General features: G+C 70.1%; 99 protein-coding genes and 4 pseudogenes (1 of these 103 running past the window's edge). 37 read left to right on the top strand and 66 right to left on the bottom strand.

What is annotated here, in order from left to right; all coding sequences use genetic code 11:
* The 4 genes from AB0M79_RS27355 to fxsT form a co-directional block, all read left to right on the top strand.
* Positions 1-266 (top strand): hypothetical protein (locus AB0M79_RS27355; RefSeq protein WP_364218734.1); only part of this gene is annotated, 266 nt, incomplete at its 5' end.
* A gap of 226 nt (positions 267-492) precedes the next feature.
* Positions 493-927 carry a hypothetical protein gene (locus AB0M79_RS27360; protein ID WP_364218736.1) on the top strand — a complete coding sequence of 145 codons (435 nt, stop codon included), beginning with the start codon at positions 493-495 and terminating at the stop codon, positions 925-927.
* Positions 928-964: 37 nt separating this feature from the next.
* The gene (locus AB0M79_RS27365) at positions 965-2,473 is read left to right on the top strand and encodes a hypothetical protein (RefSeq protein ID WP_364218738.1); all 1,509 of its coding nucleotides are present in this window, start codon (positions 965-967) and stop codon (positions 2,471-2,473) included.
* A gap of 184 nt (positions 2,474-2,657) precedes the next feature.
* Entirely contained in the window at positions 2,658-6,479 is a 3,822-nt protein-coding gene (gene fxsT / locus AB0M79_RS27370; protein ID WP_364218740.1) for an FxSxx-COOH system tetratricopeptide repeat protein, read from the top strand.
* Between the two features lie 24 nt (positions 6,480-6,503).
* Here the strand turns inward: fxsT and AB0M79_RS27375 are convergent, their stop codons facing one another.
* From AB0M79_RS27375 to AB0M79_RS27385, 3 genes are all read right to left on the bottom strand, one after another.
* On the bottom strand, positions 6,504-8,378 hold the full coding sequence (locus AB0M79_RS27375) for an HEXXH motif domain-containing protein (RefSeq protein WP_364218742.1): 1,875 nt from the start codon (positions 8,376-8,378) through the stop codon (positions 6,504-6,506).
* Positions 8,368-8,586 carry a hypothetical protein gene (locus tag AB0M79_RS27380; protein ID WP_364218744.1) on the bottom strand — a complete coding sequence of 73 codons (219 nt, stop codon included), beginning with the start codon at positions 8,584-8,586 and terminating at the stop codon, positions 8,368-8,370. Before AB0M79_RS27380 ends, AB0M79_RS27375 begins: the two co-directional genes overlap by 11 nt.
* Before the next feature lie 139 nt (positions 8,587-8,725).
* Positions 8,726-9,847 carry a hypothetical protein gene (locus AB0M79_RS27385; protein ID WP_364218746.1) on the bottom strand — a complete coding sequence of 374 codons (1,122 nt, stop codon included), beginning with the start codon at positions 9,845-9,847 and terminating at the stop codon, positions 8,726-8,728.
* A gap of 244 nt (positions 9,848-10,091) precedes the next feature.
* Between AB0M79_RS27385 and AB0M79_RS27390 the strand changes: the two genes are divergently transcribed.
* Together AB0M79_RS27390 and AB0M79_RS27395 are read left to right on the top strand one after the other, a co-directional pair.
* The gene (locus tag AB0M79_RS27390; RefSeq protein ID WP_364218748.1) at positions 10,092-10,253 is read left to right on the top strand and encodes a hypothetical protein; all 162 of its coding nucleotides are present in this window, start codon (positions 10,092-10,094) and stop codon (positions 10,251-10,253) included.
* 168 nt (positions 10,254-10,421) lie between these two features.
* Positions 10,422-10,796 (top strand): annotated as a pseudogene (locus AB0M79_RS27395) (IS110 family transposase); the annotation flags it as partial.
* A gap of 40 nt (positions 10,797-10,836) precedes the next feature.
* Here AB0M79_RS27395 and AB0M79_RS27400 read toward each other — a convergent pair.
* From AB0M79_RS27400 to AB0M79_RS27445, 10 genes and pseudogenes are all read right to left on the bottom strand, one after another.
* Positions 10,837-11,265, bottom strand: a complete 429-nt coding sequence (locus AB0M79_RS27400) for a hypothetical protein (RefSeq protein ID WP_364218750.1) — start codon at positions 11,263-11,265, stop codon at positions 10,837-10,839.
* A gap of 399 nt (positions 11,266-11,664) precedes the next feature.
* Entirely contained in the window at positions 11,665-13,320 is a 1,656-nt protein-coding gene (locus AB0M79_RS27405; RefSeq protein WP_364218752.1) for a cellulose-binding protein, read from the bottom strand.
* 151 nt (positions 13,321-13,471) lie between these two features.
* Positions 13,472-13,843: pseudogene (locus tag AB0M79_RS27410) on the bottom strand (hypothetical protein); the annotation flags it as partial.
* Between the two features lie 88 nt (positions 13,844-13,931).
* Entirely contained in the window at positions 13,932-14,492 is a 561-nt protein-coding gene (locus tag AB0M79_RS27415) for a TetR/AcrR family transcriptional regulator (RefSeq protein ID WP_364218754.1), read from the bottom strand.
* A complete protein-coding gene (locus AB0M79_RS27420) occupies positions 14,489-15,286 on the bottom strand; it encodes an ABC transporter permease (protein ID WP_364218756.1) in 798 nt (265 codons plus the stop codon). Before AB0M79_RS27420 ends, AB0M79_RS27415 begins: the two co-directional genes overlap by 4 nt.
* Positions 15,287-15,321: 35 nt before the next feature.
* Positions 15,322-16,251, bottom strand: coding sequence for an ABC transporter ATP-binding protein (locus tag AB0M79_RS27425; protein ID WP_364218758.1), 930 nt, complete (start codon positions 16,249-16,251; stop codon positions 15,322-15,324).
* A 207-nt stretch (positions 16,252-16,458) separates the two neighbouring features.
* Positions 16,459-17,340 (bottom strand): CoA ester lyase, encoded by an 882-nt coding sequence (locus AB0M79_RS27430; RefSeq protein ID WP_364218760.1) that lies wholly within the window; start codon positions 17,338-17,340, stop codon positions 16,459-16,461.
* Positions 17,327-18,559 (bottom strand): reductive dehalogenase domain-containing protein, encoded by a 1,233-nt coding sequence (locus AB0M79_RS27435; RefSeq protein WP_364218762.1) that lies wholly within the window; start codon positions 18,557-18,559, stop codon positions 17,327-17,329. The genes AB0M79_RS27430 and AB0M79_RS27435 overlap by 14 nt, the downstream gene beginning before the upstream one ends.
* Before the next feature lie 13 nt (positions 18,560-18,572).
* Positions 18,573-20,072, bottom strand: coding sequence for an aldehyde dehydrogenase family protein (locus tag AB0M79_RS27440; protein WP_364218764.1), 1,500 nt, complete (start codon positions 20,070-20,072; stop codon positions 18,573-18,575).
* Positions 20,073-20,124: 52 nt separating this feature from the next.
* Entirely contained in the window at positions 20,125-21,744 is a 1,620-nt protein-coding gene (locus AB0M79_RS27445; protein WP_364218766.1) for an AMP-binding protein, read from the bottom strand.
* A gap of 118 nt (positions 21,745-21,862) precedes the next feature.
* Between AB0M79_RS27445 and AB0M79_RS27450 the strand changes: the two genes are divergently transcribed.
* Positions 21,863-22,594, top strand: a complete 732-nt coding sequence (locus AB0M79_RS27450; RefSeq protein WP_364218768.1) for an FCD domain-containing protein — start codon at positions 21,863-21,865, stop codon at positions 22,592-22,594.
* 29 nt (positions 22,595-22,623) lie between these two features.
* On the opposite strand, the gene AB0M79_RS27455 is transcribed toward AB0M79_RS27450, so the two are convergent.
* From AB0M79_RS27455 to AB0M79_RS27555, 21 genes are all read right to left on the bottom strand, one after another.
* Positions 22,624-23,655 (bottom strand): cyclase family protein, encoded by a 1,032-nt coding sequence (locus AB0M79_RS27455; RefSeq protein ID WP_364218770.1) that lies wholly within the window; start codon positions 23,653-23,655, stop codon positions 22,624-22,626.
* A complete protein-coding gene (locus tag AB0M79_RS27460; RefSeq protein ID WP_364218772.1) occupies positions 23,655-24,422 on the bottom strand; it encodes an SDR family NAD(P)-dependent oxidoreductase in 768 nt (255 codons plus the stop codon). Before AB0M79_RS27460 ends, AB0M79_RS27455 begins: the two co-directional genes overlap by 1 nt.
* Positions 24,423-24,444: 22 nt before the next feature.
* Positions 24,445-24,744 (bottom strand): hypothetical protein, encoded by a 300-nt coding sequence (locus AB0M79_RS27465; RefSeq protein ID WP_364218774.1) that lies wholly within the window; start codon positions 24,742-24,744, stop codon positions 24,445-24,447.
* Positions 24,741-26,111 carry an acyclic terpene utilization AtuA family protein gene (locus tag AB0M79_RS27470; RefSeq protein WP_364218776.1) on the bottom strand — a complete coding sequence of 457 codons (1,371 nt, stop codon included), beginning with the start codon at positions 26,109-26,111 and terminating at the stop codon, positions 24,741-24,743. Before AB0M79_RS27470 ends, AB0M79_RS27465 begins: the two co-directional genes overlap by 4 nt.
* Before the next feature lie 24 nt (positions 26,112-26,135).
* Positions 26,136-27,332, bottom strand: a complete 1,197-nt coding sequence (locus AB0M79_RS27475; protein ID WP_364218778.1) for a thiolase family protein — start codon at positions 27,330-27,332, stop codon at positions 26,136-26,138.
* Positions 27,329-28,345: an LLM class flavin-dependent oxidoreductase gene (locus AB0M79_RS27480; protein ID WP_364218780.1), complete on the bottom strand. Its 1,017-nt coding sequence runs from the start codon at positions 28,343-28,345 to the stop codon at positions 27,329-27,331. Before AB0M79_RS27480 ends, AB0M79_RS27475 begins: the two co-directional genes overlap by 4 nt.
* The gene (locus tag AB0M79_RS27485; protein WP_364219004.1) at positions 28,342-28,830 is read right to left on the bottom strand and encodes a nuclear transport factor 2 family protein; all 489 of its coding nucleotides are present in this window, start codon (positions 28,828-28,830) and stop codon (positions 28,342-28,344) included. The genes AB0M79_RS27480 and AB0M79_RS27485 overlap by 4 nt, the downstream gene beginning before the upstream one ends.
* A gap of 96 nt (positions 28,831-28,926) precedes the next feature.
* Positions 28,927-30,066, bottom strand: a complete 1,140-nt coding sequence (locus tag AB0M79_RS27490) for an enolase C-terminal domain-like protein (protein ID WP_364218782.1) — start codon at positions 30,064-30,066, stop codon at positions 28,927-28,929.
* Positions 30,063-30,968 carry an ABC transporter permease gene (locus AB0M79_RS27495; protein ID WP_364218784.1) on the bottom strand — a complete coding sequence of 302 codons (906 nt, stop codon included), beginning with the start codon at positions 30,966-30,968 and terminating at the stop codon, positions 30,063-30,065. Before AB0M79_RS27495 ends, AB0M79_RS27490 begins: the two co-directional genes overlap by 4 nt.
* A 2-nt stretch (positions 30,969-30,970) precedes the next feature.
* Positions 30,971-31,912 (bottom strand): ABC transporter permease, encoded by a 942-nt coding sequence (locus AB0M79_RS27500; protein ID WP_364218786.1) that lies wholly within the window; start codon positions 31,910-31,912, stop codon positions 30,971-30,973.
* On the bottom strand, positions 31,906-32,985 hold the full coding sequence (locus AB0M79_RS27505; protein ID WP_364218788.1) for an oligopeptide/dipeptide ABC transporter ATP-binding protein: 1,080 nt from the start codon (positions 32,983-32,985) through the stop codon (positions 31,906-31,908). Before AB0M79_RS27505 ends, AB0M79_RS27500 begins: the two co-directional genes overlap by 7 nt.
* Positions 32,972-33,991, bottom strand: a complete 1,020-nt coding sequence (locus AB0M79_RS27510; RefSeq protein WP_364218790.1) for an ABC transporter ATP-binding protein — start codon at positions 33,989-33,991, stop codon at positions 32,972-32,974. Before AB0M79_RS27510 ends, AB0M79_RS27505 begins: the two co-directional genes overlap by 14 nt.
* Positions 33,992-34,068: 77 nt before the next feature.
* Complete coding sequence (locus AB0M79_RS27515) at positions 34,069-35,622, bottom strand: ABC transporter substrate-binding protein (protein WP_364218792.1); 1,554 nt, start codon at positions 35,620-35,622, stop codon at positions 34,069-34,071.
* Positions 35,623-35,650: 28 nt separating this feature from the next.
* Complete coding sequence (locus AB0M79_RS27520; RefSeq protein WP_364218794.1) at positions 35,651-35,854, bottom strand: hypothetical protein; 204 nt, start codon at positions 35,852-35,854, stop codon at positions 35,651-35,653.
* Positions 35,855-35,947: 93 nt separating this feature from the next.
* Entirely contained in the window at positions 35,948-36,742 is a 795-nt protein-coding gene (locus AB0M79_RS27525; RefSeq protein WP_364218796.1) for a CoA-transferase, read from the bottom strand.
* A gap of 1 nt (position 36,743) precedes the next feature.
* On the bottom strand, positions 36,744-37,658 hold the full coding sequence (locus tag AB0M79_RS27530) for a CoA-transferase (RefSeq protein ID WP_364218798.1): 915 nt from the start codon (positions 37,656-37,658) through the stop codon (positions 36,744-36,746).
* A gap of 97 nt (positions 37,659-37,755) precedes the next feature.
* A complete protein-coding gene (locus tag AB0M79_RS27535) occupies positions 37,756-38,952 on the bottom strand; it encodes an acetyl-CoA C-acetyltransferase (protein ID WP_364218800.1) in 1,197 nt (398 codons plus the stop codon).
* Positions 38,952-40,247 (bottom strand): acetyl-CoA hydrolase/transferase C-terminal domain-containing protein, encoded by a 1,296-nt coding sequence (locus AB0M79_RS27540; RefSeq protein ID WP_364218802.1) that lies wholly within the window; start codon positions 40,245-40,247, stop codon positions 38,952-38,954. The genes AB0M79_RS27535 and AB0M79_RS27540 overlap by 1 nt, the downstream gene beginning before the upstream one ends.
* Before the next feature lie 2 nt (positions 40,248-40,249).
* Positions 40,250-41,146, bottom strand: coding sequence for a MaoC family dehydratase N-terminal domain-containing protein (locus AB0M79_RS27545; protein WP_364218804.1), 897 nt, complete (start codon positions 41,144-41,146; stop codon positions 40,250-40,252).
* The gene (locus tag AB0M79_RS27550) at positions 41,143-42,285 is read right to left on the bottom strand and encodes an acyl-CoA dehydrogenase family protein (protein WP_364218806.1); all 1,143 of its coding nucleotides are present in this window, start codon (positions 42,283-42,285) and stop codon (positions 41,143-41,145) included. The genes AB0M79_RS27545 and AB0M79_RS27550 overlap by 4 nt, the downstream gene beginning before the upstream one ends.
* Before the next feature lie 388 nt (positions 42,286-42,673).
* Entirely contained in the window at positions 42,674-44,827 is a 2,154-nt protein-coding gene (locus AB0M79_RS27555) for a fibronectin type III domain-containing protein (RefSeq protein ID WP_364218808.1), read from the bottom strand.
* 963 nt (positions 44,828-45,790) lie between these two features.
* On the opposite strand from AB0M79_RS27555, the gene AB0M79_RS27560 reads away from it, so the two are divergent.
* Positions 45,791-46,957 (top strand): M14 family zinc carboxypeptidase, encoded by a 1,167-nt coding sequence (locus AB0M79_RS27560; RefSeq protein WP_364218810.1) that lies wholly within the window; start codon positions 45,791-45,793, stop codon positions 46,955-46,957.
* Positions 46,958-47,317: 360 nt separating this feature from the next.
* Here AB0M79_RS27560 and AB0M79_RS27565 read toward each other — a convergent pair whose 3' ends face one another.
* The 4 genes and pseudogenes from AB0M79_RS27565 to AB0M79_RS27580 form a co-directional block, all read right to left on the bottom strand.
* Positions 47,318-47,536, bottom strand: coding sequence for a hypothetical protein (locus AB0M79_RS27565; protein WP_364218812.1), 219 nt, complete (start codon positions 47,534-47,536; stop codon positions 47,318-47,320).
* On the bottom strand, positions 47,523-47,846 hold the full coding sequence (locus AB0M79_RS27570; RefSeq protein WP_364219007.1) for a DddA-like double-stranded DNA deaminase toxin: 324 nt from the start codon (positions 47,844-47,846) through the stop codon (positions 47,523-47,525). The genes AB0M79_RS27565 and AB0M79_RS27570 overlap by 14 nt, the downstream gene beginning before the upstream one ends.
* A gap of 131 nt (positions 47,847-47,977) precedes the next feature.
* Positions 47,978-48,286: a DUF6244 family protein gene (locus tag AB0M79_RS27575; RefSeq protein WP_364218814.1), complete on the bottom strand. Its 309-nt coding sequence runs from the start codon at positions 48,284-48,286 to the stop codon at positions 47,978-47,980.
* 244 nt (positions 48,287-48,530) lie between these two features.
* Positions 48,531-48,734 (bottom strand): annotated as a pseudogene (locus AB0M79_RS27580) (helix-turn-helix transcriptional regulator); the annotation flags it as partial.
* 206 nt (positions 48,735-48,940) lie between these two features.
* On the opposite strand from AB0M79_RS27580, the gene AB0M79_RS27585 reads away from it, so the two are divergent.
* On the top strand, positions 48,941-49,138 hold the full coding sequence (locus AB0M79_RS27585; protein WP_364218816.1) for a hypothetical protein: 198 nt from the start codon (positions 48,941-48,943) through the stop codon (positions 49,136-49,138).
* Positions 49,139-49,420: 282 nt separating this feature from the next.
* Here the strand turns inward: AB0M79_RS27585 and AB0M79_RS27590 are convergent, their stop codons facing one another.
* Entirely contained in the window at positions 49,421-49,822 is a 402-nt protein-coding gene (locus AB0M79_RS27590; RefSeq protein WP_364218818.1) for a hypothetical protein, read from the bottom strand.
* Between the two features lie 137 nt (positions 49,823-49,959).
* Here AB0M79_RS27590 and AB0M79_RS27595 point away from each other — a divergent pair, with 137 nt between their 5' ends.
* A complete protein-coding gene (locus AB0M79_RS27595) occupies positions 49,960-50,394 on the top strand; it encodes a hypothetical protein (RefSeq protein WP_364218820.1) in 435 nt (144 codons plus the stop codon).
* 110 nt (positions 50,395-50,504) lie between these two features.
* Here the strand turns inward: AB0M79_RS27595 and AB0M79_RS27600 are convergent, their stop codons facing one another.
* Positions 50,505-51,926 carry a WGR domain-containing protein gene (locus tag AB0M79_RS27600; RefSeq protein WP_364218822.1) on the bottom strand — a complete coding sequence of 474 codons (1,422 nt, stop codon included), beginning with the start codon at positions 51,924-51,926 and terminating at the stop codon, positions 50,505-50,507.
* Between the two features lie 913 nt (positions 51,927-52,839).
* Between AB0M79_RS27600 and AB0M79_RS27605 the strand changes: the two genes are divergently transcribed.
* Positions 52,840-53,253, top strand: a complete 414-nt coding sequence (locus tag AB0M79_RS27605; RefSeq protein ID WP_364218824.1) for a hypothetical protein — start codon at positions 52,840-52,842, stop codon at positions 53,251-53,253.
* Positions 53,254-53,530: 277 nt separating this feature from the next.
* Here AB0M79_RS27605 and AB0M79_RS27610 read toward each other — a convergent pair whose 3' ends face one another.
* Positions 53,531-53,998: a cellulose binding domain-containing protein gene (locus AB0M79_RS27610; RefSeq protein WP_364218826.1), complete on the bottom strand. Its 468-nt coding sequence runs from the start codon at positions 53,996-53,998 to the stop codon at positions 53,531-53,533.
* 970 nt (positions 53,999-54,968) lie between these two features.
* Here AB0M79_RS27610 and AB0M79_RS27615 point away from each other — a divergent pair.
* The 4 genes and pseudogenes from AB0M79_RS27615 (at position 54,969) to AB0M79_RS27630 (ending at position 60,398) form a co-directional block, all read left to right on the top strand.
* On the top strand, positions 54,969-55,520 hold the full coding sequence (locus AB0M79_RS27615) for a hypothetical protein (RefSeq protein ID WP_364218828.1): 552 nt from the start codon (positions 54,969-54,971) through the stop codon (positions 55,518-55,520).
* 61 nt (positions 55,521-55,581) lie between these two features.
* Positions 55,582-56,184 (top strand): annotated as a pseudogene (locus tag AB0M79_RS27620) (IS5 family transposase); the annotation flags it as partial.
* A gap of 83 nt (positions 56,185-56,267) precedes the next feature.
* A complete protein-coding gene (locus tag AB0M79_RS27625) occupies positions 56,268-57,242 on the top strand; it encodes an RNA ligase family protein (RefSeq protein WP_364218830.1) in 975 nt (324 codons plus the stop codon).
* 414 nt (positions 57,243-57,656) lie between these two features.
* On the top strand, positions 57,657-60,398 hold the full coding sequence (locus tag AB0M79_RS27630) for a BTAD domain-containing putative transcriptional regulator (protein WP_364218832.1): 2,742 nt from the start codon (positions 57,657-57,659) through the stop codon (positions 60,396-60,398).
* 301 nt (positions 60,399-60,699) lie between these two features.
* Here the strand turns inward: AB0M79_RS27630 and AB0M79_RS27635 are convergent, their stop codons facing one another.
* Positions 60,700-61,068 carry an SAM-dependent methyltransferase gene (locus AB0M79_RS27635; protein ID WP_364218834.1) on the bottom strand — a complete coding sequence of 123 codons (369 nt, stop codon included), beginning with the start codon at positions 61,066-61,068 and terminating at the stop codon, positions 60,700-60,702.
* Between the two features lie 510 nt (positions 61,069-61,578).
* Between AB0M79_RS27635 and AB0M79_RS27640 the strand changes: the two genes are divergently transcribed.
* Entirely contained in the window at positions 61,579-63,720 is a 2,142-nt protein-coding gene (locus AB0M79_RS27640; RefSeq protein WP_364218836.1) for a BTAD domain-containing putative transcriptional regulator, read from the top strand.
* Here AB0M79_RS27640 and AB0M79_RS27645 read toward each other — a convergent pair.
* The 8 genes from AB0M79_RS27645 to AB0M79_RS27680 all read right to left on the bottom strand — a co-directional run bounded on the left by AB0M79_RS27645 (position 63,633) and on the right by AB0M79_RS27680 (position 73,833).
* Positions 63,633-64,670 (bottom strand): glycosyltransferase, encoded by a 1,038-nt coding sequence (locus AB0M79_RS27645; protein ID WP_364218838.1) that lies wholly within the window; start codon positions 64,668-64,670, stop codon positions 63,633-63,635. The two genes, AB0M79_RS27640 and AB0M79_RS27645, sit on opposite strands and share 88 nt — an antisense overlap.
* Positions 64,667-65,929 carry an FAD-binding protein gene (locus AB0M79_RS27650; RefSeq protein WP_364218840.1) on the bottom strand — a complete coding sequence of 421 codons (1,263 nt, stop codon included), beginning with the start codon at positions 65,927-65,929 and terminating at the stop codon, positions 64,667-64,669. The genes AB0M79_RS27645 and AB0M79_RS27650 overlap by 4 nt, the downstream gene beginning before the upstream one ends.
* Positions 65,926-66,765, bottom strand: coding sequence for a hypothetical protein (locus AB0M79_RS27655; protein WP_364218842.1), 840 nt, complete (start codon positions 66,763-66,765; stop codon positions 65,926-65,928). The genes AB0M79_RS27650 and AB0M79_RS27655 overlap by 4 nt, the downstream gene beginning before the upstream one ends.
* Positions 66,758-68,845: an ATP-binding cassette domain-containing protein gene (locus tag AB0M79_RS27660; protein ID WP_364218844.1), complete on the bottom strand. Its 2,088-nt coding sequence runs from the start codon at positions 68,843-68,845 to the stop codon at positions 66,758-66,760. Before AB0M79_RS27660 ends, AB0M79_RS27655 begins: the two co-directional genes overlap by 8 nt.
* Positions 68,823-69,764 (bottom strand): hypothetical protein, encoded by a 942-nt coding sequence (locus AB0M79_RS27665; RefSeq protein ID WP_364218846.1) that lies wholly within the window; start codon positions 69,762-69,764, stop codon positions 68,823-68,825. Before AB0M79_RS27665 ends, AB0M79_RS27660 begins: the two co-directional genes overlap by 23 nt.
* 148 nt (positions 69,765-69,912) lie before the next feature.
* Positions 69,913-72,642, bottom strand: a complete 2,730-nt coding sequence (locus AB0M79_RS27670) for a thiopeptide-type bacteriocin biosynthesis protein (RefSeq protein WP_364219010.1) — start codon at positions 72,640-72,642, stop codon at positions 69,913-69,915.
* Positions 72,639-73,601: a hypothetical protein gene (locus tag AB0M79_RS27675; RefSeq protein WP_364218848.1), complete on the bottom strand. Its 963-nt coding sequence runs from the start codon at positions 73,599-73,601 to the stop codon at positions 72,639-72,641. The genes AB0M79_RS27670 and AB0M79_RS27675 overlap by 4 nt, the downstream gene beginning before the upstream one ends.
* 25 nt (positions 73,602-73,626) lie before the next feature.
* The gene (locus AB0M79_RS27680) at positions 73,627-73,833 is read right to left on the bottom strand and encodes a hypothetical protein (RefSeq protein WP_212818945.1); all 207 of its coding nucleotides are present in this window, start codon (positions 73,831-73,833) and stop codon (positions 73,627-73,629) included.
* Between the two features lie 741 nt (positions 73,834-74,574).
* Here AB0M79_RS27680 and AB0M79_RS27685 point away from each other — a divergent pair.
* The 9 genes from AB0M79_RS27685 (at position 74,575) to AB0M79_RS27725 (ending at position 79,423) form a co-directional block, all read left to right on the top strand.
* Positions 74,575-75,438, top strand: a complete 864-nt coding sequence (locus AB0M79_RS27685; RefSeq protein ID WP_364218850.1) for a hypothetical protein — start codon at positions 74,575-74,577, stop codon at positions 75,436-75,438.
* Positions 75,438-75,638, top strand: coding sequence for a hypothetical protein (locus tag AB0M79_RS27690; protein ID WP_364218852.1), 201 nt, complete (start codon positions 75,438-75,440; stop codon positions 75,636-75,638). The genes AB0M79_RS27685 and AB0M79_RS27690 overlap by 1 nt, the downstream gene beginning before the upstream one ends.
* A gap of 66 nt (positions 75,639-75,704) precedes the next feature.
* Positions 75,705-75,998: a hypothetical protein gene (locus AB0M79_RS27695; protein ID WP_364218854.1), complete on the top strand. Its 294-nt coding sequence runs from the start codon at positions 75,705-75,707 to the stop codon at positions 75,996-75,998.
* Positions 75,995-76,219 carry a hypothetical protein gene (locus AB0M79_RS27700; RefSeq protein WP_364218856.1) on the top strand — a complete coding sequence of 75 codons (225 nt, stop codon included), beginning with the start codon at positions 75,995-75,997 and terminating at the stop codon, positions 76,217-76,219. Before AB0M79_RS27695 ends, AB0M79_RS27700 begins: the two co-directional genes overlap by 4 nt.
* Positions 76,220-76,238: 19 nt before the next feature.
* A complete protein-coding gene (locus AB0M79_RS27705) occupies positions 76,239-76,799 on the top strand; it encodes a hypothetical protein (RefSeq protein WP_364218858.1) in 561 nt (186 codons plus the stop codon).
* Complete coding sequence (locus AB0M79_RS27710) at positions 76,796-77,065, top strand: hypothetical protein (protein WP_364218860.1); 270 nt, start codon at positions 76,796-76,798, stop codon at positions 77,063-77,065. Before AB0M79_RS27705 ends, AB0M79_RS27710 begins: the two co-directional genes overlap by 4 nt.
* 62 nt (positions 77,066-77,127) lie before the next feature.
* Positions 77,128-77,274, top strand: a complete 147-nt coding sequence (locus AB0M79_RS27715) for a hypothetical protein (RefSeq protein WP_364218862.1) — start codon at positions 77,128-77,130, stop codon at positions 77,272-77,274.
* 224 nt (positions 77,275-77,498) lie between these two features.
* Positions 77,499-78,557, top strand: a complete 1,059-nt coding sequence (locus tag AB0M79_RS27720) for a helix-turn-helix domain-containing protein (RefSeq protein ID WP_364218864.1) — start codon at positions 77,499-77,501, stop codon at positions 78,555-78,557.
* A gap of 299 nt (positions 78,558-78,856) precedes the next feature.
* A complete protein-coding gene (locus AB0M79_RS27725) occupies positions 78,857-79,423 on the top strand; it encodes a helix-turn-helix domain-containing protein (protein WP_364218866.1) in 567 nt (188 codons plus the stop codon).
* A 164-nt stretch (positions 79,424-79,587) separates the two neighbouring features.
* On the opposite strand, the gene AB0M79_RS27730 is transcribed toward AB0M79_RS27725, so the two are convergent.
* The 3 genes from AB0M79_RS27730 to AB0M79_RS27740 form a co-directional block, all read right to left on the bottom strand.
* Positions 79,588-81,384, bottom strand: a complete 1,797-nt coding sequence (locus AB0M79_RS27730; RefSeq protein ID WP_364218868.1) for a carbohydrate binding domain-containing protein — start codon at positions 81,382-81,384, stop codon at positions 79,588-79,590.
* Positions 81,385-81,490: 106 nt separating this feature from the next.
* Positions 81,491-81,715 carry a hypothetical protein gene (locus tag AB0M79_RS27735; RefSeq protein ID WP_364218870.1) on the bottom strand — a complete coding sequence of 75 codons (225 nt, stop codon included), beginning with the start codon at positions 81,713-81,715 and terminating at the stop codon, positions 81,491-81,493.
* 1,109 nt (positions 81,716-82,824) lie between these two features.
* Entirely contained in the window at positions 82,825-83,022 is a 198-nt protein-coding gene (locus tag AB0M79_RS27740) for a hypothetical protein (RefSeq protein ID WP_364218872.1), read from the bottom strand.
* Between the two features lie 136 nt (positions 83,023-83,158).
* Between AB0M79_RS27740 and AB0M79_RS27745 the strand changes: the two genes are divergently transcribed.
* The 5 genes from AB0M79_RS27745 to AB0M79_RS27765 are packed head-to-tail and all read left to right on the top strand — an operon-like array spanning position 83,159 to position 88,052.
* Positions 83,159-84,778: an NB-ARC domain-containing protein gene (locus AB0M79_RS27745; protein WP_364218874.1), complete on the top strand. Its 1,620-nt coding sequence runs from the start codon at positions 83,159-83,161 to the stop codon at positions 84,776-84,778.
* Positions 84,779-84,836: 58 nt separating this feature from the next.
* Positions 84,837-85,343, top strand: a complete 507-nt coding sequence (locus AB0M79_RS27750; protein ID WP_364218876.1) for a hypothetical protein — start codon at positions 84,837-84,839, stop codon at positions 85,341-85,343.
* Positions 85,340-87,142 carry an ABC transporter ATP-binding protein gene (locus tag AB0M79_RS27755; protein WP_364218878.1) on the top strand — a complete coding sequence of 601 codons (1,803 nt, stop codon included), beginning with the start codon at positions 85,340-85,342 and terminating at the stop codon, positions 87,140-87,142. The genes AB0M79_RS27750 and AB0M79_RS27755 overlap by 4 nt, the downstream gene beginning before the upstream one ends.
* Entirely contained in the window at positions 87,139-87,540 is a 402-nt protein-coding gene (lepB, locus tag AB0M79_RS27760) for a signal peptidase I (protein ID WP_364218880.1), read from the top strand. Before AB0M79_RS27755 ends, lepB begins: the two co-directional genes overlap by 4 nt.
* The gene (locus tag AB0M79_RS27765; RefSeq protein WP_364218882.1) at positions 87,537-88,052 is read left to right on the top strand and encodes a MauE/DoxX family redox-associated membrane protein; all 516 of its coding nucleotides are present in this window, start codon (positions 87,537-87,539) and stop codon (positions 88,050-88,052) included. The genes lepB and AB0M79_RS27765 overlap by 4 nt, the downstream gene beginning before the upstream one ends.
* A gap of 484 nt (positions 88,053-88,536) precedes the next feature.
* On the opposite strand, the gene AB0M79_RS27770 is transcribed toward AB0M79_RS27765, so the two are convergent.
* On the bottom strand, positions 88,537-89,481 hold the full coding sequence (locus tag AB0M79_RS27770; RefSeq protein WP_364218884.1) for a replication-relaxation family protein: 945 nt from the start codon (positions 89,479-89,481) through the stop codon (positions 88,537-88,539).
* Positions 89,482-90,158: 677 nt separating this feature from the next.
* Between AB0M79_RS27770 and AB0M79_RS27775 the strand changes: the two genes are divergently transcribed.
* From AB0M79_RS27775 to AB0M79_RS27785, 3 genes are all read left to right on the top strand, one after another.
* On the top strand, positions 90,159-90,968 hold the full coding sequence (locus AB0M79_RS27775; protein ID WP_364219013.1) for an SDR family oxidoreductase: 810 nt from the start codon (positions 90,159-90,161) through the stop codon (positions 90,966-90,968).
* Positions 90,969-91,223: 255 nt separating this feature from the next.
* The gene (locus tag AB0M79_RS27780; protein WP_364218886.1) at positions 91,224-91,442 is read left to right on the top strand and encodes a transposase; all 219 of its coding nucleotides are present in this window, start codon (positions 91,224-91,226) and stop codon (positions 91,440-91,442) included.
* An 827-nt stretch (positions 91,443-92,269) separates the two neighbouring features.
* Entirely contained in the window at positions 92,270-93,631 is a 1,362-nt protein-coding gene (locus AB0M79_RS27785; protein ID WP_364218888.1) for a M20/M25/M40 family metallo-hydrolase, read from the top strand.
* 399 nt (positions 93,632-94,030) lie between these two features.
* On the opposite strand, the gene AB0M79_RS27790 is transcribed toward AB0M79_RS27785, so the two are convergent.
* The 4 genes from AB0M79_RS27790 to AB0M79_RS27805 all read right to left on the bottom strand — a co-directional run bounded on the left by AB0M79_RS27790 (position 94,031) and on the right by AB0M79_RS27805 (position 99,321).
* Entirely contained in the window at positions 94,031-97,315 is a 3,285-nt protein-coding gene (locus AB0M79_RS27790) for a DUF4132 domain-containing protein (protein ID WP_364218890.1), read from the bottom strand.
* Positions 97,316-97,495: 180 nt separating this feature from the next.
* Complete coding sequence (locus AB0M79_RS27795; protein ID WP_364218892.1) at positions 97,496-97,759, bottom strand: hypothetical protein; 264 nt, start codon at positions 97,757-97,759, stop codon at positions 97,496-97,498.
* 63 nt (positions 97,760-97,822) lie between these two features.
* The gene (locus AB0M79_RS27800; protein ID WP_364218894.1) at positions 97,823-98,314 is read right to left on the bottom strand and encodes a UPF0158 family protein; all 492 of its coding nucleotides are present in this window, start codon (positions 98,312-98,314) and stop codon (positions 97,823-97,825) included.
* Positions 98,315-98,328: 14 nt separating this feature from the next.
* The gene (locus tag AB0M79_RS27805) at positions 98,329-99,321 is read right to left on the bottom strand and encodes a histone-like nucleoid-structuring protein Lsr2 (protein WP_364218896.1); all 993 of its coding nucleotides are present in this window, start codon (positions 99,319-99,321) and stop codon (positions 98,329-98,331) included.
* 155 nt (positions 99,322-99,476) lie between these two features.
* Here AB0M79_RS27805 and AB0M79_RS27810 point away from each other — a divergent pair, with 155 nt between their 5' ends.
* Positions 99,477-100,598, top strand: coding sequence for a hypothetical protein (locus AB0M79_RS27810; protein WP_364218898.1), 1,122 nt, complete (start codon positions 99,477-99,479; stop codon positions 100,596-100,598).
* 89 nt (positions 100,599-100,687) lie between these two features.
* Here AB0M79_RS27810 and AB0M79_RS27815 read toward each other — a convergent pair whose 3' ends face one another.
* The 3 genes from AB0M79_RS27815 to AB0M79_RS27825 all read right to left on the bottom strand — a co-directional run bounded on the left by AB0M79_RS27815 (position 100,688) and on the right by AB0M79_RS27825 (position 104,318).
* A complete protein-coding gene (locus AB0M79_RS27815; protein WP_364218900.1) occupies positions 100,688-101,347 on the bottom strand; it encodes a hypothetical protein in 660 nt (219 codons plus the stop codon).
* A gap of 11 nt (positions 101,348-101,358) precedes the next feature.
* Positions 101,359-103,524 carry a glycoside hydrolase domain-containing protein gene (locus tag AB0M79_RS27820; protein WP_364218902.1) on the bottom strand — a complete coding sequence of 722 codons (2,166 nt, stop codon included), beginning with the start codon at positions 103,522-103,524 and terminating at the stop codon, positions 101,359-101,361.
* 218 nt (positions 103,525-103,742) lie between these two features.
* Positions 103,743-104,318 carry a DUF2690 domain-containing protein gene (locus tag AB0M79_RS27825; protein WP_364218904.1) on the bottom strand — a complete coding sequence of 192 codons (576 nt, stop codon included), beginning with the start codon at positions 104,316-104,318 and terminating at the stop codon, positions 103,743-103,745.
* A 261-nt stretch (positions 104,319-104,579) separates the two neighbouring features.
* On the opposite strand from AB0M79_RS27825, the gene AB0M79_RS27830 reads away from it, so the two are divergent.
* The 3 genes from AB0M79_RS27830 to AB0M79_RS27840 are packed head-to-tail and all read left to right on the top strand — an operon-like array spanning position 104,580 to position 108,825.
* On the top strand, positions 104,580-105,620 hold the full coding sequence (locus tag AB0M79_RS27830) for a LacI family DNA-binding transcriptional regulator (protein ID WP_364218906.1): 1,041 nt from the start codon (positions 104,580-104,582) through the stop codon (positions 105,618-105,620).
* 23 nt (positions 105,621-105,643) lie between these two features.
* Positions 105,644-107,857 (top strand): glycosyl hydrolase family 28-related protein, encoded by a 2,214-nt coding sequence (locus tag AB0M79_RS27835; protein ID WP_364218908.1) that lies wholly within the window; start codon positions 105,644-105,646, stop codon positions 107,855-107,857.
* Between the two features lie 5 nt (positions 107,858-107,862).
* A complete protein-coding gene (locus AB0M79_RS27840) occupies positions 107,863-108,825 on the top strand; it encodes a hypothetical protein (protein ID WP_364218910.1) in 963 nt (320 codons plus the stop codon).
* 197 nt (positions 108,826-109,022) lie between these two features.
* On the opposite strand, the gene AB0M79_RS27845 is transcribed toward AB0M79_RS27840, so the two are convergent.
* From AB0M79_RS27845 to AB0M79_RS27865, 5 genes are all read right to left on the bottom strand, one after another.
* Positions 109,023-109,595 carry a TIGR03086 family metal-binding protein gene (locus AB0M79_RS27845; RefSeq protein WP_364218912.1) on the bottom strand — a complete coding sequence of 191 codons (573 nt, stop codon included), beginning with the start codon at positions 109,593-109,595 and terminating at the stop codon, positions 109,023-109,025.
* Entirely contained in the window at positions 109,582-110,064 is a 483-nt protein-coding gene (locus tag AB0M79_RS27850) for an SRPBCC family protein (RefSeq protein WP_357539154.1), read from the bottom strand. Before AB0M79_RS27850 ends, AB0M79_RS27845 begins: the two co-directional genes overlap by 14 nt.
* Positions 110,061-110,417, bottom strand: coding sequence for a metalloregulator ArsR/SmtB family transcription factor (locus AB0M79_RS27855; protein ID WP_357539153.1), 357 nt, complete (start codon positions 110,415-110,417; stop codon positions 110,061-110,063). Before AB0M79_RS27855 ends, AB0M79_RS27850 begins: the two co-directional genes overlap by 4 nt.
* Before the next feature lie 178 nt (positions 110,418-110,595).
* Positions 110,596-112,470 (bottom strand): ABC transporter ATP-binding protein, encoded by a 1,875-nt coding sequence (locus tag AB0M79_RS27860; protein ID WP_364218915.1) that lies wholly within the window; start codon positions 112,468-112,470, stop codon positions 110,596-110,598.
* Positions 112,463-115,343, bottom strand: the 3' portion of a protein-coding gene (locus AB0M79_RS27865; RefSeq protein WP_364218917.1) for a type 2 lanthipeptide synthetase LanM family protein. The gene runs 5 nt beyond the window's last position; 2,881 of the gene's 2,886 nt are visible here — the last part of the coding sequence; the start codon falls outside the window, past its right edge; its stop codon occupies positions 112,463-112,465. The genes AB0M79_RS27860 and AB0M79_RS27865 overlap by 8 nt, the downstream gene beginning before the upstream one ends.

Below are 115,343 nucleotides of genomic sequence, written 5' to 3' on the forward strand. Positions count from 1 at the left end.
GACTGCCGGATCCGATCGCACTACTCGTCCTGCACACCGAACTCGCGGTCTGCCACGGCGAACTCGGCGACAAGGAGGCCGCCGCGAGCGCCGCCACCACCCTGCTTCTAGCCAACCTGCTCGAGAAACAGGGCCGGGCAGACGAGGCCATCGACCTACTTCGCACCGCGCTGGCCAGGGTGGAGCAACTCGCCGCAGAGACCGGCACAGGCAGCACCACCCGGTGCGGCAACGGACCGCGCGGCTACGACACCGGCAAAGAGTGAACGACCGCAGGCGCCACATCGTCGTGGGCACCACCGGTCTGCTGCTGATCATCCGAACGGACGGGGCATTCCGGACACGACCGCTTGCCGACCCACTCTGATCAGCATTTACATGCAGACGAGGGAGTCGGGCATACGCAAGACGGGATTGTGTCAGGTTAGCGACAGTCCAGGGATGTCGTCGCCGGTAATTCCGTCGCCGCCGCATCGGTAATACGATGGTCGCATGTCATCAAAGGTCTCGATTGTCGCCATGGACCACAACCCCGGTCCCGGCCCGAGAGCCGGCGTCGACGTGACCTTTCTGCCGCTCGCCGAGGACGACGGCGTGCCGGTCTATCCTGAATCGACTCCGGTACTGATGCAGGAACTAGTGGCCACGGGACTGGTGGTGGATACCTGGCATCCCGCCTCGGAATGCGATTTCGCCTCGTCGCGCGGTCTGGTGACCGACACGCTGCTCCAGATCGGTATCGGAATCGGCTCGTCCGCCGGATGGTACGCCTTGCAGTCGATGCTGCGCCGGCACACCGGGCAGGTCAGCGTACGCGCGATTTACGATGACGGTGTCCAGCGACGAGGCGTGGAGGTGACCGGAGAGGCGGCCGACGTCGTCGAGGTGCTGGACAGGCTTGACCCGTTCAGGTCGGAGCCTTCCTGATGGCGCCCTGCCGCAGCGTCCCGCCGAGGTCTCGCCCGTGAGCGATCTGGCGAGGAGCGTACGTGAGCCGTCGCGGCAGTATTCGACGGCGGTGGCGGAGGAACGCCTCAGACTCGTCAAACAGGTCGCGGCCGCGATGGAGGCGTCGTCGGTCATCCGCGACCCGAACAGCCGACAGTTGCTGCTTCAAGAGTTGAGCCATGCGTTGGGCGGCGCCGTGGGCTACCGGGAACTGGGTCTGCTACGGCCCCAGATCGTCGAGCTGGTGACGGTGTGCGTGGACCGCCCGGGCGGGCTGCGCTGCCTCGTGGAATGTCTGGAGTTGCTCGAGCCGGGCAGCGAGCACACGACCGAACTGCTGCGACTGGCGGACGAGTGGCAGGTGGTCGAGTTGTTCGCCGATTACGACATCTCCTGGCTGCGGGGCCTGCTGTCCACGGTCGAGGTGACCCGTGATCTGCGGCGGTTCGTCACCGAGACCCGCGCGGTCCCCGCCCCGCTGCGGTGCAAGAGCGCCTGGGATCTCTTCACCCACCTGGCGTCGACCAACTCACAAGGTGAGACGCCAGCGTGGCTGGGGCTGCTCGCAAAGTTGGTGCCGGCGGTGCCGGAGGCGTCGCTGGACCGGATGCGGGAGTTCGTCGCGCAGCTGGCCAAGGACTGGGGGTTCACGGAGCAGTTGGAGGTGGCCCCGACGAATCCTCTCGCGGCCGTCGGCACCGGATACCTCGTGATCCAGTTCGAGAAGTACGGTGGTGACGACGACACCTACATCATGTCGCACTGGTACCAGTGGGCGTCTGCGGTCTGGCAGCCCCTCCGCGGTGAGGACCGGCACGTGCCGTACGGAGAACTCGAGGCGGCCGTCGACCGGGTCATAAACGAGATCGAGCGCCGTTGGGCGGATCAGGCCGGTGCCGTGACCATCGAATTCGTCCTGCCCTGGCAGCTGATCAACGAACCGGTCGACACCTGGCGCAAGGAACTCCACTCACTGATGCCAAGTCCCCTGACCACGGAGTATCCCCTGGTGATCAGGAGCCTGGAACGCATCCGCGCCAGCCAGTGGCACCGTGTGTGGCGCAGTCGATGGCAGGGCCTCGCCAGTCGCGGCAGCGAGCGGAAGCTGATTCACTGCGCCTCGGGGCACCATGTCGACGTCCAGCTCGAGGCGACCCTCAGACGCGAGAGCGGCGTCGTGGTGCTGGTGCTCAGCGAGTCACCGGCTGTGGATAGCGTCGGAGAGCGGCAGTTGCTTGTCGGGCTACGGTCCGGGGTACCGGCCATCGTCTGGCATCGCAACCGGTCGTCCACAAGGGATGTGTGCGACACTGTCGCGTCGATGGTCGGTGATCGCGCGACAGGCGCTGGAGTGATCGAGCTTCCGTGGCGTTTCGCGGAAGTGCGGCAGTTGGCGTGGAGCGAGGACCCCAAAGGGCTCGACCAGCACATCGGACACGGATTTGTGATCTTGTTTGATGATCCGGATCGGCAGCCAGGAGGAGCGGTCTTCGCCGACGGCGACAGGCGAAGGGTCCTTGCATGAGCGGCAACGGCCACGGGATGTGGGCCGCCGATGACCGGTATCCACGCCGGACGGGCGGCAGCGTCACCGGCCGGCACCGTGGCGCCCGATCGTCGGGGCCCGCGTCGGCGACGGCGGATCCGCGATGAGCCGAGCAGTGCCTGCGATCTCCGCACCCGCCGGCCGACGGGCAAACGACTCACCGGTGGAGCCGGCGGAGCAAGGCCGGGATCTCGTCGTGGTCGTCGATGACGATCCGGTGATGGAGTTCTGGGCCGATGAGATCTCGACCTTCATCGCGGTACTACGAGCCCAGCGCGTTTTCACCTCCGTCGAGGTCAGACGTACCAGTGTCGAGGGCGGTGTCTTGCGGGTGACCGGTGACCGCGAGGCTGCCGACGTTCCGCCCGAGAGTCTGGTTGATCCCACAGGGCGGCGGGTCGTCTTCCTGCTGACCCACGGCGGGTCCGATGCCTGGCGGGGCGGACTCATCCGCCCCGTGCTCGTCTCGTGGGCAGCCGGTATGACCGTTGCCGTGGTCCATCTGCTACCCCAACAGCGGTGGCGCGATCGGGGCATGGAGACCACCGAGGTGGCATGGAGCCTGGAAGGTCCGGGTCCGGCGACCTCTCGGTCGTGGCGGGTGAGCGGTCTTGATCTCCGTCCCTCCGACGAGCGGGACGAGGCCCGGCTGACGGCGGTGCCGGTCATCGAGCGCGGCACGGACTGGTTGCGACGGTGGAGCCGGCTGCTGGCCGGGCCGGCAACGGGCGAACTGCGAATGCCGGCACTCTTGCTGCCGCCCGGCGGGTTGGCGGGCAGCCGCCCCGGCCGAGCGGTTTCGGTTCAGGATCTCGTCGCCCGGTTCCGGGCCAGCGTGTCACCGGCGGCGTTCACGCTGGCGACACGGCTGGCCGCCGCTCCGCTCAACGTCGCCGTCGTGCGCGCCGTGGCGAGGACGGTGATCCGATCGGGGCCGGATCAGCTGACCGAGGTGCTGACGAGCGATCTGGTGCAGCCGGTTCGGCACGCGGCGGCGACAGGCGGCGCCCGCATCGGCTACGAATTCGTGCACGGTGTCCGCGAGCGACTCCTCGCGCTCGGGTACCGCGACCGCACGGTCGAGGTCCAGCACATCGTGGAGTACGAGCTCGCGCACGACGTGCAGGCGGTACGCAATCTGACCCTTCGCGTCAAGGATCCGCAGAACGCCTCGTACGAGCGGGTCACTCCGGCCGCCGAACCGTACCTACGGGTCGAGTTGGCTGTTCACCTCTCGCTGGGCGGGCCGAACCTCGTCGCGGCCGCACGGCTGGGCCAGGCGCTCGGCTCTCCTATCCCACGGCAGGTACGTCGAGTACTGCAGCCACCATCCGTTACCGCTCACAGGACCATGGAGTCCGGAATGTCTGACAGAGTGAACCCGCCGGCCCCGGGGGTCTCGTTCGGTTCCGCAGCACACGTCATGCTGGATGCCGAGCCGGGCATCTCGGGCAGGGCTCCGATCGACGATCTGCGGACCGTACCGCGGCTCGACGGGCCTTCGCCGGCTGTCGTCGGCAACCTGCCGCTCCGGAACGCGAACTTCACCGGCCGGCGTGAACTGCTCGACTCCTTGCACCAGCGCCTGCGTGCCGGCACCACCGCAGTGCTGCCGGAGGCGTTGCACGGCTCCGGCGGAGTGGGCAAGTCGCAACTCGTCATCGAGTACGTCTACCTTCATCAGCAGGATTTCGACCTCATCTGGTGGATCCCGGCCGAGCGGCCGGCGCAGATCCAGTCCGCGCTGGTGGAGTTGGCGGCGCGCCTGGCCCTGCCGGTCCCGTCGACCGCCAACACGGCGGTGCCGGCGGTGCTTGAGGCGTTGCGGGTCGGACGCCCGTACTCCAACTGGCTACTGATCTTCGACAACGCCGAGGATCCGCACGACGTCGAGCAGTTCTTCCCCAAGGGCGGCCCCGGAAGCATCGTCGTCACCTCCCGCAACGGCGCGTGGCGGGGCATCGCGAACAGTCTTCCGGTCGACGTGTTCGAGCGGCGGGAGAGCATCGATCTGCTTCGCCGTCGGGGGCCGGACCTGGCCGTCGACGACGCTGACCGGCTCGCCGCGGCCCTGGGTGACCTTCCCCTGGCCATCGAGCAGGCGGCGGCCTGGCGTGCCGAGACGAGGATGCCAACCGACGAGTACCTGGAACTCCTCGACGCCAGCCGTCCGATCCTCGATGACGAGACCGCGCAGCAGGACTACCCGGAACTTGTCGCCGCGGCATGGAACGTGTCCCTCAACTGGCTGCGCGACCAGGACCTGTCGGCCCTCCGGTTGTTGCAGGTGTGCTCATTCTTCGCGCCCGAGCCGATCGGCAAGGTGCTCCTGTCGAAGCCACGCGCGCTGCACATCCATCCCGACCTCGATCCCCTGGTCCGCAACCCGATCCGCCTCAACCGGGCGATTCGTACGGTCGGCCGCCTCTCGCTGGCGAGAATCGACCACCGGACGAATTCCTTCCAGATGCACCGCCTCGTCCAACGCGTACTGATCAACCAGATGGATCCGGAAGACCGCGAAGCCCTCCGGCACGGCGCCCACATGTTGCTGGCCGGCAACGACCCCGACCAGCCTGACGACGCTGACCACTGGCCGCGGTACGCCGAGTTGTACCCGCACATCGTCGCCTCCGGTGCGGAGCAGTGCGCGAACGAACTGGTGCGCGACATGGTGCTGAACGAGGCGAAGTACCTGTGGCGGTGGGGGGACCACCTGGGTGCACGTGATCTTTCGCAGCGGGCATGGACGGCCTGGACCGCAGACGGCGGGGGTGCCGACCCGGACAGTCTCCGGATGGCGAGCTGGCTCGGTTTCATGCATTTCGTCGTCGGTGACTACGCCGCCGCGGCCGCACTGAACGCCCAGACGCTCGAACTCTACCGACAGACCCTCGGCGACGAGCGGGAGGAGACCCTGGACGCCATCGGTGCCGTGGCCGCCGACCACCGGGTCGCAGGTGACTTCGCCGGTGCGCTGGACCGCTCGCTCGTCGTCTACGAACAGGCGAAGCAGAACTTTGGTGAGGAGGAGCCGTTCACGCTGCGCGCCGCCCACAATCTCGCGGTGAGCATGCGGCTGTCCGGCCTGTTCGGACGGGCTCTCCAACTCGACGAGCAGACCTACCAGCGTCTCGTGCAGATCTACGGCACCGACCACCCGGACAGCCTCAGCACCTTCGGCGGCATCAACCTGGACCGACGGGAACTCGGCGACTACATCGCGGCGCACGCGAACCAGGAGAACGTCGTCGCCATGGCCCGCCGGATGCTGAAGTACGACGACCACCCGGATCTGCTGCGGCAGAGCCACATGCTGGCGAGTTTCCGGCGCAAGGCCGGTCACCACCACGACGCGCTCGACCTGTCCAGCAACGTGCTGCGCCGCTTCCGTACGCGCTACGGCGACAACCATCCCGACACCGTGCTCGCCACGCTGACCTTCTCCATCGACCAGCGGATGACCGGCGATCTGCGCGCAGCCAGGGAGGCGGCGGAGGTGGCGGTGGAGGGCCTGCGCCGGCTGTACGGCGAGGACCATCCGCATACGGCCGGTGCGCAGGTAGACCTGGCGGTGACGCTTCGTCTGCTCGGAGAGTGCGAACAGGCCCGGGAGCTCGACCAGGTGGCATTGGAGCGGCTGACCAGCCGGCTTGGTCCGTCGCATGCCCTGGTGCTGGCCGCCCGGATCGACCTCGCGAGCGACCACTACGAACTCGGCGCCTACGAGGATGCCCACGCCCTTGACGCGGATACCCTCACGCAGTGTCGTCAGGTCCTCGGCAATACCCACCCGACCACGCTCGTGTGCGCTCTGAACCTCGCCATGGATCTGCGGGAACTCGGGCGCGATTCTGAGGCGGGCAGGTTGTTCGACTCGAACCTCGAGCAGTTGCGGCAGGCCCTCGGCTTCCGGCACCCGGCGGTCGCGGCGGCCGGTGCCGGCGTACGGGCCAACTGCGACATCGACCCGCTCCCCCTGTAGCGACACAACGTCCGATCCGGCGGGTCAGACGGCCTGCCAGCCCGCCGGGTCGACGGTGTCGAACCGCAGGTCGGGGAGCCCGTCACCGAGCCAGCCAGCCATCTCCAGCGGATCCAGGGTCACCGTCGCGGCCCCGCGCGCCCGTAGCCCTCGGACGACGGCCACGATGAGTTCCGGGCGGCCGAGCAGAGCCCGCGTCGCCGGATCGGCGGGGCGGTCGAGCCGGGTGAGACCGAGGCCGACCCAGGCGTGTACGTGCGACGGGTTCTGCCTCAGCTCGCCAAGGTAGCCGGCGTGTGCCTGCTCGATGTCCCCCGCGACGAGGGCGAGGTCGGCCGGGGTGGCACCCGCGACCCTGTCCCCTACCTCGTCGGGGGCGGCGCGTAGCCGCCTGAAGGCGTCCGGATCGAACAGCAGGTATCTGCGTAGGACGGCCCGGGCGTCGAGCAGGCCGGGCGGTGGTTCCGCCAGCACCTTTTCGGCACCGACGGCGAGGACGGCGTCCGCCGCCGGGACACGGTGCCGCCAGCCGGTGACGAGTGCGTCAAGCTCGGCGGGGTCCAGGCGGATGTTGTGGCCTCGCCACAGTGCATAGTGATCGAGGGCGACGGCGTGGGCTGCGTCGAGCGCGGCGGGGGGCAACGGATCGTCCTGGCCTGCCTTCAGCTCTGTGTGCAGGGTGTCTACGAACTGTTGGCCATGCCCGGTCAGCCGGCCCGACGTCGTGATCATCCGCAGGACGCCGAGGGTCTGCCGGCGCCACAGCGCAAACTCGAAGTCCGCCGCTGCCCGCTCCTGCGGTGGCGCGTGGTGCCGGTGAACCTGCCAGAACTGGGTGATGCCAACGAACGCGTACGCACCCTGGAGGACACCGGCGAGGGGTCTTGGGTCGTCTCGCCAGGGGACGTAGTAGCGCAGGCCGTCGTCGGGGTCGCAGAGGGTGAGCAGGTGGGACAAGGCACCGAGCTTGTGGTGCTGCGACTCGTGTACCAGGGTGACTGCCAGTTGCACCGCGTCGTCCGGTTCGGAGAGCAGGATGCCCCCGAACGCCTCGGCGCCCGACGCGGACAGCGGACGGAAGCGTTCGCGGCGTGGCACCGGTGCCAGGGTCCGTACGATTCCGGCGATCGCCAGGGCGCATGCGCGCTGCTCGCGGACCAGCAGTTCCCAGGCACGCGCGAGATGCACGCGCCAGCGGGTGATCTCGGTCGCCGACAGCGGCTGCGGCGATGTGGGGCCTCGCAGGTCGCGGTACACGTCGCGGTCGAGCAGTTCGACCCGGAGGTCGACGCCGTCCTCACCGACCTCGACGACGACGGGTACGTGCCAGTCCGGATCGCCGGACAGGCATCGTACGGTGCGGGCGCCGGTGTCTATATCGACCTGCCCGTCGCGGGCCCGCACGCGGACGACCGCGCGGTCCGTGGGGACCGACGCGGAGCCCACCGTAGGCAGCATCGCGGAACCCTGGCGCACAGGTATGTCGAGTTCGAAGGAGAGATCGGCCCGAACAGCACACGCGGCCGCGAGGGCGTGTAGGTATCCCACGTCCAGCCACATCGGCACCAGGGGGTCGGCGTCGTCGCCCAGCCGACGCAGGGTGTGCGCGGCCCAGATGCCGACCTGTGGCTGGGCCAGGACGTCCTCGGTGCTGTCCGGAGCGGCTCCGTAGGCCCGGACCAGCAACTGCCAGGCGTCGCTGGCAGGCGCGAGCGGACCGCAGGCCTCGGGCCGGATGACGCACGTGTCCAGCACTGCGCGCAGCACTAGCAGCCGCCAGCTGCGCTCGGACCGCCAGAGCGCCGCGACGCTCGATTCGTCTCCGGCACCAGTGGCCAGGGTTTCGAAGTGTGCCTGTTCGAGGTAGGTCGGACCTAACGAGAAGGAATCAGACGACATGTTCCTCCGAATCCGGCCCGGCGGGTCGCATCCGGCTCGGGAAGGAGCCGTTGTAGCCGCTGATACTGCCCCCCGAATCGGCAACTCGTTCTCGTACCCGCGAAATCGCCGCAGTCATGCCGGTAGGATCAGCCGACCGTAGGGTCGCCACGGTCACCGCTGACAGGTCGAGCAGCTCAGACTCGATACCGGCGAGGCGTTTCTTCATGTACGGCAACCCTCCCGATGATGACGGTCGATAGCTCCATATTACTTATGCCTGCATGCAGCGAAAGCGTCGAGCGGTCGACACCACAAACCGGTTCAGGCCGCGGGCCGTCCGTTTTGGATTCCCAGGTGTGTTCGGGTCAGGTGTGCGCCGCCAGCCGGGCGGCACCGTCCTCGACCCGGGCCATCGTGGCGTCGTCGGCGGCGAAGAAACGGACCGCCTCGACGAGTTCCGACAGGGCACCCGGATAGCGCAGGCAGGTCCGCACGACACTGATGGCATCGAGCCGCGCCGCGGTGCTACGCCGGATGGCCGCGTACACCTGGCCGCGCAGCAGCGACAGGATCTCCTCACGGTCGTTCGGTCGCAGGAACTCCGGGACCTCCAGAAGCGCGTCCACGAGGGGGGCCATAGCGGCCGGGGGTGGGGGCGCGGGCGCCGCAGGAGCCGGACGCCCGGCCCCGGATCCGCTGAGCAGGAACCCCTCGTCGCCGAGCGCGTTGCGGTACCAGAGGTACGTGGGGGTCTGGGCGGTGAGGCCGCTCGACCGCAGCTTGTCGAACCGCTCTCGCAGGGTGGCCACGAGCCGCTCCGGATCGGCGAGCCGATCCCCGTCGCCATCGTCGAGCAGACGCAGCACCTCCCGGCTGAACAGCCCGGTACGTCGCACACGGAGGTTGGTGGCGGCCTGACCGACGCCGGCGGCAAACAGGACATCCTGTCGCCGTCCGGCGACGGTTCCCCCGACCGGGAAGGTCTCGTTGCCGGCCAGGCGCAGGCCCTGGGGGCGATCGTGCAGCTGGCACGCGTCCACGATCCACACCTGCCGCCCGAACGCGGGGACAAGATCGGAGGCGAAGGTGGCGAGCATCGAATCTAGGTCGAGAGAGCCCGCATCGGTGGCGGTGGCGTCGGCGTAGTAGAGCCTCCGGTGGCGACCGGTGTCGACATAGCCGTGGCCACCCCAAATTACGTAGAGGGTCGACGCCTGCCGTGTGGGCAGCTCCCGCAGCAGCACCTCGCGTACGGTCGCACGGTCAGCGGACCGCAGCACGACTCCGGGCGGGACGGCGTCCGGCCCGGGATCGGGCGACAGCAGCACGGTCACCTGCCCAGGCGGGACCCCTCGGGTCACGAACCAGCGGGCGAACCGGATGGCGTCGTCGACCGGCCCGACCAGGCTCCACTCGCCGCCCGCCGCGTACTGGTCGATGCCGACAGCGACCACGTGGACGTCGAACGGATCGTGGTCCGGGCCCATATCACACTCCTCATCCATTACGGGACAGCCATATCCGGCGCAACGACGGTCGTCGGACCGCCGGTGGTCCAAGGATGGTCGATCGCACACCGCGTCCTTGAGATTCCCAGACGGCATGGAGGGCCGCGCAGGGTGCCGCCTTGCCGCAACGGCCGGTCACACGGTCCGCCGGGTCTCACGCCGGTCCCGCCGAGCTTGATTCCGATAGTTCGCGTTGTCCCGCAGCGGGCTGGGCTCGGTTGTCATGGTGCGCTCCAGTTGGGTGGCGTGGTGCGTCGGTGGCCTGCGCGGCGGTGATGCCGCCGGCATCGCCGGGTTCGGGCTGACGGGGTCAGCTCGCCGGCTCGGCAACCACGGTCAGGGCGCGGTGGTCAACCACGGTGGCGGTGACCTCGCCGGGCAGTAACGGACCGATCGAGGGCGTCAATACCGAGGGCAAGTTCCTGAAACAACAGATGTACGGCCGGGCAGGCTTCGCCCTACTCCGGCAGCGCATCCTGCTCTCGTAGATCACCCATGGTGACCACCGTTTCTGCGCCAGAGCCGTTCGTTCCAGTGTCACGCTTGCTCGGTCCGGCACGGAGTCGGTCCCGACACCGCCTCGGCCCTGCTGGTCACCGCCGGCGACAACCCAGACCGGATGCACAGCGAGGCGTCCTTCGCCGCACTATGCGGCGTCAACCCCATCGAGGCGTCCTCCGGCAAGACCCGCCGCCGACGCCTCAACCGAGGCGGCGACCGCCGCGCCAACGCCGCCCTCCACCGCATCGCCCTGACCCGATCACGCGCCGACCAACGCACCCGCGACTACCTCGACCGACGCAGCAGCCAAGGCCTCACCCGCCGCGAAGCCACCCGATGCCTGAAGCGCTACATCGCCCGCGAGGTCTACCACCTGCTCCGCCAGCCCCAACGAATCAGACCCCACGAACCGCTTGACGAAACATAGGGGCATCGGAGCCGGCCGGGCATGGTCCGTCTCGCTCCGATCAGCAGCCCGCGATGGTCGAGAACGATCCGCCGATCGCTCCGCCGGCGCCTTCACCACTGGTAAGGCCCGTGCCTGCCACCCCGGTGTACGTGTCGCCGAGGATGCGCGACGCCCAGGTCGTCTTGACGTCCCACGCGCCGTCCCTGGCAGCGAGGTCCACGCGCGAGACGAGGCTGCTGCCGCGCCACACCTCGAACCGGGCTCCCGCAGTACGGCCGGGCGTGGTCGCCGCCACCAGAGTGATCTCCCACAACGGGCCGTACCCGCTTTCGACCGCCGTCTTGCACGCCATCACGACAGCGGTGCCGGACTGGCCGGCAAACGTCGACCAGGCGGCGTGAGCCGGCGCGGCAGCGCCGATGGCCAGCGCAACGCTGGTCACGGTGCTCAGGAGGGCAAGTTTGCCGATCCGGCCGAACTTCGTCACGGTGGTCTCCCCTTCGGCTTCTGGTGTCTGTCCCGTCCGTCCCTTCAGGAGGGCGGACGCTCCACACCCTAATGGACTCCAAGCATGGGCTCGCTCGACCCACGCCGGTGGGGCGTTGGTTCCGAACTCGGCGGACAACGTGGGAGCAGGGGTACCAACCCGGTTCGGGATCAAGACATCGTCCGCGAGGTCTACCACCTGCTCCGCCAGCCAGCCCCAACGAATCAGACCCCACGAACCACTTGACGAAACACAGGGGCATCAGAGGCCCTGATGTGATCGGTCACCGGTCCCGGCGTGCTCGCGCCGGGACCGGTGAGCCGGTGGGGTGTGGCGGCGTGACCGTCGGGTGCCGGCCTACTCCGGTGCCGCCCGCGCCGCTGGCGTCGTCCTGCTGCGTTACGGTGTGACCACCCTGCCGCCGAAGGTCACGACGAGACGACCGTCGGATGCGAAGGACCAGCCCAGGGCGCCGGAGTACTGGGAGCACCGGGATCCGTTGGTGCCGGACCAGAACTGGTTCGAACTGTCGGAGTTTCCGACGATCCGGTCGTTCGAGCCGCTGTTGCACGAGGTGTTGTTCCGGAACACCGAGGAGCCGCCGTCGAAGTTGAAGTTGCGCTCGGCGTTGCCGATGTTGGCATTGTTCGACACCGTCATCGTGCCGGGGTTGCGGTTGTAGGTGAACCCGTGCTTGCCGTTGTCGTACGCGATGTTGCCCCGGATGGTGTGGTTCACCGCGATGTCCTCGCCGCCGAGCTTGAAGCCGTTGCGGTCACCGTTGCCGGCCTGGCCACCGTTGCTCAGGGTGCCGTTGCCGTAGGCGAGGGAGGACTCGATGGTCACCGTGCCGATGGCCCCGGTGTCGCTCTTGGTGTAGAGGTCGTAGCCGTCGTCGATGTTGTTGTGTGCCACGGTGTAGCGGAAGACGTTGCCGGGGCCGACGGTGAGCTTCGGGGCGAAACCGTCGGCGTCCTCACCGTCGGAGTCGACGTTGTCGTGCGACACGGTGCTCACCACGAGGTTGTTGGAGGGCCACTGGTCGCGGGGCGCGTTTGCCACCAGCCGCGAGAGCTGAAGCCCTGAGTCCCGGTTATGGCGGGTCACCGTACGCTCGATGATGTTGTTGTTGCCGGCGAGCAGGATGCCGTTGTCCCCGGCCCGCTCGACGATGATGCCGCGGATGTGCCAGTACGATCCGCCCACCGCGAGTCCACGGTTCGCCGGATCCTCACTCTGGGCCGAGAAGTTCAGGATCGGGGTCTCGTTCGGGTAGGCGAAGATGTTCTTGCGCGCGCTCGACGTGCCGTTGTTGCCCTGGCCGATGGTGATGGTCTGCGAGTAGCGGTAGGTGCCGCCGCGCAGGTAGATCGTGCCGCCGGCGGTGACCCGGGTGATCGCGGAGGTGAGCGTCGTCGGGTTCGCCTCCGTGCCGGCCGCACTGTCGGTGCCGGTCGGTGCCACGTACAGCGTGCTGCTCGACGGCGGGGGCGTGGTCGGCGGCGGGGTGGTCGGCCCGGTCGTCGGCGGCGGCGTGGTCGGCGGAGTGGTCGTGCCCGAGGCGTACGTCTCGAACTCGGCGATCCTCGGTGTGCCGGTCGAGCCGGTGATCTCAAAGTTGATCTTGCGCAGCGAGGTGGCGGCGAAGGTGATGGTCCCGGCTCCGGTGCCGCTGGCCAGGGTGGCGCCGGTGTCGTTGTTGACGACCCGCCAGGAGCCGATGACTCCGACAGCGCCGGCCGCCTCCCGGATGTTGATCGAGCCCACCGTGGTGGCGGAACCCCACTTGATCGAGATGCGGCCGGTCGATCCGGCCGGTGACCAGTAGGTGCTCATGTTGCCGTCGAGCACGTTGCCGTAGCTGGTGCCGCTGGCCTTGCTGGAGCCGTCGGAGCCGGCCCCGAGGCTGAGATTGGTCGCGTTGACGCCGACCGATGCGGGACTGGGGCCACTGGAGGCACCTGACGCCTGGGGCATCGGCAGCGCCGCGACGACCGCGGCCACGGCCACAGCGGTGCCGCCGGCAAGGAGCTTGTGTCGCACTGCGGTTCTCACTGTTGGACTCCTCGGGAGTGAGCACGGTGCGGGGCATTACCCTCGCAACCCAACACCGCACGTAGCTTCATGTCCGCACCCTCAGCCCGGTCAAGGATCGAAACATCGATGAAACAACATGCTAGGAAAGCGCTTGCCGGCGTGGCAAGGGTTAGATACGTGCAGGTTTGTTGCAGACCGCAACGCCGGCTGCCAGCGAGGCCGCCACCATCCGTTGAAGTCCCAGCTCGGCTGGATCGTCGTCATGTGGGCCTGTCTGGCTCGGGCTTGGAATGTTCGTCGCCAGATCGACCAATGCATGGTGTGCTGGTGGGAGTGGTTGGGTGACGAGGGCGTTGAGGAGTCGGCGGATCTCGGCGACGGGCAACGCGGTGATCTCCGGGGCGGAGGCGGGCTGCCTGGTGGCGGCGAGGGTGGTCAGGACGGCCAGGGCGGGCATGGCCAGGGTGATGAACCGGTGCCAGCCGGTCCAGCCGCGGACCTGGTAGTGGTGCAGGCCGACCTGGCCCTTGCCGGTCTGGAACAGTTCCTCGCACAGCCGAAGACCGGATTCGCGATCAACTCCAAGATCCGCCACCCCGATCACCTGTTCATGGCTGCATGACGAGGCACTAGCGGGGCCGGGCTCCCTCCAGGAATAGCGCGACGACCCGGGTCGCCCCGTCCGGGGTGTTCACGAGGTCCGTTGCGCGTGCGAGGTGCAGGAACGCGTTCATGAGGAACCAGGGCTCACCAGTCACCTCACCGACGTCGACGGCGTGGGCGAAGAGAGCCACGACGGGATCGAGGATGTCGCGCACGTACTTCTGCGACACGGTGCTTCTGGTCTCGTCGGAGACGTGATCCAGCGCGTCGTAGACGCGTTGCTCGAACGAGATGGTGCGGGTGGAGTGCTCGGCGGCAGCGACCGCAAGGGACCGCAGCTTCTGTTCCGTCGGTCCTTCGGCGGCGAGCGCGGTGACCAGACGGTCATGGAGCTGTTCGATGAACCTCAGGGCGACGGCCGCATAGAGTTCTTCCTTGCCGCCGGGGAAGTGGTGGTATATGGATGGCTTCTGGATGCCGACGGTTCGGGCGACGCCGACGAGGGAGATGCCCGGGTAGCCCGCGGCGGCCAACTGCTCGCCGAAGGCGTCCATGATCTGTGAACGGGTGTCTGCTGCGGGTGTCATCGGTTTCTCCGGACGTGGTTGAGTGCGAGGGCGCAGGAGGCGGTCCCGGCGGCGACGAGGACCACGAGGACGCCGAGGGCGATCGGCAGGGCCGAGGGCGTGGCACCGCTCTCGAGCTGGCGGGCGGCGTCGATGACGTAGGTGAGTGGGTTGAAGGTCGCGATTGCCCGCATCCAGCCGGCAAGCTCGTCCACGGGTGCGAAGACGCCGGTGAAGAACGACAGCCCGAAGACCGCGAGGGTGACGAGGCTGGTGCTCGATGCGGATGCGGTGCGGATGGCGACCGCGACGCTGAGCAGGGCGACGCCCAGCCCGAGCGTGAACATCAGGAGGATCATGGCGATCGCACTCCGCCAGTTCTCCGGCCGGTAGCCGATGAGCGCCGCGCCGGCGATCGTGACGAGCATCTGGACGGTGACGGCGACGAGGGCGGCCGCGACGGCACCCAGGACGAACGGGACTGTCGTGCCGTGGGCGAGTCGGAGTCGGTCGAGGTATCCGCTGGTGACGTCGCCCAGAACGAGCGTGCCTGCGGCTCCCGCTCCGGTGGCGACACCGGTGAGCAGGATCAGCGGGAGCAGGAAGGAGATGAAGCTGGCCCCCGCGAGATAGCTGCCGCCGACGGTGCTGAGCTGTCCGGCGTAGACGAGGAGGAAGAACAGGGATTGCGCGATCGGGGTGATCAGAAGGGCCGGTGAGCGCATAAACATGCGAGTGGAGCGCCTGACAGCGGCAAGGGTCACGGGGACCGCCGCGCTGGGCGCAGGGACGACAGAGACGGCGGAAGCGGTCACGATCGAGTCCTCACATGAGGTGATGGGGATTCGGGTCAGCCAGCGGCGAGCGCGACGAAGACGTCGTCGAGCGAGGGTTCGGTGAGGCGGAGCTCTTCGACGTCGCCCGCGACCTGGCCGATGTCATCGAGCGCGACCTTCAGTGCGCCGGCCGTGCCGGGGAGCGCGAGGCGCACGGTGCGCGGCTCGTCCGGCTCGGCTCGAAATGGCGCACGCGAGGAGGCGAGCAGCGCCTGTGAGGCGTCCGCGTCCGTCAGCACGAGGGTCAGGGTGCGCTCCCCGACGCGCTGCTTCAGCGACTCGGGGGAACCTTGCGCGGCAACCGTTCCGTTGCGGAGCACGACGACGTCCGTGGCGAGGACGTCGGCCTCGTGCAGGTCCTGGGTGGACACCAGGAGGGTCCTGCCGCCCTGGTTCAGTCGCTTCAGCTCGTCCCAGAAGTCGAGGCGGCTGAGCGGGTCGAGGCCGGTGGTCGGCTCATCAAGGATCACGACCGGGGGCTCGGCCACGAGCGCCACGGCGAGGTCGACCTTTCGGCGGGTTCCGCCGGACAGCCTGGAAATCCGCGTCCCGCGGTGCTCTGCCAGACCGAAGAGGTCAAGGAGCTCCCGCGTCCGGCGCGCGGCGTTCCGGCGGTCGAGGCCGAGCGCAGCCCCCTGGAACTCGAGAACCTCCGCCGTGGTCGCCAGCGGGTCCAGGGCGTTGGACTGCGGGGTCAGGCCGATCAGGCGCCGCACCTCCCGCCCCTGCTTCACCGTCTCGTACCCCTCGACGGTCACCGTGCCGAAGGTTGGTGTGCGCAGCGTGGCGATGATCTCCAGGAGGGTGGACTTGCCGGCGCCGTTGTGACCGAGCACCACCGTGCGAGTTCCGCGCTCGACCTGAAGCGACAGGTGGTCCAGCGCGTTCCGGTCCCCGTAGGTCTTTGTCAGGCCGACGATGTCGACGGCAGGGAGCGAAGTCATGCCAGCAGCCTACCTACCGGTAGGGCGGGCCGCCAAATCGGACCGACCCGGGGCAGGGCCTGAGGGTTCATCCCAGATGTTGTTCTTGGTGAGTCGGCGGTAGCCGAGTAGGGCGCAGCCGAGGTCGGCGAAGGCCTGGAAGTGGTCGGCTTTGCGTTCGTAGCGGCGCGCTTTGTTGATCAGGGCCTCAAGCCACCCACGACAGCGTCAGGAGAGCCCATTCTGGTGCCGGTCCCGTCGCTCAAGCGATACCTGCCGGCGGGCCGCGTGGATGAGCGTACGGCGGGCGGCCTCGACCACCGGCCGGTCCACCATCGCGCCGTCGACCACGGCGACTCCGTCGTCCGTCACGGCTTTGACGATCTGAGTAGCTCGCCGGATCTCTTCGGTGCTCGGGCTGAAGGCGTGGTTGACAGGATCGACCTGTCGGGGGTGAATGCACAGCTTGCCACCGAAGCCGAGGTCCCGGGCCAGCCGGGCGGCACTGGCGGTAGCGGCCGGGTCAGCCAGGTCGGTGGTAACCCCGTCGACTGGTGCGATGATCCCGCCGACCCGGCTGGCGAGCACGAGCGTGGACCGGGCGTGCAGCAGCGCGGTGTCGGTGAGCGCCGTACCGGCGTCCAGGGCGTAGTCGAGCGAACCGAAGACCAAGCGGACCACGCCGGGCACGGCGGCGATCTCGTGGGCCCGGTGGACGCCGAGCGCGGTCTCGACGAGGGGCAACACCGTGCCGAGCGTGCCGCAGAGGGTGGCGAGGTCGGTCGTGCTCTCCGCTTTCGGCAGCATGACACCCAGTAGGCCGGGCAGCCCGGCCAGGGCCGCGATGTCACGGTCGTACCAGGGGGTGCCGGGGGCGTTGATCCGGACGACTGCCCGGCCGCCTGCCCGCAGCCAGCCGGCCACAGTGTCGCGGGCGGTGTCCTTGGCTGCGGGTGCGACGCCGTCCTCGAGGTCGCAGACGACGGCGTCGGCGCCGCTCGCGGCGGCCTTCGTGAAACGGTCACCGCGGTTGCCGGGTACGAAGAGCAGCGAGCGGGCGTCGCGCGGGTCGGGTCGGTCCGGCCGGTCCCCCGGGTCAGAGGAAGGCAACGCTGTCGTCACCCGTGGATTTGGTCTGGTTGTCGAAGCGTTCCGGCATCGCCTCGAAGAATTCGCGGGTCAGCCTCGGTTTCTGGCCGGGGCCGTAGCGCTGGTCGTCGAGTGGCCAGCCGTAGCCCTCGAGTTCGTCGGTGCCGCGGCCGAGGATGGTGTCGGTCTTCTCGAAGTGGTCGAGCACGGCCGGCAGGCCGTACCGCTGAACCGGGCAGACCTTCATGCACACGGCGCAGCCGTCGACCTGGGCGACCACGGGCAGGCAGCGCTTGGTATTGATCTTCGCTTTGTAGACGCCGCGGTGGAAGTCGCGGCGGGCCGGGATCGCCCCGGATGGGCACCGTTCCACGCAGGCGAGGCAGTTGTCGCAGATCTTCTCGATGCCGTAGTCGACCGGGTGGTCGATGGTCAGCGGCGCATCCGTGTTGATCATCAGGATTCGACACCGGGAGCCCGCCGCCGGGGTCAGCAGTTGGCCGTTGAGGCCGAGTTGGCCCAGGCCGGCCTCGACGGCGTAGTGCAGCGAGGCGCCGTGGCCGCGGATGTCGTTGACATTGGCCTGGTAGCCGCGCTCGCGCAGGAACCGACCGACGGCGAGGGCCCGGTTCATCAGTTCGGCGTACGTCCGCAGGGCGGCTCGTTCGGCCTGGCCGCTGGGTGCGGTCTGGGTGGGCTCGTACGGCTGTTCCAGGATGCATACCACGATCTTGTCCCCGGGTGCCTGTCCGAGGTACGGCGCCCAGGTGTACTTCTCGTCGTGATTGGTGATGCCGATCGTGCTGATGCCGGCGGCGGCCGCGACGCTGCGCAGTTCGGCGGTGAGATCCGCCGCGTCGACCTGGTGCGTCCGGGCGTGGCTCGGCGCGGTCGGTGCCGTGCGGACCCGGTGGAAGGCGCGCATGAGCCGGGGTGCCGACGGGATCCAGGAGCGCCACATCATCTGGTGCGCCCAGTGGATCGCCTTGCTGTGTGCCTTGCCGAACTCGGGCATCGGTCCCTCGGCGAAGGCATTCTCCTCGGCCTGCCGGTCACGCCGGATGCCCGGCGTGGAACGCAGGTTCTCCGGCACTCGGATCTGCGGGTCGGCCGGCCAGCGTTTCGGTTTGAAGGCGCGCGGCATCACCGGGACGAACCGCATGATCTGAATCATCCGGGGGCGGACCAGCCGCTCGGCGACGGATGCCAGTAGGCGTTCGCGTCGACTGTTGGTCTTCATGATCGTTCTCCCTTCACATCCGCCACTGCAGGTGCTTGACGTGGAAGTACTCGGCCAGGCCGTCCTCGCCCATTTCGCGTCCGACGCCACTGCGCTTGTAGCCGCCCCACGGCGACTCGGGGCGTACGTCGCCGCCGCCGTTGAGGGTCACGTTGCCGACCCGCAGCCGGCGGGCGATCGGGAACGCCTCGGTGGTCGGGCCCCAGATGTTGGCGTTGAGGCCGAAGCGGGATTCGTTGGCCAGCCGGACGGCGTCCGCCACGTCCTCGTAGGGCAGGATCACGCCGACCGGTGCGAAGAGTTCCTCCTGGGCGAGTTCGTCGCTGTTGGACAGTCCGCCCACCAGGGTCGGGCGCAGGTAGTAGCCGGGTCCGGGCGGCGCCTGGCCGCCGCACAGCACCCGGCCGCCGGCGGCGGTCGCGCGCCCGATCCGGGCGAGCACCCCGGCCCGGTGCCCGGCGCTGATCAGCGGCCCGACGTCGGTGGCCGGGTCGGTGGGGTCGCCCACCCTCAGGCTCTCGAGGGCGGCGATGGCCGCGGCGGCGAACTCGTCGTACCGCTGCCGGGGCACCAGCAGCCGGGTGGTGGCGCCGCAGCCCTGGCCGGCGTTGCGGGTGAACCGGAGCACTGCGGCGGGCAGGATCTGGTCGGGGTCGACGCCGGGTAGGACGATGTCGGGCGACTTGCCGCCGAGTTCCAGCACCACCTTCTTGGTGGTGTCGGCGGCGGCACGCATCACCGCGGCGCCGGCGGTCTCCGAGCCGGTGAAGCTGACCATGTCGACGTCGGGATGCCGGGCCAGTTGCTCGCCGACCGACGGCGGGCCCTGCACCAGGTTGACCGCGCCGGGTGGGAAGCCGGCCCGTACGGCCAACTCGGCCAGTGCCGCGACGGCGAGCGGGGCGCGTGGGGACGGCATGAGGACGACCGGGCAGCCGGCCGCGAGGGCAGCGCCGATCTTCCACACCGTCAGGTAGAGCGGGTAGTTGTAGGCGACCAGGGCGGCGACGACGCCGACCGGTTCGCGCAGCAGCATGCTGGTCGAGGCGACGTTGCCGAAGTGCGGTCGCAGTGGTTCGTCGTAGCCGCCACGCGGCCCGCGGACGGCCGCGTCGGCGAACCAGCGCAGGTTGGCGATCGGGATCGCGACCTGCAGGGTGCGGGCCAGCGAGACCGGTGTGCCGACGTCGGCGACGACGATCTCCTCCAGTTCGGCGCGGTGCCGCTCCATCTGGTCGGCGAGCGCGAGCAGGAGGTCGCGGCGGCCCGTCGGCCCGCACCGTGACCACTCACCGCCGTCGAAGGCTGCCCGGGCGGCGGCCACGGCGGCGTCGACCTGGGCCGGTGTGGCCGAGTTGATCCGCCACAGTGGCTGTTCGTCGGCGGGGTTGACGGTCTCCTGGGCCTCGCCCCGGCCCGCGGCCCAGGTGTTGGCCACGAGAAGGTCGCCGGCCACGAGCCGGGCCGCGGCGGGACCGAGCGGACCGGTGGGAGCGGAATCGGACGGGAGCACGGTGTCCTCCTCAGTCGTCTTTATTGTTCGTATCATACGCATAGAATCTTGGTCACCCAAGGTCCAGATCCCTGGCCAGCGCCCGCAGCTCCGACTTGGCGATCTTGTGGATGGTCGTCCGGGGCAACTCGGACAGCACGACGACCCGCGCCGGCACCTTGAAATCCGCCAACCTCCGGCGGCACTCCGCCAGCGCCCGCTCGCCCACCACACCGTCCGGCCCGGCCGCCGCCACGAACGCGACCGGCACCTCGCCCCGCACCGGATCCGGCCGGCCGACCACCGCCGCCTCGCGGACCCCGGGCACATCGAGGAGCACGGTCTCGACCTCGAGTGCGGCGATGTTCTCCCCGCCGACCTTGAGCATGTCCTTGGCCCGGTCGACGAAGCGGAAGACCCCGGCCTCGTCGTAGCGCACCCGGTCACCGGTGCGGAACCAGCCCGCCTCGTCGTACGCGTCCGCGGTGGCGGCCGGGTCGCCGGCGTAGCCCCCGAAAAGCGAGATGCCCGGTACGCCGCGCACCAGCAGTTCGCCGGGTTCGCCGGGGCCGACCGGCCGGCCCTGCCCGTCGACGACGGCGACGCCGTACTCGGGGGTGGGGCGGCCGATGCTGCCGTCCTGATTGGACTGGTGCAGTTCCCCGCAGAGCGGGTGTGACACGGTCTCGGTCATGCCGTACCAGCCGATGGTCTCCGTACCGGCGTACGAGGTCTCGGCCGACGCGCAGAAACTGTGGCCCCACCGGCGGTACGAGTGCCCGGCCGGCACCTCGTGCGTCGCCAGCACCTGGTAGGTGAACCGGACCATGGACGCCCAGGTGCACCGGTGCCGCAGCGAGACCTCCCAGAACCGGGACGCGCTGAACCGGGGCAGCAGCACGGCGCTGGCCCCCGCCCACAGCGTCGGCAGCAACGAATAGCCCAGCGCGTTTGCGTGGAACAGGGGCAGGGAGATCAGGTGTACGTCGTCCGGCCGCAGACCCTCGTGCGTGGCGTTGACCCGGCCCGCCCACAGGCAGTTCGCGTGCGTCCACAGGACCGCCTTGGGCCGCGACGTGGTGCCCGAGGTGTACTGGATGGTGGCCGGGTCCAGCGGGCCGGACAGCACCCGGCGCACCGTCGACGGGTCGCCGCGCAACGCCTCGAAGGTGTCCCCCGGCTCAGCCGGGGTGTCCCGTGCGCGGTGATCGCCGTCGCCGGCCGTCACCACGGTCCACCGTACGTCGCGCATCGCCGTGGCGACGCGGGACGCCGCGGCCGGTTGGGTCACCACGCCCACCACGCCGGAGTGACCGGCGTAGTAGACGAGTTCGTCGGTGGAGCTTCGGGTGTTGAGGCATACGGCGACCGCGCCCACGCTCAACAGCGCGGCCCAGGTGATGGCGAACTCGGGACAGTTGTCGAGTACGATCGCCACCCGGTCGCCCGGGCGCACTCCACGGGCGAGCAGACCCGCGGCGACCGCGTCGACGTCGTGTGCGAACCGGGCGTAGGACCAGGTCTGCACTGGTGCGTCCATCGGGTCCCAGAACAGGAAAGCATGCTCTGCGCGACTGCGGGCGCGGTCGTGGATCAGCTCCACGATCCCCCGGCCGGTCGCGAAGTTGACGGTTTCGCCGGTCCCGCGGTGACCACGGGACGGGTTCGGGAGGGTGGTGTCGGATGCTGACAAGGCTGCCTCCGGGCAATCCACCGTGCTCAAACTGGTGCTATGATGCACAGAGATTTTTGGGATGGATTGAAGTGATTAGCTGCACGCCGGTGCCGCCAGTCGATCGGTTGGAGATCAGGTGACACGAAACGGTGGCAACACCAAACTCGCCTCGGTCATCGCCCGGGAGATCGTCAAGGACATTGTCCGGCGGCGGCTCGGGGCAGGGGCCGCGCTGCCCTCGGAGAGCGCGATGCTGGAGCAGTTCGGCGTCGGCCGCGCCTCGCTGCGCGAGGCGTTGCGCATTCTCGAGGTCCACGGCCTGCTGACGATCCGGCCCGGGCCGGGCGGCGGGCCGGTCGTGCAGACCGTCAGCAGCCAGCACTTCGGCCAGATGGCCACCCTCTACTTCCATGTCGCCGGTGCCACGTTCCGGGAGCTGGCCGAGGCCCGCCTGGTGCTCGAGCCGGTGATCGCCCGGCAGGCCGCGCTGCGCGGGGACCCGGACACCCTCGCCGCGCTCAACACGGTGGTCGAGCAGGCCCGGGAACACCCGGTCGGTGACTCCCGGGCACAGTTCGAAGCCGGCACCGACTTCCACGCCGTGCTCGCCGGGGCCTCCGGCAACCGGGTGCTGGATCTCGTCAGCCGGGCCATCGGCAACATCTACGCCGAACGCATCACCGGGGTCGTCTTCCCGCTGGAGGCGCGGGCCCGGGTGGTCGAGGCCCACGCGGACATCGTGGCGGCGATCACCGCCGGCGACGCCGAACTCGCCGAGCGGCTCACCCGCGAACACATGACCGAGTTCATCGCGCAGGCGGAGAAGCGCTACCCCGGCTTCCTCGACGAGATCGTCGACTGGCACTAGGGTCCGGCCGCCGTCCGGCCGGTCGCCGCTCACTTGACCGCCACCACGTTGGCCGGCGAGCCGACCCCGCCGACGACGTGCAGCGGGGTCACGACCAGCAGCGTCTCCCAGACGCCGTCAGCCGCGCAGTCGGCGGCCAGCGCATCAAGGTCCCACAGTTCACCGAGGGCGAACCCCAGCAGTGGGATGAGCGCGCGGTGCATCAGACCGGTGTGCGGCCCGCGCTCCCCCGCCGCCTCCCGGCCGGAGACGAACGGCGAGTCCGGGGCCGGCGGCAGCGCCTCCACCGCCATGTTGTCCGAGGCCACCATCGCCAGCCGGTGGTCCCACAGCCAGGCGAGCATCTCCTCGCTCTGCTCCAGTCCGGGACTGGTGGGCGCGGCGGCGAACGCCCGGCGCCGGTCGACGTCGTGCGCCAGCACGGTGGCCAGCCACCCGGTACGCAACAGCAGGATGTCGCCGTCGCGCAGCGCCACCCCCTGGTAGGCCAGCGCACCCTCCAGTTCCCCGACCGTGAACGCCCGCCAACCCGCCGGGTCCCAGTCGTCGTCGAGCGAGCGCAGATAGCGGGGCAGGTCGACCAGGACGCCCCGGCCGACGATGCCGTGCTCGGCCCAGCGTTGGATGCCCAGGTCGGGTGAACCTTCCCGGACCCGGTCGTCGGCGACCCCGTTGTAGAAGCCGTGTTCCCAGTGCCGGAAGTGCCGCAGCCCGTCGACCTGCGAGGTCGCCTGCAGATACAGCCCGTCGACCAGGTCGTCACGGTGGTTGGGGTCCCGCTGGAAGATCGTGTGACGCGGTACGCCCCGCGACGACGCCAGCGGCGGGTCGAAGGCGTCGATCGGCAGGTCGAGGCGGAAGACGGCCCCCCGGCGGACGGTCCGGGCCGCCGCCAGCACCCGCTGCGGCGTCAGCAGGGCGACGGTGCCGAGTTCGTCGGCATCGCCGAACAGTCCCCAGCTCGACCCGGCCGGGGCACCCTGTCGGTCTCGCAGTTGCGCGTACGTCGGCAGTCCGGCCCGCTCCCCGCCGGGCGTCCGCGCCGCGCCGTCGTCCGCCATCAGCGCGCCAGGTATCCGCCGTCGACCGGCAGCGGCACACCGGTGATGAAGCTGGACTCGTCGCAGGCGAGGAACAGGGCCGCGTTGGCGATCTCGGTCACCGTGCCGGCCCGCCCGAGCGGGATCACCGACATGTACTGCTGCATCAGCTCGGCCGGTACGCCCTCGGCGGCCCGGGAGAAGAACTTCGGCAGCATCGGGGTGTCGATCGGTCCCGGACAGATGCCGTTGACCCGGATGCCGTCCGCGGCGAGGTTCAGCGCCAGGCCACGGACGAAGTTCACCACACCGCCCTTGGTCAACGAATAGAGCGGGCTGATCGGGGAACCGACCAGCCCGGCGGTCGAGGCGGTGAAGATGACCGACGCCGAGCCGGACGCCTTGCGTAGCAACGGCAGCGCCGCACCGGTCAGGAAGAACCCGCCCTTGAGGTTGACGTCGATGGCGAACTGCCACTCCTCGTCGGTGATGTCCAGCCCGGCCGCGCCGGGGGCGCCGACGTGGTTGAACAACACGTGCAGGATGCCGTGGTCGCGTTCGACCTCCGCCACGACCCGGTCGATGTTCTCGCGTGAGGTCACGTCGAGCACCGCCCACCGCGCCGCACCACCGGCCGCGGTGATCTGGTCGGCGGTCTCACGTACCGAGGCTTCGTCCAGATCGGTGGCGACGACCGTGGCGCCCTCTTCGGCGAACCGGATCGCGCTCGCCCGGCCCATGCCGGAGCCGGCGCCGGTGACCAGCGCCACCCGTCCTGCGAGTCTCATGCCCGTACCTCCGTTTTCGTTGTCACAGTTCGATGCCGAGGAGCAACGACGCGTACGCCTTGCCGTGCGGGTCGGTCCGCAGCGACATCGACACGCCGCCGCGGAGCGATCCGGTGAGCACGAAGTTCAGCCCGTGGTTGCTGGGAATGTCGTATCGGACGACGTCACCGGCGACGAGTCCGCCGAAGGCCGCCCCGACGCGGGCGACGGTGAGCCGCTCGGCGAGCAGCGGGTAGTGCTCCGGGTCGTAGACGAAGACGCAGATGTTGTTGCTGTCGCCCTTGTCGCCGCAGCGGGCGTAGGCGATGTCCCGGACCTTCACGCCGTCACCACCTCGAAATCGGTACGCACCCGGGCGCGCGGTACGTAGGCCGGGGTGACGCCGATGGCCGGGCTGACGCTCGACGTCATGCCGCCCGCGGCGGCCGGTCCGAAGTAGAGGTATTCGGCCTCGTAGGCGACGGCACGGGCGGCCGCCTCGGTGTGGCACTGCGCGGCGACCCGCAGCCGTACCTCGGACGGCTGACCGGAAGGCGAGGAGTCCCCGAAGAGCGCGTTCACCCCGTGGTAGGAGACGTCGATCTCGGCGATCTCGGCGGCGACCGGTTCCAGCCGCCGCCGGATGATCTCCTCGGCACGCCGCGCGCGGTCGATCGCGCCCGGGCCGCCGTACGACGCCTCGCCCAGCGCCCGCCAGCCGAGATCCAGGCCGACCAGGACCTTCAACCGGTCCGGCCGCTCCCGGCCGGTGACGCCGGAGAGCCGTACCTGGTCCTCGCCGACCTCCTCGACGAGCACCTCGCTGAAGTCGGCGGTGACGTCCGGGGTCGGGTAGTGCCGCGGGTCGCAGATCTCGAAGTAGAGCTGGGAGCGGACCACCTGGCGGTCGATACGCCCGCCGGTGCCCGGCAGCTTGCGCAGCACGACGGAGCCGTCCTCGACCACGGCGTACGGGAATCCGAGGTTGTGCGGGTCGGGCACGAACCGGAAGGGCGGATCCTCGTAGTTGCCGCCGGTGCTGTGCACCCCGCACTCGAGCAGGTGCCCGGCCATGGTGGCCAGCGCGACCCGGGGCCAGTCGTCGAGTTGCCAGCCGAGTTCGTGGCAGATCGGGCCGACGAAGATCGACGGGTCGGACAGCCGGCCACCGATGACGATCTGCGCGCCGTCGGCCAGGCAGTCGACGACGCCGTCCGCGCCGATGTAGGCGTTCGCGGAGACCACCCGGTGCGCTTCGCGGGACACCGTCGAACCGAGTTCGGGAAGCTCGCAGTCCAGTTCGGTGACGAGGTCGAGCACATCGTCGCCCTCGATGACGCCGACCCGTACCCCGGTCAGGCCGGTCGCGCGCAGGGCGTCGAGGCAGTCCCGCTGGGCGGCGGTCGGGTTGGCCGCGCCGAAGTTGCCGACCATCCGGCCGCCGGCGGCGAGGTAGTCCCGCAGCAACGCCGGCAGTTTGCCGATCCGCTGGTCGTGACCGCGGTCGGGGTCGGCCCGGCGCTGCATCTGGGCCAGCGCCAGCGTGCGTTCGGCGAGGCAGTCGAACCCCAGATAGCTCACCAGGCCGCTGCCGGCCAGGTCCGCCGCGAGATCCAGCCGGTCGTTGGAATAGCCGGATCCGCATCCGATGGACAGGCTCGTGGCGGGTCGGGCCAGCCGGCCTGCCTCCAGTGCCCCACCTGCTAACACAGTGCCCCCTCATGGGTAGTAGCCCTAGACATCGCGGGTGATGACGGTCGCGTTGGCCATGCCCGAGCCCTCGCACATGGTCTGCAGGCCACGCCGGGTGCCGCCGGCCTCCATGGCGTACAACATGGTCGTCATCAACCGGACGCCCGAGGCGCCGAGCGGATGCCCGAGCGCGATGGCCCCGCCCAGCGGGTTGACCAGCTCGGCGTCGACGCGCAGGGCCCGTTGCCACGCCAGCGGCACGCTCGCGAACGCCTCGTTGACCTCGAAGTGGTCGATGTCGGTGAGCCGCAGTCCGGCCCGGTCGAGCACCTTGCGGGTCGCCGGGATCGGCGCGTCGAGCATCAGTACGGGGTCACCGGCGGCCAGTGCGAAGCCCTCGAATCGGGCCCGCGGGGTGAGCCCGTGCCGCGCCGCGTAATCCTCGCTGGCCAGCAGCATCGCCGCGGCGCCGTCGCCGAACTGCGAGGAGTTGCCGGCGGTCACCGACCAGGAGATCTCCGGGAAGCGTTCCCGGGCGGTGCCGTCGACGAACGACGGTCGCAGCCCGGCCAGCGCCTCGACGGTGGTGCCGGCCCGGATGGTCTCGTCGGCGTTGACGGTGCGCACCGTACCGTCGGCGGCCGGGACGGTGATCGGGACGATCTCGGCGGCGAAGGCGCCACGTCGCGCGGCGGCGGCGGCCCGCTGTTGCGAGCGCAGCGCCAGGGCGTCCAGGTCGGATCGGGAGATTGCGTGGCGGGCGGCGACCAGTTCGGCGGAGATGCCCTGTGGGACCAGTCCCGGGGCGTAGCGGGCGGTGACCGACGGTCCCCACGGGTCGCCGCCGGCGCGGGCGCTGAACATCGGCACCCGGCTCATCGACTCGACGCCGGCGGCAACCACCAGGTCGTAGGCGCCGGCGGCGATCCCTTGGGCCGCGAAGTGGACGGCCTGCTGGCCGGAGCCGCACCGGCGGTCGATCGTGGTGGCCGGCACGGTCTCCGGCAGCCCGGCGCCGAGCCAGGCGAGCCGCCCCGGGCAGCCGGACTGTTCGCCGGCCTGGCTGACGCAGCCGACGATGACGTCGTCGACGTCGGTCGGGTCGACGGTGCCGTTGCGGGCCAGCAGGCCGGTGAGTACCTGGCCGAGCAGTTCGACCGGGTGCAGGCCGGACAGCGCGCCGCCGGCCTTGCCCCGGCCGATCGGGGATCGGACCGCGTCGATGACGACGGCGTTCATAGCGGCGCCGCCGCGAACTCGGTGAGCCGGGGTGCGATGTCCCGGCCCAGGTCGTCGAGATAGTTCACGACGTCGGCGGCGGACATGTCCGGCCACTGTGGCCGGACCAGGATCGCGTCGAGCGGTACGGCATCGTGAATGGCGCGTAGTTGGTCGATGACCTGGTCGGGGCTGCCGGCGAGGACGGTGTCCTTCACCGCCTCGGAGAAGTTGCTGGCGACGGTGTCGGCGTCGAGCGCGGCCAGTTCCCGGTTGGCGTAGGCGAGGTAGCGCCCCTGTGCCATCGCGCCGAAGCGTTCCAGTGCGTCCGTCCGGTCCCGGCCGAGGATCAGGTCGCGACGCATGATCGGAGGTCGCACCGGCAGGCCGAGGGCCTCCCGCTCGCGCCGGTATGTCTCCCACAGCCTGCTGAGTGCGGGTAGCGGCTCGCGGGGTGAGATGGTCCAGCGGTCGCCGAGCCGGGCGGCCCGCCGTACGCCGGGCGCGGACTGGGCGCCGATCCAGATCTGCGGGTGCGGCTGCTGGACCGGCCGCAGGTGCGGTTCGGCGCCCTCGAACCGCCAGTGCCGACCGTGGTGGTCGACCTTGCGCTCGGTCCATAGTCGACGGATGAGTTCCAGCGACTCCTCGAACCGGGAGATCCGTTCGCCGTAGGGCACGCCGAGGTATTCGAACTCCTGGGTGCGGTAGCCGATGCCGGCGCCGACGACCAGCCGGCCGGCGGTGATGATGTCCAGCGTCGCGAGTTCCTCGGCCAGCAGCACCGGGTGGTAGAGCGGCACGACGACGATGTTCGTCGCGAGGGTGATGTGCGGGTCGACCTCGGCGGCCAGCCGGGCCAGCACCGGCACGGGCTGTAGCCAGCGCAGGTCGCCGTACATGAAGTGCTGGCCGATCGTGATGTGGGTGAACCCGTTGCGTTGCGCCGCCTCGACCTGTCTGAGCAGCTGGTCGAGGTGTTCGGCGGGTGGTACCGACGTGCGGACGTCACCGATGATGATCCCGAGCTTCACGGCGTCTTCCTTCCCGGTAGCCAGGGCGGCGGGGTACGACTGGCCCGGCCCCAGCCGCCCTCGGCGCGGACGAGGCCCTCGATGGTGCTGGTCTTCGCCACGAAGACCAGCCCCTGCGGACCCACCGCGACCCGGTCGTCGTAGTCGCCCCAGCCGACGTAGAGGTCGTCGCCGTGGCCGAGGATCAGGAAGTAGCTGGTCCGGACCCTCAGCAGCCGCTCGCCGATCTCGTCGACCTCGACCACCACCGGAAAGTGCCGGGTGGGTCTGGTCCCGGCCGCCCACAGGTGCTCGTAGAAGTCGAGGATCGCGGCACGGCCGGCGCAGACCGAGTCGGGGCGGCGGAACACCGCGTCCGGATCGAACAGTGGCAGCAACGCCTCGCGGTCGGCCCGGTCGAACGCCGCGCAGTACGCGACCTGCAACTGCCGGGCGGCCTCGGTGACGACTGCCTGTCGTCCGAGGCGCTCCCAGAGTGGATCCATCACCGTCCCCCCTTCAGCACCGGTTCCCGACCCCGAGACGAGCGGATCAGGCAACCTATCCATGCGAACTATAGTAATAGATTCGGATCGGGCGGGCTACCGTCCGACCGGCACTTCCGCACCGACCCGGACCGTCGGGCCGCAGGCCGCCGCGGCGAGCGCGTCGGCGTCCAACTCGAACCCGAATCCCGGCCGGTCCGGCAGCCGCAGCCGACCTCCCGCGACCACCGGCGGCTCCCGGGCGATGTCGTGGCGCAGGTCGAGGAAGTAGAGGACCTCGGCCGGATACCGGCTCGTATCCGGCGTCGCCGCCGCGAACGACGCCGCCGCGAACGTGCCGACGGCCGACTCGCCCTGGCTGCCGACGACCACGTCCGTGCCGGTGACCGCGCAGAAGTCGCGGATCGTCGCCGAGCGGCGCAGGGCCGTACGGGCGGTCTTGATGCTCACCATGCCGACCCGGCCGGCCAGTACGGCCGCGCCGACGGAGGCCGGGTCGGGACAGCTCTCGTCACCGACGACCGGCACCGGGCTGCTCCGGGCGAAGGCCGGTCCACCGACCGCCCCAGGGGGACACGGCTCCTCCAGCCAGGCCAGCCCGACCTCGCGGGTCGCCGCCACGAACCGGGCCGCCTGCGCCGAGGTGTAGCCCTGGTTGGCGTCGGCGTAGAGCAGGGCGTCCGGGCCGACCGCCGTACGTACCGCCCGGGTGGTGGCGATGTCCAGGTCGAGGTCGATCCCGACCTTCAGCTTGAAGGACGTGACCCCCCAACCGGTCGACGCCTCGACCGCCACGGCGGCCACCTCGTCGGGCCGCCCCCAGCTGAGCAGCGCGGCGGCGGCGACGTCACCGGCATGACCGCCGAGCAACTGGTGGGCGGGCAGCCCGACGAAGCGGGCCAGCGCGTCGAACATCGCCAGCTCGACGGCGCTGCGGGCGGTCGGGTTGCCGACCAGGTGCCGGGTACGTGCCCGAAAAAGCTCCGGCCGGCCGACCGGGGTGTCGACGGCGGCCGGGGCGAGGACCCGGTCCAGCACGTCGAGCACCGAGGCCAGCGTCTCGCCGTACACCATGGGGCGCGGGATGGCCTCCCCATAGCCGGTGGTCCCGTCGGCCAGGCGTACGGCGACGAGCACGTGCTCGGCGACGTCGTCGGAGCCGATGGCGTACCGGACCGGCCGGCGCAGCGGTAGGCGGAACGGGGTGATCTCGACCGACCCGACCAGCGGCGTCATATCCGCTTCCCGTCCCGACCCCGGGTGAGCCGGTCGCGGATGCCGTCGCCGACCATGGAGAACGCCAGGATGGTCAGGAAGATCATCAACAGCGGCGGCAGCATCGGGAATCCGTTGCGGGACACCGACCCGAACGCCTCGCGGGTCATCCCGCCCCAGGTCGCGTCCGGCGCCTGCACGCCGAGTCCGAGGAAGCTCAGGCTGGCTTCCGCGATGACGACCAGTCCCAGGCTGTACGTCGTCTGGATCAGCAGCGGTCCGCTGGCGTTCGGCAGCATGTGTCGCAACAGGATCCGGGCCGGCGAACAGCCGATCGCCTGGCACGCCTCGATGTACGGCTCGTTGCGGATGCCGGACGCGGCGCCCCGCGCCACCCGGAAGAACCTGGGCGCGAAGACGATGCCGACCGCGATCATCGCGTTGGTCAGGCCCGGCCCGAGGATGCCGACGATGGCCAGGGCCAGGATCAGCGTCGGCACGCTCATCACCGAGTCGGCGATCCGGCCGAGCACGGCGTCGACGATTCCGCCGGCGTATCCGGCGACCAGGCCCAGCGGGATGCCCAGGACCACTGCCGTGCCGACCGCCTGCAACGTCGCCACCAGGGTCAGCCGGGCGCCGGCGATCAGCCGGGCGAGGGTGTCCCGCCCGTACGCGTCGGTGCCGAGCCAGTGGTCCCCGCTCGGTGACTCCATCCGGCGCAGCAGGTCCTGCGCGTTCGGGTCGGTGCGGACCAGCAGGTCACCGACCAGTGCCAGCAGGACCAGCCCGGCGATGAAGACCAGCCCGACCTTCGGGGCGAGGCCGAGGCCGCCCTTTCCCGGCCGGCCGCCCTTCGTCCCCGGCCTCATGCCGGCCCCGATCGGCCCGGTCTTCTTCCTGGTCGGTGCGGTGCCGCTCATGGTCACCCCCGCAGCTTCGGGTCGAAGTAGGTGTAGGAGGCGTCGACGACGAGGTTCATCAGCAGGATCAGCGCGGCGCTGACCAGCACGATCCCCTGGATCATCGGATAGTCGTGGTAGAGGACGGCGTTGAGCGCCTCCGAGCCGAGCCCCGGCAAGGTGAAGATCAGCTCGATGACCACCGCGCCGCCGAGCACCCGGGCCGCCTGCAGCCCCAGCACGGTCACCACCGGTACGGCCGCGTTCTTGCCGGCGTACTTCGCGATCACCACCCGGCGCGGGATGCCCATCGCCACCGCGGTCTGTACGTAGTCGCGTTCCAGCACGTCGACCACCGCCCCGCGGGTCTGCCGGACCAGTTCGGCCGCCGGGTCGACGGCGAGGGCCAGCGCCGGCAGCGTGACGCTCAACGCCCAGCCCGTCGGATCCTCGCCCAGCGCCACGTAGCCGCCGGCCGGGAACCAGGACCGGTTCACCGCGAAGACGGTGACCAGCAGCAGCCCGATCGCGAACGGTGGTGCCGCCATCGCGCCGGCGGAGACCGACGAGACGATCCGGTCGAAGGCGCTGCCCCGCTTCACCGCGGCCAGGACCCCGAGCGGTACGGCGACGAGCAGCGCGACGGCCAGGGCGAGGAAGGTCAGCCACAGGGTCACCGGCAAGGCCGCCAGGATCGCCTCGCTCACCGGCCGGTTGGTGTAGAGCGAGGTGCCCATGTCGCCCCGGGCCAGGTCACCTAGGTAGCCGACGTAGCGTTCCAAGATGGAGTCGTTGAGGCCCAGCCGTTCCCGGGTCTCCTCGATGTCCTGCGCGGTCGCGTTGTCGCCAGCCACGATGGCGGCCGGGTCGCCGGGCGTCAGGTCCATCAGCAGCAGGACGCCCAGGATGAGGATCAGCAGCATCGGGACGATGGTGGCCAGCCGCCGGCCGACGACGCTCAGCACGGCGCTGGCCCCTTCTCGACCCGCACCGGACCGGCGCCGGCACGGGCCGGCCCGCCACCGGTGCCGTCCCGCGTGCCGGACGCCACGAAGCAGGCCACCGCGCCACCGTCGGGCCTGTCCACCAGCGGTGGCGGCTCGGCGCCGCACCGGTCGATCCGCAGCGGGCAGCGGGGCGCGTACTGGCAGCCGGCCACCGGCGCCGGGCCGGTGGCCGGTTCCGTCGTGGTCGCCTGCCGTTCGCGCTGGCGTACCGGGTCGGCGACCGGGATCGCGTGCAGCAGCCGCCGGGTGTACGGGTGTGCCGCGTGGGCGAAGACCTGCTCGGCGTCACCGGTCTCGACCACCCGGCCCCGGTACATCACCACGATCTCGTGGGCGATCGCCCGGACCAGCGACAGGTCGTGGGAGATGAACACCAGCGCGATACCGCGCTCGCGCTGCAGGTCCCGCAGCAGGTTGAGGATCTGGCCCCGGATCGACACGTCGAGCGCCGCCACCGCCTCGTCGCAGACCAGGACCGACGGGCCCGGCGCGAGCGCCCGGGCGATCGCGATCCGTTGCAGCTGGCCGCCGGAGAAGCCGGACGGGTAGCGCTCGCCCTGCCCCGGATCGACGCCGACGCTGCGCAGCAGGTCGTCGACCCGGGCCCGGACCTCGTCACGGCCCAGACCGGGCTCGTGCACGTGCAGCGGTTCGGCGACCGAGTCGCGAACCCGCATCCGCGGGTCCATCGAGGTGAACGGGTCCTGGTGCACCATCTGGGCGTTACGCCGCCAGGCGCGCAGCTCGCGGCGCCGCAGGCGGCTCACGTCGATTCCGCCGGCCGACACCGAGCCGCGGTCGGCCTTGATGAGCCGCAGCAGCAGCCGGGCGACGGTCGACTTGCCCGACCCGGACTCGCCGACGATGCCGAGGGTGCGGCCGGCGTGCACCGCCAGGCTCACGTCCTGCACTGCGGGGACCGTACGCACCGCCCGGCCGACCAGGTTGCGCGAGGTGACGAACGTCTTGTGCAGGTTGCGGGCGGCGATCACCGGCGGTCCGGCCGGGTTCGCGCCGTCAACGGCGACCATGGACAACTCCCTGCTTGACGAGAGCCGGTTCGCCGACGCGTACGCAGCGCACCGACCGGGGTCCGTCGACGTGGACCGGTGGCGGATGGTCGGTGCACCGCTCGCCGTCGACCACCGGGCAGCGGGTGGCGAAGCGGCAGCCGGCCGGCCATTCGCCGGGCAGGGCGACCCGGCCGGGGATCGACACGAACCGCTCGGAGCGGTGCACCTCGGTCGGTACGGCGGCCAGCAGCGCGGCCGTGTACGGGTGCTGCGGGTCGGCGAAGAGGTCCAGGACCGGTGCCTGCTCGACGACCTGGCCGGCGTACATGACCGCCACCCGGTCGGCGAGGTCGGCCACTACGCCGAGATCGTGGGTGATGATGACGATCGCCAGGTCGAGCCGGTCCCGTAGTTCCCGTAGCAGCGCCAGGATCTGCTCCTGCACGGTGACGTCGAGGGCCGTCGAGGGCTCGTCGGCGATCAGGATCTTCGGCGAGCAGGCCAGCGCCATCGCGATCATGACCCGCTGGCACATGCCGCCGCTGAACTGGTGCGGATAGGCCCGGGCCCGCTCCTGCGGCGACGGGATGTGCACCAGCGAGAGCATCTCGACCGCCCGGTCCCACGCCTGCCGGCGGCCGCATCCGGTGTGGTGCCGGACCACGTCGGCGATCTGGTGCCCGACGGTGAACGCCGGGTTCAGGCTGCGCATCGGCTGCTGGAAGATCATCGCGATCTCGGCGCCCCGGATCCGGTCCCGTTCCCGGCGTCCGAGGCCGAGCAGGCTCCGGCCGTCGTAGCGGATGTCGCCACCGGCGATCCGGCCGCCCTGCAGGTCCAGCAACTGCATGACGGCCAGCGAGGAGACCGTCTTGCCGCAGCCGGACTCCCCGACGATGCCGAGCACCTCACCGGCGCGTACGTCGTAACTGACGCCGTCGAGCACCCGGGTCCAGCCGGCCGCCCCCTGGAAGTCGACGCTGAGGTCGGACACCTCCAGCAGCGGCCGGGTCTCGTCGTCCATCCCGTCTCCTGTCCCCGGTACGGGGACCCCGACCGCTCGCCGTCGGGGTCCCGCGCCGTCCTTTCCGCCCGTTCGGATCAGCCGGTGATGCCGAGTCGGGTCGGGTCGAAGATGTACGAGTAGGAGTAGAAGGCGCCCGGCTCGACCTGCACGTTCGTGCCGGTCAGCCAGCCGAACTGGGGCGCGCACACCATGATGTGGGTGGGCGAGCCGGTCAGGTGGCCGCTGATCTTCTGCATCGCCGACGCGCGTTCCGGGCTGCCGATGGCGAACTGTGCCGACTCGTCGACCAGGGCGGTCAGTTCCGGCGACGCCGGCCCACCGACCGCGTCGGTGGCGAGGTAGGAGGTCGAGAGCGTCAGTGCCGGATCGACGCCTGCGGTGATCAGTGCCGAGAACGCGTCCCAGCCGCCCTTGCGCCACTCCGCGCGGGCCTCGCCGCCGGGGACGTTGGTCAGCTCCAGGGTGATGCCCACCTCGGCGAGCTGGGCCTGCACGGCCTGGGCGATCTCGGTGTAGGGGCTGACCCCGACCACGTTGGTGCGCAGCACCAGGTTCGTCACGCCCGCCTCGGCCAGCAGTCGCCGGGCTTCGGCCTGGTCGTACCGGATCTGGCTGTCGAGTGCGGGGTCGTTGCCGATGCTGGCGGCGGTGAACGGCTGCAGTGCGGGTACGCACTCGCCCTCCATCAGGCCGTCGTTGATCGCTTCGCGGTTGACCGCGAGGTTCAGCGCGCGCCGGACCCGCTCGTCGGAAAGTTGGGGGTGCTTGGTGTTGAGCAGAATGCCGATGACCGCCGAGCCCAGCGCCCGTTCGATCTTCGCCTGCCCCCGCGTCTCCAGCTCCTGCGCCTGCTGGAAGATCGTCGCGGGCAGTTGCATGACGTCCAGCTGCCCGGTACGCAGCGCGTTGAAGCGGGCGTTGTCGTCGGGAATGGACCGGTAGGTGATCTTCGCGACCTTGGCCCGGTCGGGTGCCCAGTAGCCGTCGAACCGCTCGTAGGTGGCGCTGTCGCTGGTCGAACTCACCAGTTTGTACGGTCCCGCGCCGACCGGTTGCTGCGCGACGTTGCCGTCGAACGCCGCCGGGCTGATCATCGCTCCGGGGATGTCGGCGAGGCTGTACGGCAGGAGGCTGCCGTCGCCGTTGAGGTTGAAGACCACGGTGCCGGCGTCGGGCGTCTGCACCGAGTCGATGAGGGCGAAGACCCGTGCGACGGTGGAGCCCTCGAGTTCCTTGCCGCGGGTGATGTTGGCGGCGACGGCCTCGGCATTGAACGGGGTGCCGTCGTGGAACGTCACGCCGGAGCGCAGCTTCATCGTCAGGGTTCGGCGGTCGTCCGCCAGCTCCCACGACTCGGCGAGCATCGGTTCCAGTTTGTTGTCGGCGAACGACAGCAGGCGGTCGTAGATCGGGAAGTCCCACGGCACGTCGGTCGCGAAGTTGCGCGACAGGTGTGGGTCGAAGCTCGTTCCGAAGGCGTTGGTGGCCAGCCGCAGCTCGGCCGAGCGGTCCAGGGCACCGCCGGACGTGTTGCCTGACGGTGAGTGCTGCCCGCCCCCGCCGCCGCAGCCGGCCAGGGCCAGGCTCACGGCGATCAGGGACACAAGCAACCGCGACTTGTATCTCATGGGTTGTCTCCCTCGTGCGCCGACCGCGTCACGCGGTCCTCGACAGCACCACTTCCGGCGGGTCGATCGGTCGAACGACGAGCGGTGCACCGCGCCGGAGCGTCACCGTCCGCCGGAAGTTCTGAACCTTTGTCGGCTCGTTACGTTGAGCCGGCCGAATGTCTCGTACGGTGTCCTGACCAGCACAGATGTCCATGCCGGACGTCGCCGAGCCTTTCGTGATCTCGGCCACTATGAGAATAGTATGCATAGATTTTGCAAGTCAACGACATACGGCTGTAACATCCCGTAACTTTCAGTGAGCCACCGGCCGCCGCCCGCCGCGTCAGGCCGGCAGGTCCGCCGGCAGCCGGTAGCGCATCTCCCGCGCCTCGCGCAACACGTGCCGGGTGGCGGCCACCTCCTCGGCGGTCGGCTCCGGCAGCTCCGACAGCTCGCCCGGCTCCTCCCGCAGCCACCGGAAGCAGGCGCGGGCCTCCTGCCAGGACACCCCGGGGCGCAGCGCCGCCGGGACGAAGCCCTCCCGGCTGTCGAACGTGAGCCGTCCGAGCGGTGTCAACAACACCTCCGGGCCGCGACCGGCCGGATAGCCCAGCCGTTCCCGCTCCCCCGGCCCGGACAGGTGTCCGGGGCTGGTGACGTAGTCGACCCGTTCCGGATACGCCCGGGCCCGGTCACCGGTACTCAGCAGCACCAGGCCACGCCCCAGGCTGCCCAGTTCGGTCCCGCCGCCGGAGCCGGGCAGCCGTACGGTCGGCCGGTCGTAGTCGCCCACCACGGTCGTGTTGACGTTGCCCCGCCGGTCGACGATCGGCGCCTCGAGGAACGTACGGGCCACCCGGCCACGCCCCAGCCACGAATAGAGGGCGTCCATGCTGCCGCCGCACATCGGCGCGCCCACCGCGGCCCGCAGGTCCGACGGCGAGGTTGACAGCTGCGGGGTGAGGCGGTCCTCGACGATGCCGCACTCGTAGACCACGACCAGGTCCGGTGCGTGCAGGTGACGCGCGATGCGCGCCGCGACCATCGGCCAGTGGAAGCCGACGAAGGTCACCTCGCCGTCCCGGAACTCCCGGGCCGCGTTGATCAGGAACCATTCGAACGGGTGGACGGTCGACATATCACCACCACCGGTCCCGCAATGCCAGCGCCGCCAGGCGGTCACCGCCGAGCCGGGCCAGGAAACCCGGATGGTCGTCGGTGCCGTCGATCCAGTCCCGCACGTAGTCCTCGAATCCCTCGACGGTGGCGGTCGCCGCCCCGTAGTCGATGTGGTGGTCCAGGTCACGGCGGTAGTAGCCGGAGCTGTCGGTCGGATGGGCCGCCCACGGCTCCACCACCACCGCCTCCACCGCGAAGCCGGGCACGACGGTGAGTTCGGGCCGCTCCCGGACCACCTCGGTGGCCACCACCTCCTCGGCTACCAGGACGATCCGCTCGCACGCCCCGATCGCATACCGCAGCTCGGCGGTCGGACCGAAGACCTGACCGTTGCCGAACTCGTCGACCCGCTGCACGTGGAAGATCCCGATCCGGGGCGTGATCGCCCGTGCGACGCTGACCAGCTCACCGTCGCCGAACGGCGAGGTGACCGTGCCGAGCTTGTCCGGCCAGCGCCGGCGGACCAGGTCGTGGCCGCTGAGCGTGACCGGGGTGGTCGGCATGAACGGCAGGCCCAGGGCACCGGCCGCCAGTCCCATCGTCATCGCGCCGAAGCTGAGTTCCTCGATCGCCGGCCGGTTCGGGTGGCCGCCCTCGACCGCCCGCCGAAATGCGTGGGCCGGCTCGGGGCCGACCGAGTTCCACACGTGACAGAACGCCAGTTCGGCGACGCAGCCGGCGCCGACCAGCAGGTCGACCAGCACTCCCCCGCTGGTCTTGAGCACGTCCAGGCCGGTCCGGCGCTGGCGGACGATCTCGTGCGCCAGCGCCATCGGGTCACCGAAGGCGAACCCGCCGATCAACAACTGCTGCCCGTCCGGCACGAGGTCCGCGACCAGCTCGCGCATGGACATCCGGGGCACCCGTCTGGGCATGACACCACCTCCCACCGGCACGCAACCGCCGGTTGTTCGATTCGGACGATCTGTCGGACCGGCACCGTCGGCTCGGTACCGGCGACGCGGGCGGGCGTCAGGCCCGCTCGAACGCGGCGGCCATGCCCTGCCCGCCACCGACGCACATCGTCTCCAGGGCGTACCGGCCACGACGCCGGCGCAGCTCGTGCAGGAGCGAGGTCATGATCCGTACGCCGGTGGCGGCGATCGGATGACCGAGCGAGATCCCGCCCCCGTTGACGTTGACCCGCTCGTCGTCTCGCAGGCCCCACTCGGCCAGCACGCCGAGCACCTGGCATGCGAACGCCTCGTTGACCTCGATCAGGTCGAAGTCGTCGAACTCCAGGCCGGTCGCCGCGAGCAGGCGGGCGGTCGCCGGCACCGGCCCGATTCCCATCAGCGCGGGATCGCAGCCCGCAGCCGCCCATCCGACCAGGAACCCGGCCGGTTCCAGGCCGAGCCGGTCGAGGGCGTCCTCGGCCACCACCAGGCAGGCGGCCGCCGCGTCGTTCTGCTGCGCGGCGTTTCCGGCGGTCACCGTGCCACCGGGCCGGATCGCCCGGAGTCCGGCGAGCGCCGTCGCGTCGGTGTCCGGACGGATGCCCTCGTCGGTGGCGAACGGCACCGGATCGCCCCGGCGGCGCGGGACCTCGACCGGCACCACCTCGGCGTCGAACCGGCCGGCCGCCCAGGCCGCCGCGGCGCGCCGGTGGCTGGCCACCGCGAACGCGTCGGACTCGGCGCGGGAGATGTCGTATCGGGCGGCCAGGTTCTCCGCCGTCTCGATCATTCCCGAGATGGGGCCGTGCCGCCATTCCGGTTGCGACCGCTGCCGGCCGCGGTCGAGCCGGTCGTGCAGGACCGAGCCGCCGGACCGCCGACCCCAGCGCACGTCGGTCGTGTAGTGCTCGATGTTGCTCATCGACTCGACGCCGCCGGCCAGCACACAGTCCGCGGCACCGGTCTGGACCATCATCGCCGCGGTCACCACCGCCTGCAGGCCGCCGCCGCAGCGCCGGTCGATCTGCAGCCCCGGAACGTGTTCGGGCAGGCCGGCGTGCAGCGCCACCCAGCGACCCACGCACGGTGTCTCCGAGTTCGCGTAGGACTGCGCCAGCACCACGTCCCCGATCGATCCGGGATCAACGCCGGACCGTTCGACGACCGCGCGGACCACCGTCGCGGCGAGGTCCTCCACCGGTACCGGACGCAGCGCCCCGCCGAACACCCCGACCGGGGTACGCAGCGGGCTGACGATCGCGGCTCGCCTCATCATCGACCTCCTGCTCTCGTGGTTCCCGACCGTGCGGGCGACGCCGACGCCCGAAGCGACTCCGCAAGGGCGGGCCGGTGTTCCGGCGCGGCGATCGCCAGCATCCGTTCGCGGCGCTGGTCGAGGGTGAGCCCGCGCAGGTCGGCGACTCCGTGCTCGGTAACCACCACGCAGGCGTCGCTGCGGGCGGTGCTGACCGGCCCGCTCAACTGGACGACGATCCGCGAGGTTCCCCGCGACGTGGCCGGGAGCGCGACGACGGGTACGCCGCCGAGCGACCGCCGCGCCCCGCGCAGGAAGTCCACCGCGCCGCCGACCGCGCCGACGTACTCCCCACCCACCTCCTCGGCGTTGATCTGCCCGGTCAGGTCGACCTGCAGCGCGGAGTTGACCGCGACGAACCGGTGCTGGGCCGCCAGCACTTCCGGATCATGGGTGTAGGTCGTCTCCCGCAACTGGAAGGCGGGATCGTGTCCGGCGGCCCGGAAGAGCCGCTCGGTCCCCATCAGCAGGCCGGTCACCACCTTGCCGCGATCGACGGTCTTGCGTCGGCCGGTCACCACGCCCGCCGACATCAGGTCCACGACCGCGTCGGTCACCAGACCGGAGTGGACACCCAGGTCGCGATGATTGGCCAGTTGCGCCAGAATCGCCGACGGAAGCGAGCCGAGACCGACCTGCAGCGTCGCCCCGTCGGGCACGAGTTCCGCCACCCGGCGTGCGATCGCGAGGTCGATCTGCGCCGGCGGCCTGGACGGCATCTCGACCGGTGGTCGCCGCGTCGGCACGACCACGTCGATCCGGTCCGGGTCCAGCCGGCCGCCGCACTCCACCCGGGGCACCAGTTCGTTGACCTCGGCGATCACCACGCGGGCGCGCGCGAGGGCGGCGGTCAGGTACTCCTGCGCGAGGCCGTACCGGAAGGTCCCGTCCGGGTCGGGCGGCGGCACCAGAAGCAGTAGCACGTCGATGCGGAACTCATCCGAGGCAAACAGTTGCGGCAGCGTGGAGTAGTGGCCGGGCAGGATGTCGAGCCGACCGGCCCGGATCAGCTCGCGGTTGGCCCCGGTACCGCAGTAGGACACGAACGAGACCACGTCGGTGTGTTCGGGGCGTACGGTGTCGGCGGCGGGGATGCCGAGAAAGCACCGGAACGGGCCGATGTCCGCCCGGTCGGCCAGCAGCCGCTCGACCAGTGGCCGCGGTTCGGCGCAGCCCTGCCCCCACAGCACCGTGTCACCGGCCCGGACATGGCGTCGTAGGTCCAGATCGGCGAGCGGGATCTCGGTCGGCACGGCTAACCGCCGGCCAGTGTGGCTTGCCCGGATACCCGGTCCCCGCCTCCGCCGGCGGAGGCCGACAGCCGTGCCGAGTCGCCGGACCGGTCGCCGCGACACTCGATCGTCTCGTGGTCGAAGACCGGTCGCCGCACCCGCCAGTCGAACGACGTGACCGGTACCTCGTGCCGGCGCGGCAGCTCGAGCAGGAGCAACGCCAGCAGCGGCCCGTGCACGAGCAGCCCCGGTTGTCCCTCGACGTCTGTGGCGTAGGAGCGGTCATAGTGGATCCGGTGGGTGTTGTGGGTCAGCGCGCTGAACCGGAAGAGCAGCACCGGATCGGGCGGTATCGACAGCCGCCAGGTCGGCTCCGGCTCGGCCGGCACCATTTGCCCGGGGACCGGCCGGTTCGGATCCGACCGTTCGGGGCGGGCGCCCCGGGGGTCGGCCAGGTAGACGACCTCGCGTTCCTCAGCCATTCGCAGTTCGCCGGCCACCGACAGCTCCGACCGCAAGGTGACGATGAGCATCTCGCCGCTGCGCCCGGTCCGGGTCCGCGCCGCTGCCACCGACGTACGGCGCTGAACCTCGTCGCCGCAGCGCAGCCCGCCGTACGTCCACATCCGGCCGCCGCCGAACAGCCGGCGGCCGTAGTCGACCGGTGGCATGAAGCCGGTGTCCCGGGGATGGCCGTCCGGGCCCAGTGCCGCCTGCGGATGGTGGACCGGGAAGTAGAACCAGTGCCACAGCGGGGGCAACAGGTCGCCGTCGGCGCGTACCGGCGACGGCTGGTCGAGCAGGGCGGCGAAGCCGGCGGCCGGACCGGCCGTGATGGTGTCGTGCTCGTGCATGTCTGGCGGCCGCCACGCCTCGATCCCGGCCGCGAAGCCCGGCGCGGCGGGGTCCGGGCCGGTCACCGGTTCGCCCGTTCGATCAACTGTCGGACGATGACGGTGCGCAGAACCTCGTTGGTGCCCTCGCCGACGATCATCAGTGGGGCGTCCCGGAAGTACCGCTCGACGTCGAACTCGGTCGAGTAGCCGTAGCCGCCGTGGACGCGGACCGCGTCGAGGGCGATCTGCATCGCCGTCTCGCTGGCGAACAGCTTCGCCATCCCGGCCTCCAGGTCGGCACGCCCGCCGGAGTCGATCTTCCGGGCCGCGTCGAGGGTCAGCAGGCGGGCCGCCCGCAGGCTGGTCGCCATGTCGGCCAGATAGTTGCCGATCGACTGGTGCTGCCAGATCGGTCTGCCGAAGGTCTCGCGTTCCTGTGCGTAGCTGATCGAGTCGTCCAGCGCGGCCTGTCCGACTCCCAGCGCGCGGGCGGCGACCTGGATCCGGCCCACCTCGAGGCCACGCATCATCTGTGCGAAGCCGGCGCCCTCTGCGGCGCCGAGGACCGCGTCCCCGGGTACGAACACGTCGTCGAGCACCACCTCGCACGCCTCGACGCCCTTGTAGCCGAGCTTGGGGATATCCCGTGACACCGTGTAGCCGTGCGCTGGCTCGACGAGTAGCACGCTCACCCCCTTGTGGGCGGGCCGCGCGGCGGGATCGGTCTTGAGCAGGAGGGCGACGAGCCCGGCCCGCCGCGCGTTGCTGATCCAGGTCTTGGTCCCGTTGACCAGAAAGCCGTCACCGTGCCGGGTCGCGACGGTGCGCATGGCCTGCAGGTCCGAACCGCCGCCAGGCTCGGTGAGCGCCATCGTCGCCCGGATCTGCCCGGTCGCGAGGCTTGGCAGGTATCTGGACCGCTGCTCGGCGGTCCCGAACGTGCGCAGGAGGTAGACCACGACGGAATGCCCACCCATGGCGCCGGCCAGGCTCATCCAGCCGCGGGCCAGTTGCTCGGTGACCGCGACGAAGCACTCCATCGACGCGTCGATACCGCCGTACTCCTCGGGAACCAGCAGGCCGTAGATCCCGAGACGTTTCATCTCCTCGATGAACGCCTCCGGGTAGTCGTTGGCGTGTTCGATGTCCCGGACTGTCGGGCGGACCTCGCGATCGACGAAGCGGGCCACGGTGTCGACGATCTCGCTCTCTTCCTCCGTCACGTCCGACCCCTATCCATGCGCATCATAGCCATATATTGACTCCACGTTACGGGCACGTCAAGAGGCCATGCCGCGAGAACAAGTGGCTCACCACAGGCGGACGCCCGCCCCTTGACATGAGCGCAGCATCGGCTGCGGAGTGCGCGTACGCGTACACGAAGGGTCGGACCATCCGGGGCGACCTCGCCGGTGGCGACCGGCGGAAACCACCGGAACCCGACCGGCGACGACACGCCCGCCCGCCACGGCGGCGTCCTCGGTCATCACACCGGACCGGATCGCAGTCCAGAACTCTGTTGTGGACACCGAGCCATCCCGGGTACGACGAAGGGCCGGTGGAACCGCACGTAGGCGGCCCCACCGGCCCCGGTGGGTCGGTCAGATCAGGTCAGGCGCCCTTCCCCGTCTGGATGAAGCCCTCGTGGTGGCCGAGGATGATCCCTCCCGTCGGATGCCGCCACGCGACGTACCCGGTCCTCGGGTCGATCACCTCGAGCCGTACCAGGTTGCAGTGTGACAGCGGAATGATGAGCCGGCTACGGGGTGCGATGGTGGCGGCCCGCTGGAGCAGGTTGCCGTTGATGTCCTTGTACCACGCCTCCAGGGTCTGGTAGCCGACGTTCTCGAAGTCGAGCGCGGCGAGCAACGGGTGGTTGCTGGTCCGCGCCACCGTGAGGTCCGTCGAGTAGGTGCGGCCGTCCGGGGCGTACGCGGTCAGCGTGTAGGTCACGTTGCCGTCGTGCGTGCCACCCCCGACGCTGCCCTCCCAGGTGCCCACACCGCCGTACGGGATGTCGGAGAGGGTGGTACCGCCCCTCCTGACCACCACCCGGTCCGCCCCGGTCACCCGCCAGGTGAGGTTGACCGAGGTGTTGGCGCACGCGTGCACGGCAGTCGCCGACGAGGTGAAGTGGTCGACCTTCGGCCGGCCCGTGGTCCAGGCGGTGCCGTCGGCGGACGAACCCAGCTCGTGGCCGGACCGGCGGGGATAGACGCCGAAGTCGTACCGGGTCGTGGCGCTCATACCCGTGATCGTGTACGTCATCTGGCCGGTTCCCGGGTTCGCCGCCAGCACCGCGGTCGTGGCCGGGTTCGTGCTGCCGACCGACCGCCAGGCGACGACGTACTCGGCCTCGTTGTCGGCGTTGTCCTGCCAGCTGATCGTGATCGTCGAGTCGGTCCGGCCGGTCACGGTCAGCCCGGTCGGGTTGGCTAGCCGGGGCAGCAGGGTCGTGGCGCAGACCTCCGCCGCCGCCTCGGAGACCACGTTGAACGCGATCACCCGGTAGCAGTAGCGGGTGCCCGGGGTCAGGTCCCGGTCGGTCGTCCCGGTCGCCGGTACGTTGGCACGCCAGATCTCGGTCCACGGGCCACCGGCCACCGACCGCTCGACCCGGTAGCCGTCCTCGGTGGTCGAGTTGTCCCGCCAGCCCAACGAGATGCTGGTCGCCTTGATGCCCCATTTGCCGAACGGCAGGATGGTGGGCGCGACGACCGGTGCCGGCAGCGTGTACTCCCGGCAGCCGAGTTCCGTGTTGACCGTCCCGTAGGACCGGTTGATGGCGTACGCGCAGATCCGGTGTGGTCCCGGCACCATCATCGCCGGCAGGTCCGCGATGTCGAAGCCGTGCGCGGTGCCGTACCGCGGGTCCAGGTCGGAACGGTGACCGTCCGCGATCACGCTACGGACCCAGGTGCCGTCGTGGTAGAGGTCGACCTGGGTCGGGGTCGCCGGCTCGTCGGGGTCGACCGACCAGCCGCGCACCCGCACCTTGTCGCCGACCCGGGTGACCTCGTCGAGGGCGCCGAACGGGTTGTGCCGCACCGAGTACGTGTGGCACCCGAGCACCTTGTCCGCACCGGCTCCGACGTTGACGGCCCGTACGCAGACGGTGTGGTCGCCGTCGGTCGGCCGCTCCGGCACCGAGATGCTGAAGCCACGGGCGGTGCCGTACGCCGGGTAGTCGGCCAACGTTCCGGGCAGCTGCTGGTTCGCGAGCTTGCCGCCGACGAGCTGGTCACCGTGGTAGACCCGGACCTCGACGGCGGCGTTCGTGTCGCCGTCGACGGCCCAGCCGCGCAGCGTCAGCGACGTGCCGGCCCGCTCCAGCGGTTCCAGCACGCCGACCGGGTCGACCGCGACGTTCAGCGTCCGGCAGCCGATCCCCGCGTCGTGGCCCGCACCGTTGTTGATCGCGGTGGCACACACGTTCGCGCCGGCCACCGCCGGCACGGTGCCTGCGAACTGGCCGTTGGCGGCGGTCGTCACCGATCCGACCTTCCGGCCGCCGATGCTGATGTTGACCAGGACGTTGCCGCCGTCCGCGTCTTCGGCCCAGCCGGTCACCTGGATACCGGCCGGCACCCGGGTCGCCGTGCTCAGGCTGCCGATCGGGGGCAGGCCGGGGCCACCGGGGTCGCAGGCCGGCGGCGGGTCCGGCCGTTCGCAGAAGGGCCCGGCGTGGGCAGGTGTCGCCTGCACCACGAGTCCCCCCGTCGCGGCGAGTGCCGCGAACATCGCGGCACGGATACGTCTTCTCACTAGCTCCCTCTCTTGTGGAGAGGGCGGCGCCCCCCGGACCGCCCGAGCCGCTCCATCCATTCTGGACAGGCGTCGGCCATGCCGAGGCTGTCATGTGGATCTCCGAACGGCCGACGACTATCGGTTCGCCGACAATGTGGGGAACACCACTCAGGACCTCTTGCGTCCCGCCGGGCGACTGCCCACGGTGGCGGGCCGCCGACGGTTCCGCAGGACCACGCCGGCGCGGCACCATGCGAGCAGGTCGGCCGGGGCGGTCTCGGGGTCACCGCCGGCGGCTCGGGCGGTGGGTAGGTGTGCAGGGTCTTGAGGGCGGCCACGGTGCGGGCCCGCCACGCCGGCGCCTGGGAGTGGTGGTCGAACTGGACCGGGATCTGCCGGTCGAGGGTCAACACGAGCAGCAAAACCGGCCTTCGATCTGCGCCGGCACCTCCCGGAACGTGTCCGGTACCGGTTCGGCAGTACCAGGATGAGGTCGCCGTAGCTGAGGACGGTGTCGGGTGCGGTGTCGGTGAAGCGGGTTCCGGCGGAACGTCTTGGTCAACACCCCAATCGCCACCCGATCCGGCAACCTGTCCCGCGCCGCCCTGACGATACGAGGCTCCCCCAGCCACGACGGAACACACTGAGCTTAAGGAAGCGGCATTGGGCCTGAGGTCTGGGGTCCGACCGGGGTAAACCAACGCGGCACCACCTCGACCGCCATGAAACTCAAGATTTTCTCAAGTGGCTCCGCCTGGGAGCGATCCAATTCACCGAGGACTTTAGGTTTGCCATACGTCAATTGGCGTGGCCACCTCACCGAACCGGCCGTACGCAGGCGATGTGCACTCAGAAGGAGCAGGTTAATCAAGGGAGCCGGGCAACCGAATGACGCCCGAATGATGAACCGGACACTGAACTTCTTCACCTAGAGGAGATCTGATGAACCGACGTCTTTTGCTGTCGACAACTGTCGCAACAATGTGTGCCGTAACCCTGTTCGCGCCGCCCTCGGCAGCGGAGAACGGAAACGCCAACTGCGAGAATCTGCCCGGTAATCCTTCCGCCTCCGGCTGGACGAACTACGAGGAACTCGGCAAGCAACTCGCCCAAATCGAGGCGACCAGCCACGGCCGCGTCGACGTGGACGTCATCGGACAGTCCCAGCGGGGCCGGGACATCTACGCGGCGCGGGTCGGCACAGGTGACCGCGTGCTCCTGATCACGAGCGAGATCCACGGCAACGAGAAGACCGGCACCGAGGCGCTGCTGAGCATGCTCAAGACCCTCGGGTCCAGCGGCAGCCCGCAGGCCCAGTTGATCCGCGAGAACCTGACCGTCGTCGCCGTCCCGAAGTTCAACCCCGACGCTGCGGAGCTGAACCGTCGGCAGAACGACTTCCCGTGGAGCGAGGCGGTCGAGAAGTTCCCGCAGCTGGCCGGGACGACTCCGCCGTACTACTACAGCAACGGCGCACAGGGCTTCGACGTCAACCGCGACTTCAGTGCGGACCTCACCGCCGAGCCGTCGCCGGCGACCCGGCCCGCGAACGAGACCCTCCCCGGCATGTTCGTGACCAACGAGTCCCGGGCGCTGCGTGACCTGTACGTCGACCTGCGCAACGAGTTCGGCAAGGTCGATACCTACGTCGACCTGCACCACATGGGCCCGTGCAACCAGAACAACGACAGCGACCAGTACGTGACGGTGGCCCTGGACTTTCCGCCGCTCGGCTCCGAGATCGACGGCAACCCGCGGTACGCCGACTGGCCGCTGCTCGACCAGGACAGCTCCCGTCGGCACGCGCTTGCCGCCGCCCAGGGCATGATCCAGCACGGTGGCAACGGCAACGCCCAGAACTCGCCGTTCGTCGGCGGGGTCAGCCAGTACGTGCACTACCAGGTCGCCGACGGGTACAGCTTCGACCGCGACTACGCCGGGCAGGCCCGGTCGGCGTTCGCCCTCAACGGCAGCGCGACCGTCCTGTTCGAGGTGCGCGGCCAGTCCCACGCCTGGGGCCAGAAGCAGAAGGGCCAGCTGACCAAGGCCGTCGAGGCCGGCATCGTCGGGATTGCCGAGCGGATGGCGGACGGGTCCGTCGACAACCTGAACCACGCCGATTTCTACCAGCTGCCCAAGTACTGGTGAGGCCGTAGAGCCGGTACGGCAGCCAGCCGCACCGGCTGATCACGCCCGGAGGCCACCTCCCAGCGATGGGGGGTGGCCTCCGGGCGTCGTGAGGCCGCCGGCAGGGTTCGCCGTGACGGTCATGCCGCCGGGGTGGTGCGGTGTCGGGGTCGACGCCCAGGGCTGTACACCAGCGTTTGCCGAGGGCGAGCATGGCGTCGGTGACCTTGTGCGCGTCGCGCCAGATCCGGGTCAGGGTGTCCGGGCGTGACGCACGCCAGCAGCCGGGGAGCCCTCCTCGCGGCCGGATGCTCCGGGAAGATGCGCCCCGGCACCAGCAACCGGGCTTCCGTATCGCCACCTATCCGGACATCGCGATAGTCACTCGTCGTCGGGGCCGACCCAGAACAGACCGCGCTCCGTCAGATCGGGGGCATACTCCAGCACGATGTACCAGCCAGGGCGGTCGTCGGGCGGCCGGACGCCGCGCGACGCGGCGTAGGCAGTCAGCTCGTGCGTGTCGAGGTCGTGCACCCGCTCGTTCAGCGCGGCCAGGGTTGCGGGGTCGGCCCACACTTGGCGGTCGTCAGCGTCGATCATCGGTCAGCCCCTCCCCGGTCCCTTTGAAGTCCCACAGACGCACGGACCCGTTGCCGTACACCTGGTAGACGGTCACCCGGTAACCTACCGGCAGCGTCGCCTTGAGGTTCTCGGTGCAGCCGTCCTCGCCCTGACAGGGACGCATGTTCATGTAGAGAACCGCCGAGCGCACGCCGTGCCGGCGCATGTACGCGGTCGCGTTCGACTCCACGTGGTGAACGAAACGCATCGACCGGCGCGGCTCGGCAAGATCTTCCGCCGCACCGGTGTCACCCGGTCCGACGAGAGGCGTCAGCGGTCGCCCGTCCACGTCGTACAAACGCCCTGCGGCCACATCCCGCCCGACGTACCGACGGATCTCTTCGACTGCTGAACGGTTCGGTGGTATTCGAGCCGGTGCTGTCACGGGTGCCGGGACGACCCTCTGTCCGCCACCCGAAGTCAGTCTCCCGAGCTACCGGTCCTTCTCGCCTCGCCGATCGCCGCCTCGATCTGCTCCCTGACAGCGTCGACGTGCTGACCAACCCCGGCCAGGACCTGAAGGATCGCATCCAGCCTGGCCAGCAGAGGCCCAGGATCGCCACCGTGCAGGACCGCCGCGGCAATCTGCTTGGCCTGGTCGACCTGCCCAATACAACCACCGACCCCAGCATGGATCCCGTTGAGCTTCTCCATCGCTGGGCGGAGCATCGCGACGGTTTCCTGCGGGGTCGACTGCCGCGGGACGGCAGCCAAGACCGTTCCCCGCACCGGTCAGCACCGCCGTACCCCCGTCAGCGGTCACCTCACTCAGAACCCCGACCGCGTCACGGGTCTGGAAACAGTCGGCCAACCGCGGCACGATCCCTACCCGATGCCGCGACAAAGGCCCTTCCGGGGCCTGCCCCGCCATCACCGTCCATGCGGCCTCACGGCGGGTACCGGTGGCGGCTGCGCGGCGAGTCTTGGCGGCTGCCTCCGCGTAATCGCAGGCCCGCTCCTGCTCATTCAGCGAGCCCCCTAACGCCTTGATTATCGCGACAGTCGTGCCCTCGCTGGGAATGCTCTTACCGCTGAGGATCTCGCTGAGATGGCTACGCGAGATCCCGGCCCTCTTGGCAACCTTCAGCCAGGCCGGCTTTCTAGCCCGGAACCGCAACTCGGCGACCAGGTCCAGCAGTTGCTGCTGCTGGTCGCCGCCTGGCAAAGTCGCGTTCACCGCATCACCTCGAGTCGCACCCCTGCAGGGTATCGACCCGCCTCATCCGCTGTTCGGTCTGTTCGGTCCCGCCAGCCACAGTGGAGCCCGATCGGGGCAGGTTGTTGCCCAGCCTGATGTTCGGCGTTCGCCTCCGGCTCACCGAACACCCCTCCCGGGCTCTACTGAGACAGCAACCAGACCACAGATGCCCCGGGAGAGACGCGATGCCCCGCAAACCCTTCACCACCCGTACCGCACTGATCACCGCCACCGCCATGACCACCGGCGCCACAGCCGGCACCATCGCCGACACCATCACCGCCCACCTCGGCTACACCGGCCCCGAAGTCGGCCCCGCCACCACCGCCATCATCGCCATCTGGATCCTCGACAAGCTCAACACCCTCATCGACGACCGGTAACCCAGAACACCCCAACAGCGGCCACCGCAAGAGCCTGCCGCACCCACAATGGATGCGGCAGGCTCGCCATCCGCTGACAGGGAGACGGGCTTCCGGCTCCGAGAAGAGGTCACGGCCTACATCGCCCCTGGTCAGCACCACTTCCCGCTACCAGAGCTACCGGCGTGCCGCCCGCACCTTGGCCGACACCGCTTCCGGCATCGCACATCTCCACAACATCATCCTCGCCGGCCGAACATCGACCCGTTACCTGGCCGGGCTTTCACGGAGTTACGAGACGTCTTAGCTGCACACGAAAGCGTCGTACTCGAACCAGGCGGCGTGAGTGGCCTCAACAGCCTCATAAAGGCCGCCAGTGGCGCCAGCATGGGCCGCTGTCTCGGTGTCGACGATGGCAGTCTTAAGGGCCTGCATTTCCTTGCCCGTGTAGGGCTGAACTATCGCCTTGAAGATGGCCGCATCCTGCTCAAGCTGGTCTAGATCGCCCTCAGTAAGAACGTCGGCCGCCAGTGCGCTTTTCGGCAGAACCGTACTGGATGTCCACAGGGCGTAGCCGGCTCCGACGGTCTTGCACTCGGCATCAATGCGTTCGTTCCGGTCGGGCTCGGGGATGTTGGCGAAGCAGCCGCTGACGGTGAGGGTTGCCGCCAGGACGAGCACGGGTCGCATCCGGTGGTTGGCCATCGACGCACCGTACCGGCGCCCGCAGGCGATGTCGGTCCCCTAACCAGGCGCCCATGATGTCCGGTACCCGACAAGACGGCAGCTACCTCCAGAGGGACGCACCGCCTCGGCAATCTCGCCTCGACCGTCTTCTTTTCATGAGCGGCACCTATACCCTCCCCGAGGTCGCCGAGAAGACCGATCTGTCCCTGCGTTCGATTGAGCACGGCTGCCGGGAGGGCCGCATTGAGCACCTGTCGAAGGGTGACGGCACCATCCGAGTGCACCGCCGGATGACGCAGATGCAGATCGACAAGCTACTCGCCGAGCGGACCAAGCCGGCGGTTAACCCCATGCCGGAGCTAGCTGACGAACTCAAAGCGGCACGCCGGCAAATGCGCACGGCGTCCGTTTCTCCGAGGGTCCACCGGCCGACGAGCCCGACGGCCGGCACGACCTGGATGGTGCTGCCCAGCTATTCATCCAGGGCCGGTTCACAGTGCCGATCGGGGCTGTTCTCCCTTCCGGCCGGAAGGCAGCCGACGTACACGAGACGGCCGAGAAGGGATCCCACCGCGGCAAGATCGTCCTGAGCGTCGACGACGTACCGAGGGCTGATCCCTCAGCCCTCGGTCAATTCCCGCGTTGGTGGGACCGTCGCGCGACGCCAGCCGGCAGGTTCGGGGGGCTTGGGTCCCTGGTGTCACCGCAGGCGGCGGATGTCGCCGTATGCGCGGTAGAAGCCGCCCCGGCCGGCCTCGCGGACGTCGGTGACCAGGTAGCGCGCCCCGGGCTCGCGGATGCCCTTGGGGAACTGCACCGACCAGTCCCGGTGGTAGCCGGTGCTGAGCACGTGCACCCGCAGCCGGCCGCCCTCCTCCACACACTCCACCATCACGCCGTTGCTGGCGTCGGCGACCACCTCGACCTGGGTCACCGCAGCCGGCTCCGGCATCCGGGTGGGGGCCTTGACGTCGACCACGTCGGGCACGTTGCCCTCCTCGGCCGCCCGGATCGCCGGCTCGCTGGCGTCGATGCAGGCGAGCTGGCCACTGGTGGTCACCACGTAGAGCCGCTGGTCGTGGTACTGCATCGAGTACGCCGAGCCGCAGCCGGTGCCGAGCTTCCACAGCCGGGTGCCGTCGGCGGCGAAGCAGTAGATCGAGGACTGGCTGTCGCCGGCGAAGACGTACCGGCCGTCCTCGGCGGTGGCGCAGGAGAAGACCGGCGCGTCGGCGCGGTACGTCTGGGCGGCGCGGCCGTTCTTGCCGATCCGGACCACCTCGCGGGTCGCGGTGCCGGCGAAGACGGCGTCGCGCTCCTGCCAGCCGAACAGCACCGAGCCGGTACGGATGTGCCACTGCTCCTGTCCGGTGCGCCAGTCGTACCGGCTGACGCCGGTGGAGTCGCCGTGGTAGACGGCGTCGGTGTCGCAGCGGACCATCCAGGCCGATTTGCCGCGCCCACCCCGGCGCCAGAGGAACTCGTCCTCGTGGTCGATGGCGGCGATGCCGCCGTCGGCGTCGGAGACCCCGAGTACGCCGTCGTGGATGTCCAGCCAGTAGATGTCGATGTCGGGGGCGATGGCGTACGCCACCCGGGGGATCTTGCCGGAGAGGTCGTAGACGTTGCCGTCATCGCAGCCGGCGTAGATCCAGGCGTCGTCGGCGACGATGCACTTGACCCCGTCGGGGAGTCGGACCTGGTCCAGAACTCGGGCGTCGTGGTCAAGCGTGGTGATCACACCGCGCTCGTTGCCCACCATGCAGGTGCGGCCGTCGATGAAGATGCCGAACGCGGGGGCACCGGAGTTGTACCGCCAGAGCACCGGGGCGGTGCGGGCGGTCGAGCGGGTGCTGACGATCTGCCGCCGGGAGACGGACCGCTTCTGGCGCACGCCGCGCACCGCCGGGGCGTACCCCTTGCGGACCTTCTCGCCGATCTTCTTCGCGGCGGCGGCCCGCGCCCGCGCATTGTCGGGGTAGCCGGTGGTCTTCACCTGGCCCTGGTCGCCGATCCGGCCGTAGCTCACGGTCAGGGTGGTGTCGTCGACCACCACCTCGTAGAACTTGTGCGCTCCACCGTCCGATTCGGACAGTTCGAGGTAGGTCGTCTCCTGCGACATGCGGGTCCTCCGAGGGGGTCGGCGCCGGCCCTGACCGGGTGGCGTGCCCACGCTAACCGCTCCCACCGACAAGATCCGCACCTCGGCCTTGCGTCTGAGGCGCGGGTCGAGCGGCAGGTCCCCACCGGACCTTGGTGCGACCTGTGCTACCCCGCCGGCCGCACCGGGGACCAGCCGATGTCAGAGCGGGATGACGCGGCTGCGGCGGTCGGCGGTGGCTTGGTCGAGGCCGGTGGAGTCCAGCTCCAGCAGCTGCACGACCGGGTCCAGGTTCACGCCGGCCGTGAAGAGGGATGCTGATGGTCCCGTTGACCGGTGACCCCTGTGTCGTGGCGCTCCACTGGCCTCGTACGACGTTGCTGTCGGGGCCGGTCGCGACGATCTGTGCCTGTAGGGCCTTCTGAGTGCCGGTCGTGCCGATCGCCGCGCTGAACGAGCCGGTCGACGGATCCTCGGTGACCGACAGTTTGACGCCGTTGGCCACGTTGACCACGGCCGCGATGGTCAGGCCACGGACCGCGAACGACAGCTCGGCGGATCTATCCGCGTCGTCGAGCCCGGTCACGCGGTAGCCGACCCGCTCGCGAGCCCCTGCGAATCGCCGCGAACAGTTCGACCTTCGACATCTTCGACATCGGCGGCATCCGCGGCATCGGCGGACCTCCGTCCCCGACCAGCCGATACTCCCAGCGCACCGGTGGCGCCGAAACTCGCTTACATCGACTCACCCGATCGAGGCCGCTGTCCGGTGGCGCTCATACCCAGTAACAAACCCAAGGTCAAGGCATGCCAACAATCCAAAGCGTGAGAGTACGCGTGTCGATCAAGAAGCACGAACGATCGTGAAAGGCATTCGCGCGGGAACGCGCGACGCGCTGGCGGCTGCTTCGTATGCTGCGCCCCAGGAAGTCACATGACGAACGCTGAACTGATCGATCGACTGATCGAGGAGACTGCCCAAGCACCTGACTGGCGTGGCGGCCTTGCCCGTCCAGGGCACCTCCCCCTGTTCAACAGCTTGGGACCCGTCATGTACTTGACCCCGGCGGGCGATGTCGTCATGAATGACGAGGAGGACGGCCCGTTGCGGCTGGCCGATCAAGCCGAGCACGACTTCGCGCTGGCCAGAGCCGCTGAGCAGTATCCGGAACTTGCTTACCTGAAGCCTTTGCGGCCGCAACTCGCAGCCACCTGCGACCGATGCTGCGGCCGGGGCAAGGTGACGCTCTCGCAGGGGATGATCCTGCCCTGGCGCGATGGACAGGAACCCGAGTGGGCCTTGTACTGCCCGGGGTGCAACAGCCTCGGATGGACCGTGACCGGCTGACCTCTGCGCCCGCCCCGCTGCCCGGCAGTAGCGTCTGGCCGGCCTGGTCGACCTTCCGCGTGCAAGGGTCACCGCGACTGGCGCCGAAACTCATTGACACCGACTCCGACCGGAAGTCGGTGGCGCTGAAAGCAACTGACATCCGGCGCCCGAACGCGTCAACAAACTCAACCCGCCGTACTCGCAAACCAAGCCGCCGTGCCGGAACCCGCCTCCAGCCCGGCGGCCGTTTGCCGGCAACGGTAGCCCGCCCCGGCCGCCCTGACTGATCGGCGGCTCAGCCGAGTGAGCAGGGCGTCCCGTTGAGGGTGAACGAGGACGGGCTGTCGGTGCCACCGGTGTGGGTGGCCACGAACCCGATGGCGATCGCGCCGCCCGGCCCGATGATGACGTGGTCGTCGAGGCCACGGGCCGTGACCCTGCCGCTGGACGGCGAGTACACCGCGTTCCAGCCGCTGGTGATGCGTTGTCCGGCGGGCAGCGGGAATTTCAGCACCCAGGAGGTGATCGGGGTTCCGCTGGTGTTGGTGATGGTGATGCTGCTCGTCAGGTAGGTGTCCCAGGTGTAGACCGAGTAGCGGACGCTGCAGGCGGCCCCGGTCGGCGACGGGCTGGTCGGTACAGCGGTGCTGGCCGGCAGAGCCGTGCTGGCCGGCACGGTGGTCGGCGCGCTGGCGCCGTGCAGGGCGGCGGCCAGCGTTACAGCCGCCGCGGCGACACCGAGAAGGCTGCTCTTCAGTCTCATGGTGGCTGCGATTCCTCCGGAGATCGGCGTACGGCAGCGCGGCGGAACGAGGGGCGCCAGTCGCCGCTGATTGTCCGGTTCGCCTCGCAGGCACCAACACTAATCGATCATCTTCGATTGTCAAGCCTGCGGCCCCGACCTCCTACGCGACGCGAGCGGGCAGCCGGCGCTATGCGACTTCGACGCCTCTGGGCGTACATCCGTACCGTCGAACCCATCGCCGATACGTTCGTCACCCACAACCTGGACAGATGCGAAAGGAACCCGCCGCAGACTCCAGCATTGGACACCACACATAATCCACCATCGACCAGTCGCGATCGCCGAAACCGTGTCAGAGTCCGATCTCACTGGCCATTGACATCAGTGAGCCCAGCGACTCGACCACCGTGTACCCGGCATCCGCGGCATCTACAGCCACGTCACCCCGGCCATGCGGCAACACATCACCCACACCATCCAACGCCGCCGCAAACCACCCAACTCGCACTCGCCCACACCACACGCTACATAACCGCCCACCCAATAACAGAAAACCCCGGTACGGCTCCACGCAGCCACATCCGCGGACGGCACTCTCGACGGCCAGCGGGACCGATGCGCCCGATGTCCGTTACGACCCACCCCGCGTAGCCGGTCAAGCCCGGCCGGCGGAATGCCGGCCAGGCCCCGGTCGTTACACACCCTGGCGGACCGAGCAGGACAACGAACCTCCCGGTCCCGGACCACGTCGACGGAATGACGGCCGGCCCCGGTCGTTACACATCCGCGACGCACCCAGCACCACCGCCCCGTGAGCTCAGCCTCCGGGCAGGTCGGTTGGAATGAACGACCACCCCCGGTCGTTACACATCCCCGACCCACCCGAGCACCAACGGGTGACCCCACAGCCTTTCCCACCGCACCTTTCGCGGACCCGTACGCCGACCTCCCCCAGTCGGCGTCATCCCCCCACGAACGGAGCACCCCCATGAACACGATCCTGCGTAAGACGATTCTCGGCATCACCGGCCTGACCTTCGCCACCGGCGTCATCGCCGGCCCCGTCACCGCCGCCAGCGCCGCGACGCCGCAGACCCGCCCCGCCGCCGTCACCACCACCGCGGTGCAGGGCGAGCAGTCCCAGATCACCCTGGGCGCCGAACAGACCGACAACGTCAAGGCCATCATCGCCGCGACGAAGAAGAACGGCATGGACGAACGCGCCGCGGTCATCGCGATCGCGACCAGCCTGCAGGAGTCGAAGCTGGAGAACCTGGGACACCTGGGTGAGCGCAACGACCACGACTCGCAGGGCCTGTTCCAGCAGCGACCGTCGTCCGGCTGGGGCACCGTCGAGCAGATCACCGACCCCGAGTACGCCACCACCGCGTTCCTCAACGGCCTCAAGCAGGTTGACGGCTGGCACGACATGCCACTGACCGAGGCCGCGCAGACCGTCCAGGTCTCCGCCTTCCCCGACCACTACGCGCAGTGGGAAACCCAGGCCACCGACCTGGTTGCCGAACACTGGACCAGCTGACACACCAAACACCCCGCTGGCCGGGACCCCGTTACGGGGTCCCGGCCAGCGGCACATCCAGACACGCGCCAGTGCCGACGCGGCCGGACTGGTCGACTGGGATGTCAGCATCGACTCGACGGTCACCCGCGCTCGACCGTAGGAGCAGAAGGAGCCGCCCGGCGGCGTCGAGGACGAACCCGCCGACCACGCCCTCGGTCGTTCTCGTGGCGGGTTGACCACCAAGCTGCATCTGGGCTGCGAACCGGGCCAGAAGCCGCTCGCGGTGGTGGTGACCGGTGGGCAACGCGGCGACAGCCCGCAGTTCACTCGGGCCCTCGCGCGCATCCGAGTGCCGCGCCGAGGGGGCGGGCGTCCCCGCCCCCTCCCTCACCGGGTCGTGGCCGACAAGGCATGCAGCTCGACCGCCAACCGGGAGCATCTGCGAAGACGTGGAATCAGAGCCACGATCCCTATCAAGGGCGATCAGGCCGCCATCCGGCGTAGGAGGGGCTCGAAGGGCAGTCGACCGCACTTCGAGCCCGAGATCTACAAGCAGCGCCACGTCGTGGAGTGCGGCATCAAGCGGCTCAAGCGTCACCGAGGCCTGGCCACCCGCTATGACAGGCTCGCCGTCCGCTACCAGGCAACCATCCACGTCGCCGCGATCAACGAGTGGCTCTGAACCGCTCATGAAGCGCGCCCTCGCTTTGCCGCAGGCGCGTAAGCCGGTCTAAACCGGATGACATGGCGTCTACGGTGCCCATAATGGTGGGGGTGCAGCATATCCAGTATCCGAAGATTGGCACGATTAGCGCCCGCGATGTCGCCGGTCCCTGGATTGCGGCCGAGAAGATCCACGGTGCGCAGCTGGTCGTGGCAACGGACGGCCGCACCACGCGGGTCGGCAAGCGTAAGGCATGGCTACGTGACGAGGACCCCTTCTTCGGTTGGCAGCTGCTACGCGACCGGCTGGTGGCGGCGGCCCACGCCGCGCTGCCCGGGCCGGGCGCGGCAGTGCGCCTTTACGGCGAGTTGTACGGGGGCGCCTACCCGCACCCCGATGTGCCACCGGCACCCGGGGTTACCGCCGTGCAGACCGGTATCTGGTACAGCCCGGACCTGCGGTTCGCGCTGTTCGACGTACTCGTGCAGAATGCCGACGACGAGGAGGGTGCGTACCTGCCGTTCGCGCAGGTACGCGAGGTGGCGGTGGTCGCGGGACTCGACGTCGTGCCACTGCTCGGGCGAGGCCGACGCCAGGATCTCGACGCGGTACCGACGAGATTCGTCACCACAATCCCGGACTCGCTCGGGCTGCCGCCCCTATCGGGGAACTTGGCAGAAGGTGTCGTGCTGCGCGCTGATCGGGCGCTGCCGCCCGGAAAGCGTTCCATCGTCAAGCACAAGATCGCCGAGTTCGACGAGCAACGCTTCGACGATAGTCAACCCTTCGACGCCGGCGCCCCGCTCACGTTGACAGACCTGCTTGCCATCGCCGGGCGGATGGCAAACCCGATACGCCTTGCCTCCGCCCGTTCCAAGGTGGGCGTGAACCAGGCCGCCATCGTCGACGAAGCCGTGCTGGATGTGCTGATCGACCTCACCAACGCCTTCCCGACGGCGATGGCACGACTGGACCACGCGGCGGACAGCGCCCTACAGGAGCACGTACGACACGCCATCCGGGTTGCGGCGATCGACGGGCACGCCGGCAGTGCCGAGAACGCGCACTACAGGTAGCAGCGGGCAAGCTACTCCTGGTCTGACAGAGCCGGTTACCTACCCAGGTTGCTGCAGGCCAGCGGCCGGCGTGGATGAGGTTTTCGGCACCCGCAGGGCTTCGATCGTGTCGGGTCAGACGGTCTCGCAGGACGAGGCGAGGGTGGCCGCGCGCGGGTGTGGGTAGGCGCCCGCTTGGTCGTCGCGCATCCAGTGCGCGTGGAGTGCGCTGTCCGATGGAAAAGTGTGGACGGCCGAACGTACGGTGGAGCCCAGACAATCGCTGCGCAACTGACGTATAGACTACCAACTCGCCCCCGTCATCGGGTTACGGTGCACTCGGTGACAGCGCCCACGTTTGAGGTGCTTGTGCGTTTCGACCTCCTTGGCCCGATCCGCGTGTACCGCGATGGCCAGCCAGTTCCGCTGGGCTCGGTGAAGCAACGTCTCCTCTTGGCCACCCTGCTGCTGCGTCCGAACGAGATCGTCGGCACCAACGAGTTGGCCGCAATGCTGTGGGGCGACGATCAGCCGGCGTCGGCCGCGGCGAACCTGCGCACCTACGTACGCGGCCTGCGGCAGTCGCTGGGCGGCGGGACGTCCTGGGAGGGGATAACCGCTGCCGCCGGCGGCTACCTGCTGCGGGTGGAACCAGGCGAACGGGATCTGGACCTGTTCGACGCCGCGGCGGCGCGGGGCCGCGACGCTCTCGCCGCCTCGGATGCAACCCGGGCCGAGGCCGAACTCTCCGCTGCGCTGGGACTGTGGCGTGGGGACCCGCTGTCCGACCTGCCGCTGCCTGCGGCGCTGGCCCGGCGGGTGGGGCAGTTGGAGGAGCGCCGGCTGCTCGCCGAGGAGGACTACACCGGGGCGCTGTTGGCGCTCGGCGCGACGGCCGACGTGATTCACCGGCTGCGTGCCCTGCTCGACCGGCACCCGCTGCGGCAGCGGGCGTGGGGGCAGCTGATGGTGGGCCTCTACCGCATCGGTGACGCGGCCGGCGCGCTGGATACCTTCCGGCAGGCTCGGCAGGTGCTGGCGGAGGAGACCGGCCTCGATCCCGCGCCGGAGCTCACCAAGTTGTACGACGACATCCTGCATCACCGCCCGGGGCTGGCAGCGTGCCCGCCACCGCGGCCGGCACCGGACGCGCCACCGGGGCCGCTCATCCAGCGCCCCGAACAGCTGCCGCGTGCGGTGCCGGAGTTCGTCGGCCGCGGAGTCGAGCTGGCCAGCCTCGACGCTCTCCTGGACAGCCGGGCGCAGGGGCCTACGACAGTGGTCATCTCTGTGGTGTCCGGCATGGCCGGGGTCGGCAAGACCGCCCTGGCGCTGCACTGGGCGCACCGGGTGGCCGACCGCTTCCCCGACGGCCAGCTCTACGTGAACCTTCGTGGGTACGACGAAGCCGGGGTGGTGTCGCCGCCCGACGCCCTGTCCGGCTTCCTCGAGGCGCTCGGCGTACCCCAGGCCCGGATACCCTCCGACCTGGAGGCCCGGACGGGTCTCTACCGCAGCCTGCTGGCCTCCCGCCGGATGCTCGTGGTGCTCGACAACGCTCGCGACTCCGCCCAGGTTCGCGCCCTGCTGCCCGGTGCCGGCGGCTGCATGGTCGTGGTCACCAGCCGCGACCGGCTCGGCGGCCTGATCGCCGCCGAGTCCGCAGCGCCGTTGACGCTCAGTGTGCTCACCGCCGAGGAGTCGACGAGCCTGCTCGCCAGCCGGCTCGGCGCCGGCCGCCTCGCCTCCGAGCCGGCCGCGGTGGCCGACATCGTCGAGGCGACCGGCCGGCTCCCGCTGGCGCTGTCGATAGTGGCGGCACGCGTCGCCACCCATCCCGCGTTTCCGCTCGGCGCCATCGCCGCCGAACTGCACTCGGCTGAGGCGAGGCTGGACGCGTTGGCCGACGGCGACGTACGGCGCGTCTTCTCCTGGTCGTACCTGGCCCTGGGGCAGGACGCGGCCCGACTGTTCGCCCTGCTGGGGCTCCATCCGGGCCCGGACCTGACCCCCGCCGCGGCCGCGGCGCTCGCCGGCGTGTCGGCCGCGGACGTTACGCCGCGACTGCGGGAGTTGACCCGGCTCCATCTGCTGGCCGAGCACGCGCCCGGCCGGTACGCCTTCCACGATCTTCTGCGGGTCTATGCGGCCGAGCTCGCGGAGTCGCCGGATCGCGCCGACGAGCACGAGGCGGCCCGGGCACGCCTCTACGACCACTACCTGCACGATGCCTATCCGGCGGCCCTGCTGCTCCAGCCGCAGTGGCCCCCGATCGAGCCGGTGCCACCGCTGCCCGTACCCGGCAGGCGGCCGGTGACCGGTCACGACGGCGCGCTCGCCTGGTTCACCGTGGAGCACCGGGTGCTGATGCGGGTGGTCCAGCAGGCCGCTGAGAACGGCTTCGAAGCGTACGCCTGGCAGATCGCCTGGGCGCTGAACACCTTCCTGGCACCGCGCGGCCTGTGGCAGGACCAGCTCGCCACCCAACTGGTCGCGCTGGCCGCGGCAGAAAAGATCGACGACCTCGCCGGGCAGGCCGCCGCCAACCGGCTGCTCGCCCGCGCACTGACCCGACTCGGCGACCACGACACCGCCGAGCACCGGCTGAAGCGCGCACTTGAGCTGCACGAACGCCTCGGCGATCCCACTGGCCAGGCCCAGACGCTGCACAACTACTGCGAACTCTGCTACCTGGACGGCCGGCTCGACGAGGCGCTCACACACGGTCGCGAGGCGCTGCGGCTGTACCGGCTGGTCGGCAACCGTTCGGGGGAAGCCCGGACGCTCAACGCGATCGGTTGGCTGCTGGCCGCCACCGGCGACTATGTCCAGGCCATCGAGAGCTGCACCGAAGCACTCGCCCAGCAACGACGCAGCGACGACCGCAACGGCCAGGCCGCCACGCTGGACAGCCTCGGTTTCGCCTACGACCGCCTCGGTGATCGCGACCGCGCGGCCGACTGCTACGAGCAGGCGATCCAGCTCTTTCGTGATTCCGTCGACCGGTATCACGAGGCGGAAACCCTCATCCGGCTCGGGGACACCCGGGACGGGATGGGCGACCGGGCTGCTGCCTCCGCCGCCTGGCGTCAGGCCGTGCGCATTTACGAGGACGTGGGCGACCCGGCGGCCGAGGAGACACGTCGCCGTCTCGAACGCTACGAGTCAGAAGGTTAGGGTTCGACACCTTCGGACGCTGCGGGTGCCGGAGACCTTGTCCATCCGGTACCCGGCACCGTTCGACGGGGACCTCACCGGCTGCGGAGTCGTTGGGCGACCGGACCGCCCATTCGTGGACGCGTTCCGGGAGAACCGATGTACGAGGCGCTGGCGCGCGTCGCCCCGCTGCGCCCACCCGTCGACATTTCCTTCTGAGGTGGGCGCATTGTGGGTTGCGAACGATTCCGCGCCACTGGTCGACCTCGACCGGCGGGCTGCCGTCTTCGTGCGGCTCGGGGCGCCATCGTGAGCATGAGAATCAGCCCGGTTCTACGATCTCAAGGCCGGTGAAGAACTCGGCGATCCGCTCGGGGGTTCGCAGTTTCAGGTTCGGCTGGGCATCGGTGTTCCACGCCCGGACCGCTTCGGCGGTGACCTCGCCGTTGACCGCCGTGGTCGTGTTGGCCACGGCCACATAGCTTCCGGACGGCACTGCGGCCGGTAGCCGGTCGATGACAATTCTCGGAGTGCTGGCCCTTTCGAGCAGTACCAACCTAGGCCAAGCACGCACGCTAGGTGAAGCTATCCGGCACGCGCTGCTATATGGCACGGCTTGAGGCTCCGCATGTACGCCACTTGTACCGAAGTTGTATGTGGATCGCCATACCCTTCTGCCGTACGGACACACCTAAGCGCAACGGCATCCGTGTCGTGTCCGCTTCACCGGCCTTCGCTGGCACTCAAATGAGGGCGCGGGCCATCGGGCCTCGACCGGACATCGCGCGACGGATTCAGCAACGCCGCCAACCGATCCAGGAGCCCCGGTGCATACGGTCCTTGTCACCCGAGCGAAAACGGTTCTCAGGGTGTATACGGCAGGAACACCGCAGCGTCGCCAGGAATCGGCGCCCGCATGCTTTTCGGACTTCCTCGCTCGCACCTCCTCCGGACCGGCGGAACTATCCGACGGCCCGGTCACGCCCCTGCGGACCTGCCGAAGAACCAAACGTGCCGGCATCGGGTCCATCCCCGCCCGGATGGCGGAGCTGGCTCTGCTCCGAGCAGGTCGCCAACTGCCGCCGGCTCACTACGCTGCTGCCCTTCGTGGTCTTCGACAGAGCCCCCGGGCAGCCACATGACGTTGCGCTTCACGGTGCTTGGTCCGGTCGGCGCAGCTGTGGATTGCGAGCCGGTCGGCGTGGCACGGCCGCGCCGCCGAGCGGTGCTCGCCTACCTGCTGCTGAACGCCAACCGTGTGGTGTCGGTCGACCAGCTGACCACGGCGATCTGGGAAAGCACGCCGCCGGCCACGGCACGGGCACAGATTCAGTCCGAGATCTCGGCGCTGCGCTGGACATTGCGGCGAGCCGACGACGCGACGGTGCCGCTACTCACCAAGCCCGGCGGCTACGTGCTGGACCTCGCCCCGGACGAACTCGACCTGGCGACCTACACCAGGCTCGCCGAGTTGGCACGAGTCGAGGGCAACCGCCGCCGGCTTCCCAACGCCCGCAAGCTCATGCGCGATGCGCTGACGCTGTGGAAAGGCCCGGCACTGACCGGTGCGGTCGCCGCGTTCGTTGCCCCGACCCGTGAAGGGCTGGAGGAGACCCGGCTGGCTGACCTGGAATGGTTGATCGACATCGAGCTCCAGCTCGGTTCGCACCGCGACCTGATCCCGGAGTTGACCCAGTACGTCGCCGAGTATCCGTTGCGGGAACTGCTACGCGCCCAACTGGTGATGGCGCTGTACCGAAGCGACCGGCAGCCGGAGGCGCTCAGTGTGGCCCGGCAAGGCCGCCAGCTGTTGGTAGACGAGCACGGGCTCGACCCGGGTCCGCTCCTGCGCGAGTTGGAGCAGGCCGTTCTCCGGCAGGATCCGAGCCTCGCCGTCACCGTCAATGAGCTGCCGCCCCTGCGTTTCGCCGACCAGCCACGGCCAGCCCAGCTGCCGCCCGCGTCGCCGCTCTTCGTGGGGCGCCAGGCCGACCTGGCGGACCTGGTCAGGCGCCTGGGTAGCGACCCGGGCCGGCCTGCGAACGCCGGTCCGCGCGTCGCGCTGCTGCACGGCACGCCCGGAGTCGGCAAGTCCGCCCTGGCGCTCCAGGTCGCTCATGCCGTCGCCGCCGCCTATCCAGATGGTCAGTTGTACGCCGACCTCGCGGGCAGCGGGCAGCCGCGGAACCCGGACCAGGTGCTCGAAGAGCTCCTACGCGCGCTGGGCGTCGCCGACATGGCGATTCCGGCCGAGCTGGCGGCGCGGGCCGCGCTCCTGCGCAGCCTCTTGACGGACCGGCGCTGCCTGCTGCTGCTCGATGACGCCCGCGCGGTCGACCAGGTGCTGCCGCTGCTGCCGGCCGGAGCCGGCTGCACGGTGCTGGTCACCACCCGCTGGCAGCTCTCCCTTCCCGGGGCGCACCGGCACCTGGTGGCGCCGATGTCGCACGCGCAGGGACTCGAGACCCTCGCCGCTCATCTCGGCCCCGATCGACTGTCGGCGGAGCCGGTCGCAGTCCGCGAGCTGTCGGTGCTCTGCGACGGCCTGCCGCTGGCCCTGTGGTTCGCCGCCTGCCGGATGTACCGGGGCCGGTGGGCCGCCGACCTGGTTGCGCTGCTGCGGGACCCGCAGCACCGGCTCGACGAGCTGAGTACCGACGCCGGGTCGATGCGAGACAACCTCGCACCGTCGTTTCGGGCGCTCAGTGAGGCGGCGAGCCTGACGCTACGTCGGATCGCCGTACTTCCGACTGTCACCGTCCCCGACTGGGCGCCCACGATCTGCGCCGGGCTGGCACCCCGCGAGGCTATGCAGGCACTGGACGAGCTGGTCGGCTCCCACCTGCTGACGCCGGTGCCGCGCCAGACCGTGGGCCCGCACCGCTACCTGCTCCCCAACTTGGTCCGGTCCTACGCGCTCACCGCTGCGGCGGACGAATCGCCCCTCACCGCCGTATCCGCCGACCAGGTGCTGGCGCGCGCGGTCGACGGCTGGAGCGTCCTGGCGCAGGAGGCCGTCCACCGGCTGGCGCCGTCCCGCCGACGGCGGATGGACGATCGGCATCCGCGGCCGGGTCGCTCTGCTCGGCCGCTGTTCTCGCCGGCGGAGCTGGACCGGCTGCTCGCCACGCCGCGGGACTGGCTGCACGAAGAGCAGGAGAATCTGGCGACGGTGGTGGCGGTAGCCGGCGAGCAGCGCTGGACCACGCCAGCTTCGGTGATCGCCGATGCCATGGGCCGGGCCGCCGTTCACGTTCACTTCGCCGACGAGCCGAGCACGGCCCGGTACGCCCGGACGCTGTCCGCGGTGGTGCGAGACAGTAGGCCTGGTAGTGGCCGGTGAGCGCCGCGCAGCGCCGTAGCCACGGCGGTCAGCCAGGCCCTGACCTCGGCTGAGGTCATCGTGACCTGGTAGCCGTCGCCCCACTGCGGCGGTTCGAGGCATACTCCCCCGCCACGGACCGCCTGCGGCAGCCCGCCGACCCGGGTGGCCACCACCGGTACGCCGTGGATCACGGCTTCGCGGGCGACCATCCCGAAGCTCTCCTGCCACAGGCTCGGTACGAGCAGCAGGTCGGTTTCGGCGTAGAGCGCGCAGATGTCGGCGCGATACTCGACGATCTCCACCCCGGGCAGGTCCGCAGGGTCGATGCCGAGCCGGGCGAGGTGGGCCGCGGTCCATCGCCCCTCGACGAACCGGAACCGGAACGGCAGCTTCGCCGCACTGGCTGCCGCCACGAGGTGCATCACCACCCCGAGCCCCTTGGCCGGCTCCGGGTTGATGAATGTCAGCCGGTAGGGCCCGCTACGGGGCGGCTCGCGGGGCGTATCCGATGGGCAGTCGCAGCCGCGCAGGCACGGCTCGATGGCCCGAGCCTGGCGGCCGGTCTGCGATCCGAACAGCCGCCGTGCGAATTCGGACGGGACCACCACCTCGTCAATGAGCCGCAGTGTCTCCGGCACCGGCTGGAGGTCCGCGGCGGGATGCTCCAGCACGGTCGGAACATCTGCCGCCGCCAGCCGCCGCACCAGCTCGGTCTCCTCGCCCAGGTGCCCCCAGAGCAGGGCGGCGTCGGGCCGGTCCCGGGCCAGCAGGGTGTCCAGCTGGTCGGCGAGCGAGCGCAGTCCGGCCTCGTGGCCGGCGCTGGGCCTGCCGGGGTCCATCGGGCCATCCAGGACAGTCACCCGCTCGCCGGTGGCTCGTAGCGCTTCGGTGAGCTGGCGCAGGTGGACCGCCTCGCCGGACTGTCCGGCGTGGATCCGATGGACGCTGGTGATCAGAACATGACTCATCGGTCGCCCCGGACCGCGCCGGACCGGTAGGCCGGGACGGCGAACTCGTCGCGGAGCCGGGCGACGGCGGCCACCCGACGCCGCAGCAACGCGACGCTGTCCGGGTCGTCCTTGCGGTAGACGATCGGTGCCAGCCAGACCAACGCCCGGGCATCGAGCGGGCGCAGTGTCCATGGGATGTCCGCCAGCACCGGGTCCGTCCGCACTGCCCGTGCGAAGGCTGCGACAAGCGAAGGGACGAACGGCAACGCCGCTGTTTGCCATTCCAGCCCTTCCGGAAGTTGACCGACCGCCTCCGGATGGTTCCGATCGCCGCCGAGGATGCTCAGGTCGTCGTGGCTGCCGGCGAATCGTGCGGCCAGCCGCTGCCCGTGTTGGCGGGCCAGCCGCTGCACGTCGACGACCTTGGCGCGCAGCATCGCGGCCGAACTGGCGGCGATGTACAGGTTGAGGACGAGCCCGTCGTAGCTGACGGTGATGCCTTGAGCACGGCGGCGGGCTGGCGAGATGAGGATGGTGGAGGTTACCAACTCGCCCAGGAGCAGGTCCCGCCAGCAACGCAACAGTTCCTCGGTCAGCTCGGCACCGGCGAGCAGCACCGGCTCGGCCGTCTGCACGGTCGCCACCGGCAGCACGTGCGTCAACTCCACCACGACAGGTCCGTACCCGGCTGTTTGAAACAGTGACCCTTGCAGGTGCGGGCCGGGTGGATACGGCAGTGCCCGCCGAACCCGGTCGTCGGCGGCGTCGTCCCAGCCCATACGGGTGAGTTGGCCGTCGCGGTGCAGGACGAGGAAGTCTCGGCAGTGGCGTTCCCGCTCGCCGAGGCCGGCGAGCAGGCCTCGCTCCAGGGCGTTGCCGAGCACCGAGGTGTGCGGGCCGGAGCCCGGCGGGGGCAGATAGTAACGGGCATCGGCTGCCTGCAACGCTTCGTCGAGCTGCGCGAAGGTCACCCCGGGTTGCACCGTGGCGAGGCCGAGTTCAACATCGAGATCCAACCGGTCCAACCGGGCCAGGCGGACGATCAGTCCTGGCTCGCGGACCCGGGAGTCGTCGTACCCCCAGTTGCGGCCGCGGGCGTCTACCCGCCAGTCCACTCCGTTGTTGTGCAGAATCCGGACCAGCGTGGTGAGCTGTGCCAACGATTCTGGCTCCACCACCCAGTCCGGAAAGAGTCCGTCGGGGACGGTCGATCCGGCGGGTCGGGTGACCCCGGCACCTGTGTTCGCCAGCCGATCGAGCAGCTCGGTCGAGATCATATCCGCTCCATGGCTGCGTGTAGCCGGTCCTGGGCAACACCGTATTCGTTCTGAAGCGTCCGGGTGACTGACACGTAGGCGGCGAGCAGGTGCTCGGCCGGCGCCCCTCGTTTGAGGTTCCACAGATGGCCGAAGCGGGGCGGTTCGCTCAGCCAGCGCAGCGTCCGCGGGCACCAGAGCGCGTCGAACAGGTTGACCACCTGCTGCCCGGCGACGGTGGTCAGGTGGGTGGCGAGCACCTGCTCGGCGACGGTCATGTGCAGGTGGATGTCGCGGCCGGGGGTGGTCGGGTTGCCGGCCAGGAAGCTGAGCCCGGCGTGGCTGATCCGGCGTGCCAGGTGCGCGTCGGCTGCCCGGAACAGCGAGGTGTTGCCGACCACCGGCGGCGAGTCGGGCAGATCCACCTGGGCGGGATTGCGCAGTTCCCGCAGCCGGGAGTAGAAGTCGGCGTCGCCGTGCTCCAGATGCGCGAAGACCGATCCGGTAGCCGGTAGACGCAGCCGGCTGTGCAGGTAGGCATCGGTGTCCACCAGCGTCGCGTCAGGATACCGGTCCAGAGCGAGCAGCTTCGGCAGGGCGAAACAGGCGACGCGGTCGTAGCGTTGGTCGAGATCCCGGTCGTCCAACGTCTCGATCTGGTCGTAGCAGCTGAGCCAGCCGAGTCGGTCGAGCCACTCCATCGTCGGCGGGTCGGCGTAGAGCGTGATCGGCCCGGCGTATCGCTGCCACGAGCGGATGCTCAGCAGCCAGGTCACCCGGGACAACTGCTGGTAAGCCCGGGGCAGGCGGCTGGGCAGCTGCCAGTAGGCGTGGACACCACGTACTCCCTCAGGCACCGACGACCGCCGCGGCCGCCGTCGATTCGAGCCGGGATACGCCGGTATCGTCGCGCACGATCCGAACATGCCGGCTGTCAAGGTGCTCACCGACCGGGCGATGACTGACCACGATGAGCGTCTCCACCCGCCGCCGCGTCTCGGCGAGCAGCCGCAGTTCCAGGTCTCGGTCCAGGGAGTTGGTCGCCTCGTCGAGGATCAACAGCGACGGTCGGCGCAGCAGCGCCCGGGCCAACGCGAACCGCTGTACTTCTCCCGCGCTGAAGGTCGAGCCGTTGATCCGCAGTCGGGTGCGCAGCCCGAGCCGCAGGGGGCGCATCACCTCGGTCAGCTCCATCACGGCGAGCAGGTCGTGGATCTCCTGGTCGGTCACGTCGGTCGCCCCGCTGGACAGGCTCTCGCGGATCGTCGTGTGCAGGAAGTCGGACCGGGGCGGGACGTAGCACACCAGCGGGCGGAGCCGATCCGGGTCCCAGTCGGCGATCGGCACTCCGTAGATGGTCGCCTGCCCCGCGGGCACCGGGTCCAAGCCGCTGATGATCTGGGCCATGGTGGACTTACCGACCCCGCTCGGACCGCTGACGGTCACCGTCTCGCCCCGCTCGACCCGCAGGTCCAGCCGCAGGTCGAAATGCTCCCTCGGGCGGTGCACCCGGACCCCCTCCAGCATCACCGCCGGCGCGTCCGCTACCGGCTCGGTGCGGGCTCCCCGCTCCATCACCGGCAACGTGAACAGACTTGTCACGTAGCGCAGTTGCCGCTCCAGCGTGGCGGCGGCGGTGAGGCTCTGAGCGATCGTGGTGACCGAGAACAGCACCGTACCCCCGAGGGTGAGGAACCCGAACAGCTCTCCGGTGCTGACCAGACCTGCCGACAGGAGCACCGAGCCGACCACGAGAATCACGTACAGGCCGGCGAACCGCAGGGCGTTGCTCGGCCCGTACACCAGAGCCAGCCGGTACTCCAGCCCGCGGATCGACCGCTGCAGCCGGTCCAGCCGCTGGGAGTGCTCAACCTGAAGGTGTGAGATCGCCCCGAGCCCCCGGTAGGTGGTCAACCCCTGAGAGATGCTGATCAACAGGTCCTGGAGTTCAGCGTCGCGTTGCAGTTGCTCCTCGGTACGGCGGTTGATCGGAATCCGTCCGAGGATCGTTAGGACGATGTGCAGCGCGGCCACGCCGGCCACCACGCCGGTCAGCGGCAGCGACATCGTCGCCATGAACACCAGCAGGATCACCACGGCGACCATGTCGGTGAACAGCGACAGCGCCAGACCGGTGCCTGCCTCCCGAACGGCGCGGGCGCTCTGCACCCGGTGCAGCACATCGCCGGAGGTCAGCTCGGTGCGTGCCGACGTACGGGTCAACCGGTCGACCAGTTCATGCAGCATGGCCCGGTCGAACGACAGCCCCAGAGAGGTGATCTGCCGATGTCGGAGCCAGAACAGCAGGCTGGCCGCGACGCTGAACGCCACCAACGCGGTGACCAGGGTACCCGTGGCGACCGTGCCGGCGACGGTTACCTCGTTCAGGTAGGGCAGCAGGATCATGTTGAGCAGGGTCAGGCCGGTGTAGAGCAGCAGGCTCATCGCGAGGACCGGCACAACCTGCCGGAACTTGATCTGCCCGGAGCGCAGCATCGGCCAGAGCCAGGCGGCCCGGGTCGCGGCACGCGGACGCCGAGGCGCGCCCGCCGCCGGAGCCGGCGTGGCTGGCGACAGCACCCATCCACTGGCCTTCTCGTGATACGCGGCCTCGGTCAGCCACACGTACCCGACCGAGGGGTCGAAAACCCGTACGCGCCGCCCTCGCCATCGCTCAACGGTCACGAAGTGATCGACGCGCAGGTGAATAATGGTGCCCGGAGTCAGTTCGGCGAACGGGAAGTCCCGCCGGCCGCGGTAACGCACGCCGACCACGGCGGCACAGGTGTCCCGCAGGTCCTTAAGCGACAACGCGCCCCGGGTTGCCAGCGCATCTCGCAACTGCGGCTCGGAAAACTGGTGTCCCTGCAGGCGCAAGCTGGCGACGAGTGCCGACACGCCGCAGTCGTTGTCTTCAGTCTGAAGGCTGATCGTCATCGGATGCTCCCATTGCTCTGCCGCCGGCCACGGCGGCCGATCCGTCGCCCAGACTCACGCAGACCCCCCACCATGGCCGCGACGTCGTCTCGGTCTCCGCCAGCGCCAACGCCATCCCGAGCGTCCCCTCGAGCACCGATAGCAGGAACGGCGTGTCGAAGACGGCAGCCACCGCCTGGTCACCGGTCTGGTCCAGGTGGCGGGCCAGCCGGGCCGCCAGCCGGGTCCGGCGGTCCGGGCCGACCAGATCCCGCCACCCGGGAGCGAGCTTGGTGACCAGGCTCAGCCCGGCCAGTCCGTGGCAGACCGTGACGTCGGCGTCGACGTCGCCCAGCAGGTCATCCAGCCGATCGAGGGCCGGGCCGGTGACCGCCGCATCGACGACTCCCGCCAGAACCACCGGGTCGACCTCCGGCCCCAGCGCCGTCAGCATCCCCGGCTGGCCATAGCACATGGTGACGCCGCCGGTTCCCAACCAGCCGCTGTCGAGCACGTCGGGGGTCAGCCGCTCCAGATGCAGGACCAGCGCGTCGACCGCCGCGGTCATCAGCCGGTCCTGGCCGTAGCGGCGGTCCAGCATCCGCAGCAGCAGGATGCCTCCGCTGCGGCCATGGTAGAGACCGGGCGAATCCTGCTCCATGATGGAGCGCGCGATCTCGGTGATGGGCTGTGCCATCCTGGCGCGAGCCGGCTCGTCAGCGAGATCCCACAGGGTCATCCCGACCCCCGCGGCGCCATTGATCAGATCGACGTCACCGGCCTCGACGTAGTACCGGTAAGAGGCATCGAGCACTTCGACCGCCTCCGCCCGGGTCCGGGCCAGTGTCTCGGCGTGGCCGGGGCCAGGCGACAGGCACTCCCCCACCAGCCGGTGGCGCAGCCAGCCGACCCGAAAGTCGGGCACCTGCCCGCCCCGCACGGCCAGTTCGGTCAGGGACGCCGCCAGGGCCTGCTGACCCAGCCGGGACGCGAGCAGGGCAAGGGCTGCCACCGCCTGCGGGCTCGCGTGCCCCCGCCGCCGTAGCTCGGCGACAAGCCGACGCAGCAGTCGCCGGGCGGCATCGGCCTCAGCCATCGACCGCTGCGCTTCGGGTTGCCCGCGCCTGCCGACCCTTCAACAACCGCGCCGCCGCCACCACAAGTTCCGGCTCGCGATTTGTCGCCTGGCCGAGCGGCAATCCACGGTTGACGCTCATGTGGACAAGGCTGCTCAGCGCCGTGGCATAGGCGTCGCTGTCCAGGCCGGCCAGGTAGTCCAAGGCAGGCTCCGGCTCGGCGAGCGTGGCGTCGAGGGCCTGCTCCAGGTCCGCCCGTGCAGCACGGAAGGTCGCCATCCACTCCCGCTGAGCCCGCGAGCTGGGCAGCCGCGGGTCCAGCCCGCGCAGCCCGCAGAGCAGGGTCAACGCCTGATCGTCGCCGGCAAGCTGCCGACACCAGGCGGCGATCCGGGCCACCGCCAACGTGTACCGGCCGGCCTGGTCCGGGCCGGCCGCGAGCCGCTGCGCCCACCAGGCCGAGTCGGCGCAGAACAGCCGTACGGCATCGGCCCGGTTCGCCACACCTCCGTACCGGTAGTCCTCCGGTACCCAGGTCCGCACGTCGACCTCGCAGGGCTGCTGCGGCACCATCGCGGCCAGGTGGGCGCGTAGGTCGGCCAGGAGCGGCTCGACGCCGACGCTGTGGTGCACCCGTACCCGCAGATGCGGCCGATCGTCGTGATAGCGGATGTAGAACAGTTGCGCCCGGCGCATCAGCGTCATCACTTCGGTGCCCGCCAGCCAGAGCTCCACCACCCGCTCCGGGGCGTAGACGAACCAGCTAATCCACTCCGGGTCCTCAGCCGGCTGCCGGTCCACCAGCCGGGTCTGCGACATCGGCCTGACCGGTTGCGGATCCGGACGCAGCCACGGCACCCACACGTCGTGGATGTGCCCGCCCAGCTCCGACTCGATCAGGGTCGCCACCGGCAGGGCCTCGTGCAGAATCAGCAGGGCCTCGCGACGTAGCCGCCGGGTGAACCACCAGCGCTGAGTGACGTCGGTGAGATCCAACCGCATGGTCACATCCGGTCCCTCGCTCACCTCCACCTGCGGCCCGAGCCCCACCTGCGTGAGCACGTCGCACAACTGCGCCGGGTCCTCGGCCAGAGCCAGCAGATCGGCGCGGTGCTGCGCGTCCAGCACGACGCTGCGCCGAGCCACCAGACAACGGCCGGCGGTGATGCGAGGGACCATCCCGCCCGGCGGCGCCCACAGGCTGGGGTCGGCGGCCAGCGCCGGGCCGTGGGCCTCGTCCAGCAGCAATCCCAGCAGTTGCACCGACCACGGGTTGGCCTTGTTACTCAACGTCAACGGGCTGTCCCACCGAAGCTGCACGTGGCGTCCGTCGGCCCGGTGAACCAACTGGAGCCGTCCCGCCATCATGGTCACGGCCAGGTCCGCTATTTGCAGGTCACCGGCGCGGTGCGGCAGGTTGAGGTTGAGTCGGGGCAACCCGCTCTCGGGCCGGCGAACCAACGGCGCCCGCCGGTCCGGCGGTACCCAACCGATCTCGACCGCAAGCCAGCCGGGGACCGTCGGACCGAGTTCGGGCTTTGGAATCCCCAGCTGTTCACTGAGCCGGGCGCCGGGCCCACCCCAAAAGCCCGGCAGGACCAGTTTGAGCCAGGCGTCCGCTCCGGCCACCGGCTCGGCCAGCAGTGCGCCGTTGGCCATCCCGAACTGCGGCTGGGTGACCACGGCGGCGTTTGGGGGCGCGGTGCGGCGGGTCTGCCACTGATCCAGCGTGAGCGCTTCCTGCCACCACTGCACCGCGCCGCTGTCGCGACGGGCCCGCGGTACGAACAGCCGTCGCGCCGGCATCATGCGGTCGGCGCCCTCGACATCGGCTTCGTGCCGCCGCCAGCTGCCCAGCGGGTGGTCGACCGGAGCGGTCAGCAGCCACATCAACGGCACCGCCCCGCCGCTGTAGCCGCCGGCCACGTGGTCCCGCACCCGGTCGAGTCGCCCGGGTCGCCAGTCCGTCCGCAGAAGCTGAGCGGCCCCGTCTAGCAGCGCCGCCGTACCCACGCCGGGCAGTCGGGCCCGGACCTCGCTGAACGCGTCCACGAACTGGTCGTCCCTGAACGGCCGCTCCGCGGCCAGCGCCGCCTTGACCGCCTCGGTCGGCGCGGCCGGCCCGGCCGGGTCAGTCAGTATCGGTGGCCCCTGCTCCGGCAGCAGCAACCTCTGGCGTACCCCCAGGTCGAACAGGGTTTCGCCACCGAGCACGATCGCCCATTCCTGCGCTGACCGGGGTGCGGCGGCGAACTGCGCGGCGAAACGCTCCGCGAGCTGGCGCACGCCCGGGGCGTCCGACATCGACGTGACCCCACCCTTGTCCGGGTGCAGATACGACCACCGGCCGTGCTCGGCGGCGAGGGAGGGATTGACGAACCACCTGCCGGTCTGCTGCGGCAAGTCAAGGCGGCGCAGCCGCACATCGGTCTCAAGATCGAGCCGGGTAGCCGGTGCACCACCGTCGTTGTCGCTGATTTCGGCGAGCAGGCTCAGGCTGAACACACCGAACGGGGTTGGCCGGTACCTCGCCCGGCTGCCGTAGACGGCCAGTCGAGTCGCCGGGTCCTGCCAGTCCCGGTGCTCCTCCCCCACGCGCTGGAACACGGTCGCGTAGTCGATGGCCAGGTCCAGCAGTTGCCGCGCCAGGCCCTCGGGCGCGGCGGCAGCTGGCACCGCCGGCAGTACCGGAATCCGAAGCAAGCACCAACCCGGCGTCGACAGCAACGGAACAGAGGTCATCGAAGCCCTCCCGCCGGGGCCGACGGACCCGCGTTGACCAACCTGGACGGTCGCATCGCACCATGCGGTCGCATGGTCGCGATGTCGACCCGCGCCTGCTCGAGCTCCTGCCGGATCGCCGGGTCCGTCGAGTCGCACCCCTCCGCCAGCGCGAGCGCGGCATCCAGCCCGATGTGATAGGCAGCGCTCAACATCAGCAGGAACTCCTGCCGCAACGCCGGCGAGAACAGCGTGAGCTTCCCCGCCCGGGCCAACGTGTCGAGACTGTGCAGCATCCCGACCAAGCCGCGCCGGGCGAGCGTGTTGCGGGCGGCTGATTCGGCGTAGGTGGCCTGCCAGACACCGGGCACCGGCCCCGGGCCGAGCAGCGCCAGCAGCCGTTCGGCGAGCCCGAGCGCCACCCCGGGCATGTTCGCCAGAAACAGATCCGGATCGGCGTAGATCCCGACCGGTCGACCGGCCGGGACGTCCGTCATGTCGACCACATCCGCCGGCGAGACGCGGACACCGCTGGCCCGCAGGGTGTGACTGGCGGTAGCGAGCAACCCCGGCCCCTCCCATGGGTGCGCCACCTCGAGCCGCAGGCGGTCGACGAGGACGGTGACGCGCCGTCCCGCCACCGGCTCGCATCCCATCGCCATTACGGCAGCCCGCTGCGACCCCGAGCCGAACCGCCAGCACCCGTCGAGCACCAGCCCGCCATCCGTGCCGGTGCGTAGCCGGCCGACCGGGGCGACCACGCCGTACAGTTCGTTGTCAGTGGCGTAGAGCCTTGACAGCAGTTCCGTCGGCGCGTAGGTGGACAGGTAGTGCGCGGTGCCATTGGCGATCATGCAAAGCCACGCGTGACTGGCGTCCTCGTGCGCGGCGGTCCGAACGAGGTCCAGGCCCGCAACTAGGCTCTGGACCTCTTCCGGACCATTCCGCAGCCACAGCAATGGAGGGCTGAGCTGTTTCACTGGTCTTTAACCAACCTGACGGAACTCAGTAGCTGCCACCGGGCGGCGGCGGGCCGCAGTCGATCGAACCGCAGGCAGCCCGGGTGACCACCGTGATCGTCCGGACGACGCACGCCAGGGTGGTACCGCCCGCGGTCTTGTCCCAGGTGTCGACGTCGACGCCGGCGAGGTCGAGGTCGTCTAGGTCGAGGAAGTACTCGGCCTGGTTGCCCGCGGTGGGATCCGCGGTCATGTTGTCGGCCATACCAGTCCTTTCTTGTTAGGGCGACTCGTTACGCAGGGTTTCCGCGCCACGCCCTGTGGACGGCCAGTGTGATCGAGTCACTTATGCGTCGGCTACGCGTTCGCTATCGCCTCGGCCGCCTCGTCCCGGCGCGCCCCGGCTGCGGTGGGCCGACCGACTCCGCCGCCGGCCTTTGCATCGGACGCCACCGGTTGACCTCGCACCGGCCCCGATCCGGCTACCGGCAGCGGCGTCGCCCATCTGGTACGCGGATGGGACGCTGCCGGTTCCTGTTGCGGTGCGGCGGTCCTCGCCGGACACGTCGGCTGGCGGGGCGAGCTTCACCGGCCGCGGCACCAGCGGCAGATCAGGACCGCACGGGGGCTCTAGCAGGATCACCGTGCTCTGATCCGCGTTGTCGATGATCACCGGCGCATGCCAGCGCATCACCAGCCCTGTGAAGCTCCCCGGCTCGGTGCCACCGCGCAGCTCGGCGCGGAAGGAATCCCGGCCCGGTGACTGGACGTCAACGGCCGCCGTGCTGCGATTGAGGTCGAGCACCGAGGCCCGCGCGTAGAGAGGGTCAGTGAGGTCTTGGGACGCCGACGCCAGCGGACGACGGGTCAACGACCACAGGGCACAGAGACTCTCTGCCGAGCAGTCGATCCCTCCATCCCATACGGCAAACTCTAGTTCGTCGCCCTTGAGCCGAGTCGATGGTGACGGGATAGCGAGAGGAGGTGCCACGAGATGGCCGAGGAATGGCCATGGCTGAAGGATCAGCCCGTCTTCACCACCCACGGGGAGAAGCACGGCAACGTCACACGCGTGCCGCACGGTGCATCTCTCGAACCGGTGGGAGCCGGGCTCGTGCTTCTCGTCGCCGGGCTCGCCGTCAGCACCGGGCTCGCGGTGGCTGGGATCGGGCTCGTCCTCGCCGGCTTCGCGGAGGATCTTGGGCCGGTCTCGTGGTGGTGGCTCGCGCTCGGGGTCCCGGCTGCAGGCCTTGCGGTGTTCTTCCTCGCCGGCGTCTACATACGGGGCATGGAGCTGATCATGCGCGAGCGCCCCCGCACCCTGGTCCTGCTGACCGGACTGCTCGGCGGCGTCGCCCTCGGCCTCGCCGCCCTGGCGGCATGGTGGGCCTGGCGCGCAAGCGACATCGGTCTGCACCCGGAGCTGATCGAGCACGACGGGTGGAACAGGGGGCAGATCGTGAACGTCACCGTGTTCACGATCGGCGCTCTCGCCGCCGCGGCCGCCTGTCTGATCGCCGTCCGGGGCGTGCGCCGAGCTCGGCGAGATGCGGCACGCATCCTTCGGCTTCGCGAGACCGGCACACGGCGAGCGGGCGTCGTCGCCGCGCTCCCCGACCCGAACGACTGGGATCGGGGCGGCGATGTGGCGATCCGCTACCAGGACGAGACCGGCGAGCAGGTGATCCGGGTGCGGGTGAACACCTACGCGCACGAGATCCCCGTCCCGGGCACACCGCTGATCGTCTTCACCGATCCGGCCGGCGACCTGCTCGTCGAGCTCGACCCGGACCACCCGCTCGGGTACCACCCCGACAACCGCCCATATGAGTCGGACTCCAGCGGAGGCGGAACCTGATGAACCCAGCCCGACGGCGGGCGCAGTTCCCGCTCCACGGATCCCCGCACGACGCCGAGCTGGTCGTGCACATCGACCGCGGGTTCCTCGCCGGCTTCTCTCCCGGTTCGAGCATCCACCTGCTCGTCGACCCCGAGAACCCCGAGCAGGTCGCCGTCGACTGCAGCGCGAACGCGGTGGAGCTGCCGCGTTCCTGGTGAACTCCAACGCGCTGCCACCGGACGCGGCTCGCGCACTGGCAGACTTGCACAGGAGAGGAGGGCGGCATGCTCGAGCAGACCGCGCCGTCGAAGGCCGAGGGCACCCGTGTCTCGGTGTCGGGATCAGCGCCGCTGATCCTGCTCGGCCTGATGCTCCTGGGGAGTTTTGCCCTGGGCGCGACAACGGGCGCGATCCCCTCCACCGACACGGCGCTGCTCTTCTCAGCCGCGTTCTACCTGCTGACCGTGATGGGCGGCCTCATCCTGTCGTTCCTCGGGTTCGGGATCCTCGATGCAGCCCTGCGACGCAGTGGGGACCCGCACAGGGCTGGGCTCGCACGGCCGTGGCGCTCCTGGTGATCACCCCCATCGCGTTCGTCGTCGCGTGGCTGCTCGCCGGCCCGGTGGTGGCCTTGGGAATCGCCGCGCACGGCCTCGGCGTGAGTCTCGCCCTGCTCTGGTCCGTGCCCCGCTCCCGGGCCGGATCACGGGCTGTCTGGGCGCTGCTGTGGGTGTCGTCCGCGCTGGCGACCGCAGTAGCGGCCTGGCTGGCGATCGCCGTGCAGAACGCCATCGGCTGACAGGACGAGGACCACAAACATGGCGAACCCGAAGAGGCGTACCCACACCATGGGGACGGTGATCGCCACCGTTCTGCTCGTGGCATGCGGCATGCTCCTGGGGATCTGGCTGGCGTCTGCCTATGACGTGCTGCGGGTCAACGTGCTCGACAACGCGCTCGCGAACCAGCTCGGCTACATCGGGGAGATCACCGACGCAAGCGTGGACCCGCTCCCGCACGGCCTTTCCCGCTTCATGCTGATCGTCATCTTCGTCGCGGGCATCATCGGCGGACTTGCCACGTACGCGGCCGCTGTCGTCTCGCGACGCGCCGTCGGAGACCGGGAGGCGATCGCATACGCGCTGGGCTGCTGGCTCCTCGGTGCCGCTGCAGGGTTCGCGTGGCTCGCCACCGACTGGCCGGCAGTCGAGCTCGACCTGGCCGACGCGTTCGGGACGTTCATCCATGTCGGCGGGGTCTGGGTGCCGCTCGTCCTGCTCGGGATCGGCGTGCTCTGCCTGCTCGTGTGGTGGGTGCATCCGGGGGCCGACGGCGAACTGGTGGACGGCGGTCCTGAGGCCGAGCGGGGGCATGCATGAACGCGCCGCGCCCTGGGGTCGAGGTGGTCACCTACGACGGGCTTCCTGCTGCATCCGGCGGCGCGCATGCGCTGCGGGTGAAGAAGCCCCGCCTGGTGTGGCAGGCCGTGCAGTCGTTTGTGGACGCGCGCAGCGTCACGGTCGGGAACCCGACCGTGACGCTGCGCCTGTGGAGGGGCGATATGCCCGAGGTGTCGTCGCGGCTGCGGGAGTTCGCGGCGGTGGCCATGGGCGGACCGCGGACGCAGGACCGGCTCTCGCTGTGAAGGTGGTGCCCCGGAACTCGCGAACACCATCGTCGCAGCGGCCTGGCCAGCACCGGTGGATCGTGGGATCCTGCCGGACCTGGCTGCAGAACAACCGACGTCTCGTACGCCGCTACGAACGCAAAGCCGACCACTTCCAGGCCTTCGCCGACCTCGGCCGCACCCTGCTCTGCTACCGCCGACTCACCAAGAACAACCACCTGGGATGAGCCCCTTAAGATCGGGTGTTTCGCCACCGCAACTCCTCACGAATCGCCACCATTGAGGCTCCGATGACAACGGTAGGCGGCATCGTCACCGATCGAATCCCGCGAAGACGCCCTGGACCGACGCTCGACGGTCCCGCTACCAGCGCAAACAGGCGAATCGGCTTGGGGTACTAGCCGCGCCGCGATCGAAAGTCGAGAATGGTCCCATCATTGGTCCGGCATCGATGCCGAACATGTCCGGGAACCATCGATTCTGGCAACATGGGACGGGGATGCAGGCAGATTTGGATCCACGCCGCGCAGGCAGCGTCGCAGAGTTCGTCGAGCTCATGCAAACACTTAAGAAGCGTTCCGGACTGACGTTCCGGCAACTGGAGGAACGGGCGGCCAGCAACGGTGACGTGCTCGCGCGCAGTACGCTCGCCGACGTCCTGCGCCGCGGGACACTCCCCCGGCCGGAGGTGGTCGCCGCCTTCGTCCGTGCCTGCGGGGTTGAGCAGGATCCATGGCTGACGGCCAGGAAACGGATCGCCGAAAGCCTACTGACCGCAGACCTGGCCACAGACCGGACGGAGCCCGAACCCGAAACAACCGGAACAGCAGCGTCGGCGGGGACCACGATCGATGCGGCACCGTACGCATCAGCACCGTCGCCGCCAAGGGGGCTCCGAAGCCGGATCCGTCCGTGGATCATCGCCGTGGCCGGTGTCCTGCTGCTGGTTCTGGGTGTCTGGCAGATCGTGCCGCGCCAGGCCGAGGACCGCGCGACCGGGTCGCCGCCCCGAGACGAGAACGCACCGACGCCCGCCGTCCAACCGCCGGCGGACGGCATCTACCTGATCCGCACCGCCGGTGCACCGCACATGTGCCTGACCGAGGGACGCGACCGCCAGGGGCGCTATCAGCACGCCGTCGCGGCGCAGGTCCCGTGCGCGAGCGCCATCCCACAGACAAGCCTGAAAGCCACGGGTAACGGACTCTTCTTCATCCGCTGGCGGCACCCGGACGGCGGCATCGGCTGTCTGACGGTCCTCCAAGCGGGCCCGATCCGGGACATGCTGGAACCCCGGGAAGACTGCAGCGACGAAAATCCAGCACAGCACTTCCGGTTCGAGCCGGTCGCGGACGACACCACACCCCGCACGGGGCGCCTGCGAGCCGCGGGCAGCGGCCTGTGCCTCGGTCTGCTCGACCCGACCGGAGCGGAGACTGCGGCGGAGGCCGTCCAGGAGCCCTGTGACCAGCATATCGATCAGCGCTTCGTCCTCGAGTTCATCGAGTGATGTTCCCGAGGCTGATCGGGGCCGTGGCGCGGTCGTAGCTCCCCCATGCTCATCGTCCGTTCTCCCGAGCCCGCAGGCGCCGGAGCGAGCCGCGAGCGGCTGTCCGAGGTGGTCGGACAAGATCCGGACATGCTGCCCTGAGCTGCCCGGACACCGCACCGCACTGGGCAGGGCGTTGTCCTGGACAGAGCGGTTACCTAGCGTCTTTCTCGATGGCCGCCGCTGACCGGCGTAGGGCCGACAGGCTCGGACCGGTGCCGGTCCGGGCCCGATCACATCAACGAACATGGGGAGATGCGATGGATGACGCTGCCCAGAATTCGGTGCCACAGGCCGCCACCGCGGGCGAGTACGTCGGGTTGCTCCGGGACGTACGGCGACGTTCCGGCCTGACCTACCGGGAGATCTCCCGGCGCGCCTCGGCGGCCGGGCACTGGCTGCCGCCGAGCACCCTCGCCACGATGCTGGGGCGGACCACCCTGCCCCGCGAACGGACCGTCGTGGCATTGCTGGCCGCCTGCGGTACGCCGGCAGCGGCCATCGAACAGTGGGTCGGGCTGCGGCGTGACATCGACGCACGCGTCAAAGAGTGGGCGCGCCGGGTCAGCGAGCCGACGATCCCCGACCCGGCGTCCCCCGACCCGGCCCTGCCCGGCGCGAGGCTCCCGGTCGAACCGATTCTGCCGCGGCCTCCGGCGACGACGTACCGCGCCACCCGGCCGGGCCGTCGGCGGCTGCGGCTGGCGGCGATCGCGCTGGCGGGCGCGTTGGCGGGCGGCGCGTACGGGGTGCTGCTGGCGGGCGCCAGCGGGCCGGACGTCGTCACGACCGACGGTTGCCCGCTCGTGCTGCGGCAGGGCAGGTAGGGGCCCCTGTGCCGGGTCTGCGGGAGCGGCTGCCGCCGCCGAGCTGCGGATACCGGTGGACGGCTGGTTCGGCCACCTGCGCCGCGTACCGTCGCTGTGACGCGGGGCCGCTCCCCACCCGGTCGGTGGACCGGGCGGGGAGCCCCTTCACAGCGGCGGACAACTCACGGTCGCAGCCGGTTGGCGTAGACATACGCACCCACGGACCCGCCGGTGGCGAGGCCGGCGTCGGCGTCGAAGCGGTAGTGCACGCCCAGGTAGATCCGGCTGAGCGCGTTCTCCCGGGCAGCCTGGTCGAAGCCACTCATGTGCCGGATGACGCCCTCGGCATGCGGATCGTCGCTGGTCGCGTCGAAGGCGATGTCGTTGGTACCGAAGTAGGCCTTCATCACCGCTGCCCAGGCGCCGGCGAAGCTGGCGTGTCCGGAGATGTAGGCCGGGAACGCGGGCGAGAAGGAGACACTGTTCCCGTGCTGCGACAGCGGCTGCCAACCGTTGCCGATCGCGGACTCGGGTCGCCACAGGTCGATCGCGGTCAGGTACTTGGCGTCCCAGGCGGCGATGGCCGCGTCGGCGAGGGCCAGGCCGACCAGGCCGAAGAGCCGGGCGCTGGCCAGGATGCCAAGTTTCCTTTGCTTCGCCACGATCTGGGTGTGCGCGAAGAGCTGACCCGGCGGCTTGTAGGTGCCCGTCACGTCGTTGGCCCAGAAGTACGCAAGCTGTGTCTGGTCGGCGGTACGCAGCGACGACGTCCGGCCGCCGTAGTCCCGCACCTCCTGGACCTGGTCGCGGTACTCCTGCTTGCCGAGCAAGTCCTGGTAGTCGACGGCGCCGGCCGGCAGGCCGGGCCGGAACTGCCGGCCGGAGGTCAGCGCGAACGGGGTGACCAGGCCCCAGTTCGGGGTGACCGCCGCATTGCCGTCGGTCGGTCGCCACGCGCCGTCCCGCCCGTCAGGCTGGTACTGCCGGTCGTCGCTGGAGCCGTCGTTGGCGCGAGCCTGAAGGTTGGCAGCGGCTGCTGCGGCACCGACCGTCGTACCCCGCGTGGCCTCCGCGGAGTTCACTCCGGACGGCCGGCGAGCGGCGGCGGTGTCGAAGGCTGCCTCGAGGATCGCCTGTCGCTGCGGGTACCGGGCGACCAGTACGTCGAACGCCGCCTTGTCGATGGCCGCGTGCAGGGACGGGGCCACCACGTCGTCCATGGTGCCCGGATAGCTGACCGGCACCCGCACCTGGTAAGGGTTGCCGACGCCGGTGACCGAGACGGCGGCGTCGTGCATGGCCGCGTGCAGGATCGCCGCGTCCCGCGCGGCGGCGGTGGGTGGCAGGGCCAGACTCCGGTAGCTGGCCAGCAGAACATCGTTCCAGTACAGGATCGGATCGTTGACCGCGTCGGCGGCCAGCGGGGTGAGCGAGATGTTGTCCAGCCGGACCGTCGAGGCCGCCTGCCCGCCGAAGTGGAAAAGCAGTACCGCCTTCGGGTCACCGAACGGGGAGACGAAGTCGAAGGTGAAGCGACGCATTGTCGGGGCGAGTGCGACGGTCTGGTCGACCGCGGAGGTGAAGGGCGTGTCGACCCGGGAGACCGAGGCGCGCACGTTGCGGCTGGCGTCCGCGGAGGCGTCGAACTGCAACCGGTACGGCTGCCCGGCCGTAACTGCGAACCCGAAGTGTCCGACCAGGTCGTCCCAGACGGGCCTGCCGACCGTGTGGGCGGTGCGGATGCGTAGTTGCCCGGCGTTGACGGTCGTGCTGGTTGCGGCGAGCCGGGTCCACCAGGGTTCGGTGCTGCCGCTGTCGAACGTGCCGTTGAGGATGAGGTTGCCGGATGCGGCGACGGCCGGCACGGAACGGATGAGGGCCGGGAGGGTGCTGGCGAGTACGACCGTGAGCACGACGCTGAGCAGACGGCGGAGTTGCCGTCCGGCGGTGGAGTGCCAGGGGCCGATCGATCGGGTCATCGAGAGCCTTTCCTGTCCAGGATCGGCGACGTTCAGATCGTCGCCGTGGAGGTCGGCTCACCGTAGGAGCGTTCGTAGTGTTCGCAGCCACCGAACAGTGTTCGGATCAGCGCCGAACGGGCGGCGGACAGCATCGCCCTCCGGCGAACGAGACTCCGTTCGGGATGGTCACGCCCGACCACACCTCGACCCGATCGGTGGCCAGCACACCGTCGAGCTGGCGCATGTCGTCCACAGCACCGGAGTCGAACGCCAGCCGGATCTTGTGCCCGCCCGCGTCAGGCAGCTCGAACACCCGATCGGCGTGGCGGCCATCGCCCTGCATGGGCACGAAGCCCGCGACCTCACGTGACCCGCCCTGTCATCCAGAGAGAGGTCATGGGGAGGGAAAGTGAAATCCATGGGTGGAAAGAGCGGCGTGAGGGCCACGGCGCCAAATGAGGCCCGCCCCGGTGCGGCAGACTGGTTTTGGCGAGATTTGTCCGTGCCGGAGGTTGCCCGGAGGCTGCGGGGGTCGCAGAACACGGCGTGCGGCTGGCGTAATAGGTGACGTGCCGGTAGCGGGGACGCCTCGCGTCGAGAGGACCTGGTCGTCCCCAGTGTCGGTTGCACCGCCCCACGGCTCAGCAGAATGTCGATCTTCTACGGCAATCGCAGACTGCGCTGAGTGTTCCGAACTGTTCCGTACACCCCGTCCCCTGGATCCGGATCGAGAGAACCGATTACGTTGAAGTATGGCTCGTGGCGCCGTATCGACGGGAGCCCTTCGCCGACTTCATCTGATCCTCTCCGCGCAGCCATGCCGAGTAAAAGGGGGAAGAGTGCATAGAACACGGGGACGCCAACTGCTGGAGAGGGCATCGCCATCGCCATCGCCGATGGTTCCACCGTCACCATGCGGTGATCGACAACAACACTCCGGACAACCTCGATCAGCTTACCTATTCCAGGGCATCGCGTAGCGCAGCCGTCGAGTGAAAGGCCCGCGATGAACCGAACACTCCTCGCGATCAGCGCCGTGGCTGGTGTGACCGCTTCCCTTGTGGTCTCCGTGCCCTCGACCGCCGCACCCGATCAGACCCACCCCGATCGGTCCTGCTTCTGCGACCTCGCCAACCATCGACGCCGTACGTGCCGCGCTGGCCGAGGCCAGCAACGGTGGAGTCCCCAGCCTGCATACCGATAGCTCGACCGCCGTCGCCACCCCTGACGGCAAGACGTTCGCCTCCACCGCGTACGGCCATCCGGCGCGGCTCGCGCGACGGCGGTTGGCGGGCGGTGGACCTGACCCTGGTCAGCGACAGTGTCCCGGTCCGACCGAAGTCGGCATATGGCTCTGTGCCGGCGGCGCCGGATCGGGGCGTGGCTTCGTGCTGCCGCAACAGGGCGTCTCTGGCGTCCCACCCGGGCGGACGGGACGCCAGAGTGCTGACAGGTTCGTCAGCAGGAGCCGCACGAGTTGCAGAAGCCGTTCCGGTAGACGCCGTCACAGTACTGCGACCAGCACATCTTCCAGGAGGACCCACACTGCTGGCAGTACTGGTACGTGACGCACGCCGCCGCGGACGCGGCGGCTGCTGTGGCCTGCGGGACGAATGCCGAAAGCATCCGGTCCGCCAGCCTTCCGATCCTGGTCATGAGATCTCCTTCTAGTCGCGAGTGGCAAGACGCCACCAAAACCATCCCGCCTCAACCAATGCCGCTGGTCGATCTCGGACCATCTCGGACGGGCCCGTGACCGTGGGGCCGTCCAATTGCAACGGGGGAGAACGAAATGCGTTTGCCTGATCCTGAGCAGGTGGGCAGCCTGGACGAACTGGTCGCCGCACTCCGGCTGCTCAAAGCGTGGTCGCACGACATGTCGTACGCGGCGATCACCCGTGTCGTGAACGATCGCTGGCAGCGGGCAGGCAGGCCCCACAGCGAGTTGACGAGGAAAAGCACGGTCGCCGGCTACTTTGCGTTCGGGCGTAGCCGGCTGGATGAGGAACTGCTGGTCGCGATCGTCCTAGCGCTGCGCACCGATTATGAGTACGCCGAACGGTGGCGCCACACTCTGCGCGCGATCCGTGGCGACGCGACGGCCGCAGCGTTCGTCGACGCCCGGTGCGACCTGCCCACCGCCCCGGAGGGGTTCGTCGGGCGTCACGCCGAACTGCGACATCTTGACGACTTGGCCGGCGCTGGCGGCACGGTGCTGATCCATGGCATGCCGGGTGTCGGCAAGACCTGGTTGGCCACGCATGCGGCGCACCGCCTTGTGGGCAGCAGGTCCGACGGACTCGTCCAGTTGGTCGCCGACCTGCGAGGGTTTGACGTGAAAGCGCCTCCGGCCTGCCTTTCGGCCGTACTGGGTGGGTTCCTGCGACATCTCGGCCTGCGGCACGACCAGATCCCGCGTGACCTTGCCGCCCGGGTCGAGGCGTACCGGGCGCTGGTCCGCGACATCCCCGCCTTGGTCATTCTTGACAACGCCGCCGACGAGGAGACCGTCGCAGCGCTGGTACCGGACAGCCCGTACCACATCGTCATCATCACAAGCCGGCTACGGCTGACCGGCCTACGGGACGCCGCTCAGCTTCACCTGACTGCGCTCGATTCCGCCGAGTCTCTCGACCTGCTCCGCTGTGCCGCGGGCGCCGCGCGGGTCGACGCCGACATCACCGCCGCGTGGCGGATCGCCGCTCAGGTCGGGCAGCATCCGCTGGCGTTGTCGATCGTCGGTGGGCACCTGCGGCAGCACCCGGACTGGTCGGCGGCCGACTGCGCCCGGCCGGTCGCGCTGGCGCTGGCGGGCGGCATCCGATCGGCCCTTTCGGTGTCCTGCCGCAGCCTGCCGACCGAGACGCGGCGCGTGCTGCGCCTGCTGGCCCTGCACCCGGCCAACGACATCGGCTGCCATGCGGTCGCTGCCCTCGCGGATACGGACGTCGAGACCACCCGCCGGCACCTGCGCGCCCTGGTGGACGCGCACCTGGTGCGGCAGCCAAGCGTCGGCCGGCACTCCCTTCACGAGTTGGTGCGGGGCTACGCCGTGGAACTTCTCGCCCTGGAGGAACGCGGCAGCCAGGTCCGTGCGGCGACGAACAGGTTGTTCGACTACTACCGCCGGGCCGCCGCCGTGGCGGTCTCCCGTCTTGGTGGCGGCGGCGAGAAAGGCCACCCGTCACGGCGCGGGGTGGCCCTGCGCCCGGTACCGGACGCCGGGGCCGGCGCGTGGCGCTGGATGGCGGATGAGCATGCCAACCTGCTGCTCATGACGGCCCATGCCGCCGACTGCGGCCGACTGGGACTCGCCCGTGACCTGGCCACAGCTCTTTGGCAGTACCAATGCGCGATTGGTGCCGTACGCACGGTGTCCGAGATCGTCCAAGGTAGCTCACCGCACCGTTAGCCAGGGCCACAGTGTGCGAACGAGTGTCCACGCAAAGCTGATGCCCCAAGGAGAAGGCATGAACGTTCTGACATCCGCAGTTGTCCTGGTCGGCGCGCTGTGCGTGCTCAACCTGCTGTTGACGTTCGGAGTGATCCGGCGGCTGCGACAAGGCATCGGGTCACTGCCGGAGCCGGGCGGTGCCATGCCAGGCCCCCCGATGGCCCCGGTCGGTACCACCGTCCTGGGCGCCGACGCCGGATGGGACGGCGAGACGCTGGTCGGCTTCTTCACTCCCGGCTGCGGCCCGTGTGAGCAGCAGCTTCCCGCGTTCATCGAGCACGCCCGCACGCGGGAGCGGGTGCTGGCCGTTGTCTTCGATCCGGCCAACAACTCCGCAGAGCTGGTTCGCGAGTTGGGCGAGGTCGCCCGGGTGGTCGTCGAGGACACCCCCGACGGCGCCCTGCAGACCGCCTTCCAGGTCAAGGGATACCCCGGCTACTGCGTCCTGCGCGACGGCATCATTGTCTTGGTCGCGGGCCGCGCTGCTGACCTCAATGACCGGGCGGCCCGGATTCCAGCATGATCAGGACCTTCAGGTACGTGGTCGCCCTGGTCTGGCAGGCGGCCCCGCTGGCGGCCTGCTCGTACCTCGTCCTGGCGCTGGTGGCCGGGCTCACTCCGGTGGTGATCGCGTGGCTGACGAAGCTGGCCATCGACGAGCTGGTCTCCGGCGCGTCGTTGCGCATGCTGCTCGGCCTTGCGGCTGCGCTCGTCGTGACCGGCGTAACCGCCGCGCTGATCCCGCACTGGAACGACTACCTGCGGGTGAGCCTCGGACGTACGGTCGGTGCGCACAGTCTCGCCCGGCTCTTCACGGCAGTGGGTCGCTTCGCCGGACTAGCCCGGTTCGAGAATCCGGCGTTCCAGGACCGGCTGCGGCTGGCGCAACAGGCCACGGGGATGTCCTCCCAACTGGTCGATGACACCCAGCAGGCGGTGCGGAGCCTGCTCATCGTCGCTGGCTTCGTCGGTTCGCTCGTCTTCCTCAGCCCGGTAATGATCGTCATCGTGCTGCTCGCCGCGGTACCGACGCTCGTCGCCGAAGTGGCCCTGGCCCGTCAGCGCGCCGACCTGATGTGGCGGGTCGGCCCGGCCGAGCGGCGCGAGACCTTCTACGCGCAACTGCTCGGCGGCGTCCAGGCGGCAAAGGAGATCCGGCTGTTCGGGTTCGGCAGTTGGCTACGCGACCGCATGCTCGCCGAGCGCCGGTCCGTCGACCAGGCGAAACGGGTCCTCGATCGGCGGGATGCCCGCACCCAGAGTGTCCTGTCCGGCACGGCGGCGCTTGTCGCCGGCGGCGGCCTGGTCTGGGCCTTACTGGCGGCCCGCTCCGGCGGCCTCACCGTCGGCGACCTGTCGATGTTCGTTGCAGCGGTGGCCGGTGTCCAGTCCGGACTGTCCGGGACGGTCAGCCAGTACGCCAGCATTCACCACCAGTTGCTCCTCTTCTCCCACTACCTCGAAGTGGTCACCGCGCCACCCGATCTCCCCGAACCGGCGGGCGCTCGGAACGTGCCCGGGTTACGCGAAGGCATCGAACTGCGTGACGTGTGGTTCCGGTACAGCGACGACCATCCCTGGGTCTTACGCGGTGTCAACCTCCGCATCCCGCATGGGAAGGCGGTGGCGCTGGTCGGACTGAACGGCGCGGGAAAGAGCACGCTGGTAAAGCTGCTGTGCCGGTTCTACGATCCGACCGCCGGAGCCATCTACTGGGACGGCGTCGACATCAGGGACTTCCGCCCCGCCGATCTGCGGGCCCGGCTCGGCGCCGTGTTCCAGGACTATGTCAACTACGACCTGACCGCACGCGAGAACATCGCGGTCGGCGATCTGTCTGCCCTCGCCGACGAGGAGCGCCTGGTCGGTGCGGCTCGGCTCGCCGGTATCCACGACGTGCTGGAGGGCCTGCCGCGCGGGTACGACACGCTGCTGACCCGGATGTTCTTCAGCCAGGCGGACAAGGCGGATCCGGAGACCGGCGTACTGCTGTCCGGTGGACAGTGGCAGCGGCTCGCCCTTGCCCGGGCGTTCCTCCGAGACCGGCGGGACCTGATGATCCTGGATGAGCCCAGCGCTGGGCTTGACGCGGAGGCCGAGTACGAACTGCACGGCCGTATCAGGCAACACCGGGGCGACCGCACCAGCCTGCTCATCTCGCACCGGCTCGCAGCCGTCCGTGATGCTGATCTGATCGTGGTGCTGGCCGAGGGCGTGATTGCGGAACTAGGCGACCACACGGCGCTGATCGGACGCGGCGAGCTCTATGCGCGCCTGTTCACCTTGCAAGCGTCGGGGTACCGAGAGGAGGCGCCAGCGTGATTCTGGCATTCCTCGGCGCGGCCGTTTTGGCCGGCGGACTCGGCTGGCTGCGGCTGAGCTGGCTCGTGGTCACCGTCACCGGACCGAGCATGCAGCCGACGATGCACCCTGGCGACCGCATTCTGGTCCGGCGCACCTCCGCGAGCCGGATCAGGGCCGGACAGATCGTGGTGTTCGATGCCGATCCCGGACTGATCATCAAGCGTGTGGCGGCGGTACCCGGCGACCGCGTACCGCCCGGTCTGCCCCTCGACGTCGAGGAACGGGTACCGCCGGGACGCCTGCTACTGCTCGGCGACAACTGCGGCAGGAGTATCGACTCGCGGCAGCACGGCTACTACGACGGCGCATGCCTGGTCGGCGTGGCCGTCCGGTCGCTGGCCAGGAGGCGGACATGACATACCTGGCCGTCGGTTGCCGGGTCCTGATCGGCGTAGTGTTCGCCGTCGCGGTGGCCGGCAAGCTACGGGGACCAAACGCGTTCGCCGACTTTGTGCGGTCGATACGGGGAATGGGCGTACTGCCACCAGCTCTGGCCCGTCCGGCGGCTACCGCCGTGGTGGTCGCCGAACTCACAATCGTGCTCGCCATAGCCGCGCCGGCCCGGACGGCGGGTGTACTTGGGTTCGGGTTGGCCGCAGCCCTGCTGGCCGCGTTCACCACCGGCATCGCGACAATGCTGGCCCGAGGCAACCGCAAACCGTGCCGGTGCTTCGGTCGCTCCGAGACGCCGTTGGGCGCTCGTCACGTCGGCCGCAACATCGCGCTGGTCGCCGTGGCCCTCGTCGGGCTTCTCGCCTCGCTGTCTGGCACGCCTGTCGAGCCGGGACTTGCCGTGACGGTTGGGGTGACCGCCGCCGTGGTCGGCGGTCTGGTCGTCATGCTGGATGACATCATCACGTTGCTGTGAGCCATTCGGCGGACGTTCTTTCCAGACCGACACGTTGCCGGATGTTTCCCGCGTGCCTCGGCCGGAGTGGCCTGTGGCCGGCCCGCTCATCCGGCGCAGAAGAGGCTCCGGCCGATCATCCTTGGGCCGCTCTCAGCCGCCCGGGGTTGTGACAACCCGCAGAATCCGCCAACTACACATCACTTCGGTTCACCGAACGCGTACTGGACAACGGCCTCCTGCTCGCGGTCGGCTTCGTCGGTGACTCGTATGACTGTGAGACTGGTAGGGTCTTCCGCGTCATCGGGAAACCTCACCTTCGCTGGCGTCAATGGCGGTCGTGCTGATCGCGGCACGGTTGCCGGCGAGGTGCTCCGACTGCATTGAGTTCTCAATGTCGGGTCATTCTTCGCCGAGGGCATCCCTGACCGATTCCTTCCCGCTGAATATGACTCGTCGGGCGGTGGGCTTTGGTGAGGTGCCTCGATAGACTCGGCCGATTGGATCACCCAGGCCGGCGCCGCCTGCGCGATCGCAACTGCGGGAGCTTGCCTCGCCGCCAACTGCAGCCGGCGTGGGTGCGGGAGTGGACGATGAGGTCGACGAAGAACTGGTTGGTGCCGGTGGTGTGGTGCAGGTGGGGGCTGGCGGCGGTGGCGTCCTGGCGGTCTCGTACGGCTTTGGCGGTGGGTGGTCGCTCGCCGCGTGGGTTGTCGCCGATGCTGAACACCAGTAGGTCGACACCTGCCGGCGTGGTCGTCTCGTAGAAGGCGCAAGCGGCGGGCTGTGTGGCTGCGGCCGGTGTCACCGCGACGATGTGTCGCAGCCAGCCGAGGCCGGCTCGGCGGGCTGCCGGGACGACGAGTCGGACGTGCGCGGTGTAGTCGGTGGCGGCGTCACCGGGTATGACGGCGACGATGGTGTAGCCGTTGTGGGCCAGCAGCAGCCGGCAGGCGGCGAACAGGTCGGTCAGTTCCGCGGTGGCGGTCTTTGCGGGTGGGAGCTGGCGGTGCTGCGGCGGCCAGCGCAGGACGAGGAGTCGGACGGTGCCTGCGACGTGGTCGAGGTCGGCGAGGTCGGCGGGCGAGTTGACGGCGACGTAGGTGCAGCCGGCGGCGCCGGCCGCTCCGGCGAGGGCGGGCTCGTGGCCGAGGCTGACGATCGCGTCGCCGGGGCCGCTGGTGTAGTACGCGACGACCGGCCGCGCGGTTTCGGCGGTGATCGTGTCGGTGTGGTGGGCGCCGCGGTTGTGAAGATCGGTGACGTGCCAGATGGTGACCGGCACGGGCGGGTCACCAGGCAGGGCGTCGGCGGTGCCGGCTGTGGGCTTGGCCGAGATCTGGGGCGGTGTGGGCGGCTCGGCGGGTCCGGTGGCCGGCCGGGGGTCGGCGGGGTGCGGTGGCTGCGTCGTGGGCGGGTGTGGTTCCCGTCCCGGGTAGGTGTCCTTCATGTCTACCCATGGCCCAACTGGCGACCGCAATGTGGCGGCCGTGGTCGGGCGGTTACCCAACTGGTGCTGACGTCTTGTATCGACGCTCCCGACCGGTGTCAGCCGCCGGTGGCGCGGGAGGCCAACTGTCCGGTTGAGGCGCACCAACGGGCGGGTTCACCGGGGTAGGTCGATCTGTGCCGTCACTCCGGTTGGTGGTTGGCGAGCGCAGGCTGCTGTGGCGGTGGCCGCGCGGGGCCGGGCTGACGCTGGTGGGGCAACGCGTTGGGGTGACGTGCGCGGATGAAGGCCGTCAATGCGTGGGCCCGCAGGGGTGCCACGTATCCGCCCAGTCCGGGAGATCGCTGATGTCTGAGCCTACCGTTGACCTACACCGCCGAACGACTCACGAACAAATCGGGCACCCAGGCCAGAACCTGCCGCCGCCGGTCAGGGTCGCGCTGTGGCCCGCGGCCCCCCCACGATCTCGTTACGATCTTTTGCCCTAGCGGTGGGCTGAGGACCGACTCGGGTCGCCGTTCTTTCAGAACCTGACCCCGGCGAGTTCATGTTTGAACGGTGTGGCAAGGGGGATCCGCCCCGCAACGACGGGGGGCATCATGTTGAGCAGAGTTGTCGAGCAGCCCGCGCCACCCTTTCGCGGACAGTCCCAGTCGAGGCCGGGACTGGACGCCAGGATGGATCCTCGCCCACGCAACCAGGCGACCGCGCTGCCCGGCTCCGGGAAGCTCAATGACTGCACCGCGCTGATCACCGGCGGAGACAGTGGTATCGGCGCCGCCGTCGCGGTCCTCTTCGCACGAGAAGGGGCAGACGTGGCCATCGTCTGCCTGCCCGCCGAGCAAGAAGACGCCGACCACGTTCGTGCACTGGTTCAGCAAGAGGGGCGACGTTGCCTGGTATTCACCGGAGACGTGAAGGACTCCTCGTTCTGCGACGACGCGGTGGAGCGCACCGTGGCGGAGTTCGGCCGGCTGGACATCCTCGTGAACAACGCCGCCATCATGTTCCAGCACTCGTCGCTGGCGGACGTCTCGGACGACGCTCTCGACGAACTGTTCCGCACAAATGTGTCGGGCTACTTCTACATGGCCCGCGCGGCACTGGGACACCTGCCGGCGGGTGGGTGCATCATCAACTGCGGCTCGGTCGCCGGTTTCGAGGGAAACCCGTCGCTCATCGGATACGCGGAAACCAACGGAGCGATCCACACCTTCACCAAGTCGCTGGCAACGGAACTGATCGCACGGGGCATCCGGGTGAACTGTGTGGCGCCCGGACCGGTATGGACGCCGTTGAACGCCTCCAGCCGTACTCCAGAGCAGATGGCCGGGTACGGTGACCAGATCGACGGCGTACCGCTGGGCCGGCCCGCACAGCCCGAGGAGATCGCCCCCGCCTTCCTCTTCTTCGCCAGCAACGCGGACAGCAGCTACGTCACCGGCGAGACCCTGGCCCTGTTCGGCGGCCGAGTCCTCGCCCGCTGAACATGTGGAGGCGGCGTCACCGGTTCGCATCGAGATGGTTGACGTTGCAGATCCCCGATCTGTCGGCCCGCGACGAAGCGTCCGCCTCGCGATTCACCCGTATCTGACGGTTTCACGTTCGCCATGGCGGCAGCGCGGCCTACAGCCGTCGATCCCGGCTGGGTAGGGAGTGCGCCTCGTGCTTGCCCCGCCCCCTCCCTTGAAGCTCATCACAGATGGTGATGAGCTGGCCCTGGCTTGCCATCCTTTTGCGTGATGGTCGATGTGGGCGACATGGTGCGGGCCTGGGTCCCGGACGACTTCTGGCAAGAAGCTCAGCCGTTGATCCCGGTCCCGCCGCCATGGCCGCAGGACGGTGGGAAGCGGCGGGCTGATGACCGGGCGGTCCTGGCCACGATCGTCTACCTGGTCCAGTCCGGCTGCTCCTGGCCCAAACTGCCGGCGGTCCTCTTCGGCGTCAGCCGTTCACCGTGACCGCCGGTTCACCGAATGGACCAAGGACGGGCTGTGGATACGGCTGCACCAGCGGTTCCCGCACCGCCTGAGCATCGTCAGCGAGATCGACTGGTCCAGGATGGTCGTCGACTCGATCAGCGTCCGCGCGCAAAGAGGGCGACGAAACAGCACCAAACCCGGTCGACTGCGGCAAGCCAGGCTCGAAGATCCACGTCTGCGTGAACGCAAGGGCGTCCCGCTGACCGTACTGATCTCGGCGGCGAACGTCCCCGACGCCCACCTGCTCCCCCACCACCACTGGATTCCATCACCCCGATCCACGGCCGACGAATCCGCCCTCGACAGCGGCCGACAAGCCGCACGCGGACGAGGCCTACGTGCGGAAGAAGGCGTGGGCCTGCCGGACTCGGTCGGCCATCGTGGCGGGGCACCTCGCTGTGTCAAGGCGTCGGCAGCAGAGACGTCGCCGTTGGCTTCACAGACCCGCCGCTGGAGTTCCACCACCCGGCGAGCACACCGGACAATACCGGACCAGCACGGATGAATCAGTCATCGACCGTTCGGGCTGGTCGGCGATCAGCTACTAGGACCTGACCGCGACGATCCTTGCCGAGGCCGGCAATCCCGGTCCACAAACCGTCACTTTACCGCCGTATAACGATCTGACCTGCGGAGAAACCGCTACGCGATCTTGAGAAGAGATGAACGGACAGATAAGTTCTGTCGCATGTGACCCGGGCCACCGCAAAACGGCCCCGGGTCCAGCCCCGACCCAGGAGGACCCTTTGACTACACCGGACGGTCACGTCACCCCCTCTTCCCGCTCCCCCCTGAACCGCCGCCGGATGCTGGCCGTGGCGCTCGGCGGTGCCGCCACCGTCGCCCTGCCGGTCCCCGCCTGGGCCGCGGACGACCTGCGCCCGGGTGCTCTCCGGATGCCCCAGCTCACCCTGGACGACAAGAAGATCGTCCGGCAGGCCTCGGCGAAGCGGGCCCTCAACGACCTCTTCACCCTCACCGAGAAGATCGGCCCCCGCATCGGTGGCACGGCATCGGAGCGGCGGGCCGCCGACTTCATCGCCCGCACCCTCGACCGGATGGGCTACGACACGACGTTGCAGCCGTTCCCGGTGGCGGACAAGTTCCTCGCCGACCTCAGCTCGCCGACCCGCCTGCCCTGGGACCTCTGCTGGCAGGCCGGGGCCTCCGCGCACGGTGCGCTGGACACCAAGGTTCGCGGCCAGGTGATCGACGTCGGCGCCGGCGCACCGGAGAACTACCCGGCGAACTCGACCGGCCGGATCGTCCTCGTCGACTACGTCGCCGCCCAGCGTGAGCAACTCGTCGCCACCGCCCTGGCGAAGGGCGCGGCGGCCGTGATCTTCCTCCCGGCCGACGCGGTGGCACCCCGGATGGCCTCGGCCTTCTCCCCCACCCTGCCCGGCTCGGCCAGCAACCCGGTACCGATCCCGGTCGTCGGCGTCGCGCAGGCGCAGAAGCACCGGCTGCGTGAACTGGCCGCCGCGCAGCGGCTCGTCCTGGTCATCAAGACCACGGCGCACCGCAACCTGATCTCGAACAACGTGATCGGCGAGCGGGTCGGTTCCCTCGGCGCGGACGGCCCCATCGTCATGGTCTGCGCCCACTACGACACCGTCATCGGCGCCCCCGGGGCCAACGACGACGGCTCCGGCACGGTGCTCGCCCTGGAGCTGGCCCGGGTGCTGAAGAACACACCACTGGAGGCGACCATCCGGTTCGCCCTGTGGGGCTCCGAGGAGCAGGGCCTGATCGGCTCCCGGTACTACGTCCGGCAGCTTCCGCAGGCTGAGCGGGACCGCTTCCTCGCGGTCTACAACAACGACATGGTCGCCACGAGTTGGGACCCGGCCACGAAGTACTGGCTGCTGTCCTTCACCGGCGAGGCGAACCGGGCCACCAACGAGGTCGCGGCGGCGGCCACCCGACTCGGGTACGAGCCGCGGATCTCCCCGGTCACGCAGCGTGGTTCCAGCGACCACCAGTCGTTCCAGGAGGTCGGCATCGCCAGCGCCAACTTCTCCTGGCGGGGCGAGGAGTCCCCGGCGCTGCTGGAGCCGCCGTACCACAGCCCGGAGGACACCATCGAGAAGAACATCAGCCTGGAGCGTCTCCAGGTGTCGCTGGAGCTGATCGGCGCCGCCACCTTCGCGACGGCCCGGGGCTGACCTCCGGTCGGGTGGCCGGTGAGCCCGCCCGGCACGGAAGCACCGGTACCGGGGTGGGACGGCGTGCCGTCCCACCCCGCGGCCTGTGGATCTAGCGGAATCTCTCTGTGTCAAGGCGTTGGCAGTAGCCCCGGACCTGCTGCCGACACCGACACGCAGGCACTGGCCCTGGCGGTGGTCGGGGTGCTGCACCACGTCGCGCCGACCGGTGCGAGCGGCCCGGCGGCCGACACCCGGATCCGCCGCGCGATGGCCGCCCTCACCGCCGGCTTCCCGGCCGTCACCACGACCTGATCACAGACCCCGCCGGGACGAGTGTCGCCAGCCCGCCGGCCGGTGTGTCCTAGATCGACGTGGTTGCCGCCTCGCGGGCCGTCCGGCTGCCTCGAGCGCCTCGCGTCAGCCTGTCGCCTCGGTCAGGTCACGCAGCAACTCGGAGGCCGAGACCGGATCGAGTTCCCCGAACGTAACGTCATGCGGGTCACGCCACTCGTCACCGCCGGCGCGACAGATCCACACGTCCTCGAACGTCTGCTCCGGATGATGGTCCGGAGCCCCCATCATGATGCCCGGGACGAGCGCGACGACGATCCGACCGCCGTCGGGCAGGTCGCACTCCATCCGATGCTGGCGGCCGCCGTCCTCGCCGCTGCGCCGCCAACCCCGCCGTTCCAGCGCGAGCAGCCTGACCGTCGACGCCTTGACACCGTCGAACCGGGCCAGCCGGACCGCCGACCGTTCATCGACGGTCAACCCATGAACCTCACGTCCGAGCTGCGGAAACGGCTGCAGCAGCTGATAGTCGTCGAACAGGTCGGCCCAGGTGGACACGTCGGCGCCGAGCTGCACGGGGTGGGCGACGCCGACACACGCATCGTCGGCGACCGTGATCGTCTCGTCGTCGAGATCGGCGAACGTACGGTCCTCGGCGACCCGCAACGCACCGACAACCTCGCCCGACGGTTTGAACAGCGCCCAGACCAGCCTCGGCACCACCCGGCCGAGCACCGGATGGTCCACCAGCAGTTGCCGGAACTCGGCACCGGTCCAGCGCCGCTGGCGCACCATCGCCTTCTCCAGGCGGTGCACCTGTCTGGTGAACGCGCGCAGCCCCTGGCGCAGCGCGGCGAACCGGTCCAGCGCTGCGGCGGCCAGCTGCGGGTCGTCGGCCGCGGCGGGCTTCGGCAGCCCCTTACGGTGGCTGCCGTCCCCATCGGTGATCAGCGGCCTGAGCTGCTCGTCGAGGCGCACGACGAACCGGCGGGGACCGTAGTCGAGCACGAGGGTGCCGTCCGGGCCGAGGCCGAGATCGGGCACGAGCCGGTCCGCGAGCTGCTCAGCCGACAGGCCGCGCTGCTGGGCCGCCTCCTGCAGGTTCGCCGTCGCCCGGGCGCGGACCGCCTTCGCCTTCACCGTGGTGGCGATGCTGTGCAACTGCAGCAGCGCCGCCTCGGTGCCGAGCCGGGCGAGTGCGTCCAGGCCGGCCGCGGTGCGCTGGTGGGCGCCCTCGTGGGGCCATCGCCGCACCACGGCGCCGAGACGTCCGGCGGTGGTGTCGTCGCCGAGCAGGGCCTGCGCGTTCAGCGTCCACCCGTGCGCGGGCGCTGCGTCGGCCCGCAGCCAGCGCTCCAGCAGTTCCCACGCGAACGCGGCGAGGCTGTCCGGGGTGCACGCGCCAACGACCACGGGCAGCCCCGCGTACGGCTCGTCCGGCTTGGAGATCGCGAGCATCGTGACGACGTGCCCGGCCGCGTCGGGGGACAGCACGCCGGTGCCGTCACGCAGCCGGACGGGAGGCATCGTGGCCACGTCGACCCAGTCGGGCAGTCGCGGGATCCGCGCCGGGAACCCGTCGAGCGGGTCGGCGTCGAGCAGGTCGGTGATCGCGGCGGCGGCCGGCGGGCCGTAGGACGCGGCGGCGGCCAGCACGGTGTCCCGGTGCCCGGCCCCGGCGATCGCGACGAACGCCCGCTCGGCCTGCCGGCGGGCAACTCCCGGCTTCGACAGGGCCACCGGGACGAGGGCCCGCGCGGCCGCCGCCGGGTGGCGGCGCAGCCACGCGAGGGCGAGTTTGTGTACGGTCTTCAGCCGGGCCAGCCAGTCGGCCATCAGCAGCGCGATGTCCGGGCTGGTGAACCGCGCCAGCTGCGGGCCGGCCTCGGCCGGGCTGCGCCGGGCGATGTCGAGCACCAGCGGGTAGGCGTCCACACCGAACCGGGTCGTCAGGCGGGGCAGCCACCAGGCAAGCCCCCACAGCTCGCGCGGGCGCCAGACCGCCAACAGCTGTACGGCGATCTGCGGCGCTTCGGTCTCCAGCACGTGCCGGGCCTGCCAGTCCTCGGCGGTCCCGGACCGGATCTGCGCCTTGACCAGGGCCGGGTTGACATCGTGGCGCAGGTCGACCGGATCGATTCGAACCCGGTCGGCGAGGTCCGGATGGAACTCGGGCTCGTCGGCGCAGCGCAATCCGGTCAGGACCACCGGTCGGGGCGTCTTGCGCCGCACCGTCCACGGGGGCGTGACCAGAAGTACGGGCAGGGACTGCGCGGGTGCCGTCGGTTCGGTCGGCACTGCCCTGGCGGCGTGGATCCGGGCGGATGCCGCGGCGGGCAGGCCGGGCGGCAACTCGTCGGCGAGGCCGGGATGCCGCAGCAGGTGTCGGCGCAGCAGATCGTCGGTCTTCGGGGCCGTGGCGAGCAGCCGCAGCGCCCGGTGCGGGAACCGGTCGGCGGCCGCCACGACGGCAGCGGCCACATGCCTGTCGTTCAGCCTGTTCAACAGCAGCTGGAACGGGTGGTCACCGGGCAGGGCCGCGACCACTGACAGCAGCACCCAGCGGGTGGCGGCGTCGGCGTAGAAGTCGTCCAGCCAGTGCACGAACAGGTCCGCGCCGGCGGCACCGAGCCCTTCCGCGACCGTGTGGAGCATCCGCGACGAGAACAGCGCGGCCCGGACCGACACCGCGAGGGCATCCTCGATCAGGTGTACCTGGGCGACCGTGGTGGCCGAGGCGAGCAACAACAGCGCCGAGGAGTCCTCGATCCCGACCAGGGCACGGACGTCCGCGTCGACCCAGTCCTCCCGGCCCGGGACGAGGAACGAGGTGACGATCCGCTGCCGCAGCGACCCGTCGCGATACCCCGACAGCGCCGCGACCGCCGCCGTGTACTCGTCGGTGGACTCCCACGCCAGCGCTGCCCGTACCCGGCCGAGGACCTGCTCGTGGCCACGTGCGAGCCAGTGACTCCCGACCACCTCGCCACCCTCGCGGTCCCGGTGGACCGGTCCCGAACGCGACCAACCGCCGTAGCCCAGCCCGGCCAGCTCCGCCGCCGCCCGCACGGCGAACATCAGTCCGTGCCGGCCGATCCAGGCGTCGGCGATCGGCTGGTAGTCGGGGTCGCGCCGGTCGGCGAACGCGATCAGCGCCGTCGCGACCGCCGCGGCACCCAACGGCGTCTGCTCGCCGGTCTCGTCGAACCATGCCAGCCCGGCCGACGCCACCTCGGCGGGGGTGTGGTGGTGCCGCAGAGCGTCACGCACCGACGGGCGCTGCGCGACGAGCCTGCGAAGCGCGTTCTGCCAGTCCGGATCCGGCTCGTAGCCGACCGGCGCGCCGCCGCGACGCGGATGGATGCTGCGGTACCACGCCCGCGGTATCACCAGCTGGTCCTCGTCGGTCATCCCCGTACGCCTCCCTGTGCGACCGGGCGACACGGTAGCGACGACCACCGACAGAACCGGGCCTGCTTCCCGGCCACCTGGGACCTGGTGGCGGCGTCCCGGCCGGCACCCCTGCCCGCACCATCCAGGACACCGCCTCGGTGCTTTCGGCGTCAGCCGGCAACGCCGTCGCCGCCGGGGTCAGCGTCGTGCCCACCGCCGGTATGCCGCGATCCACTGGCTGCCGGTCGGAGCGGGGTCCGGCAGCGGCAGGTCCAGGATGCCGATCGCCTGGCGTATCCCGGCTCGCTTGCACACGGCGACGATCCGGCCGTCGTCGGTCAGGTCGATCCGGTCGACCGAGACCGCGACACCCAGCACCTCGGTGGTGAAGGGCAGCGCCAGGTGCTCCTCAAGCATGGTGTACAGGCCGGTGAGCTGGTCATCGTTGTCGTACGCATCCACGGTCGCGAGCTCTATCAGAGCATCGAGTTCGGTGCCGCTCCACCGCGGTCCCCGGGGCGGCACCTATACCTCGGTGGGGCGGGCGGTTCGACTCGTCCCGGACAGGTCGAGGTCAGGAAGGTCGGCCAGGAAACGGTCCGCGTCTGCGACGTCGACCAAAGAGTTGTCGGCGAGCCATTCGACGGCCCGGCGGATGGCTCGCCGGCCCGAGAAGCCGTGCCACAGCTGGAGCAGGTGCGGGTACTCGTCGTGGAGTTCGTCCTTGAATCGGCGGAACGCCCCCCGGCCCTGGATCGCACGGGCCAACCTGTCCCCGGCCCGCTCGTCGGCGATCCCGTCGGTGAAGTCCGCCATGTCCCGATACCACACGCGCGACGGCAGCGGATCGATCCGGACCAGGTCGCAGTCGTCGAGGTCCGGATCCGGGTCGAGGTCCGAAGACCCGAACGTGATCTCGCCGGTCACGGGGTCGATGAGCCAGAACTGCTCATAGCCGTCCTGGCTCTGCAGCGCCGTGACGAGCTCGTCGAGGTCGAGGTCCGCAATCTTCAGCACGGGCGGTCTCCTGTTCAATCTGTCTCGGGCGTCGTCGGGGACGGGTGAGCGTCGTGCCAGGCCTGGATCACCTCCGGGCGCAACCGACCGCGGTCGGGCACGTTGATGCCGTTGAGCCGCGCCCAGGCACGAATCTGCCTGGTCGACGGCTGCGACCCGACCGGCGCGGCAGTGGTGGCAGGTGTGGGCCCGTTCCCTGCCCGCACGGCGGGCGCCTCGCCGACGGCCCAGACGTGGGCGGCGGCAAGGAAGCGGTACGTCCACTCCTCGGCGAGCTTGCGGGTCTCGCAGAAGACGATGGGCACGTTGGGCCAGGCCACCTGCACCTCGGCCAGGCCGTCGGCCACCACCGCCGGCCGCACCCGCGTCAACGCGTACACCCGCGAGTAGCGATCCTCGACCACCAGCGCGGCCCGGGGCAGCGCGGCCAGGTCCGCGAGCGCGAACTTCAACTTCCCGGACGTCAACGAGGCGACCAGATCAGCCAGGCTCTTGCGCTCCACCGCGGCCACCAGTCGGCCCTGGTGTTCCAGGCCGTAGTCGCCGCAGCGCAGTGCCCGCCGGGTGACCGTGACGGGTTTGTCGGCGAACGTGTAGGCGTACCGCTCGTGCGAGTCGACGACCACCGGCAGATCGGCCAGCCCGGCGGCGCGGGCGGTGGGCGTGTTCACCTGTGGCCTGGCCTGCTTGCGGGTGCGCGGAGACTGCCAGAACACCACCTCGCGGCCTCGCGCGGTCGTGTAGACGATCTGTGACCGGTTCTCCCGGCCGCGGTCGAGGACCAGGTCGATCGCCGCACCCCGGCGCACGCACGACCGCACGGGCACCCGCTCGACGATCTCCGGGGTGTCGGGCCACTCGTCGGCCCAGACCGGGTGCAGGTACACCGCCGTTGTCCGCGGCCACGTGTCGCGCGCCCGGAAGACCAGTCCGTCGCCCAACGGCACCTTCAGCAGGTACGGCAGGGTCGATGCCTCGTCCGGGTTCCTGGCGATCAGCAACTCCACGCGTCCAGTGTTGCTCAGCCGACCCGCGGGTTCCCCGCCGACTGGGTGACGGGATCATGCGGCGCCGATCGCCGGAGCTGTGAAGAGGCGACCACCCGCCCTCGCGCGCGGCATGTCATGGGTCGGGCATAGGCTCCTCCTGCGGAGGGCAGCCTGTGTCATCGATCGACGAGTTGGTGCGGCGCAGTGTGACGCTGAAGCGTGAACTGCTCGACTATGCGCGCAAGCCGCGCTTCGACCGCGCGTTCCGGCAGGAGATCAGAGCCCGGTTCGGACGGGTCGTCGTCGTGGAGGACGAGGGCGAACTGTCGAACTTCTTCGACTGGTTCGTCCAGCAGCACCGCCTGCACGACGGGCGCACCGTCATCGACCTGTTCGTCGAAGCCCATCCCGCACTCCCCGAGGCCGAACGCGAGTTCCTCCTTGGCTGGCGTGACGTACGTGAGGGCGTCTTCGAGGTGACCGGGCGCGACGGCCCTGTCCTGCACACCGTGAATCTCGTCGACGACCTGCCCTACCGCATCCGCGCCAACACCGATGAGCCGATCTTCGACAAAATGCCGCCAGGCTCGTTCATCGGCAGCCGCATCGTGCCCGTGCACGACGACTGGCTGCTCAGCGGCGCTACCGCCCGCTACTCCGCCCAGGACCGGGCCAGCGCCTACGGTGCGGCGATCCGGCTCGCGACCGAGCAGCCCGCACTCGTCTTTTACAACCCGCAGCGCCTGGCCCGCGCGTGGGAGCTGCAACGCGCCCAACACGCCGCGTTCGTCGCGCACTTCGGCAGCGACGAGGTCACCCTCGGCGTGGACGAGGTCGACAAGGCCATACGCGGGTACTGGGACGCCTACTCCGGCGAACCCGGCACCGCCCCGCCGACCGACCTGGACTGGCTCGACTACTCGGCCGAGACCGTCGGCGTGATCTACGACCCGCAGACCGGCCTCGGCATGTACGCCGACTACGCCCTCGCCGAGCAGGCCTTCGCTGACCCCGATCTCATGCGCCGCCGCCGGTACAAGGAGATCGTCCGGGCGTACCTGCACGATGACACCGTCGACCCGGTCCCGCTGCAGCGGCTCGCTGCCCGCTACCCCGACAACGCCGATCGTGTCCTGCGGGCTGCCACCGGCAAACCCGCCACGACCTGGCACGAACACGGCGAACAACTGCTACGCGGACAGAAGTCCGACTGGTACGCCAGCAGCCATCTGCCCCGGCTCACCGTCCTCAGCGACCGCCTCGCCGCGCATGTGCGAGTCGGACTGCACGAATAGCGCCGACCGGACGGCGGCGAGCCGTATGAACCAGCCGCCACACGAAACGAAGGACTTGTCACCCTCGCGGCCGCTGGCCGCCACCCGGGTCAGCGCGGGCGGGGCAGCCGGCGGGCTCTCTCCCGGCGGTCCGGGGTCGCCGGGTCGGCGACGGTGCCGGCGCTCTGCGACCGCGACCCGACCCGCACACCGGTGTCGAGGGCCGCGGCGACCCGGGACAGTGCCCTGTCGTCGGGCCTGGCGACGAGGTGGAAGTGGGAGAACTTCGACGGCCGCAGGTCGCCGCCCCAGACGACCGTGCCGTCACAGTCGAGCAGGATGTCCCGCACGATCACCTCGTGGTGCGGCCAGAGTCCCTCGCTGCCGCCGAGCGGATACGCGGTCGGGTGCAAGGCGACGGCCGTGCCGGACAGGTGGTTGGACTCGAAGTCCGCGCCGACGACCCGACTGGTGACGTGGCCGGTGATCCCGCCTCCCTCGCCGGTGTCGAGCGGGGCGATCTCGTAGTGCCAGCGGCGGGCGACGTGCAGCAGCACGACGGCGGCCGGGCCCGCACGCAGGGCCACCGAGGTCGACGATCCCTCGACCCGGTGGTCGGTGATCGCCTTCGGATCGATCGGCCAGCCGTTGGCGGACACGCCTCGGGTCCACTCGCCGGTGACGGCGGCGTGGGCGCCGGTGCCGGGCGTCAGGGCGAGTACGCCGACGCCCGCCGACGCCGCACCGAGCAGGCTTCGTCTGGTGACCATCGGAACTCTCCTCACTCGCCGTTGTCCAGGGTGGTGACGCCGGGATCGGACCCGTCGCGCCAGACGTTGTGGTCCAGTCCCCAGCCGGGCCGGAATTCGTACTCCCGGATCTGGTTGAAGGACCAGTTCGCCGGCAGCGGGAAGCCGAGGTTGCCGGAGAAGCCCCACGACATGCCGGAGACGAACGACCAGCGGGCGCCGACCTCCCGCGAGATCCGGTTGCACACGTTGCGCGAGCCGTAGACGCCGAAGAAGTAGCGGTTGCCCAGCTCGGTCAGGGCGGTCCTGACCCCCTCGAAGTACGGCCGGACGTTGCTGTCGATCTCGGCGTCGAGGGCGTCGTAGTCGACCGCGAAGTAGATGCAGGTGCCGGCGGGAAGGCGGTACCCGACGGCCTTGTGGTGGGCGGCCCGGCCCTGGTCGTACCCCTTCTCGTAGGTGAAGTTCATCAGCTGGGTGCCGTTGTACTGGAAGATCGGGTAGAGGCGCAGCCCGGCGTCGAGGATGGTCTGCGGCTCGGTCGGTTTGAGGGCTTTGCCGAGGTAGAACGGGTCGCCGGGGGGAAGGTGCTCGTCGAGGTAACGGCCGACGATCCGGTAGCCCGCGGCGACGAGTTGCCCGCCCCGGGTCGCGGTGATCTCGGTGATGCAGTCGCAGCCGGTGGCCGGCCGGTCGGTGTCGCCGGAGGAGACCAGCAGCTGCGCCCAGGTCGTGTAGTCGTTGGTGCCGGTCACCGGGATCTGGGAGAACCGCTGGAATGCCCGCAACCAGTTCAGGTGGGTGCTGGTGGCGGTGTCGGTGCCGATGTCCTCGGGCCGGTAGCCCAGCGGTGTCCCGGGGTTGTCGGGTGACACGGTGGGCGAGTTGAAGTAGCAGGCCGAGCGGAACAGGTAGCGCAGGTCGCCGGTGAGGGTGCCGGAGCCGACTGTCCGCAGTCCCGTCTGGGTGCCGGGGCCGAAGTATCCGTTGATCGAGGCGGACGGGATGCCGATCTCGTGCTGGATGGCCATCATGAGACCCTGCTGGACGTCGCGGGAGTAGATCCCGTCGCAGGGCACCAGGCCCATCGCGGGGATCCCGATCCCGGCGACGTACCGGGAGTTCAGCCGCCGCTGGATGGCCTGGATGTTGGCGTCGCCGCCGGGCACGAGCTGGAACTGGTCCATCCGCAGCATCGCCTTGAGGACGTGCGGCCACATCGCGTGCCGCATCGTCTGGTTCGAGTACGACAGTCCGGCGTCGGCGTACAACTGCTCGATCGCGGCCTGCGAGTCACCGCTCCAGGTCCCCTGCTCGGTGGACGTCCAGTAGCCCTTGCACCACAGCGCGCCGTTGTAGATCCGGATCAGGTTGGCCCGGAACTCCTGCTGCGGGAGCAGGTTGCGGGCGCGGACCGCGTTGAAGGTGCCCGGACCGAAGTTCTGTACCGTCGGGGAGATGCCGAGTTCGTGCTGGAGGCCCTGGGTGAGGGACAGGACCGTCGACCAGCCGGTCCGCCCGTCCTCCGGACACCTGAGGTATCCGGGCGCGTTGGCGTAGGTGATGTTCGCCCACTGCTGCGCCCGGTAGATGTGGATGTCGGCAAGGCCGGACCACGCGACGGCGGGGTCGATCGTCGACCCGGCCCGGGCGTACATGGTGAGGTTGCCGGGGCATTCGGTCTCGCCGTGTTGGTACGAGTGCGGCAGGATGCGCGGGCCGGTGCGTCTGGGTGCCTCGTTGCGCAGGTGGTCGATGAGCGACCGGAAGGCGCGCAGCAGCGGCTCGGCCGCGTAGTGGTTCGAGCGCATCAGCGCGCAGATGGAGTAGAAGCCGGCGTTGCGGCCGAGCCCGTCGATCCTGGGGGCGGTGCCGGAGTTGGCCTCGCCCCGCTCGTATCCTCGGCCCTGGTAGATGTTGCCGTGCTGGCAGACGAGGAAGTTGTAGCCGATGTCGCCGTCGAAGTCGGCGCTGTTCCAGTGCGACTCGTAGATCTCGGCGATGTCCCGCTGGCAGTCCTCCTCGGTGTCGTAGCTGCGGGCGAACGGGTTGAAGGGTCCACGGTGGTGGATGAAGACTCCCCCGACGGGGTCCCATTCGCGCCCGGTGGTCGGCACCGGGGCCGCGGAGGCGTGCGCCCGCCGTGGCTCGGAGACGTACTGACCCCAGGTGGCGCGCGGACGGATCGTTACCGGCATTCTTCCCCCGTACTGCTGGCGTCGTGGCGATGTGTCGCGTGCTCATCGGCGGACGAGTCGGACCGTGGTGGCGATCGTTCCGCCGGGCCGAAGGGTGGTCGGTGGCTGTGCGGCCGGCCCGCCAGGCAGGCTGGGGACCAGGGCCGGAGCTTGATCGAGTAGCGCCAATCGTACGGACAGTCAGCAGCGATGTAAATCTCTCGATGTTGTCGGCGTCGCTACACGCACCACGTGTCGACCTGGGTGTAGAGCACCGAGGCCGTGCTGGCCTTCACGCACCGGTCAGGCGAATAGATCATTCGGCTCCACCAGTAGGTGCCGTTGGTCGCGCTGTAGTCCTGTGTGTAGCCGGTCCCCGACTGAACTGCCCGAACGAACGAGAAGGCACCGTAGTTCACCCTCGCCCAGTTCGTCTGACAGGTCGGCGACCACCGCAACTCGACCTCGAGGCCGCCCGACCAGGGGATGCCGGCCGAGGCAACGGTGTAGGCATCGGCCGAACACCTCGTCTCCTCCGGGTCCCGGCCAGAACACCAGTCGCCCCAGCATCCGGCTTCGACCTTGCCGGCGAGGGCGGGCCGCGCCGGCACCAGTGTGCCCGTCGTGCCGGCCACCGCCGCCACGAGCAGCACCACGAGCCATCGGCTCAGGGCCCGCCGCTTCGGTTCTCGCGCCATCGGCGACTTCACTGTTTCCGTGGATACGGTCTGCATGGAGCGCAGCGTATGGACCGCGTTCGGCGCGACGACGACACCTTGCGCCTTCGAAGGCGGATGCAACGGCTGTTGATGCATGATCGCGCGCGTGGTACCGGGCCGGAACGGACCACGGTCGGCGCGCAGGCGCCGAGGCACGGGCAGGTGGTCCGGAGCGCCCGACCTCTCCCGCAACATGTCCCTGGTCGGCAGCGAGACCCGGTTCGTTATTCGCATGACCGGCTGGACCCGAGTTCGTAACACCCTTGACATAGATCTTGAGATGCAACAAGATCGCTCCACCGCCTCGCCTACCTCGATCGGCGGACCTGAGTAGTTATACGCATAACAAGGAGTCTCATGGGAGCGGGTCGAGCAACCCAGGCCGACGTGGCACGCCTGGCCGGCGTAAGCCAGGCGACCGTCTCGCTGGTACTCAAGGGCGACGGCAACCGCGTCGGCGACGACACCCGCCGACGGGTGCTCGACGCGATCAACAAGACCAACTACTCGGCCAACCCGGTCGCGCAGCGCCTGGCGGGCGGCCGCAACCAGATCGTCGGCGTCTTCACCTACGAACCGGTCTTCCCCCGTGGAGGTGGCGACTTCTACCACCCGTTCCTCATCGGCATCGAAGGCGAGGCCGAACAGTGGGGATGCGACCTGCTGCTGTTCACCAGCGCGCAGGTCGAGCACGGCCGCCGCCGGCTCTCCGGCAAGGCCCGCGCCCACCTCGGCATCACCGACGGCTGCCTGCTGCTCGGCCACAGCGAGGACAAGCAGGAACTCGTCCACCTCCTCGACGACGGCCTCCCGTTCGTCTTCGTCGGCCGCCGCCAGCTGCCGAACAACGCGGACCTGCCCTACGTCGGCGCCGACTACGTACGGGCCACACACGACGTCGTACGCCTGTTCCTCGCCCAGGGCCACGAACGGATCGGCTTCGTCGGCGAACTCAGCGACCGCGAGTCGATCCTCGACCGGCTCACCGGCTACCGGGCCGCGATGCGCGACGCCGGCCTGCGACCCACCTCCTTCGATCCCGCGGACCTCACCCCCGACGAGATCCTCGACGTCGTGCTCGACAACCGCCTGACCGGACTCGTACTCGCCGAGGCACACCGCGCGGAAGGGCTCCGCACCGCCGCCGCCCGACGAGGACTCACGGTGCCGGCGGACCTGTCGATCGCGATCCTGGGCCAGCCCGAGATCGCGGTCGACAGCGCCGCGCACAGCGGCCTGAACTGGTCGGGATTCCGCATCCCACGCGAGGAGATGGGCGCCCAGGCCCTCCGACTGCTGGTCGAACTCATCGGGGGCCACGGCGACACCGATCGCCACCGGCTGCTCCCCTGCCGCGTCGAGACCGGGCAGACCGTCTGCGCCCCGGCCCCCAACTGACTGCCGCGAAAGGAACCCTGACAGTGGACAACTCCCCCCGACTGTCCCGGCGACGCCTCGTCGCCGCCGGTGTCGGCCTCGCCGCCACACCCCTGCTTCCCGACATCGCCTCGGCGGTCCCCGGCACCGCCACAGCCCCCACCGCCACCCACTGGGACCCGACCGGGTTCGGGTCCGTCATCACCACCCCGCCGCACGACCCCACCGCCGTCGTGCTCGGCTCCCCCGGATTCGACACGCACGCCGACGGCGTCGGCGACGACACGCAGGCGTTGCAGGCCGCCATCGACGAGGCGTCCCGCCGCGGCATCGCCAACAAGCTCGGCGACATCCTCGGCGGCGCACGAAACTTCCCGCACGGCGACGGCGGCGGGGTCGTCCTCGTGCCGCAGGGCACCTACCGGCTCTCCACCCCGGTCAACGTCTACGACTCCGTACGCGTCGTCGGCGTCGGCGCCCGCCGCCCGCTGTTCCTCCTGGGTGCGCACACCCCCGGGTACGCCACCGGAACGATCAGGGACATCTTCGCCTTCCGCCGCCGCCCGGTCGGCGGCCCGATCGCGTACGCGAACAACGACACGTTCGGCTCCGCGCTGGTCAACGTCGACATCCGCATCGGCCCGGGCAACACCGACGCGGTCGCCGTACGGTTCGGCGGCGCGCAACTGTGCCTGCTGCAGGACATGGACATCGACGTCGGCGACGGCCACACCGGCATCGACCACAACGCGAACATCATCCAGCGGGTACGGGTGACCGGCGGCGAGATCGGCCTGCACGCGTACGCGGCCTCGGCCGGCTGGCAGACCACACTGCTGGACTGCCGGTTCACCGGGCAACGCCGCGCCGGCGTGGTGATGTTCAACGACGCCAAGCTCGTCGTGGTCCGCACCGCCTTCGACGGCATGTCGCGCGCCTTCGAGAGCGCGCAGGGGCAGTGGCAGCACCTCTACATCCAGGACTCCCACTTCCAGGACGTCCGCGATGTGGCGGTCGTACTCAACGACAGCGACACCATCCCCGGCGCCGACAACGACCTGATCCGGTACAGCAACCAGCTGACGCTGCTCGACTGCACCGCCGCCGGCACCCGGGACCTGCTCCTACTCGCCCAGAGCGGCCACCGCACGAGCACCCGGTCGGCGTCGACCCGCATCCGCGAGCTGACGTACGGGCTGCGGGTGGAGCGGGCGTTGAGCCGGCACGAGAAGCGCGCCGACGGCGTACACGCCGACCTCGCCGGGGCCGCGCCCGCAGCCCAGGTGCGACGCACGCTGCAAACCGACGTGCCCGCCCTGCCACCGACCCGCACCTGGGTCAGCGTCGCCGATGTCGCCGCCGAGATGGGACGCAGCATCGGCACCGGCGCCGACGACCTCGAGGTCTTCCAGGCGGCCGTCGACCGCCACGACACCGTCTTCGTCCCGATCGGCCAGTACCTGTTCAGCGACACGCTGCACCTACGCCGGACGACGAACCTGATCGGCCTGCATCCCAGGCAGACCTGGCTGCTGGCCGCCGACGGGCACCCGAACTTCAGTAACCCGGGCAAGCCACGCCCCCTGGTCGCGACACCCCGCGGCGGCCGCAACACCGTGACCGGCATCGGCCTGGACACCGCACAGCAGACCGCCGGCTCGGTGAACCTGCTGTGGCAGTCCGGAACCGGCTCCTACCTGGCCGACGTCACCACGCAGTTCGTCAAGTGGCACCCGGCCGACGTCGCCTCCGGCGACCCCGGCTACACCTACCGGGGCGCCCACAAGTACGGCATCTGGGTCCGCGGCGGCGGGGGCGTGCTCGCCAACGTCTGGAGCGTCAACGGCTGGGCCGACAACGGACTGCTCGTCGAGGACACCAAGGTTCCGACCCGGGTGTACGAGGTCTCCGTCGAGCACCACGAGACCCGCGAGGTGGTGCTGCGCGACGTGTCCCGGTGGCAGTTCCTCGGCCTGCAGACCGAGGACCACCTGTACGGGTGGCGGTCGCAGGCGGTCGAGATCGAGGACTCCAGCGACCTGCTGTTCGCCAACTCGGTGCTGTTCCGGGTGGCGACCGTCCTCGGTCCGCACCCGTACGGGGTCAGCGTCCGCAACAGCAAGCGGATCGAACTGCGCGGCAACCGCGGCTACCGGGACAAGACCCCGGAGTTCACGCAGTGGGGGGTGGCGGTCACCGACCACCACACCGGGCGTTCGGTGCCCGAACTCGAGTTCACGCTGATCGAGATCCGGTGACCGCGATGATCAGTCGTCGCGGTCTGCTCACCCTCGCCGGAGGTGCCGCCATCGGGGCGTACGCGGGCGGCGCCAGCCCGGCCGTGGCGGGGACGGCCGCCGCCGTCGCCGCCGACCTCGTCCCCGCCTCCGGCGCCCACTTCGGCGCCTACGTGTACGCCGGCAACGACACCGGCGTCTCCCAACCGGAGGCACTGGAATCGAAGATCGGCCACGGGCTGCGGATCAACCACAGCTTCCAGCACGCGGGGACCGGGGCACCGCTGACCCGCATCCAGCAGGACATCGCCGCCGGGCGCATCCCGATGATCTCCTGGGGAGCCGGCAACGAGGCACGCCTCCGCCAGATCGTCGACGGTGTGCACGACGCCGAGATCGACGGCCAGGCCCAGCTTCTGGCGGGCCTCGACGCCGCCGTGTTCCTGCGCTTCACCTGGGAGTTCGACCTGCGCTACACCGACACGGCACTGTTTCGGGACACCTGGCGGTACGTGCACGGCAAGTTCGCGCAGGCGCCGAACGTGGCGTTCGTGTGGTGTCCGACCTGGCGGGCGTACCGGGAGACGTTCAAGGCCGAGCCGTTCTATCCCGGCGACGACCACGTCGACTGGATCGCCGCCGACGGCTACGCCCGGCCGAAGCCGGACAAGCCCGACTACGACTACCGGCCGTTCGACCTCATGTTCGACACCGCGCACGCCTTCGCCGTCGCGCACGGCAAACCGTTCATGGTCGGCGAGACCGGCGTGCACCGCGACGACGTGGCGCCCGTCCAGGCCGCGTGGCTCGACACCACCCGGGCTGTGATCAAGAGTGACTACCCCAACCTGAAGGCGTTCCTCTACTTCCACCGCGACGGCGACGACGTCGACAACCGTTGGCGGGTCACCGTCCCCGACGGCGGACCCGCGCAGCGCGCCTTCGCCGGCTTCGCCGCCGACCCCTACTTCAACCCGCCGGGACCGTGACACCGGACCCTCGCGCCGGCCAGCCCTCCCGGTCACAAGCGGGCCGGAAGTCGGCCACGGGGGGCAGGCGCGTCGGCCGTCGTCGAAGGCCGCGCCACTTTCGAGGAGTCGGGGCGGTGGTCACGGGTCAGCGGGTGACGACGGCGCCGGGGTCGTAGCGGGCCCCGACGCGGCGTATCCGGTCGAGGTCGTCGCCGTCAACGTGGCGTCCAGTCCGGGTCCCGGCCGATGAAGCCGAGCAACCTGGTCTGCGCGTCGGCGTCGTCTCGCACCGGCATTCGGGCCCCGAACTGCCCGGACGACCGCATGACCTGCTCGATCGGCTCCATCCCAGCCAGCAGCTCGGCGCAGAAATCGGAGTCGAGCCGATCGTCCTGGCCGGTGGCCCGGGCGAGGTCCCAGGTGTGCATGAACACGTCGGCGGTGTAGAACTGGTCGATCGCGCGGTCCAGCGGCACCTCGCCGAGATGTGGGTTGCTCAGAACCAGGTCGGCGGTCGCCGGGTCGTCGAGCAGCGCCTGTACGGCCTGGCACTGTGCCTGCCACGCGCCGACCGGATCGTTGTCGACGCTCGGTCCGCCCGGCAGTTGTCTGCCGCTGCCGGCGGCCAGAAACGCGGGAAACCACTGCGTCAGGTGACGCACCACGTCCCGGGCGGTCCACCCGGTGACCGGCGAGGACACGTCCCACGACCGGGCACCCCGGACGCGGTCGGTGAACACCCGACTGATCTCCCGGTGCCGCTCGGCGGGCCGGTCAGGCAGTGCCATCGGCGAGCATCTCCTCGAGCTTCGTGTAGCCCTCGTTGACCCCGACCTCCATGCCGCTCCTCAGCCATGCGTCCCGACCCTCGAAACTATCCACAAGGGACTGGGTGCGCAGCCGGGTCCGGCCGTTGCCGAGGTCCTCGAACCACAGCGTCTCCAGAGCCACACCGTCGGGGTCGCCTTCGTAGGTGAACGTCTGCACGATGCGGTCCGGCCGGACCTCGTGGAAGCAGCCGCGAAACGCGTACTCTTCCCCATCTCGACTGGACACGAACCGCCAGCTGCCGCCGGAGCGCGCGTCCCACTCCTCGATGCGCGTCCGCAAGGAACTCGGGCCGATCCACCGCGCGAACAGCTCGGGATCCGTGTGCGCCCGGAACAGCTGCTCGGGCGTGCCCGCGAACTCGCGCACGATCCGAATGATCGGCACGTTCGGGTCGGCCTCGATCCTGGTTTCGGCGATGGTGCTCATGCCGCGGTTCCCTCCTGCTGGTCGTTGCCGGTCTCGTTCAGTTGCGCGATGACCTCGTCCAAGCGGCGGTAACGCTCCTCCGCCTGGCGCCGGTAGCGCTCGATCCACCTGTCCATCAGGTCGAAGACCTCCACCTCCAACCGCACCGGCCGAGGCTGAGGCCCCGGCGGCCGGCTCACCACCCCGGCGTCCTCGAGCACCTTCAGGTGCTTGTAGACCGCTTGCAGCGAAATCTGGTACGGCTCGGCGAGCTGGTGCACGGTCGCGTCGCCGGCCGCCAGCCGCGTCACCATGTCACGCCTGGTCGGTTCCGCGAGTGCCGCGAAGATCCGGGACAGCCCGTCCGCCGTCATCTCCACCTCTTCCGAGCAGTTTCAACCATCTGGTTGAAACTGACGTTAGATCGCGTTCATGACTTCGTCAACCGTCGCATTGAAAGTCCTGCTCAGCGGCGGGGTGGACAAACGGGTGGGTTCGGCTGAAGGCGACCTGCCTGGTTTGACCCCTGCGGCAATCAGGCGGCGAGCCGGGTCAGCGGTGCGGCAGCGAGAGCCACGGGTCCTCGGCCATCCGGGCCTGCAGGTGGGACAGTTCGGCGTACCGGCCGCCGAGCGTGAGCAGCTCGTGGTGGCTGCCCCGCTCGACGATCTCGCCCTCGTGGAGCAGGTAGATCTGGTCGCAGTTGCGGACGCTGGCCAACCGGTGCGTGATCAGGACGACCGTACGGCCCGCGGCCAGGCGGCGCAGTGCCTCGTAGACCGCGTACTCGGACCGGGCGTCCAGCGGGGCGGTCGGCTCGTCCCAGATCAACACGGGTGCGTCGCGGAACAGGCCGCGGGCCACCGCGAGCCGTTGCCACTGGCCGCCGGACAGGTCCACGCCGCCGCGGAACGCGGTGGTCAACAGCGTGTCCCAGCCCTGGGGAAGGGAGTCGACGACCTCGTCGGCCAGTGCCTCGCGGGCCGCCTGCCGCAGGGCCCGGTCGTCCGGGTCGGCGCGGTCGAAACGTCCCATCCGGACGTTCACCCGGGCCGAGTCGGGCCAGCGGACCGGATCCTGCAGCACCATCATCACCCGGTCGGCGACGGTGTCCGGATGCAGGTCGGTCAGGTCCGTGCCGTCCCACGTCAGCGATCCGGTGGTGGGACGGTACAGACCTGCGATGATCTTCGCGAGGGTGGTCTTGCCGGAGCCGTTCTCGCCGACGAGCGCCACCGTCTGGCCCGCGTGCAGGGTCAGGTCGACTCCCCGCAGCACCAGCCGGGAACCCGGATAGTGGAAGCCGACGTCGCGTAGCTCGATCCGTTGCGGTGCGGCCGGCGCCGGCGGCCCCGTCGCCGGACGGGCCCGGGTGGCCGCGTCGGCGAGGAACGCGTGGAAGTCGGCGACGTACAGGCCCTGCTCGAAGAGTTGGTCGGCGGCGCGTACCAGGCGGGCCAGCGCGGCGACGGCGGTCCGGGTGGCGATCAGCGCCGTACCGGCGACGGCGAGCGGGATCCAGCCGGCGTCGAGCAGCAGCCACAGGGCCGCGAAGACGCCGCCGAGAGCGACGCCGGCGAGCAGTCGGCCCCGCGCCCGGACCCTGACCTGTGCTGACGCGACGGCGACCTCCTCGTCGCGGACCAGGTCGGCCGCCTCCCGGTACCGCAGGAGGACGCTGCCCTGGGCCTGGGTCGCGCGGACCTCCGCGGCCGGCTGCCGTTCCGTGGCGAGGTCGGTCACCATCGCCACCCTGCGGTTCAGCGCGACGAGCCGGGCATTGCTGGCATAGCCGAGTCGGGCCGCCCGCAACGCGGCCCACCCGTCCGGAAGTACGGTCACCAGGAGTACGGGCAGCAGCACCGGATGCAGCACGGTCAGGCTGACCGCGGCCGCGGTGACGGCCAGCACCGCTCCGATCACCTCGACCAGGTTCTCGACGACGCGTTGCAGGTAGAGCAGGCCGCGGTCGCGGGCCCGGAACATGCGGTCGAGGAACCGCTGGTCGTCGAACGCGGTCAGTTCCACCGACAGGCCGGCCGCCACCAGCCGCTCGTCGGCGAGGCGGCGCACCGCCGGGGCGATCCGCGCCTGCGCCAGCGTCGCCACGATCTCCAGGCCGGCGCGGCCGGCGAAGGCGAGCACGACGAGGGCGAGGGCGGGCGCGGCCGACGCCAACCGGGCCCCGGTCGGCCCGGCCGCGAAGAGCCGCTCCAGCACCCCGGCCGTGGCGACGAGCCCGTACGTGGTCGCGACGCCGGCGGCGAGGTGGAGGGTGACGACGGTCCAGGCGGCGCGGGGCGCCGCCTGCCGGATCAGCCGGACGGCGGGTCCGATCGCCGCCGGCATCCCCCGGATGACCTGCCACGGCCCCATCCGGTCGGTCGGTGTCTCCAGGCGCCAGTACGGCGCGGCCACATCATCCATCGGTGGGCCCGATCCGGTTCGGCGGGCCGGGATCGGGAAGCAGGACGGAGGGCAGGCGGCACCCGGGATGCATGCGCAGCAGTTGGTAGCCGATGCCGCCGAGGCCGAGCAGCAACCCCGGCCGGAACGCGTCACGGTTCGGGCCGGCGACCGCCCCGAACTCCTCCATCCCGGTGAGCACTCGGGCGTCGAGCTCAGCGCGGCCCACATCGGAGGGGGCGACGCCGGCGTCGATCGCCACCCGCAGCAGTTCCCAGGTGCCGAGTTCGCCGTGGCAGAGGGTGTGGTTGGCGCCCATGCCCGCCGGCCAGCTCGCCGCCGCGGCCCGGCGCAGCATGTCGGCCCACCGTTGCCGGGTCCCCGGGTCGGGGGCGCGTCGCCATCGGTCGGCGGCGACGATGCCGATGCCGACCGCCCCGTGGCACCACGCCGCCGCGTCGGTCGGCCGCTCCGGCTTGCGCATGTCCAGCCAGCCCGGCAGGCCGGGGTCGTAGAGCGACTCCTCGTACCGGAACGCCGCCGCCGCCAGATCGCCGCACCCGGCGAGGTGGGACAGTGCCCAGCCGATGCCGGTGGCGCCGTGGGACACCCCGCCCAGGCCGTCGGTGGCGAACGGCCCCGGCCACCACACGGCCGCCGGGTCTCCGTCGGCCCGGCGGGCGGCGGCCCGCAGGTGCTCGCCGATCGCGGCGGCCGTCGCCGGCCATCGGGGGTCACCGTCGATCTCGGCCAGTCGTAGCAACGGAACGATCGCGCCGGCCGGCCCGCGCAGCAGGTCGTACGCCTCGTCCGCCCGTACGGCGGCGGGCAGCAGCGCGGCGAGGGCCTGGGCGCGGCGCAGCGCCTCGTCGCTCGTGCCGTGTTCCCCGGCGCCGGAGCGGCCCGCGCCGGCAAGGCCTGCGTCGCCGCGGCCGAGCCGGCGCAGCAGCAGCCAGCCCCAGATCCGGGCGCCGAGTCCGAGGTAGCCGCCCGAGGGTTCCGGACGGATCGGGATGCCGGAGCCCCGGTCGGCCTCAGCCCGGTCCTCGTCGGCGCGCATGGTCGCCAGTACGGCATCGAGCAGCTCGGCGGCACCGTCGACCGGGTCGGCCCGCCCCGCCCGGACCTCGTTGTCGTAGGCGGCGAGCAGGACCGCGATACCGACGGTACCGAGGTACATGTCGGGCGTCAGCGGCTGCACCGCCCACCCGGAGCCGGCGGTGAGGACCGGCGCGATCCAGGTGGCGGTACCGTCCTGCGCCCGGACGGCGGTGGCGAGCAGCGTACGGACGACCTCGGCGGCGAGCGCCCGTCGGCGGCGGTCGAGATCCTCCGCACGGACCTGCCGCGGGATCAGCGGTGGACCGGCCGGCGCGGGCGGAGCCTCGTTCAGATAGGCGCTGATGAGGGTCGACCGCAGTACCTGGCCGTCCAGTTCCGGATCGGCTCCGCGCCAGCGGCGCAGCGTGCCCGCGATCAGGTCCGGGTCGGCGGCCGACGTGAACATCGGGATGTCCCCGACGAGCAGGTCGGCGACCTCGGCGGCGATGACGTCGGGATCGTCGGGTGCCTCCGCGTCGTTTCTTGCGTGGCGGGCCAGCAGGTCGGTGGCCCTGGCCCGGGCGGCCGGCTCGTCGAACAGCGACGCCGGATGCCACAGCATCCGGGCCAGTTCGGCGTACGTCTCGGTGTTGCGGCGGACGTACCGCACCTCGCAGCCGGTGAACCCGGCCAGCAGCGGCTCGAGCCGGCCACGCCGGTCCAGGCTCCGCAGCCGGTCGGTCAACTCGTCGAAGGCGTCGCAGACGTCGCCCCAGTAGCGGGCCAGGACGGGCTCGGGGCTCGGCTGGTTGGCGGCCTCGGGGGCCTCGAGTTCGGCGAAGCCGACCCGGACCTGGTCGGTGCCCTCGTCGACGAGGACCGGCACCCGCACCGTCGGCTGCTCGCCCCGCAGCCCGCCGGCACCGGACGGGTCCAGGCCACGCCACGCCAGCGCGACACCACGCCCGGGCAGCAGTCCGGTTCCCAGCACCGACGAGCTCAGGGCGCGGCCGGCCCGGTCGCTGGCCAGACCGTACCCCGACGGCAGGAGCGGCGGTTGCGGCGTGAACAGGGTCTCGCAGTCGACGATCACCGGCACCGGTCCGACCGCGATGAGGTTTTCCGCGTGCAGGTCGCTGCCGCCGAGCATCCGCATCACCGCGGCCCAGTGGCCGAGTCCCCGGTAGAACGCGTGCAGTTCCTCCTCGGTACCGCAGTACCGGTGGGCCTCATGGGCGGCCCAGCCGTACCCGTCGCGGACCACGACGGTGGGCACCCGGATCCGGGTGGCCGGCGGCTCGTCGGGCAGCAGGCGGGCGACGAGCCCGGCCAGCTCCGCGTCGACGTGCAGGGGACGCGGCTTGTAGACGACCGGGCCGGCGGCGCACCGGACCATCGCGACCGTCTGCCCGCCGCGGTGGGTGTCGCCCGAGCCGAAGTCGAGGTCGAGCAGCGTCGGATCACCCGACGGCAGTACCGCGTGCAGCGCGGACCGGTCCGCGGCGAACCGGTGCGCGAATGTCGCCGCCGCGCGGCGGCCGCCCGCCAGGACCCGGTCCAGGCGCGGGCGCAGGGTCGGGTAGCGGTCGTCGATCGACGGCCAGAAGCCGTCCGTGGTGGCCAGTTCCAGCCAGTGCTCCCACCGGGACCGCGGATCGGGGCCCGCCAGCCGGCCACCGGCCCGGGCGGCGTAGACCTCCAGCACCAGTGTCCGGGTCACCTTCGGTCGTACGGAGTTCCGCCACGCCCGGGTCGCGGCGGCGAGGATCACCGCCTGCTCGTCGGCGCCCAGGTCCGGAACAACCCGGAGCTGGGCCGCCAACCGACCGGCCTCCGGCGCGATCAGGCGGTCC

This window comes from Polymorphospora sp. NPDC051019, from assembly GCF_040683055.1.
GTDB classification, from domain to species: domain Bacteria; phylum Actinomycetota; class Actinomycetes; order Mycobacteriales; family Micromonosporaceae; genus Polymorphospora; species Polymorphospora lycopeni.

Coding starts and splice junctions, on each gene's coding strand:
- AB0M79_RS27360 (WP_364218736.1), top strand. CDS start 493: ATGTCATCAAAGGTCTCGATTGTCGCCATGGACCACAACCCCGGTCCC.
- AB0M79_RS27375 (WP_364218742.1), bottom strand. CDS start 8,378: ATGTCGTCTGATTCCTTCTCGTTAGGTCCGACCTACCTCGAACAGGCA.
- AB0M79_RS27380 (WP_364218744.1), bottom strand. CDS start 8,586: ATGAAGAAACGCCTCGCCGGTATCGAGTCTGAGCTGCTCGACCTGTCA.
- AB0M79_RS27385 (WP_364218746.1), bottom strand. CDS start 9,847: ATGGGCCCGGACCACGATCCGTTCGACGTCCACGTGGTCGCTGTCGGC.
- AB0M79_RS27390 (WP_364218748.1), top strand. CDS start 10,092: ATGGTGCGCTCCAGTTGGGTGGCGTGGTGCGTCGGTGGCCTGCGCGGC.
- AB0M79_RS27415 (WP_364218754.1), bottom strand. CDS start 14,492: ATGACACCCGCAGCAGACACCCGTTCACAGATCATGGACGCCTTCGGC.
- AB0M79_RS27425 (WP_364218758.1), bottom strand. CDS start 16,251: ATGACTTCGCTCCCTGCCGTCGACATCGTCGGCCTGACAAAGACCTAC.
- AB0M79_RS27435 (WP_364218762.1), bottom strand. CDS start 18,559: ATGAAGACCAACAGTCGACGCGAACGCCTACTGGCATCCGTCGCCGAG.
- AB0M79_RS27455 (WP_364218770.1), bottom strand. CDS start 23,655: ATGGCGGACGACGGCGCGGCGCGGACGCCCGGCGGGGAGCGGGCCGGA.
- AB0M79_RS27460 (WP_364218772.1), bottom strand. CDS start 24,422: ATGAGACTCGCAGGACGGGTGGCGCTGGTCACCGGCGCCGGCTCCGGC.
- AB0M79_RS27475 (WP_364218778.1), bottom strand. CDS start 27,332: ATGAACGCCGTCGTCATCGACGCGGTCCGATCCCCGATCGGCCGGGGC.
- AB0M79_RS27485 (WP_364219004.1), bottom strand. CDS start 28,830: ATGGATCCACTCTGGGAGCGCCTCGGACGACAGGCAGTCGTCACCGAG.
- AB0M79_RS27490 (WP_364218782.1), bottom strand. CDS start 30,066: ATGACGCCGCTGGTCGGGTCGGTCGAGATCACCCCGTTCCGCCTACCG.
- AB0M79_RS27495 (WP_364218784.1), bottom strand. CDS start 30,968: ATGAGCGGCACCGCACCGACCAGGAAGAAGACCGGGCCGATCGGGGCC.
- AB0M79_RS27505 (WP_364218788.1), bottom strand. CDS start 32,985: ATGGTCGCCGTTGACGGCGCGAACCCGGCCGGACCGCCGGTGATCGCC.
- AB0M79_RS27510 (WP_364218790.1), bottom strand. CDS start 33,991: ATGGACGACGAGACCCGGCCGCTGCTGGAGGTGTCCGACCTCAGCGTC.
- AB0M79_RS27515 (WP_364218792.1), bottom strand. CDS start 35,622: ATGAGATACAAGTCGCGGTTGCTTGTGTCCCTGATCGCCGTGAGCCTG.
- AB0M79_RS27525 (WP_364218796.1), bottom strand. CDS start 36,742: ATGTCGACCGTCCACCCGTTCGAATGGTTCCTGATCAACGCGGCCCGG.
- AB0M79_RS27530 (WP_364218798.1), bottom strand. CDS start 37,658: ATGCCCAGACGGGTGCCCCGGATGTCCATGCGCGAGCTGGTCGCGGAC.
- AB0M79_RS27535 (WP_364218800.1), bottom strand. CDS start 38,952: ATGAGGCGAGCCGCGATCGTCAGCCCGCTGCGTACCCCGGTCGGGGTG.
- AB0M79_RS27560 (WP_364218810.1), top strand. CDS start 45,791: ATGTGTGCCGTAACCCTGTTCGCGCCGCCCTCGGCAGCGGAGAACGGA.
- AB0M79_RS27565 (WP_364218812.1), bottom strand. CDS start 47,536: ATGATCGACGCTGACGACCGCCAAGTGTGGGCCGACCCCGCAACCCTG.
- AB0M79_RS27585 (WP_364218816.1), top strand. CDS start 48,941: ATGCCCCGCAAACCCTTCACCACCCGTACCGCACTGATCACCGCCACC.
- AB0M79_RS27590 (WP_364218818.1), bottom strand. CDS start 49,822: ATGGCCAACCACCGGATGCGACCCGTGCTCGTCCTGGCGGCAACCCTC.
- AB0M79_RS27595 (WP_364218820.1), top strand. CDS start 49,960: ATGAGCGGCACCTATACCCTCCCCGAGGTCGCCGAGAAGACCGATCTG.
- AB0M79_RS27600 (WP_364218822.1), bottom strand. CDS start 51,926: ATGTCGCAGGAGACGACCTACCTCGAACTGTCCGAATCGGACGGTGGA.
- AB0M79_RS27605 (WP_364218824.1), top strand. CDS start 52,840: ATGACGAACGCTGAACTGATCGATCGACTGATCGAGGAGACTGCCCAA.
- AB0M79_RS27610 (WP_364218826.1), bottom strand. CDS start 53,998: ATGAGACTGAAGAGCAGCCTTCTCGGTGTCGCCGCGGCGGCTGTAACG.
- AB0M79_RS27615 (WP_364218828.1), top strand. CDS start 54,969: ATGAACACGATCCTGCGTAAGACGATTCTCGGCATCACCGGCCTGACC.
- AB0M79_RS27625 (WP_364218830.1), top strand. CDS start 56,268: ATGGTGGGGGTGCAGCATATCCAGTATCCGAAGATTGGCACGATTAGC.
- AB0M79_RS27645 (WP_364218838.1), bottom strand. CDS start 64,670: ATGAGTCATGTTCTGATCACCAGCGTCCATCGGATCCACGCCGGACAG.
- AB0M79_RS27650 (WP_364218840.1), bottom strand. CDS start 65,929: ATGATCTCGACCGAGCTGCTCGATCGGCTGGCGAACACAGGTGCCGGG.
- AB0M79_RS27660 (WP_364218844.1), bottom strand. CDS start 68,845: ATGACGATCAGCCTTCAGACTGAAGACAACGACTGCGGCGTGTCGGCA.
- AB0M79_RS27670 (WP_364219010.1), bottom strand. CDS start 72,642: ATGACCTCTGTTCCGTTGCTGTCGACGCCGGGTTGGTGCTTGCTTCGG.
- AB0M79_RS27680 (WP_212818945.1), bottom strand. CDS start 73,833: ATGACCGCGGATCCCACCGCGGGCAACCAGGCCGAGTACTTCCTCGAC.
- AB0M79_RS27685 (WP_364218850.1), top strand. CDS start 74,575: ATGGCCGAGGAATGGCCATGGCTGAAGGATCAGCCCGTCTTCACCACC.
- AB0M79_RS27690 (WP_364218852.1), top strand. CDS start 75,438: ATGAACCCAGCCCGACGGCGGGCGCAGTTCCCGCTCCACGGATCCCCG.
- AB0M79_RS27695 (WP_364218854.1), top strand. CDS start 75,705: ATGCTCGAGCAGACCGCGCCGTCGAAGGCCGAGGGCACCCGTGTCTCG.
- AB0M79_RS27705 (WP_364218858.1), top strand. CDS start 76,239: ATGGCGAACCCGAAGAGGCGTACCCACACCATGGGGACGGTGATCGCC.
- AB0M79_RS27710 (WP_364218860.1), top strand. CDS start 76,796: ATGAACGCGCCGCGCCCTGGGGTCGAGGTGGTCACCTACGACGGGCTT.
- AB0M79_RS27720 (WP_364218864.1), top strand. CDS start 77,499: ATGCCGAACATGTCCGGGAACCATCGATTCTGGCAACATGGGACGGGG.
- AB0M79_RS27725 (WP_364218866.1), top strand. CDS start 78,857: ATGGATGACGCTGCCCAGAATTCGGTGCCACAGGCCGCCACCGCGGGC.
- AB0M79_RS27730 (WP_364218868.1), bottom strand. CDS start 81,384: ATGACCCGATCGATCGGCCCCTGGCACTCCACCGCCGGACGGCAACTC.
- AB0M79_RS27740 (WP_364218872.1), bottom strand. CDS start 83,022: ATGACCAGGATCGGAAGGCTGGCGGACCGGATGCTTTCGGCATTCGTC.
- AB0M79_RS27745 (WP_364218874.1), top strand. CDS start 83,159: ATGCGTTTGCCTGATCCTGAGCAGGTGGGCAGCCTGGACGAACTGGTC.
- AB0M79_RS27750 (WP_364218876.1), top strand. CDS start 84,837: ATGAACGTTCTGACATCCGCAGTTGTCCTGGTCGGCGCGCTGTGCGTG.
- AB0M79_RS27755 (WP_364218878.1), top strand. CDS start 85,340: ATGATCAGGACCTTCAGGTACGTGGTCGCCCTGGTCTGGCAGGCGGCC.
- AB0M79_RS27765 (WP_364218882.1), top strand. CDS start 87,537: ATGACATACCTGGCCGTCGGTTGCCGGGTCCTGATCGGCGTAGTGTTC.
- AB0M79_RS27770 (WP_364218884.1), bottom strand. CDS start 89,481: ATGAAGGACACCTACCCGGGACGGGAACCACACCCGCCCACGACGCAG.
- AB0M79_RS27775 (WP_364219013.1), top strand. CDS start 90,159: ATGGATCCTCGCCCACGCAACCAGGCGACCGCGCTGCCCGGCTCCGGG.
- AB0M79_RS27780 (WP_364218886.1), top strand. CDS start 91,224: ATGGTCGATGTGGGCGACATGGTGCGGGCCTGGGTCCCGGACGACTTC.
- AB0M79_RS27785 (WP_364218888.1), top strand. CDS start 92,270: ATGCTGGCCGTGGCGCTCGGCGGTGCCGCCACCGTCGCCCTGCCGGTC.
- AB0M79_RS27790 (WP_364218890.1), bottom strand. CDS start 97,315: ATGACCGACGAGGACCAGCTGGTGATACCGCGGGCGTGGTACCGCAGC.
- AB0M79_RS27815 (WP_364218900.1), bottom strand. CDS start 101,347: ATGGTCACCAGACGAAGCCTGCTCGGTGCGGCGTCGGCGGGCGTCGGC.
- AB0M79_RS27820 (WP_364218902.1), bottom strand. CDS start 103,524: ATGCCGGTAACGATCCGTCCGCGCGCCACCTGGGGTCAGTACGTCTCC.
- AB0M79_RS27825 (WP_364218904.1), bottom strand. CDS start 104,318: ATGCATCAACAGCCGTTGCATCCGCCTTCGAAGGCGCAAGGTGTCGTC.
- AB0M79_RS27830 (WP_364218906.1), top strand. CDS start 104,580: ATGGGAGCGGGTCGAGCAACCCAGGCCGACGTGGCACGCCTGGCCGGC.
- AB0M79_RS27840 (WP_364218910.1), top strand. CDS start 107,863: ATGATCAGTCGTCGCGGTCTGCTCACCCTCGCCGGAGGTGCCGCCATC.
- AB0M79_RS27845 (WP_364218912.1), bottom strand. CDS start 109,595: ATGGCACTGCCTGACCGGCCCGCCGAGCGGCACCGGGAGATCAGTCGG.
- AB0M79_RS27850 (WP_357539154.1), bottom strand. CDS start 110,064: ATGAGCACCATCGCCGAAACCAGGATCGAGGCCGACCCGAACGTGCCG.
- AB0M79_RS27855 (WP_357539153.1), bottom strand. CDS start 110,417: ATGACGGCGGACGGGCTGTCCCGGATCTTCGCGGCACTCGCGGAACCG.
- AB0M79_RS27860 (WP_364218915.1), bottom strand. CDS start 112,470: ATGGATGATGTGGCCGCGCCGTACTGGCGCCTGGAGACACCGACCGAC.